Source organism: Acinetobacter indicus CIP 110367 (genome assembly GCF_000488255.1).
Lineage (GTDB): Bacteria > Pseudomonadota > Gammaproteobacteria > Pseudomonadales > Moraxellaceae > Acinetobacter > Acinetobacter indicus.
Window position 1 is genome coordinate 634,385 of sequence record NZ_KI530754.1, and the last position, 115,343, is coordinate 749,727.

Annotated in this window: 108 protein-coding genes, 1 other RNA gene and 7 pseudogenes (2 of these 116 running past the window's edge); 37 read left to right on the top strand and 79 right to left on the bottom strand. The window is 42.6% G+C overall.

The genetic code is table 11. The features are described 5' to 3' along the window. On the bottom strand, positions 1-426 hold the 5' portion of the coding sequence (locus P253_RS07765) for a DUF4145 domain-containing protein (protein ID WP_035363249.1). The gene continues 282 nt to the left of window position 1, outside the view; 426 of the gene's 708 nt are visible here — the first part of the coding sequence; the start codon lies at positions 424-426; its stop codon lies beyond the left edge, outside the window. Positions 427-783: 357 nt separating this feature from the next. Between P253_RS07765 and P253_RS07770 the strand changes: the two genes are divergently transcribed. Then, entirely contained in the window at positions 784-1,401 is a 618-nt protein-coding gene (locus P253_RS07770; RefSeq protein WP_016659387.1) for a hypothetical protein, read from the top strand. A gap of 347 nt (positions 1,402-1,748) precedes the next feature. Beyond that, positions 1,749-2,327 carry a DJ-1/PfpI family protein gene (locus P253_RS07775; RefSeq protein ID WP_016659388.1) on the top strand — a complete coding sequence of 193 codons (579 nt, stop codon included), beginning with the start codon at positions 1,749-1,751 and terminating at the stop codon, positions 2,325-2,327. Positions 2,328-2,500: 173 nt separating this feature from the next. On the opposite strand, the gene P253_RS07780 is transcribed toward P253_RS07775, so the two are convergent. From P253_RS07780 to sbmA, 3 genes are all read right to left on the bottom strand, one after another. Then, entirely contained in the window at positions 2,501-2,995 is a 495-nt protein-coding gene (locus tag P253_RS07780) for a hypothetical protein (protein WP_016659389.1), read from the bottom strand. A gap of 135 nt (positions 2,996-3,130) precedes the next feature. Continuing rightward, positions 3,131-4,096: a hypothetical protein gene (locus tag P253_RS07785; RefSeq protein ID WP_016659390.1), complete on the bottom strand. Its 966-nt coding sequence runs from the start codon at positions 4,094-4,096 to the stop codon at positions 3,131-3,133. 230 nt (positions 4,097-4,326) lie between these two features. Next, positions 4,327-5,523, bottom strand: coding sequence for a peptide antibiotic transporter SbmA (gene sbmA / locus P253_RS07790; protein WP_016659391.1), 1,197 nt, complete (start codon positions 5,521-5,523; stop codon positions 4,327-4,329). Positions 5,524-5,898: 375 nt separating this feature from the next. Here sbmA and P253_RS07795 point away from each other — a divergent pair, with 375 nt between their 5' ends. Next, positions 5,899-6,096 carry a hypothetical protein gene (locus tag P253_RS07795; protein ID WP_016659392.1) on the top strand — a complete coding sequence of 66 codons (198 nt, stop codon included), beginning with the start codon at positions 5,899-5,901 and terminating at the stop codon, positions 6,094-6,096. Positions 6,097-6,197: 101 nt separating this feature from the next. Here the strand turns inward: P253_RS07795 and pgaD are convergent, their stop codons facing one another. From pgaD to pgaB, 3 genes are read right to left on the bottom strand one after another with little or no spacing between them, the layout of a single operon-like run. Beyond that, positions 6,198-6,635, bottom strand: a complete 438-nt coding sequence (pgaD, locus tag P253_RS07800) for a poly-beta-1,6-N-acetyl-D-glucosamine biosynthesis protein PgaD (protein WP_016659393.1) — start codon at positions 6,633-6,635, stop codon at positions 6,198-6,200. 32 nt (positions 6,636-6,667) lie between these two features. Further along, complete coding sequence (gene pgaC, locus P253_RS07805; RefSeq protein ID WP_016659394.1) at positions 6,668-7,927, bottom strand: poly-beta-1,6-N-acetyl-D-glucosamine synthase; 1,260 nt, start codon at positions 7,925-7,927, stop codon at positions 6,668-6,670. A gap of 17 nt (positions 7,928-7,944) precedes the next feature. After that, complete coding sequence (gene pgaB, locus P253_RS07810) at positions 7,945-9,870, bottom strand: poly-beta-1,6-N-acetyl-D-glucosamine N-deacetylase PgaB (protein ID WP_228128876.1); 1,926 nt, start codon at positions 9,868-9,870, stop codon at positions 7,945-7,947. Positions 9,871-10,446: 576 nt separating this feature from the next. Between pgaB and tehB the strand changes: the two genes are divergently transcribed. Continuing rightward, a complete protein-coding gene (gene tehB / locus P253_RS07815; protein ID WP_016659396.1) occupies positions 10,447-11,313 on the top strand; it encodes an SAM-dependent methyltransferase TehB in 867 nt (288 codons plus the stop codon). A gap of 138 nt (positions 11,314-11,451) precedes the next feature. Here the strand turns inward: tehB and P253_RS15880 are convergent, their stop codons facing one another. Next, positions 11,452-11,562, bottom strand: a complete 111-nt coding sequence (locus tag P253_RS15880) for a hypothetical protein (protein ID WP_005179737.1) — start codon at positions 11,560-11,562, stop codon at positions 11,452-11,454. A gap of 165 nt (positions 11,563-11,727) precedes the next feature. On the opposite strand from P253_RS15880, the pseudogene P253_RS07820 reads away from it, so the two are divergent. Next, positions 11,728-12,984, top strand: a pseudogene (locus P253_RS07820) (IS256 family transposase). 236 nt (positions 12,985-13,220) lie between these two features. On the opposite strand, the pseudogene P253_RS15995 reads toward P253_RS07820, so the two are convergent. From P253_RS15995 to P253_RS07825, 3 genes and pseudogenes are all read right to left on the bottom strand, one after another. Next, positions 13,221-13,325: pseudogene (locus P253_RS15995) on the bottom strand (hypothetical protein); the annotation flags it as partial. An 80-nt stretch (positions 13,326-13,405) separates the two neighbouring features. Next, positions 13,406-13,534: pseudogene (locus P253_RS16135) on the bottom strand (type VI immunity family protein); the annotation flags it as partial. Between the two features lie 406 nt (positions 13,535-13,940). Continuing rightward, complete coding sequence (locus P253_RS07825; RefSeq protein ID WP_016659399.1) at positions 13,941-14,933, bottom strand: Fic family protein; 993 nt, start codon at positions 14,931-14,933, stop codon at positions 13,941-13,943. A 199-nt stretch (positions 14,934-15,132) separates the two neighbouring features. Between P253_RS07825 and P253_RS07830 the strand changes: the two genes are divergently transcribed. Beyond that, a complete protein-coding gene (locus P253_RS07830; protein WP_005262448.1) occupies positions 15,133-15,810 on the top strand; it encodes a cupin domain-containing protein in 678 nt (225 codons plus the stop codon). A gap of 160 nt (positions 15,811-15,970) precedes the next feature. After that, the gene (locus P253_RS07835; protein ID WP_016659400.1) at positions 15,971-16,699 is read left to right on the top strand and encodes a Fic family protein; all 729 of its coding nucleotides are present in this window, start codon (positions 15,971-15,973) and stop codon (positions 16,697-16,699) included. 99 nt (positions 16,700-16,798) lie between these two features. On the opposite strand, the pseudogene P253_RS15470 reads toward P253_RS07835, so the two are convergent. The 8 genes and pseudogenes from P253_RS15470 to P253_RS07870 form a co-directional block, all read right to left on the bottom strand. Beyond that, positions 16,799-17,075 (bottom strand): annotated as a pseudogene (locus P253_RS15470) (IS3 family transposase); the annotation flags it as partial. Between the two features lie 95 nt (positions 17,076-17,170). Beyond that, positions 17,171-17,791 (bottom strand): class I SAM-dependent methyltransferase, encoded by a 621-nt coding sequence (locus tag P253_RS07840; protein ID WP_005247052.1) that lies wholly within the window; start codon positions 17,789-17,791, stop codon positions 17,171-17,173. A gap of 29 nt (positions 17,792-17,820) precedes the next feature. Further along, positions 17,821-18,156 carry a carboxymuconolactone decarboxylase family protein gene (locus tag P253_RS07845; protein WP_005247053.1) on the bottom strand — a complete coding sequence of 112 codons (336 nt, stop codon included), beginning with the start codon at positions 18,154-18,156 and terminating at the stop codon, positions 17,821-17,823. Positions 18,157-18,203: 47 nt separating this feature from the next. Further along, on the bottom strand, positions 18,204-18,599 hold the full coding sequence (locus P253_RS07850; RefSeq protein WP_035363305.1) for a rhodanese-like domain-containing protein: 396 nt from the start codon (positions 18,597-18,599) through the stop codon (positions 18,204-18,206). A gap of 95 nt (positions 18,600-18,694) precedes the next feature. After that, a complete protein-coding gene (locus P253_RS07855) occupies positions 18,695-19,477 on the bottom strand; it encodes a sulfite exporter TauE/SafE family protein (RefSeq protein ID WP_016659402.1) in 783 nt (260 codons plus the stop codon). 68 nt (positions 19,478-19,545) lie between these two features. Continuing rightward, positions 19,546-20,418 carry an MBL fold metallo-hydrolase gene (locus P253_RS07860; protein ID WP_005262089.1) on the bottom strand — a complete coding sequence of 291 codons (873 nt, stop codon included), beginning with the start codon at positions 20,416-20,418 and terminating at the stop codon, positions 19,546-19,548. Between the two features lie 2 nt (positions 20,419-20,420). Beyond that, a complete protein-coding gene (locus P253_RS07865) occupies positions 20,421-20,837 on the bottom strand; it encodes a DUF6691 family protein (protein ID WP_005404969.1) in 417 nt (138 codons plus the stop codon). 1 nt (position 20,838) lies between these two features. Next, a complete protein-coding gene (locus P253_RS07870) occupies positions 20,839-21,255 on the bottom strand; it encodes a YeeE/YedE family protein (protein WP_016659403.1) in 417 nt (138 codons plus the stop codon). Between the two features lie 120 nt (positions 21,256-21,375). Between P253_RS07870 and P253_RS07875 the strand changes: the two genes are divergently transcribed. After that, positions 21,376-21,684, top strand: coding sequence for an ArsR/SmtB family transcription factor (locus tag P253_RS07875; RefSeq protein ID WP_005247061.1), 309 nt, complete (start codon positions 21,376-21,378; stop codon positions 21,682-21,684). An 8-nt stretch (positions 21,685-21,692) separates the two neighbouring features. Here P253_RS07875 and P253_RS16070 read toward each other — a convergent pair. From P253_RS16070 to dsbD, 4 genes and pseudogenes are all read right to left on the bottom strand, one after another. Then, positions 21,693-22,004: pseudogene (locus tag P253_RS16070) on the bottom strand (DUF202 domain-containing protein). 64 nt (positions 22,005-22,068) lie between these two features. Beyond that, on the bottom strand, positions 22,069-22,809 hold the full coding sequence (gene dsbG / locus P253_RS07885) for a thiol:disulfide interchange protein DsbG (RefSeq protein WP_016659404.1): 741 nt from the start codon (positions 22,807-22,809) through the stop codon (positions 22,069-22,071). Between the two features lie 19 nt (positions 22,810-22,828). Continuing rightward, the gene (locus P253_RS07890) at positions 22,829-23,677 is read right to left on the bottom strand and encodes a TlpA disulfide reductase family protein (protein WP_016659405.1); all 849 of its coding nucleotides are present in this window, start codon (positions 23,675-23,677) and stop codon (positions 22,829-22,831) included. Then, a complete protein-coding gene (gene dsbD, locus P253_RS07895) occupies positions 23,674-25,611 on the bottom strand; it encodes a protein-disulfide reductase DsbD (RefSeq protein WP_016659406.1) in 1,938 nt (645 codons plus the stop codon). Before dsbD ends, P253_RS07890 begins: the two co-directional genes overlap by 4 nt. Positions 25,612-25,719: 108 nt before the next feature. Between dsbD and P253_RS07900 the strand changes: the two genes are divergently transcribed. Then, positions 25,720-26,394: a response regulator gene (locus P253_RS07900; RefSeq protein WP_016659407.1), complete on the top strand. Its 675-nt coding sequence runs from the start codon at positions 25,720-25,722 to the stop codon at positions 26,392-26,394. Next, complete coding sequence (locus P253_RS07905; protein WP_016659408.1) at positions 26,387-27,772, top strand: sensor histidine kinase; 1,386 nt, start codon at positions 26,387-26,389, stop codon at positions 27,770-27,772. The genes P253_RS07900 and P253_RS07905 overlap by 8 nt, the downstream gene beginning before the upstream one ends. Positions 27,773-28,153: 381 nt before the next feature. Here P253_RS07905 and P253_RS07910 read toward each other — a convergent pair whose 3' ends face one another. Beyond that, complete coding sequence (locus P253_RS07910) at positions 28,154-29,389, bottom strand: tyrosine-type recombinase/integrase (RefSeq protein WP_016659409.1); 1,236 nt, start codon at positions 29,387-29,389, stop codon at positions 28,154-28,156. A 500-nt stretch (positions 29,390-29,889) separates the two neighbouring features. Between P253_RS07910 and P253_RS07915 the strand changes: the two genes are divergently transcribed. From P253_RS07915 to P253_RS15475, 4 genes are all read left to right on the top strand, one after another. Then, positions 29,890-30,621, top strand: a complete 732-nt coding sequence (locus tag P253_RS07915; RefSeq protein ID WP_016659410.1) for a Fic family protein — start codon at positions 29,890-29,892, stop codon at positions 30,619-30,621. 232 nt (positions 30,622-30,853) lie between these two features. Beyond that, on the top strand, positions 30,854-31,708 hold the full coding sequence (locus P253_RS07920; protein ID WP_016659411.1) for a hypothetical protein: 855 nt from the start codon (positions 30,854-30,856) through the stop codon (positions 31,706-31,708). A gap of 26 nt (positions 31,709-31,734) precedes the next feature. Beyond that, a complete protein-coding gene (locus P253_RS07925; RefSeq protein WP_016659412.1) occupies positions 31,735-33,162 on the top strand; it encodes a hypothetical protein in 1,428 nt (475 codons plus the stop codon). 28 nt (positions 33,163-33,190) lie between these two features. Beyond that, positions 33,191-33,451: a DUF4236 domain-containing protein gene (locus P253_RS15475; protein WP_016659413.1), complete on the top strand. Its 261-nt coding sequence runs from the start codon at positions 33,191-33,193 to the stop codon at positions 33,449-33,451. Positions 33,452-33,482: 31 nt separating this feature from the next. Here the strand turns inward: P253_RS15475 and P253_RS07930 are convergent. Further along, positions 33,483-34,352, bottom strand: a pseudogene (locus P253_RS07930) (IS481 family transposase); the annotation flags it as partial. 87 nt (positions 34,353-34,439) lie between these two features. Between P253_RS07930 and tnpA the strand changes: the two are divergent. From tnpA to tnpC, 3 genes are all read left to right on the top strand, one after another. Beyond that, positions 34,440-34,829, top strand: coding sequence for an IS66-like element accessory protein TnpA (gene tnpA, locus P253_RS07935; RefSeq protein ID WP_016659415.1), 390 nt, complete (start codon positions 34,440-34,442; stop codon positions 34,827-34,829). Further along, positions 34,826-35,161 (top strand): IS66 family insertion sequence element accessory protein TnpB, encoded by a 336-nt coding sequence (gene tnpB / locus P253_RS07940; RefSeq protein WP_016659416.1) that lies wholly within the window; start codon positions 34,826-34,828, stop codon positions 35,159-35,161. Before tnpA ends, tnpB begins: the two co-directional genes overlap by 4 nt. A 74-nt stretch (positions 35,162-35,235) precedes the next feature. After that, positions 35,236-36,840 (top strand): IS66 family transposase, encoded by a 1,605-nt coding sequence (tnpC, locus tag P253_RS07945; protein ID WP_016659417.1) that lies wholly within the window; start codon positions 35,236-35,238, stop codon positions 36,838-36,840. On the opposite strand, the gene P253_RS07950 is transcribed toward tnpC, so the two are convergent. From P253_RS07950 to P253_RS07990, 9 genes and pseudogenes are all read right to left on the bottom strand, one after another. After that, a complete protein-coding gene (locus tag P253_RS07950; protein ID WP_016659418.1) occupies positions 36,837-37,049 on the bottom strand; it encodes a helix-turn-helix domain-containing protein in 213 nt (70 codons plus the stop codon). The two genes, tnpC and P253_RS07950, sit on opposite strands and share 4 nt — an antisense overlap. A 354-nt stretch (positions 37,050-37,403) precedes the next feature. Next, on the bottom strand, positions 37,404-38,942 hold the full coding sequence (locus tag P253_RS07955) for a helix-hairpin-helix domain-containing protein (RefSeq protein ID WP_016659419.1): 1,539 nt from the start codon (positions 38,940-38,942) through the stop codon (positions 37,404-37,406). Further along, positions 38,935-40,971, bottom strand: a complete 2,037-nt coding sequence (locus P253_RS15310) for a PP2C family serine/threonine-protein phosphatase (RefSeq protein ID WP_016659420.1) — start codon at positions 40,969-40,971, stop codon at positions 38,935-38,937. The genes P253_RS07955 and P253_RS15310 overlap by 8 nt, the downstream gene beginning before the upstream one ends. A gap of 4 nt (positions 40,972-40,975) precedes the next feature. Then, positions 40,976-41,512, bottom strand: a complete 537-nt coding sequence (locus P253_RS07965; protein WP_016659421.1) for a hypothetical protein — start codon at positions 41,510-41,512, stop codon at positions 40,976-40,978. Positions 41,513-41,554: 42 nt separating this feature from the next. Continuing rightward, positions 41,555-42,190, bottom strand: coding sequence for a vWA domain-containing protein (locus P253_RS07970; protein ID WP_016659422.1), 636 nt, complete (start codon positions 42,188-42,190; stop codon positions 41,555-41,557). Positions 42,191-42,195: 5 nt separating this feature from the next. Then, complete coding sequence (locus P253_RS07975; RefSeq protein ID WP_016659423.1) at positions 42,196-42,636, bottom strand: hypothetical protein; 441 nt, start codon at positions 42,634-42,636, stop codon at positions 42,196-42,198. Beyond that, positions 42,633-43,322 carry an OmpA family protein gene (locus tag P253_RS07980; RefSeq protein WP_162182858.1) on the bottom strand — a complete coding sequence of 230 codons (690 nt, stop codon included), beginning with the start codon at positions 43,320-43,322 and terminating at the stop codon, positions 42,633-42,635. The genes P253_RS07975 and P253_RS07980 overlap by 4 nt, the downstream gene beginning before the upstream one ends. A 42-nt stretch (positions 43,323-43,364) precedes the next feature. After that, entirely contained in the window at positions 43,365-44,870 is a 1,506-nt protein-coding gene (locus P253_RS07985; protein WP_039901501.1) for a hypothetical protein, read from the bottom strand. A 170-nt stretch (positions 44,871-45,040) separates the two neighbouring features. Next, positions 45,041-45,981 (bottom strand): annotated as a pseudogene (locus tag P253_RS07990) (IS5 family transposase). Between the two features lie 246 nt (positions 45,982-46,227). Here P253_RS07990 and P253_RS07995 point away from each other — a divergent pair. After that, positions 46,228-46,470 carry a hypothetical protein gene (locus tag P253_RS07995; protein ID WP_016659427.1) on the top strand — a complete coding sequence of 81 codons (243 nt, stop codon included), beginning with the start codon at positions 46,228-46,230 and terminating at the stop codon, positions 46,468-46,470. A 334-nt stretch (positions 46,471-46,804) separates the two neighbouring features. Here the strand turns inward: P253_RS07995 and arsH are convergent, their stop codons facing one another. The 12 genes from arsH to P253_RS08050 form a co-directional block, all read right to left on the bottom strand. Continuing rightward, positions 46,805-47,509 (bottom strand): arsenical resistance protein ArsH, encoded by a 705-nt coding sequence (arsH, locus tag P253_RS08000; RefSeq protein WP_016659428.1) that lies wholly within the window; start codon positions 47,507-47,509, stop codon positions 46,805-46,807. Positions 47,510-47,518: 9 nt separating this feature from the next. Then, positions 47,519-48,559 (bottom strand): ACR3 family arsenite efflux transporter, encoded by a 1,041-nt coding sequence (gene arsB / locus P253_RS08005; RefSeq protein ID WP_004988470.1) that lies wholly within the window; start codon positions 48,557-48,559, stop codon positions 47,519-47,521. 11 nt (positions 48,560-48,570) lie between these two features. Beyond that, on the bottom strand, positions 48,571-49,041 hold the full coding sequence (locus P253_RS08010) for an arsenate reductase ArsC (protein WP_004988474.1): 471 nt from the start codon (positions 49,039-49,041) through the stop codon (positions 48,571-48,573). Positions 49,042-49,047: 6 nt separating this feature from the next. Continuing rightward, positions 49,048-49,368 (bottom strand): metalloregulator ArsR/SmtB family transcription factor, encoded by a 321-nt coding sequence (locus P253_RS08015; RefSeq protein ID WP_004988477.1) that lies wholly within the window; start codon positions 49,366-49,368, stop codon positions 49,048-49,050. Positions 49,369-49,563: 195 nt separating this feature from the next. Then, positions 49,564-49,803, bottom strand: a complete 240-nt coding sequence (locus tag P253_RS08020; protein ID WP_016659429.1) for a thioredoxin family protein — start codon at positions 49,801-49,803, stop codon at positions 49,564-49,566. 18 nt (positions 49,804-49,821) lie between these two features. Continuing rightward, entirely contained in the window at positions 49,822-50,178 is a 357-nt protein-coding gene (locus P253_RS16140) for a permease (protein ID WP_016659430.1), read from the bottom strand. Further along, on the bottom strand, positions 50,175-50,843 hold the full coding sequence (locus tag P253_RS16055) for a permease (protein WP_016659431.1): 669 nt from the start codon (positions 50,841-50,843) through the stop codon (positions 50,175-50,177). Before P253_RS16055 ends, P253_RS16140 begins: the two co-directional genes overlap by 4 nt. A 56-nt stretch (positions 50,844-50,899) precedes the next feature. After that, positions 50,900-51,334, bottom strand: coding sequence for an arsenate reductase (glutaredoxin) (arsC, locus tag P253_RS08030; RefSeq protein ID WP_004988483.1), 435 nt, complete (start codon positions 51,332-51,334; stop codon positions 50,900-50,902). A gap of 442 nt (positions 51,335-51,776) precedes the next feature. After that, positions 51,777-53,579, bottom strand: a complete 1,803-nt coding sequence (locus tag P253_RS08035; RefSeq protein ID WP_016659432.1) for a GmrSD restriction endonuclease domain-containing protein — start codon at positions 53,577-53,579, stop codon at positions 51,777-51,779. 80 nt (positions 53,580-53,659) lie between these two features. Beyond that, positions 53,660-56,695, bottom strand: a complete 3,036-nt coding sequence (locus P253_RS08040; protein WP_016659433.1) for a type I restriction endonuclease subunit R — start codon at positions 56,693-56,695, stop codon at positions 53,660-53,662. A gap of 56 nt (positions 56,696-56,751) precedes the next feature. Continuing rightward, positions 56,752-58,089, bottom strand: coding sequence for a restriction endonuclease subunit S (locus P253_RS08045; protein WP_016659434.1), 1,338 nt, complete (start codon positions 58,087-58,089; stop codon positions 56,752-56,754). 11 nt (positions 58,090-58,100) lie between these two features. Then, complete coding sequence (locus P253_RS08050; RefSeq protein ID WP_016659435.1) at positions 58,101-60,461, bottom strand: type I restriction-modification system subunit M; 2,361 nt, start codon at positions 60,459-60,461, stop codon at positions 58,101-58,103. A 196-nt stretch (positions 60,462-60,657) separates the two neighbouring features. Here P253_RS08050 and P253_RS08055 point away from each other — a divergent pair, with 196 nt between their 5' ends. Continuing rightward, positions 60,658-61,659 (top strand): hypothetical protein, encoded by a 1,002-nt coding sequence (locus P253_RS08055; protein ID WP_016659436.1) that lies wholly within the window; start codon positions 60,658-60,660, stop codon positions 61,657-61,659. Positions 61,660-61,678: 19 nt separating this feature from the next. Here P253_RS08055 and P253_RS08060 read toward each other — a convergent pair whose 3' ends face one another. The 10 genes from P253_RS08060 to ssrA form a co-directional block, all read right to left on the bottom strand. Then, positions 61,679-61,909, bottom strand: coding sequence for a helix-turn-helix transcriptional regulator (locus P253_RS08060; RefSeq protein WP_004279307.1), 231 nt, complete (start codon positions 61,907-61,909; stop codon positions 61,679-61,681). A 79-nt stretch (positions 61,910-61,988) separates the two neighbouring features. Then, positions 61,989-62,873, bottom strand: a complete 885-nt coding sequence (locus P253_RS08065; protein ID WP_016659437.1) for a recombination directionality factor — start codon at positions 62,871-62,873, stop codon at positions 61,989-61,991. Positions 62,874-63,068: 195 nt separating this feature from the next. Further along, a complete protein-coding gene (locus tag P253_RS08070; RefSeq protein ID WP_016659438.1) occupies positions 63,069-64,127 on the bottom strand; it encodes a YqaJ viral recombinase family nuclease in 1,059 nt (352 codons plus the stop codon). Between the two features lie 177 nt (positions 64,128-64,304). Continuing rightward, complete coding sequence (locus P253_RS08075; RefSeq protein WP_016659439.1) at positions 64,305-65,336, bottom strand: DUF932 domain-containing protein; 1,032 nt, start codon at positions 65,334-65,336, stop codon at positions 64,305-64,307. A 20-nt stretch (positions 65,337-65,356) separates the two neighbouring features. Then, the gene (locus tag P253_RS08080) at positions 65,357-65,635 is read right to left on the bottom strand and encodes a hypothetical protein (RefSeq protein ID WP_016659440.1); all 279 of its coding nucleotides are present in this window, start codon (positions 65,633-65,635) and stop codon (positions 65,357-65,359) included. 105 nt (positions 65,636-65,740) lie between these two features. Continuing rightward, positions 65,741-66,610, bottom strand: a complete 870-nt coding sequence (locus tag P253_RS08085; protein ID WP_016659441.1) for a YagK/YfjJ domain-containing protein — start codon at positions 66,608-66,610, stop codon at positions 65,741-65,743. A 289-nt stretch (positions 66,611-66,899) separates the two neighbouring features. Then, the gene (locus P253_RS08090; protein ID WP_016659442.1) at positions 66,900-67,418 is read right to left on the bottom strand and encodes a hypothetical protein; all 519 of its coding nucleotides are present in this window, start codon (positions 67,416-67,418) and stop codon (positions 66,900-66,902) included. Positions 67,419-67,444: 26 nt separating this feature from the next. Next, complete coding sequence (locus P253_RS08095) at positions 67,445-69,286, bottom strand: hypothetical protein (protein WP_016659443.1); 1,842 nt, start codon at positions 69,284-69,286, stop codon at positions 67,445-67,447. A gap of 226 nt (positions 69,287-69,512) precedes the next feature. After that, positions 69,513-70,649, bottom strand: coding sequence for a tyrosine-type recombinase/integrase (locus P253_RS08100; protein WP_016659444.1), 1,137 nt, complete (start codon positions 70,647-70,649; stop codon positions 69,513-69,515). Positions 70,650-70,832: 183 nt separating this feature from the next. Beyond that, positions 70,833-71,192: a transfer-messenger RNA gene (ssrA, locus tag P253_RS15480) on the bottom strand. Positions 71,193-71,324: 132 nt separating this feature from the next. Between ssrA and glpK the strand changes: the two genes are divergently transcribed. Beyond that, a complete protein-coding gene (gene glpK, locus P253_RS08105) occupies positions 71,325-72,809 on the top strand; it encodes a glycerol kinase GlpK (protein ID WP_016659445.1) in 1,485 nt (494 codons plus the stop codon). Positions 72,810-72,929: 120 nt separating this feature from the next. Here glpK and P253_RS08110 read toward each other — a convergent pair whose 3' ends face one another. Beyond that, positions 72,930-73,427: a thioesterase family protein gene (locus P253_RS08110; protein ID WP_035363265.1), complete on the bottom strand. Its 498-nt coding sequence runs from the start codon at positions 73,425-73,427 to the stop codon at positions 72,930-72,932. A gap of 108 nt (positions 73,428-73,535) precedes the next feature. Between P253_RS08110 and hemB the strand changes: the two genes are divergently transcribed. Both hemB and thiO read left to right on the top strand, forming a co-directional pair. Then, positions 73,536-74,549 carry a porphobilinogen synthase gene (hemB, locus tag P253_RS08115; RefSeq protein ID WP_016659447.1) on the top strand — a complete coding sequence of 338 codons (1,014 nt, stop codon included), beginning with the start codon at positions 73,536-73,538 and terminating at the stop codon, positions 74,547-74,549. A gap of 16 nt (positions 74,550-74,565) precedes the next feature. Beyond that, entirely contained in the window at positions 74,566-75,690 is a 1,125-nt protein-coding gene (gene thiO / locus P253_RS08120; protein WP_016659448.1) for a glycine oxidase ThiO, read from the top strand. Between the two features lie 54 nt (positions 75,691-75,744). On the opposite strand, the gene P253_RS08125 is transcribed toward thiO, so the two are convergent. Next, positions 75,745-76,206 carry an ABZJ_00895 family protein gene (locus P253_RS08125; protein ID WP_035363315.1) on the bottom strand — a complete coding sequence of 154 codons (462 nt, stop codon included), beginning with the start codon at positions 76,204-76,206 and terminating at the stop codon, positions 75,745-75,747. A gap of 407 nt (positions 76,207-76,613) precedes the next feature. Here P253_RS08125 and P253_RS08130 point away from each other — a divergent pair, with 407 nt between their 5' ends. The 3 genes from P253_RS08130 to P253_RS08140 are packed head-to-tail and all read left to right on the top strand — an operon-like array spanning position 76,614 to position 82,580. Continuing rightward, the gene (locus P253_RS08130; protein WP_016659450.1) at positions 76,614-77,864 is read left to right on the top strand and encodes an exonuclease SbcCD subunit D C-terminal domain-containing protein; all 1,251 of its coding nucleotides are present in this window, start codon (positions 76,614-76,616) and stop codon (positions 77,862-77,864) included. Positions 77,865-77,873: 9 nt separating this feature from the next. Further along, positions 77,874-81,479 (top strand): AAA family ATPase, encoded by a 3,606-nt coding sequence (locus P253_RS08135; protein ID WP_016659451.1) that lies wholly within the window; start codon positions 77,874-77,876, stop codon positions 81,477-81,479. Between the two features lie 3 nt (positions 81,480-81,482). Then, entirely contained in the window at positions 81,483-82,580 is a 1,098-nt protein-coding gene (locus P253_RS08140) for an acyltransferase family protein (RefSeq protein ID WP_016659452.1), read from the top strand. A 45-nt stretch (positions 82,581-82,625) separates the two neighbouring features. Here the strand turns inward: P253_RS08140 and P253_RS08145 are convergent, their stop codons facing one another. Further along, positions 82,626-83,312 (bottom strand): YggS family pyridoxal phosphate-dependent enzyme, encoded by a 687-nt coding sequence (locus tag P253_RS08145; protein ID WP_016659453.1) that lies wholly within the window; start codon positions 83,310-83,312, stop codon positions 82,626-82,628. Between the two features lie 123 nt (positions 83,313-83,435). Here P253_RS08145 and P253_RS08150 point away from each other — a divergent pair, with 123 nt between their 5' ends. Both P253_RS08150 and P253_RS08155 read left to right on the top strand, forming a co-directional pair. Then, a complete protein-coding gene (locus tag P253_RS08150; RefSeq protein ID WP_016659454.1) occupies positions 83,436-84,473 on the top strand; it encodes a type IV pilus twitching motility protein PilT in 1,038 nt (345 codons plus the stop codon). A 27-nt stretch (positions 84,474-84,500) separates the two neighbouring features. Further along, a complete protein-coding gene (locus P253_RS08155; RefSeq protein WP_005179770.1) occupies positions 84,501-85,619 on the top strand; it encodes a PilT/PilU family type 4a pilus ATPase in 1,119 nt (372 codons plus the stop codon). Positions 85,620-85,691: 72 nt separating this feature from the next. Here P253_RS08155 and fur read toward each other — a convergent pair whose 3' ends face one another. Beyond that, positions 85,692-86,129 (bottom strand): ferric iron uptake transcriptional regulator, encoded by a 438-nt coding sequence (gene fur, locus P253_RS08160; protein WP_005179771.1) that lies wholly within the window; start codon positions 86,127-86,129, stop codon positions 85,692-85,694. 112 nt (positions 86,130-86,241) lie between these two features. On the opposite strand from fur, the gene P253_RS08165 reads away from it, so the two are divergent. Next, positions 86,242-86,640 (top strand): outer membrane protein assembly factor BamE, encoded by a 399-nt coding sequence (locus tag P253_RS08165; RefSeq protein WP_005179773.1) that lies wholly within the window; start codon positions 86,242-86,244, stop codon positions 86,638-86,640. 47 nt (positions 86,641-86,687) lie between these two features. Here the strand turns inward: P253_RS08165 and P253_RS08170 are convergent, their stop codons facing one another. The 11 genes from P253_RS08170 to P253_RS08220 all read right to left on the bottom strand — a co-directional run bounded on the left by P253_RS08170 (position 86,688) and on the right by P253_RS08220 (position 98,053). After that, on the bottom strand, positions 86,688-87,992 hold the full coding sequence (locus P253_RS08170; protein WP_016658443.1) for an IS4 family transposase: 1,305 nt from the start codon (positions 87,990-87,992) through the stop codon (positions 86,688-86,690). Between the two features lie 92 nt (positions 87,993-88,084). Further along, the gene (locus P253_RS08175) at positions 88,085-88,408 is read right to left on the bottom strand and encodes an RnfH family protein (RefSeq protein WP_005179774.1); all 324 of its coding nucleotides are present in this window, start codon (positions 88,406-88,408) and stop codon (positions 88,085-88,087) included. After that, a complete protein-coding gene (locus tag P253_RS08180; RefSeq protein WP_016659455.1) occupies positions 88,408-89,490 on the bottom strand; it encodes a hypothetical protein in 1,083 nt (360 codons plus the stop codon). Before P253_RS08180 ends, P253_RS08175 begins: the two co-directional genes overlap by 1 nt. 166 nt (positions 89,491-89,656) lie before the next feature. After that, complete coding sequence (locus tag P253_RS08185) at positions 89,657-90,112, bottom strand: bacteriohemerythrin (RefSeq protein WP_005179777.1); 456 nt, start codon at positions 90,110-90,112, stop codon at positions 89,657-89,659. A 256-nt stretch (positions 90,113-90,368) separates the two neighbouring features. Next, positions 90,369-91,217, bottom strand: coding sequence for a class II glutamine amidotransferase (locus tag P253_RS08190; protein WP_016659456.1), 849 nt, complete (start codon positions 91,215-91,217; stop codon positions 90,369-90,371). An 86-nt stretch (positions 91,218-91,303) separates the two neighbouring features. Next, a complete protein-coding gene (locus P253_RS08195) occupies positions 91,304-92,116 on the bottom strand; it encodes a GNAT family N-acetyltransferase (protein WP_005179781.1) in 813 nt (270 codons plus the stop codon). Between the two features lie 114 nt (positions 92,117-92,230). Further along, positions 92,231-93,133 (bottom strand): acetylglutamate kinase, encoded by a 903-nt coding sequence (argB, locus tag P253_RS08200; RefSeq protein WP_016659457.1) that lies wholly within the window; start codon positions 93,131-93,133, stop codon positions 92,231-92,233. A gap of 10 nt (positions 93,134-93,143) precedes the next feature. Continuing rightward, positions 93,144-94,568, bottom strand: coding sequence for a phosphomannomutase/phosphoglucomutase (locus P253_RS08205; protein ID WP_016659458.1), 1,425 nt, complete (start codon positions 94,566-94,568; stop codon positions 93,144-93,146). A 183-nt stretch (positions 94,569-94,751) separates the two neighbouring features. Continuing rightward, complete coding sequence (gene dut, locus P253_RS08210) at positions 94,752-95,204, bottom strand: dUTP diphosphatase (protein ID WP_016659459.1); 453 nt, start codon at positions 95,202-95,204, stop codon at positions 94,752-94,754. A 31-nt stretch (positions 95,205-95,235) separates the two neighbouring features. Then, a complete protein-coding gene (locus tag P253_RS08215) occupies positions 95,236-97,275 on the bottom strand; it encodes a UvrD-helicase domain-containing protein (RefSeq protein WP_005179787.1) in 2,040 nt (679 codons plus the stop codon). Between the two features lie 127 nt (positions 97,276-97,402). Further along, positions 97,403-98,053 (bottom strand): YiaD family glycine zipper/OmpA-like lipoprotein, encoded by a 651-nt coding sequence (locus P253_RS08220; RefSeq protein ID WP_016659460.1) that lies wholly within the window; start codon positions 98,051-98,053, stop codon positions 97,403-97,405. Between the two features lie 242 nt (positions 98,054-98,295). Here P253_RS08220 and P253_RS08225 point away from each other — a divergent pair, with 242 nt between their 5' ends. The 6 genes from P253_RS08225 to P253_RS08250 all read left to right on the top strand — a co-directional run bounded on the left by P253_RS08225 (position 98,296) and on the right by P253_RS08250 (position 102,780). Next, positions 98,296-99,216 carry an acyltransferase gene (locus P253_RS08225; protein ID WP_005179793.1) on the top strand — a complete coding sequence of 307 codons (921 nt, stop codon included), beginning with the start codon at positions 98,296-98,298 and terminating at the stop codon, positions 99,214-99,216. A gap of 18 nt (positions 99,217-99,234) precedes the next feature. Beyond that, complete coding sequence (locus P253_RS08230; RefSeq protein ID WP_035363269.1) at positions 99,235-100,290, top strand: hypothetical protein; 1,056 nt, start codon at positions 99,235-99,237, stop codon at positions 100,288-100,290. A 121-nt stretch (positions 100,291-100,411) separates the two neighbouring features. Then, positions 100,412-101,134: a septum site-determining protein MinC gene (gene minC / locus P253_RS08235; RefSeq protein WP_016659462.1), complete on the top strand. Its 723-nt coding sequence runs from the start codon at positions 100,412-100,414 to the stop codon at positions 101,132-101,134. A 68-nt stretch (positions 101,135-101,202) separates the two neighbouring features. Continuing rightward, positions 101,203-102,015, top strand: coding sequence for a septum site-determining protein MinD (gene minD / locus P253_RS08240; RefSeq protein ID WP_005179808.1), 813 nt, complete (start codon positions 101,203-101,205; stop codon positions 102,013-102,015). 2 nt (positions 102,016-102,017) lie between these two features. Further along, positions 102,018-102,290: a cell division topological specificity factor MinE gene (gene minE, locus P253_RS08245; RefSeq protein WP_005179812.1), complete on the top strand. Its 273-nt coding sequence runs from the start codon at positions 102,018-102,020 to the stop codon at positions 102,288-102,290. Positions 102,291-102,492: 202 nt separating this feature from the next. Beyond that, positions 102,493-102,780 carry a PA4642 family protein gene (locus P253_RS08250; RefSeq protein WP_016659463.1) on the top strand — a complete coding sequence of 96 codons (288 nt, stop codon included), beginning with the start codon at positions 102,493-102,495 and terminating at the stop codon, positions 102,778-102,780. A 62-nt stretch (positions 102,781-102,842) separates the two neighbouring features. On the opposite strand, the gene P253_RS08255 is transcribed toward P253_RS08250, so the two are convergent. Further along, a complete protein-coding gene (locus tag P253_RS08255; RefSeq protein WP_016659464.1) occupies positions 102,843-105,902 on the bottom strand; it encodes a DNA translocase FtsK in 3,060 nt (1,019 codons plus the stop codon). A 247-nt stretch (positions 105,903-106,149) separates the two neighbouring features. Between P253_RS08255 and trxB the strand changes: the two genes are divergently transcribed. From trxB to P253_RS08270, 3 genes are all read left to right on the top strand, one after another. Next, positions 106,150-107,106, top strand: a complete 957-nt coding sequence (gene trxB / locus P253_RS08260) for a thioredoxin-disulfide reductase (protein ID WP_016659465.1) — start codon at positions 106,150-106,152, stop codon at positions 107,104-107,106. Between the two features lie 80 nt (positions 107,107-107,186). Further along, positions 107,187-107,918 (top strand): leucyl/phenylalanyl-tRNA--protein transferase, encoded by a 732-nt coding sequence (gene aat / locus P253_RS08265; protein ID WP_016659466.1) that lies wholly within the window; start codon positions 107,187-107,189, stop codon positions 107,916-107,918. A gap of 16 nt (positions 107,919-107,934) precedes the next feature. Next, complete coding sequence (locus P253_RS08270) at positions 107,935-108,750, top strand: arginyltransferase (RefSeq protein WP_005179833.1); 816 nt, start codon at positions 107,935-107,937, stop codon at positions 108,748-108,750. A 19-nt stretch (positions 108,751-108,769) separates the two neighbouring features. Here P253_RS08270 and rimI read toward each other — a convergent pair whose 3' ends face one another. From rimI to P253_RS08305, 7 genes are all read right to left on the bottom strand, one after another. Next, positions 108,770-109,234, bottom strand: a complete 465-nt coding sequence (gene rimI, locus P253_RS08275; protein WP_016659467.1) for a ribosomal protein S18-alanine N-acetyltransferase — start codon at positions 109,232-109,234, stop codon at positions 108,770-108,772. A 103-nt stretch (positions 109,235-109,337) separates the two neighbouring features. Continuing rightward, complete coding sequence (locus tag P253_RS08280; RefSeq protein WP_016659468.1) at positions 109,338-110,219, bottom strand: metal-dependent hydrolase; 882 nt, start codon at positions 110,217-110,219, stop codon at positions 109,338-109,340. Positions 110,220-110,427: 208 nt separating this feature from the next. Next, a complete protein-coding gene (tuf, locus tag P253_RS08285; protein WP_016659469.1) occupies positions 110,428-111,618 on the bottom strand; it encodes an elongation factor Tu in 1,191 nt (396 codons plus the stop codon). A 94-nt stretch (positions 111,619-111,712) separates the two neighbouring features. Then, positions 111,713-113,848: an elongation factor G gene (gene fusA / locus P253_RS08290; RefSeq protein WP_016659470.1), complete on the bottom strand. Its 2,136-nt coding sequence runs from the start codon at positions 113,846-113,848 to the stop codon at positions 111,713-111,715. 131 nt (positions 113,849-113,979) lie between these two features. Then, on the bottom strand, positions 113,980-114,450 hold the full coding sequence (rpsG, locus tag P253_RS08295; protein WP_005179845.1) for a 30S ribosomal protein S7: 471 nt from the start codon (positions 114,448-114,450) through the stop codon (positions 113,980-113,982). Between the two features lie 179 nt (positions 114,451-114,629). Further along, positions 114,630-115,004 (bottom strand): 30S ribosomal protein S12, encoded by a 375-nt coding sequence (gene rpsL, locus P253_RS08300; protein ID WP_002050319.1) that lies wholly within the window; start codon positions 115,002-115,004, stop codon positions 114,630-114,632. Positions 115,005-115,167: 163 nt separating this feature from the next. Then, positions 115,168-115,343: the end of an EcsC family protein gene (locus tag P253_RS08305; RefSeq protein WP_016659471.1), read on the bottom strand. The gene runs 1,273 nt beyond the window's last position; only the last 176 of its 1,449 coding nucleotides appear in the window; the start codon falls outside the window, past its right edge; its stop codon occupies positions 115,168-115,170.

Consider the following 115,343-nt stretch of genomic DNA (forward strand, 5'->3'; position numbering starts at 1 on the left):
TAATTTTTCCAAAGCCAAACGTATAAGAGCGGCACCAGAACGTGGTGACAATTCAAAAATCAAAGCTGCCTCTTTATATAATTTTTTTACTTCTTCTGGCGTATCAGGTAAATAATCTGGAATATCTTGACTATTGACTTCCTGAACTGGAAATAATCTTAATAGCTCAGTGTTATCACTAGGTCTAGGTATACCCTGTAAAGCTAACCAACCAGTAACTTCTCGATGGTTATACCAAATACTATCTTTATTACATGATGCACAATTTGCTTGATGAACCCTAGTTAGAACGTTATGTTCAGCGCCTTGGTCATCATATACAAGTAAAGATAAATTATCCCATTTCATATATGAAAATGCTCCACAATGGGGACATTTAAAACTTTTTTGATCAAGAATTGTTTTTGGTAGCTCTGGTATTTTCATGATGTTTAACTAGCTTGAATTTTTCTTTATTTAACAAGTTTACATACAAATCTGTAAGTTTTAAAACTATTATTACTTTGAAAAGTTTAAAGAAATTTTTCTTTAAATAATTACCACTAAATACATAGACGCCTACTAAATATTTTCCATCGTCAAACTCAAAGACTTAGGACTTATCCCCCCTCATCCCCGCCTTCTCCCAATGGGAGAAGGAGCATCCATTACTAATTTAATACCGTTATAGGTTCTGCAATAGAAATTCCCTCACTTTTAAAAAGAGGGTTAGGGAGAAGTAAATATTTAATTTTCATATTTTTAACCATACAATCAATCCAAATACTTCACACCAAAAACAACATGACCATCAAAAAAGCATCCTCAATTGGCAAACTTGAAGACTTAGGACGTATCCAACTTTCAAAGTCATTTTTTATGCGCGATTTCCTCTATAGCGAAATCGCAAATTGGTACGGTGTACCTAACTTCCCCGACCATCCTGACATTGCGATTCGTATGGGCTCAAAACTCTGCGAAGAACTACTTGAACCACTGCAAGAAAAGTTTGGACGTATTGCCATTCGTTCCGCGTACCGTTCACCAAGCGTCAACCAACTTGGTAATGAAAAAGGACACAACTGCGCAAGCAATGAGAAAAACTTTGCAAGCCATATTTGGGACTATCCTGACGCAAAAGGCTACGGTGCAACGGCGTGTATTATCATTCCCTCACTCATCGATTTAATTGAAAAAGACCCAAATAATTGGAAACAGATTGCATATTGGATTCACAATCACTTGCCATACAGTCATCTAGAATTTTTTAAAAAAGAAAATACGTTTTGTGCATTCAATATCGGTTGGCATGAGAAACCACTTAAAGAGATCAATAGCTATGTCACAGGATCTAAAGGCAAGCTGAAAGTAACGCATGAACCAAATCTAGACTATGAAAAATTTTATCCTGATTTGCTGTGATTTATCCCTCTCCCAATGGGAGAGGGAGCTTTCAAAGTGAATAAATACTTAAACGATTTTTTGGATATCCCCCCTCTCCTTTTAGGAGATAAGCAGCAGTGCTGCGCAAGGGAGAGGTAAATATTTAACTTTTTAAAACTTTGTGAAAAACACTAAAGTCATTAATAATTGATAACAGCTAGCCTACTAGACTCATCATAATTTGAACTATAACCATCCATAACTTTTTATAAATCTAAATAAAAATATACAACTAAAGAATTTACAGCCTGCTTAAAACTGTCATTTCAATATGCTAAGGTAAATGAAAAATTGATATAAATCATATTTCAACAGAGGGATACATCATGTCAAAACGAATTCTTATGCTTGTAGGTGACTATGCTGAAGACTACGAAACCATGGTACCTTTTCAGTTTTTAGTTGGTCTTGGTTATACCGTTCATGCCGTTTGCCCTGACAAAAAAGCCGGTGACAACATTGCCACAGCGATTCATGATTTTGAAGGTGAACAAACCTATAGCGAAAAACGCGGTCATAACTTTACCATTAACTATGACTTTGATGCAGTTAACTCAGATAACTATGTCGGTTTAGTCATTCCCGGTGGACGTGCGCCCGAATATTTACGCATGAATGAACGTATCCTTGAGATTGTGCGTGAGTTTGATGCTGCGAAAAAACCAATTGCAGCAGTTTGTCATGGTGCACAAATTCTTGCGGCAGCCGATGTACTCAAAGGTCGTACTTGTTCCGCTTACCCTGCCTGTGCAGCCGAGGTGAAACTTGCAGGCGGAACTTACGCAGACATTGAAGTAACTGAAGCTGTAACTGATGGACACTTGATCACAGCGCCGGCTTGGCCTGCACACCCTGCTTGGATGGCACAGTTTATTCAAGCTTTAGGGGCGACTGTGACGATTTAATTGTGTTGTTCCTCAAGTGAATCTTTTATGAGATGACCTATCAGCCTTTAGATTCAAAAATAAAAAAAGCTCCTTTGATTCAAGGAGCTTTTTTAATGGCTTTTTTTATAACATTAATGCTTTCGATTCAGTTTATAAATCGCTCTCACTATTCATAATCTTCAAAGGCCGAACTACCTCGTTACACCCAACTTATTCCAAATCTCTGGGGTTAAAAAAGTCGTGACCAATTTATTCAAATCCACATAACGCAGTACGCCTTGCAACTGCCCTTTCACTTCAAGGTTCTTTAAAATTTCCTCACCCGTAATCTGTCCAAGCTCCTGAAAACTGTCTCCAACCGCTTGTATACCTTCAGCTTGAATCACTGCTTTAGTCTGAGCTGAACATTGCTCTACCAAAATACGTTGTAAAACGGTTGCCAGCTTTTGATCTAAAGCCTGTTTTTGTTCTGGCGTTACCTGACTCAAGTGTTTCAAATCCGGATGTGCAGATAGCGCAACAAAGGTCCACTGTAATACCGCAGTTTTATCGGTTGCCGTGGTCGACTTCACCAGACAGTCACTCAACTGATCAACGGCCGGACCAGCCGTACTCACTTGTGAGCAACCCAATAGCGCAATCGCTAGACTCCATCCTCGTAGCTGCTTTAGACTCAACTGCATCATGTTATACCTCGCCAACATCGACTCATCCCAGAAATAGCCTATTTGTAGCATGCAAGCAGCAATCTCACCTGTTATGACTATGTAACGCGCATAAAAAAGGAGAAGTGATGTGCTTCTCCTTATTACTTATACTGACTATTTCATTTGCCTGAGCATACGCTTGGCACCGGCATGATTATACTGGTTGGCCAGCTCCTGTAAAATCCGTTTGGCCCGGGCTTTGGGCTGGGAAAAACGGTTACTAAAACTCGGCACAGCGCTTAAGCAACGCGCCAGTAAAATCCCCGATTCAGCATAGACATTCCGCGCATTGGTGCCCTGTAAACGGCCATAATTATAGGCCCGCTGTGCGCTATTACAGGCATTTAACTCATTGCGGCCACTGTTTAAATCACGGCGTGCAGCGACATAATATTTCATCTGCTGCTGTTGTGGGGTCGCAGCCACCACAGGCTCTGCTTTTACGGGTGCTGGGGGTTTCTCGGCTGGAAGTTCCGGTGATTCTTTTGGTTCGGGCTCTTTGGCAACAGCTTTAGTGTTTTTATTATTCCGATTAGTGCTGGTATTAGCCTTCTTGCTACTGGAAGATGCCGAACGATAAAAACGCCGTGCTTCATCTTCCGTCATGACTTGAGTGAGTAAATGCACAATGCGGACTTCACCCTGACCATCACGTTTACGCTCGCTGACCGGCTCGATTGAAACAATCCAATCCGGGCCATTTTTTCTGACACAGCGATAGGCACCAATGCCCTGATTGACATCGCGATAAGTCGCCAACAGTTTTTTGGACCAACTGTTTTTCAGCATCGACATCGTACTTTTATAGGCCAGTTTTAAATGGCCTTGCTGCGACTGACAATAGCTGCCCATATATTTGCGCGGAATCAGCGATTCTGCCGCCAGCTCTTTACGCTGCGGTCCCCAGTCATACACATAGGCTTTGGCTGAACCATTGGTCTGATTCAGATTTTTTTTCGCAATCAGCTCTTGTGGCGCAGCAAAGTGCTTCAAGGCATCTGGACTAAAACTTTCTACACTGACACAGCCCGAAAAGACGACACCGACCCCAGCCAACATCATGAAGGTTTTGACATTCACGTCGTTATTCTCTATTTTTCCCCACTCAAAACATAGCTCAAATAGGCACAAATAACAAATCTAGCTGATTGATTTTACTTGATATTTCTCGTTTATTTATTACTACTGCCCCGCACTATCATCTGGTAAATGCAAAATATCCAGAGTTTTAACAACGAAACCTGAACGCCTTAACACTTTCATCCGATCATTAAAAAACCCGCCTTAACAGCGGGTCAGTTTGGAATGACTTAATCATCCAAGGTCGATTCAAAGGCTTTTAAACGTTTATAAATCGACAGCAGTTCAATAATGGTGGGCCAGGAGGCAATTAAATACTGGAACGATTCACGCACCTTACCAAACACATTGCCAATCTGCATCATCAGGCCAAGGGTAATCGCTCCAGCAGCAATACTTGGGAACAGCACAAACAGACCGTAAATATTGTCCAGCTGCATGTACCAGATTCGTACCAGGTTAAAATAGGCATAATGGAAATACAGGCGGAAATAATTCAGACGAACCTTGCTAAACAGCTCTTTTAAAGTCAGCGGATCGGCACGCTCGGCATGATCTTCCCCATAGACCAGTTCTTTACGATAAGCCGCTTCCACCTTCTGGTTGTTAAACTCCAGTCCTGGCAGTTTATAACCGACCACCATCAGCAGTACGGTACCAAACACCGCCCAACCAATTGCCGCCCACACCAGCGCATAAGGAATTTCCCCCAGAATTGGCAGGGTTTTCACATGGCTCGATAGCGTTACCAAAACCGGTAAAAAGGCAATCAGGGTAATGAGCGCTTCAATCAGACTGACGCCCAGACCTTCGGTGGTACGGGCAAAGCGCATGGTATCTTCCTGAATACGCTGCGATGCCCCTTCAATATGACGTAAGCGGTCCCAGTAGGTGGTGTAATAATTGTTCATTGCCGTCCGCCAGCGGAACACATAGTGGCTGACAAAGAACAGGTTAAATACCGAAACCGTCACCGCCACAATTGCCACATACAAAAAGGTCATGATCTCGGCATAGAGATTATTCACATCACCGCCGCCATTACTCAGCATTTGCTGGATCAGGTCATAAAACGGGCTGTACCAGGCGTTAATGACCACGCTCACCTGCACCCAGAACCAGATATTAAACAGAATGAAAGATGAGCCCCATACCGACCAGCGCTGCCAGGGATTATCCGATTGAATCCGCCAGAAAATTGCAAAAATAGCTGTGGCCAGAAAATACCAGAGATAGAACCAGAGAAATGCCGGTGACCAGAAACGGCTGACCCCAATCGGGAGTTCTGCTTTATGATAGCCTTCAGGCAAACCGATGATGGTGCCCCAGCCTTGTCCACCGGAATACCACAGCACCAGATTAAAGATGAACCAGAGTAACAGCGAACTAAAAAACCATTTCGGATGTGGAAAAAATGACTTAAACATGCAGTGTTCTATTTCCTTTATTCTTTTCAAGACGTTGAAAAGCCGCGTTTACAACATTGCAGCACGCAATGCGCCACGCGATGACTTCAACATGAGCAATATACAAGATTTCCCCGACAGCGCATGTACTTTTCAGTACCGATTTTTCCGCTGACCGATATTTAAAGCAATATAAAACCCCGATACTCCCCCTGACTATTTTCAGTAAAATAATGAACAATCAAGAGCTTAAAATACCAATTTTCAGACTAAAAATTTAACTTTATTTTTTAAAATATCAATTACTTATTTATAATCTGACGAATAAAACCCATATTCCCGGCCAGACAATGCTAAGATAAATATGTGATACATAATACATTTTTGAGGGAAATCATGATGGAAGTGAAAGCTGTTGAACTTATTCAGCCTCTGGTACTTGAGAAAGAGAACTGCCCACCTATCCATTTTGAGACAGGCACTATTTTAAAAGTCCTGATGACCACACCAACGGCGTATCTGGTCACGGCCGACACTGAATTTAATTTCACCATTTCATTTCAAGATGAACACAAGGTCTGGCGCAAGCTTTAATCCTCATTCCAAGCGCGATTCTTATCTCCATTCAGGCAGCTTATCAGGCTGCCTGTTTTTTTGCAGATATAAAACCAGAGCAGCCGAATTCCAGCCGACCTTTAAGATACAGGGTGCTGGGAATGTGCCTGTAAATCGACAATCTTGCCATCCAGATCATGATACACCGTGACAATTTTAGCCTGACGGGATTGCGTTAACATGACCGGTTCCAGCTGAAAATGCTCGGCAAACTGGTTTAACGGTGCCGGTTGCATGGTCTGGATGGAGTGCGCCGGAATATAATTAGTCCACAGCCATAAACTCAAGCCACAAGCCACCAGCGCGCTAAAACCGTTTTGCAGAATACTTAGCATTAGCTGGGCCACTTGCTGAATCAGTGCATCCCGTTCCAAATCCAGTAAACCCAGACTGCTTAAAACTGGCTGCCACAACAGGCCCCAGGTCAGCCATAAGCCGGCGGTACACACGTTCGAGGCATAACGCTTTTGCCACGGCAATTCATAGCGATAATCAATAATTAAAGTATTGGCTTTCACAACTTTACTCTCAACACATCACATCGCGACAGTTAGCTGTCACATTTAATTCCACGATCGGGACTGATCCAGCGTGCACGTTTCCCTTCCCCACGCAGCAGCATTTTTGGAAACGCCACAATACTGGCCGATACGGTAATCAGCCAGAACATGAACGGATACCAGATCATCCAGAAATAGTTTCTGGCCAGATTTTTTTCATAGCGGCTGTCCATCCATTTGCTGACCATAAACTGGAACAAACAGGTCGCACCCAGCACAATGCCCACCCCTTGCAGCAAAAACGGCGATTGCAGTTCCGGCAACGGTAAAATAGGCAGGCAGAAACTTAACATCCAGAGCAGACACAGCAACAACAGCAGATATGACCAGACCAGAGTCAGCATCATTTCCAGAATCAGCGGCCACAAATAGTTCAGCTTGGGCTTAAAAATTACATCAATATTTTTATTTAACACCTGCGCACCGCCCATGGCCCAGCGCAAACGCTGTTTCCATAAGCCTTGCAGGGTTTCCGGCATTAATACCCACACCAGCGCATTCGGTTCAAATTCAATTTTCCAGCCGGCACGCTGTAGCTTCCAGGAAATATCAATATCTTCGGTCAGCATGTCGTGCGACCAGTAACCGACCTGGTGCACCGCGCTTTTACGAAAGGCGGTAATCGCGCCGGAAACAGTAAAAATACGGCCATAGGTGCGCTGGGCACGTTTAATCATGCCAATAATCGAGGAGAATTCTCCGACCTGGACCCGGCCCAATAAGGTCGAGCGATTGCGAATTCGCGGATTGCCCGTAACGGCGGCCACCGCCGGATCACGCTGGAAATGGCGCAGCATCCAGCTGGCGGCATGCGGATCGAGCAAGGCATCACCATCAATTCCAAGCAGGTATTCGGCATCGGTAACCAGACTGCCGGCTTGCAGGCCCATGGCCTTGCCCTGATTTTCTGCCAGATGCACCACCCTTAACCGTGGATGCTGGGCCGCCAGACGGTTCAGTACCTCGCCAGTATTGTCCGAGCTGCCATCATTAATCGCGATGACTTCAAAGTTGGGATACTTTAATGCCAGTGCCTGGGTGATAGTTTCCTCAGCATTATCGCCTTCGTTAAAACACGGAATGAGCACCGCCACCAAAGGATATTCCTGTAAAACCTGTGGCTGGGTAAAGACCGGATCTTTGCGTTCTTTGACATAGAAAATCAGCGCCCCCATCATCCATAAATAGGACATGAACAGCGGATAATAAAACACAAAGTTCAGCACCGATTGCCAGAGTTCTTGCAACATGGTTGTTCTCTAGCCGGTTACGGTGCTGATATTGGCTGAGGCTGGAAAGCTTGACGCAGCACAGTCGGATCAGGATGATTCTGGATTGGATCATCTGGATAGTAGGCAATGTGCTTCACACCGGCCTGATAGAGTGTTTGAATTGTTTCCGCAATTTCCACAGAGGGAATTTTATTGCCATTACGCCAGTCGACGGCCTGCAATTCAAACACCGTTTTACGCAGCCCTTGCGGATACTGCTGCACCCGACTCAATAGCTGCTGATAAAACTGCGCCGGATCATCGACCTGTTCCATATATGGCATGGCCATAATCGCGGTAAAGTCATAACGGTTTAGCGACTGTTCCAGCGACTGGGCATACCAGTTTTCTGAATAGGCCGACAGTGCCACCTGTGCATACAGGTTACGCGAGGTCTGCAAATAAGGCTGATACTGACGTACGGTCTCGGCCAACTCCATGGCAAAATCATCAATCACTTTGACTTTATAAGCTGTCCATTTCTGTAAGGCGGCATCATCAGCACGCAGTTGTGCCAGATCGGTGGCTAAGCCCTGCTGCTGATAGGCCTTTTTGGCCCAGCTGCTGGCATCTTCATAATCGGACAAGGTGGCATCATCATGGAAAATAATGCCGTTGAACTGCGCCGATTTGGCTAGATCTTCATAAATGCCTTTAATGGTGTTGCGGGCGCGCGGCGAAAATGGGCTTAAACGGTGATAGCCCATGTTCAGATGTTTGCCGCTATGCGGCTGCTCGGTTTGCACCAGATCTTTGGCCACCGGATTCGAGGCCGGTAATTCCCAGGCAAATACTGGCATCCAGGCATAGACACGACGTACCTGAGTCCGGGTCTGGATTTGCCAGGCCACACGGTTAAACAGGTTAGCACGCATTGGAATATAACGGTTCGGGAAATAGACCAGATCGGCCGAGCCATTGCCATCCGGATCAGAAAACGCCTGTAAATATACAGTATTGACGTCAATCTGCTGAATCCGGTCCAGCAATAAGCCTAAATTACGTTCCTGCTGCTGCGGGTCCGGATCATAAATATAGTCGATATCGACATGCATGATCTTTTGCGGACGGTCATTGTCCGTGCGCTGCTGCTGATGTTTCTGGATTTCTTTAGCCAGCAGCGCTGCATCCATGTGTTTTTGAATCAGAATTCGCGGCAATCTGGAAAAACTGTTTACAGGTTGATTCTCGACATCATCCAGCGTCAGGCTAATTGGCATCTTCAGTTTTTCGGCAATTTTTACCGTATACAAGTTATAGCGACCATAGGGCCAGACCATAATTTTTGGCGCTTTCAGGCCATGTTTTTGCAACAGGTGCTGATTGGCTTTTAAGTCCTGCTGAATGCGTTTCTGATAAGCGTTGTCATCTTCATAACGCTGCTGCTGCTGAAAATAGGCACGTGCTACGGTGGCTGGCAATTCATTGCCCTGCGGATTGGCCACAATGCCTTTATGCAGGTCATAACTGTGGCTGGCAATTTCCACCAGACCGCTGGCCTGTAATTCTTTTAACTGTGCCCAGCTTAAAAAATGCTGGCGTGACACCAGTTGCCCGCCAAAATTAACCTGTTGCTGTTCTGCTGGTTCTAACCAGCGCCCAACTACCGACAGCACGGCCGGAATATTCCGCTGTTTTAACACAGGATAGACATGCTGATAAAAACTTTGATAGCCATCATCAAAACTCAGCAAGACTGATTTTTCCGGTAGCGCTTTATTCTGTTGCTGCGCCTCTAACAGTTGCTGACTGCCAATAAACTGAAAGCCATTTTGCACCAGCCAGTCCAGATGCTGCTGCAATTGTTTAGGATCAATTGCATATTCAGGCATTAACGGCTGTGGTTCAGAAGTGACTTCGTGGTAGGCAAGGATCGTCAAGTTTTTCATTTCATTTCCCGCCTGTACCCAACCCATGAGCATGCTACAAAGAAAGAAAACAAAAATCTGGACCGCTTTAATAAACTGAAATAGAGGAGACATAAGGCGCGCGGAATTCATGGTACAGACAAGAAGATACGATGCTACATTCGAGCAATTGCGCAGATTCAACCATTATTTTATTATTATTTGTGTATACATTTGTTAATTAATCCCGTTTTTTTGCTTTTTGCCCTTGCTTTCAAAATAAAGCAATAAAATATTTATCATTTTATATCATTCACTTAGTTTTACTTATTTTTTAGCCACCCGCCAACGGGTCAGTTGATAATTTTCTAAAGTGTATAGGCTTTTCCAAGCCCAAAATGTGACCTGGTTTTCACTTTTAAATTCTCACTATTTGATACTGAAGCATTTTTCAAAAAGCTAATACATTTGCAAAAATGGAAATGTGGAGATCATTTTGAGCTGAAGATTCACCGCTAAAATAGTATGGATTGAGTCATCTAGATAATTGGAAGTGGGCCGATGAAATCATGCCCTTTCCCCTTCCTTCTCTGGCATATTGTGCAGGCTTAGGGTTTAATGACATTTACCCCAAGTGCACATGGAGAAAAGATGCAAACGCTCGTATGCTATAAACAGCTACCGATCTGGACACAAGACACTATCCCGCCTGGCTTTTTACGCCAGCACAATACCAAAGCCGGCACTTGGGCCCAACTGAAGGTTTTAAAAGGTGAATTGCATTTTGCCTTGCTCGATGAAGCAGGCACGCTGTTGTCTGAACATCTGTTTAGCCCGGAACAGCAACCGCCCATGCTTGAGCCGCAAGTGTGGCACAAGATTGTTTCGGCCAGTGCCGATGTCGAATGTCAGCTCAGCTTTTATTGCACAGCCAATGACTACTTTGCCAAAAAATATAAACTGACCCCGACCCATTCAGAAATTCTGGCCGCACAGCCATCTTTACAGGGCAACACGGCGCTGGATGTTGGCTGTGGCAGTGGTCGTAATGCGCTGTTTTTAAGTCAGCACGGTTTTCAGGTCGATGCCTGGGATGTCAATGCCCAAAGTCTGGAGCGCCTGAACGAGATTATTCAGCAGGAACAGATTCAGAACATTCACACTGCACTGCGGGATTTAAATATTAATCCACAGATTCAGGGCCAATACGATTTTGTGTATTGCACGGTGGTGATGATGTTTTTACAACCCGACACCATCCCAACCCTAATTCGGCAGATGCAGCGGGGCACCAAAGCTGGCGGCCTTAATCTGATTGTTTGTGCAATGGATAGTGAAGATTATCCGGTTCAACCGGACTTCCCTTTTAGCTTTAAAGCCGGAGAGTTAAAGGCTTATTATGAGGGCTGGAATTTGCTGAAATACAATGAAAATATCGGTGAACTGCACCGTGTCGATGAACAGGGCAAGCGTATTCAACAGCGTTTTGCGACGTTATTGGCACAGAAAATAGCGTAAAAAATTTATCCTTACATATAAAAGCTGATTATCTGGATGAGGGTCGGCTTTAGAGGAAGAATAAAAACAGTGATGGTCAGCAAGTTTAAGAACTTGCTGATGATTCAATAATTATTGGATAAAGCGAATAAGAAAATGTTACAACAGATATTCCCAAATCACATAGCCCAGACCAAAACCAATCAATGAGTACAGTGTAATAATAAAGAAGACAAAACTCGCGCTATTTTTCTTTTTTAAAAAGCTCATTGTGATCTCAACGGTAGAATCTGTTGTCACATCTTACCCCAATTTGAGGATTTTTAAAGAGAAATTGGAGTTTATCGTGCTGACTAAAAAAATCCAGAAGTGCAATTACTCATCACTCGAGACTGTAAATTAAATTGTGTAATTGCCTGAATTTGCTATGTTCATATTCACAACGGAGTCAGGCAATATGATGAACAACTAAAAGACCTTGCAGCAGAATTTGCTAAAGGAATCAAAACAGAAGACGATCTCAACCAATTCACCCGATTGTTGACCAAACTCACTGTTGAAACGGCTCTTAATGCCGAACTTACCGAACATCTGGGACATGAAAAAAATGCCCGTAAATCTGGCTCAAATTCACGCAATGGTTATTCTAGTAAGACTGTACTTAGCGATGATGGGGAGATTGAGATCACCACACCACGTGATCGTGATGGCACTTTCGAACCTCAGTTGATTAAGAAAAATCAGACCCGTATCACGCAAATGGATAGCCAGATTCTATCCCTTTATGCCAAAGGCATGACCACCCGTGAAATCGTTGCTACCTTCAAGGAAATGTACGATGCCGATGTATCTCCAACGCTCATTTCCAAGGCGAACAGCACTGCTGTGAGGATGCCGTCAATGAGCAGGTTGCTGAATGGCAAAACCGTCCGCTGGATGTGATCTATCCCATCGTTTATATGGACTGTATTGTGGTTAAAGTCCGTCATAATGGCAGTGTCATCAACAAGGCTGTATTCCTTGCCTTAGGCATTAATCTTGATGGACACAAAGAACTGCTCGGCATGTGGTTGGCTGAGAATGAAGGTGCCAAGTTCTGGCTGAATGTCCTGACTGAGCTTAAAAACCGAGGGTTGCAGGATATTCTGATCGCCTGCCTTGCGAAGCAGTGCTTCTCAAGACTAAAAGGCTTTCCTGATGCCATTAACAGCGTATACCCGCAAACCCATATCCAGCTGTGCATTATCCACATGCTGCGCAACAGCTTGAAATACGTGTCATGGAAAGATTACAAGGCGGTCACTCAGGATTTAAAAGCCGTTTATCAATCACCCACTGAAGAGGCAGCCTTGATGGCCCTGGATCAATTTGCCCAAACATGGGATGACAAGTACCCACAGATCAGCAAAAGCTGGCGTACGCACTGGGAGAATCTGAATACCTTCTTTGCTTATCCAGCCGAGATACGCAAAGCCATCTACACTACCAACGCAATCGAGTCATTAAACAGCGTAATACGCCAAGCGATCAAAAAACGTAAAGTCTTTCGAACGGATGATTCTGTACGTAAAGTGATTTACCTGGCAATTGATGCAGCATCTAAAAAGTGGAATATGCGCGATTCGCGACTGGCGTTTAGCCATGAGCCGCTTTATTATTGAATTCGGTGACCGCTTAAGCAATCACCTTTAAATTGATGAAAAGCAATTACACAAAATTATTTACAGGCTCCATCACTCTAAAATAGAGTTGCAATTTTTATTCTGCTTTATAAAAGCATGGTACGCGGATTCAATTTATAGGGCTTATATGTCGATTGTAATCTTCTATTATGCTTTTTATCTCTAAACAAACTTGTATCTTTTATGTCCAAGCTCAATCATTTTTGCCAATCTATTTATTGATCATTCACCGATATGAACATTATCTTATCGCTCCAACACCTCATTAGGTAAAACAAACTCTAACTTAATATCGTATGCAGTCACTGTCCGTGTACACTTTGGTTTATCTAGTCCTTTACATTTTTCATGACGGTCTAATTTATTGTTTTTTTTAAATCAAATTAATAAGAAATAAAAATCTCCTCTTAAAAGAGCGGTCGTACATTCTATTATTCTTCACCATCAAACTGCCAGAATACAATCCCCCAATCACTTTTAAAATCAGGAAAGATATCTCCCTGTTTAAAATATTGACGTGAATTTTCTTTGGCAAATGTATACCAGTAGCCGCTGCATGGGGATAAGAACAAGCAAGAAATTGCAAAATTAAGCGTGGCACACACAGCATAAGGCCACTGATATTTCTACTTGTTGAAATAAAAATGTGGCAAAAATGTGGCAAATAAAAAAGCCACTTACATAAGTGGCTGATTTATAAAATAAATTCTGGCGGAGGTGGCGTCAATTGAACTCAAAACCCAACCTATTAATTTAAAAGCTCTTTTATTGAATAAAAAAACTCATTGACCCAATTTTGACCCAACTTAGATTTAGTGCATTGAATAACTTTAAAATCTTATTCAAATTCAGGATTTGAAATGGCGTACGACATTATAGCAGAACATTATAAGAAATATAAATGCAACGTTATAACATTTCATTTCACTCCTTGTGATATTAATAATCCCTTCAACCTTATTATGACTAAATTTTTAATTTGTATTTTTGCTTAGGACTCTTAGGCTTATCAGGAAGGGTACGTTCAATCACACCTGCTTCTAATGCTGGAGTTAAATAATTTTTTTGGAATGTGGCTCGATGGGACAAGTCCAATAGAGCCATAAGCTCAGTTAAGCTATATTCTTTCTGCTCCATATTCTGGATGAGACGTTTAACTTGATCGCTAACTTGTACGCTAGCTTGAGCGGTATCTTGATCGCTGGCATCAGAACTAAGTATTGCATCTAGAATCATCTGCAAAATAAATTCAATAAAAGGTGCAGAATCTGAACGATCTGTGCTCGCTTGCAATGCATCGTAATAAGCTTTTTGGTTTTGATAAATCAAGCTTTCTACAGGGATGTTGAGAAAAATAGGATTCCACTGGCTTAAGATTAAAGTTTGCCATAAACGCCCCATCCGCCCATTGCCATCAGCAAATGGATGTATAAACTCAAATTCATAATGAAATACTGAACTCTGAATTAATGGGTGCTCATTACCTTCAGCCAACCACTGTAATAACTCTCTCATTAAACGCTGGACTTGATTTGCAGGCGGAGCCATATGCACGACTCGATCCCCTGACATCACACCAACACCGCCATGACGATACTGTCCAATTTCATCAATCAGTCCTGTCATCAATATTTGATGTGCTTTCAGCAAATGCGATTCTTGATCAGGATTCCAATCTTGAATTTCTTCATATGCCTTTAGGGCATTACGTACCTCTTGAACTTCTTTAGGTGGAGCGATAATGGTCTTGCCATTCAGGATCGCTGTGATTTGCTCTGTACTCAAGGTATTTCCTTCTATCGCTAAAGACCCTTGAATCGTTCGAATACGATTGGCTTTTCGCAATTTAAGGCTATCTTGGATTTGAGTTAATGCAGTCAAACGCCCTATTGATTCACTAATTTGTGCAATCAAGTGAATAATTTTAGAGGTGATCGTATAAGGCGGTTGATATTTCATGCCATTCCTCATTGATGTAAAAACAAAGCACAGTTGATTAAACTCTAAAATATTAATATTTCATAGCTTAGTGAGTAATATCTGCTATCAACATGCTTATCTTTTCTGAAACAGTGAGCTCACTAATCGCTATTTCTTTTAAAATAAACCTGTGCATTCTCGTTAAAATACGTAGGTTTCTTCATTACAGGACAACATTATGTTTATTCATGCCGACTTCTCACAACCCGTCATCATCAAGCCAGAGGATTACCATTGGGTAAAATCTCCAGGAGGTGAAGTCGATAGAATGATGCTTGATCGTATTGGCGATGAGAAAGCACGTGCAACTAGTCTTGTGAAATACGCACCAGAATCTGCCTTTCCTGAACATCAACATCCTTTGGGTGAAGAAGTCCTCATATTGTCAGGCATTTTTACCGAGAATGCTGAAGATGATTATCCGGCAGGCTGGTATTTACGTAACCCCCATCATTCAACTCATCGGGTTTCCAGTAAAGCAGGTTGTTTAATCTTTGTGAAACTGATGCAAATGACTGAACATGAGAGAGAACCAACCCGGATTAACACCAATGACTTAGCGAATTGGAAGCTTACCCAACGTCGGATGATATGCCCGCTATTTCAATCTGAACATGAGCAGACCTATTTAGAAAAGCTAGAACCTGATCAAATTTTCGTAGAGAAATCAGAACAAGGGATTGAATTGTTCATTATTAAAGGTCAATTATTTTGCGGCACTGAAATATATCCAGCAGGTTCGTGGGTCCGTCTTCCCCTCAATAGTGCTGCTAAATTTCAGGCAGGTCCATCAGGTGCAACGCTTTATGTCAAAACTAGTCATCTACAACATGCCATAGATGTATGGGTGAAATGAACAAGAATGTATCTTCGAAATAAGGCTGTCTTGTGTCTAGAATACTGGAAGCCTTCCAATTACTACTTTTATAATCAATAAAATGTAATGATATATCACTACATTTCTGATATTTCTTTTTTCATGTATTATCGACTAAGACAAATTCAGGGATAAGGTAATGTTTGAAACTATTGATGATTTAAAGAAAAAATTAGATCAACATCGCCCTCTTTCTCTATCAATTGTAAAAAATTTACAAGAAGATCTTATTGTCCGTTGGACCTATCATTCAAATGCAATTGAAGGTAATACCCTCACCCTGCTAGAAACAAAAGTAGTACTCGAAGGAATTACTGTTGGTGGAAAGGCATTAAGAGAACACTTCGAAGCGATCAACCATAGAAATGCAATTTACTATGTTGAAGATATCATTCGGAAAGAGGAGCCTTTTTCTGAGTGGCAAATTCGTAATATCCATCAGCTTATCTTAAAGAATATTGATGATAATGCTGGACGTTATCGTCAGCAAAACGTTCTGATATCAGGTGCTACGTCTACCCCGCCTGATTACACATTATTAAATGACAAGATGGCTCAACTGATCGATTGGTATAACAGCGACGCACATAAACTCCATCCAATTGAACGTGCAGCCAAAGTACATGCTGATTTTGTTGGCATTCATCCATTCATTGATGGCAATGGTCGCACATCACGTCTTTTAATGAACCTAGAATTACTTAAAGCTGGTTATCCACCTTGTGTGATTACTGTAGAAAATCGCTTAGCTTACTATGAAGCGCTTGATCAGTGGATGGCTTATGGGAAAACTGAAGCTTTTATTCAATTAGTTTCCGAGGCTGTATTAGAGGGTTTTAAACCGTATCAGGTGGTTTTAGGGATTTAAAATAAAAGATCAGCTTGTACGATATTATCAATTAGAACAATAAACTGTGGGTAATCCTATAGCTTGGACTGTTCCCAGTATCCTAGACATGAAGTAGCTTCATTTTGAAGCTATCTCAAATGCTTCTGGACTCATTCCATCGAGATGCGAATGACGCCTACCGATGGTAAAATATCTCGATATAATCAAACACATCCGCACGGGCCATTTCTCATGTTTTATAAATCCTCTTTTTAATTCTTTCCTTCTTTAAACTACTATAAAAGGATTCAGCAACAGCATTATCCCAACAGTTGCCTCTGCGACTCATACTCAGAACCAAATTATGCTTCTGACAGAATCTTTGCCAGTCTCCACTGCTGTATTGTGGGCCTTGAAGGTAGGCTCGATGATATAATAATTAAACTCTAGCCAATTTGGCTGACACAGAATTTTTGAACGCCCTCTCACATTTAACAATTCACTTATTCTCTACTTCCTCACTTGTATCGCAAATTGAATAACATGGCATTTACCACAATGTAATTTTCCCTCATGCCTTTCTTGTTCGCCCACATAAAAATGATGGAGATGGTCCTGCCCAAATACGTCCAGAATGGATCGAGGATCGTATAAATATTCGATATTTTTAGGCCCCCCGGTTTGGTAGTTGATCTGCTCCTTGGAATACAGCTCACCGATAAACCATCCACCGTTTAGCAAAGATTCTCTTATGCCTGCTAAAATCTGTTTTTGCGTTTGTGTATCGAAATGACCAAATACACAAATCACGTTTTGATAACGCTCGGACGGCCATTTCGCTGCTGTTAAATCCACATTTTTGAGTTCGAGCTTTATCCCTGTGGCTTCGGCCTTGCTAGACAGATGCTTCAAGGCAACATCGGAATAATCCCAGACTTCTGCCGAAAAAGAATAATTATGCTGTCTTGCCTGCTCAGCCAGGTACAGGATATTCCTTCCTTCTCCTTCAGCAATTGCCAGTGTTTTACCTTCTATCCGGATTTTTTCCGTAACCTCCTGGATAAACAGGTTTGCTGCTGTGCCGTACAGGTCCTGCGTCTGGGCATACAATTCATTCCAGTGCTGACTCATTTCATCCCTCCATTTACTTGACTATCCAATCAGCCGGAAAATTCTTTAAAGGCATCCAGTGCATTTGCGGCATACATCAATGAAGGTCCACCGCCCATATATACCGCAACGCCCAGAACTTCCTCCAGCTCCTGCAGGGTCATGCCCATTTTGACCAGGGTTCTGACATGAAAGCCGATACAACCATCACAACGTGATGCGACACCAATCGCCAAGGCAATCAGCTCCTTGGTTTTAGGATCAATCACACCATCACGCATTGCGGTCTGGGACAACTGATTGAAACTTTTCATTAAATCAGGTGAATCTTGAGTTAAGGTTCTTAAACTGCCTGAAATGTTCTGGGTTAATTCTTTGTATTTCATCACTGCTTCTCACATTCAACAATACGGTTGTTCACCTATTCAACGGCTTATTTTTCTACCGGATAGCCCTGCTCTAGCCAGGCCTGATAACCACCCTGAACTGACTTGACCTGGGTAAAACCCATGTTTTGTAAGGTATCGGTTGCCAATGCGGAACGTCCACCCGTACCACAGATCAAATAGATCGGCTGATCTTTAAGGTGTTCCAGTGCCTGCTGGGTATCGCAATGATGACTGGCTAAAGGATGCTGGTGAATTCTCATTTCCAAAACACCACGAGGATAATTCACCGCCCGGTCTATTGCTGCCGCCTGAAATTCATCCGGTTCTCGAACATCAATCAGTATGGTTTTATGGTTTTGCATCGCTTCAAACAGTTCATTTACGCTGACTTCCTGAATCCGGCTTTTTGCATTCTGGATCAATTGCTCTGCAGTTTTCATCATTTTCATTCTTCCTCGGTCATTAAAATTATATTTTGTATAAACGATGCTCAGGTAGATTAAAAGCGCTTGAGTGAAGTCCCCAACCGGTTGTTTTAGCCCATGAGCGCTGAATAGATTAGATACATCGCCACTCCAACCACGGTGGTGGCAAATATTTTCTGTACCTTGTTACTGTCAATCCGCTGCATCAGACTGCGTCCAATTAACATCCCGACAATACAGGCCAGGACAAAGGTCAGCGTAACCGAAACAGGATATTGAAAGCCATCCAGCACGTGTGCAGAAATACTCACCCCACCAATCAGAAAAATAATCATGAGGGAAGTCGCAACGATACTGCGCATATCAAGGTCGGTGAATTTACGCAGGGCTGGAACAATGACAAACCCCCCACCCACGCCAAGCAAACCGGTCAGTAACCCCGCCACGACACCAATACCTGCCAGGAACGAAGCAGTTTTGACATTCCAGATCAGGCGACCGGTGGTTTGATTGACCTTGCACGGTGCATTGCCATGATCGGTCACTTTATTAAAAAAGATCCGGTAAGCCACGATCAGCATGACCAGACTGAAAGCCAGCGTCAGCCAGACCGGAGAAACGATATCGGCCAGATGCACGCCATAACGCGCTGTAGGAATACTAATGAGAGCAATCCAGAGGGCAGCGCGATAACGTACAATACGCTTGAACAAACCCTCGAACGTTCCGACCAAGGCCGACAGCGTGACCGCAAGCAATCCCACCGGCGCAGCCTGGGCCACCGTCCAACCCTGGGTCGTCATCAGTGCAGGTACAGCCAGAATACCGCCACCGGCACCGGTCAAACCCAATAGCACTCCGATAGCTAGCCCTTCAAGTATTAATGCCCACATCGCCCTCTCCCTTATCCACAAAAATGATTCAATAAAGGTTGAACTTTTTGTTGAATCACGACACAAGCTTATTTGAAGTAGTTAAGAGGAAGCTTGAGGTAAGAAACACCGTTTTGTTCTGGCTCAGGAAACTGTCCTGCTTTCATATTGATCTGAATCGCCGGTAGAATCAGCTTAGGCATACTCAGTCCTGAATCCCGCTGATTTCGCATCTGAGCAAATTCAGCTTTACTGATTCCCTGATGAATATGGATATTCTGTTTTTTCTGCGTCTGTATATCAGATTCACACACATACGATTCACGTGTTTCAGGCAGATAGTCATGACATAAAAAGACCCGGGTATCTTCTGGCAACTGAAACAGGCTTTGCACCGAATCATAAAGCTGTTCTGCGCTGCCTCGCGGAAAATCACAACGTGCTGTACCATAATCTGGCATGAACAACGTATCACCCACAAAAACCGCATCGCCAATCACATAACTCAGGCAAGCAGGCGTATGTCCCGGTGTTGGAATGTTATAGGCTTTCAATGTTCCAATTTGGAACGACTCATGATCTTCAAATAAATAATCAAAGAGCTGCTGAGCATTCCATTGTTTAATATCCAGATGATAAATCGCGCCAAAAGTTTCCTGAACAATACCAATTTTCTGGCTCATGGCAATTTTGCCACCCAGTTCTTCTTTGAGATATTGCGCTGCAGTTAAATGATCAGCATGGACATGGGTTTCGAGAATCCACTCGACCGTTAAACCCTGCTCTTTAATATAGGCAATAATTTTATCGGCATGAATAGTGGATGTACTTGCTGATGCCGGATCATAATCCAGAACGCTATCAATAATGGCGCAGGCTTTGGTCGCCGGATCACGTACAACATAACTGAAGGTATTGGTATCTTCGTGAAAAAAATCTTTTACTATAGGTAAATTTGACATCGTTAAGCTCCTGACCATTTACGGTGAATCCATACACCCACCAGCATTGCTACAATAAAATAGAGCACTTGATAGTGGCCCAAACCGATCAAAGTGAAACTTGGCGCCGGACAGATGCCGGCAATGCCCCAACCTGCACCAAATAAAACCGCACCCGTGATCAGCTTCTTATCTATCTGATTATTTTTAGGTAAATCAATAGGTTCATTAAATACTGTTTTCGGTTGCGCCGTACGTAATGCTTTCTGGAAGGGAATAAAGGCCACCGCAATCGCGCCCATCATGACAAAGGCCAGACTGGCATCCCAATCGCCAAACAGATCCAGGAAATCGAGTACTTTTTCCGGATTGGACATGCCTGATACCATCAATCCCACAGAGAACAGCGCACCAAATAAAAAGGCAAACACATTTTTCATTTTAGAATGCTCCTGTGATATGACGGATAATATAAACAGCGACAAAACCTGCAAACATGAAAGTCATGGTCGCGATGATAGAACGCTTAGACAGGCGACTGATGCCACAAATTCCGTGACCACTGGTACAGCCCGAACCTAAGCGTGTCCCAAAGCCCACTAGCAGACCTGCCACAATCATCATCAGTGGGCTGGCATTCAATTCGATTTCAGGTTGTACAAACAGACCATAAATAAACGGTGTGAGGATCAAGCCTAATAAAAACCAGATTGCAGGCGTTTTAAACATGGTTTTTGAGTTTAATACTTGCCCAATCAAACCACTGATTCCTGCAATACGGCCATTGACGTAAAGATAACCAACTACGGAAAGCCCGAGCATTAAGCCGCCAATAAATGCGATGAGGAAGTCATGCATGATGAATTAATCCCTATACAATATACTTTTTTATATTATATAATAAAAAATATTAATCAAGCAGTTTTATGGTAAATTATGTAAACTGCACGGGCTACATCAAAAGTTGTGAGGACATTTATGGATATGATTGCTGAAAATGCCAAAATTGATTTTTCTCAAGTCGATTTCGTCAGCCAATGCCTAAAAGTTTTGGCCAATCCTGATCGTCTGAAAATCTTATGTGTCCTGGTCGATGGGGAAATGAATGTTCAGGAAATTGAAGAATCTACTGACATTCATCAACCTACACTTTCACAACAGCTGACTGTATTGCGTAAGGCCAACATGGTTGGCACCCGACGTGAGGGCAAGCAGATTTTCTATCGTCTGAGTGATCCCAAGGTCTTGAGCCTGATGCAAAAGCTGTACGAGCTGTATTGCGCCTAGCCCTCCTCTTAATGCAACCAAAAAGAAATGATCAGAAGCAGCCCGCTAAAAGCAGTAAACAGGTTTAGCCATACAGGATGCTGGGTATAATAACCTTCAATAAATTCCGGCGGTCCCAGTGATGTCCATCCCCCTCGATATTGCAGGATTGAGGCGATATTCACCAACATGCAAAACACAATCACCGCAATCCCCATCCACTGTGCATAGGCTATTTTTTATGCATAACGTTCATGATCGACTAATTACAATAGCCGGTTGGATTTTTCAATCACAAAACCAAATGCAATTAATGTCAGACCATTCCGGTTCCCTGCCAGAGCGGTTCATTCCAAAGCAAACAATACCCGTGGATGATCCAAAGTGGACATATCTCATCCGATCTTATTGTTCAAAAATTTCTTTGACGTCCATCGCCAGGCCTTGAGTAGATTTAAATTCACCCTGGTTATTTTTCCAGGCCATCGACGGTGTGGAGAAAAAGCCGTATTTCCCCATTAGGGCCTGGTTGGCATCAATTTTTGCAGCAATTTCTGCAGGAATCTTTGCCATTTTCTTGAGCTGCTTTTTGCCTTTATTCTTGTTTATATCATTAAAAACTGCTGCTGGATTTTTCGACATTAACAATGTTGCCACCTGACCACGGCTTTCTTCACGGATCACACCGACCTGAATATGACGCAGCTGTACCTTGCCTGATTCGACCCAAGGCCGAGCCGCCTGCCAGAATTTATAGCAATATGGACAATTCGGATCGGAAAAGACATAAACCACCCGTGGTGCATCTGGCTTGCCATCCTGGATCCAGGTCGATTTTTCCAGGGTTTTCCAGACATCATCCAATACCGCTTTTTTCATATGCTTTTCAATCTGCTCATTGGACAGGCTTTTCCCTTGCGCATCAAACAGTTCGCCCTTGATATAATATTTGTCATCGTTGGAGATAAATACTGTATTGGAGTACTGGTCTTCATGCCCCACCCAACCGGTCATTCCTTGCGGTGCCGGAATCTGTTTTACAAACACAAAACCCTGTTTTTCAATATTCTGTTTAATATTCGCCTGCGTGTGCATGCTCATGATCAGGAACATGCCTGCACCCAGTACCCGGTAAATTCTGTTCATACTAAGTCCTTCCGTTTTTTTAAGGTTGATCTGAAATTCTGTTTAAATATTGCTGCAACATGGCCGGACTGAGTTCCCCCATATGCCGCTCGACCAGCTGGCCTTGAGCATTAAAAAACAGCGTCGTTGGCAGGCCAAAACTATTCAGCTGCTGTGGCAGTTCACCATATGGGTCCAGCAGGACATGTTTAAATTGAAACTGATGTTTTCTTAAATAGGCATTTACGGTGGCTACCTCCTCACCCTGATTCAGCATGACAAAATTCACTTGAGGATGCTGCTTGGCTGCTTTGGCCAATACCGGCATTTCGCGATGACACGGCGGACACCAGCTCGCCCACAAATTAATTACCGTGGGCTGGCCAATGAATTGGCTGAGTGGAATCTTATCTGTACCCAGACGTTCCTGTTCTAGTCCAGCAAAGGCTAGATCAGGAAACGCTGCTTCAGTTTTTAGACTGGATTTGAACGCGAGCCCAAGCCCGACCCAGAGTACAAAGATGATCAGCAAGATGGCTTTGAATCGGGTCTGCAACTGTCTGTTGCGAATGACATACCATAAAGTACCTATCAGCACCCCGCCCCATAAATGAAAACCTTTGTCCTGGATTTTCAGTATGTCGATGGGGGCTACAAAATACAGCTCGGCATTGAGTAGAACGAAAACAAGACGTGCACCCAGCATCCCTAGCAGAAAACTGCTCCAGAGCAAATCCTGACTTTGTCCAAGCAGCTGTTTAGACCATGAATACTTTCTGGCTAATCCAAACAGGACGGCAGATAACAGCATCAAGCCAGTGGCAACAATCATGAGTGTCCAGGGCAACATCAAAGGTCCCAGATGCAGCGCATCACTGGAAATCATCATAGTTGCTCCCCTTGTAGTTGCTGCAATGTGCCTAGTAAATGTGCCGCACTAAAGCTTCCGGTCAAGCGCAACTCACGCTGCTCCTGATGCGCTGCATTTAAAAATATAAAGGTGGGTGGACCGAGGATTTGCCATTCTTTTAGCAGCTCATCCTGACTTGGATGATAGTGGGTCAGGTCTAATTTGATACGAACCACATTTTGTAAAGCCGTCTGGACATCACTACGTGGAATCACTTCCTTTTCAATCGGTTGACAGGCCACACACCAGTCCGCATACACATCAATTACCACTGGCTGTGCAGGATGTTTGGCTAAAACCTGTCGCAATTGTGCGGCTGTACTGACCTTCTGCCATTCAAGCCGTGATTCCACATGGGCGACCTGTACCTGACTCCAGACATGATAGAGCTGCATGCCTCCTGCAAAGACCAGTAAACCACTGAGCAGCATCAGGACTATTTTCGATACAGACCGATGCACATGGGGCAGCATCTTGAACAAGAAGTAGCCTGAACAGGTGATCAGTACTACACCCAAAAGGCTCAGGTATAAAATGCCGGGCAATAGGGGGCGGGCAAAATACAAGGCCAGGGCCAGCATGACAAAGCCAAAACTAAACTTCAGGCGATCCATCCAGATGCCAGGTTTGGGTAAAAGATGGGACCCAAATACAGCTGCGATAAATAGTGGCAAGCCCAGCCCAAGGCCTAAGACAAACAGATAGCTGGCACCCAAAATCGGTTGATTAAGCTGAGACACATAGATTAAGGCACCGGCCAACGGTGCACTCATACATGGCCCGACAATCAGTGCCGCGATCATGCCCATGAGACCAGCACCAATCAGCGTGCCACCCTTCTGCTTTTGCTGCCATTGATCCAGCCGCTGTAACATGCCTTGAGGTAAGGACAGCTGAAATACTCCGAACAGATTAAGCGCGAACAAAACAAACAGAATGCTGAAAATACTGATGAATATCGGACTTTGAAACCAGCGCTGAAAACTGTAACCGAGCTGTGCCACAGCAAGTCCTATGACCGCATAGACCAGTGCCATACCCAAAACAAAGACCAGCGCAATCAGTGCAGCACGGTAGCCCCGGTGCTGCTGAACCAGAATTCCCGTTAAAATTGGAATTAAAGGTAAAGAACACGGTAAAAATGCCAGCAGAATGCCAAGCCCGAGAAAAATCAGAGCATTAATCAACAGACCTTGTTTCGACAGCAAACTTAAAAAATACTGGTCATTGTTCCACTGGTCATTCATGCCTGCTGATGAAGTTTGATTTTTAGGGTCTGTAATAAGCTGGTCGTTTTTCTCTGTTAATTCCACCTCAGGCTGCACGACAGGGTCGGAAACTGCAGCGACTTGCACTTTCTCCACCTTTTCTTCAGCCAGTGCTTGATCTGTACTTTGAGTTTGCCCTATAGCTTGGAGCTCATCTTTCTGAGTAGTCAAAATCTTTTCGTTTGCTTCTGGCTGTGTAGTGCTGGCCAGCAGCTTTTGAGGCTTGCTCAAGTTTTGCGCTGGAAATAAACCATCTGCATCAGTTTTTACTGTGGTGCGTTGCACCGGATAACATAAACCGCTTTCTGCACAGCCCTGCCACTGCACCGCAAACTGCTGGTTGGGCTGGACATTCATATTGGTTTTGACTTGCCCATAATGCACCTGAGTCAAACCGAAATTGGGATCATCTTTGTCTTCAGGTTTGGGCAATGCCAACTTGACTGGGGTCTGCTGATGAGACACTTTAAGCTGGTCATGATACAGATAATAACCCTCTGCGATTTTCCAGCTAAGCTCTGCCTGATCCTGACTTGTAGAAACCACCTGAAACTGAAAAGCCTGATCCGGTGGTAAAAAGTCTGCATGTGCAGTTCCCGTCATGATTCCACCGCCGATCACGGCACCCAATATCCACTTCAACATCCAGCTGATCTCCTCCTGTTAGGACTGCATTATTGAAAAACTAAAATTAAGACAACATTAACAGCCCAAATCATTTATAAAATAATGGCAGTTTGATCAGGATGTTCTATGTTTATTGTATTGGTTGAGGAGGATCCCTATATCGCACAGAGCATTTGTGCTGCTCTGAACTATTTGAATATTTCAGTGGAGCATGTCAGTCACGCACGTGCTGCAGATTATTTTATCCGGCATAGTGCTGTCGATTTGTGTTTACTGGATTTAGGCCTGCCGGATCAGGATGGCCTGGACTTGCTGCACAGCTGGCGACGCGACCAGATTGATCTCCCGGTACTGGTATTGACGGCACGGCTGCGGACCGATCAGTGTGTTCAGGCCCTGAATGCCGGTGCCGATGACTACCTGACCAAACCCTTTGAGCTGGAGGAACTGATTGCCCGGATTCATGCCCTCACCCGTCGCCACCGCGGCTTTGCCTCGAATACACTGCAATTTGATGACCTGGTTCTGAATCGGGATACCCAGACTGTGACCTACCAAGACCAGGCCGTGAGTTTATCTCGCCGTGAATTCAGCCTGCTGGAAACCCTGATGAGCCACCCCAACCAGATCCTGAAAAATGAACAGCTTATTGACAAGCTCTATGGTTTTCAGGACGCTATCGAGAGCAATGCCCTGAATGTACACATTTATCACCTGAGACAAAAACTACATCCAGACTTGATTCAGACCGTTCGTGGTGTGGGCTATATTTTCAAACCGTTTGAGCATCGTCATGTTTAAGCACAGCTTGAAATGGCGTTTGGCCATGAGTCTTTTGGCCGTGTTTATTGTGCTATGGAGTGCGGTATTTTCATGGCTGTATATTGACCTGAAACAACGTTTACAAGACACGCTGGATCAACGCCTATCGGCATCTGCGCAAATGGTTGCCCGGCTGATTCAGCAGTTACCGCTGGATAGTCTGGGGGATGCAACCTTATCCAAATTAGCCAAGAATGATGATGCAAACCAGTTAATTGCCTGTGAAGTCTCGCTTTTTAGCTCTGACATCTCGGTAGGCAATCAGGTGATTGCCAAAACACGCGGTGCCCCCAAAAATTTAAGCCGACAACCAGAAGGATTCAGCACCTGGCAGCAGGGTGATACGGAATGGCGCAGTTATGTCCTGCGTCGTGGTGATATTCAGGTGGTGGCGGCAGAACGTATGTTCTTGAGGGATACCTTACTACAGCAGATTTTGCAGTCCGTACTGGTTCCCTTGGTCTTCTCACTGCTGATCTGTATTGTTCTGATCATCTTTATTATCCGCAGACAGTTCCGGTCTTTGGATCAACTCAGTCAATATCTGAACCAGAAAAACCTTAGCTATTCAGAGGCGGCAGATTTTTTAATGCAGCTCAAGCCTGCAAGTATTCCTCAGGAAGTGCAGCCTTTTGTCAACAATTCCACGCAGTTGATTCAGAAACTCAATGACAGTCTGCAACAGGAAAAAGCCTTTAGTGCCTATGCTGCACATGAGTTACGCAGTCCCCTAACCGCAATTAAAACCCATGTACAACTGGCCCAGCTGATCGGTCAGCAGCAGAACCTGCCTGAATCCATTCAGTACAATTTGCAGCAGGCCAATGAGAGTATCCGGCGTTATACGCTGTTACTCGAGCAGCTTTTATTGCTGACCCAATCAGAAAACAGTCTCCAGGAAATGACTGAGACCATCTGGCTTCGCCCCACTCTTGAGAAGGTCCTCGCAGACTTAGGTACACGCTATCCAGAAATGAATGAAAAAATACAGGTGTACTGGGACAGCCTGGGTGAAATTCAGCTGCCTGAATTTGTGCTGTATACCGTACTGAAAAATCTGCTTGAGAATGCACTGCTGCATGCACAGGCTGAACAGATCTGGATTTCCATGCAGTCTGGTTGCCTGGTGATTGAAGATGATGGACAACAACTGACAGCCGAAGATATTCAACATTTAGGACAACGCTTCTGGCGCAAATCTGCTCAGCAGCATGGCCATGGTTTAGGACTGGCATTAGTTAAAAGCTTGCTAGGCAATTATCAATACCATCTTGGATTTCAGCAGCGTGATCCTGTAGGACTGATCGTTAGCATTCAGGAAGATACTTCAAAAGCGTCACGAGAATTTAAAAAATAACCCTTTGTTTTTAAAAACCTTTTTAATATTGAAAAATCTTGTACTCATTTTTTCTCCAAATTAGATTTAGTGGATTAAATCTCAAAAAATATTTTGTTAAAATTACAGGGGGTTATAATTTATCGATTTGCAAGTTTGTTCTTATATCATGCTAGAATTTCGTTATCTTAAAGAAGACACCCCCCCCTCTATTTAGAGCTGAATAGCCACCACTCTCCTAGACAAATATCGTAGATTCTTTTTGCATAGGAGAGAACATTATGAGTGGACAACGCTATACCCCAGAATCTAAAAATGAAGCGGTTTAATTAATTTTCTTGAAAAGATGGAGATGGCGTCAACTTAACTGAAACTATAACTTACTAATATTTATTCAATTAATTACTCTACATTTTCATGCATTAATTGATCCAAATAATCAGACCATGCTTGCATCATTACTGTCCGTTCTTCCAAATATTTTGCACGGTTGTATGCTCGTCCATGCATATCACGAACCTGATGAGCTAACTGCTGCTCAATACGCTCAATAGGAAACTTCAAAACCTCATCTAACAATGTTCTTGCGGTAGCCCTAAAGCCATGTCCTGTTGTCTCTCCATTTTCAAAGCCATACTGTTTCAATCGCTTATTAATCGTAGACTCACTAATCGTTTTGGACCTATCACGCATAGATACGAAACAATATTCTGTATATCCAGTAATGCAATACAATTCTTGGAACAGCTTCAAGACTTGATCAGACAAAGGAACTATATGCTGTAGGGCTGTCTGATTTTTGGTCTTAGGCGGTGTATAACTCCATGTTCTATTTTCAAAATCGATATCTGCCCACTTTGCTGCACGTAATTCTCCAGGACGCACAAATACATGGGGTAAGATTTTGACTACATAATCAATAGCAATATCCCCACGACCTGCGTGTTTATTGATATTCTTTAATAGTTGTCCTAGCTTTTGCTTATCAGTAATAGCCACTCGATGCTTTGTTTTACCCACCTTCAGAATACCGCTAATTTGGTCTGCAACGTTAAATTGACATAAACCCAAAGCAATCGCATACCGAAACACCTGAGAAGCTTTACTTCTCATTCGCTTTGCAGAGTCATTTTTACCTTGTCGTTCATAAAGACGGCATACTTCTAAAATTTGGGATGGCGTGATCACATCGATTGGATACTCTCCAATGGCAGCATAAAGTTTATCCCAAACAAATTGATTTCTACGCTGTGTACTTGGCTCTAGCTCTTCAGTCTTACGATATTCATCTGCTATTGATTTAAAACTATTATTCTGAAATTGAGCCACTTCTTCTTGAGCCTGTCTTTTGAGCGCAGGATCAATATTTTGCGCCAGCATATCTCGATATTCATTACGTTTAATACGTGCACTAGCTAACGAGACCTCAGGATAAGTTCCTAAAGATATACTGTTACGCTTTTTACTGATAGGCCGGGAATAATCTAACCGCCAATAGGCATATCCACTTTTATCAATGATAAAAAATAAGCCTTTGCCATCGGCGAGCTTAACTGGCGTTTTAACGGATTGTTTTTTAAAAGTACTTAAAGCAGATTTAACTTGAGTATCTGTCAGATTCACAACAATTTTTGGCATTTTTACGGTAACTCTTTTCAGTAAATGTTGAATTACCGCAAAAATTACCGCAAAAAAAATTGAAAACCTAAAACGCCTTTGGATAGTATCGGACAATCCAGTTGCGTAAGTTATTTATTTTAAATGATTTTCAGATAGCATCGGAAGGGATAAAACAAGAAAATGGTGCGCTCAGCGCGCACCGAACTCTGCTGCTATCATATTGTTTTACATTAATAAAAACAAAAGGCCATTGAGCTTTACCGTAAAAAATACCGTATAAATATTATTTACTTTTTTCAGATTGCTAATTTGAAATTTATTGACCAAATTTTGATCCAAATCAGATTTAGTGTATTGAATCACTTAGAAATCTTGTTCAAATCCTAATTCAGGATTTGAAATGATGTACTGATTATATCAATATTAAAAGCACTATAAATAGCAACGATATAACATAGCATTTTTTCAATATTCTTTTTTGATGTATCATTCTTTTAGACACATTCAGGGACAAGGTAATGTTTGAAATTATTGATGATTTAAAAAATAAATTAGATCAGCATCGCCCCCTATCACCAGCAATAGTAAAAAATTTACAAGAAGATCTTATTGTACGATGGACCTATCATTCGAATGCAATTGAAGGCAATACACTTACATTGCTAGAAACAAAAGTCGTGTTAGAAGGCATAACTGTCGGTGGTAAGGCATTAAGAGAACACTTCGAGGCAATTAACCATAGAAACGCTATTTATTACGTTGAAGATATTATTCGAAAAGAAGAACCATTTTCTGAATGGCAAATTCGCAATATCCATCAACTCATTTTAAAAAATATTGATGATGATAATGCTGGCCGCTATCGCCAACAAAATGTCCTAATCTCTGGTGCCACGTCTACCCCGCCTGATTACACATTATTAAATGACAAGATGGCTCAGCTAGTTGATTGGTATAGTAATGACGCACATAAATTTCATCCTATCGAACGTGCAGCCAAAGTACATGCTGATTTTGTAGGTATTCATCCATTCATTGATGGCAATGGCCGTACATCACGTCTATTGATGAATCTCGAATTGCTTAAAGCTAGTTATCCCCCTTGTGTAATAACAGTTGAAAACCGATTGGCCTACTATGAAGCCCTAGATCAATGGATGGCTTATGGAAAAACTGAAGCGTTTATCCAATTAGTCTCCGCAACTGTACTAGAAGGGTTTAAACCGTATCAAGTTGTTTTAAATCTTTAAAATAAAAAATAGCTTGTAATGTATCTTATATAACAATATCAAAAATAGGGGTAAACTATTAATTTCACCCCTACTGAATTTTAATTACCCTTTTAATTCATAAACTTATTATCAATAACTCGAAATGAGAATATTGAAAATTATTCAAAAATATCGGATTACATTTTTACCAAAAATAATAATATACATGATACATTAGACACAAAAATACATAAATATGTAAGAGGGAAAAATGTTAAATGGCGATTTAAAAAAAAATGCTATTGCTCAATTTGAAGCTACAAAAAGCGCTTATGAACACCTAGGACAAAAAGTAGGATTACAGTCTGAAAAATTAATGAACCTTCGTAAAAATGATGCTCATAACATTATTACTAGAATCGAAGCACTTTTTAGTGGTATCGCCAATAAACCTAAAGAGTTTGATAAAACATTCAGTGAATATAAAGCTGAATTTAAAGTTTTTAACGATATTCTCGATAAGATTAAGGAAAACGCACGTCAAATTGATATACAGGCTGGCGGTACTGCTGGAGCTGGAGTAGCTGCTGGGGCTGGTGTTGTAGCTTTCGCCCCAACCGCAGCTATGGCAATTGCTACTACTTTTGGGACAGCATCTACAGGTACCGCTATTTCTGCTTTAGGAGGGGCAGCAGCTACTAATGCTGCCTTAGCTTGGTTAGGTGGAGGTGCTCTTGCTGCAGGTGGTGGTGGTATGGTTGCAGGCAATGCCTTATTAGCACTTGCAGGACCAGTAGGCTGGGCAATTGGCGGTACGGCATTAGTCGGAAGTGCACTTTTTGCACGCAGTAGAAATGAGAAAATCGCTAAAGAAGCTGATGAAAAAAGAAAGGAAATCGAAGTTCTAAATAGACAGTTTAGAGCAGCATCTTTAGAAATAGAAAAACTTGCGGAAGAGACCCAAAAGCATATTGTGGGGATGCAATCCCAATTAAGTACATTAGATTCAACACTTATCACACTTGATTATAGTCAACTGGATAGTGGTCAGAAGGCACTTATGATTTCACTGAAAAATCATGTAGAGAGCTTATGTTTACTTATGAAAAAGAAAGTTGAACTCTAATTTAATTAAATCATCAGGCAATATTAATGCAAACAACTTCAGTACAAGACCAGATTTCTAGTGCCATAGTCGATGGCATTAATGTTGCTCGACTACAAGATGAAATTACTCAACTTAATCTGCAGGATCAATGTTTTATTAATTCAATGAAGCATGTTGATCAAGTCCGAGAATTTATTGGCACACCTAAAAATATTTTAGGTAGCGATCTTACTAAACATGGAGAAATTGCCGAACATGTTGAAGTTGGTATTCGCAATGCAAGAGATGCTCTTGCAGGTGATACTGTTAGAGCCACCTTTGAGGGGGTGGGACGCACTGCGCCCGAAGATTATTTGATTGATGGAATTCAGGTTCAATCAAAATTTATTAACGGTTTGGGCAATAATCTTGAACATGTACTCAAGCATATGGACAAATATGAAAACTTCGGTCGTGACAGATCTTATTATCATATTCCAAAAGATCACTATGAATTGATTTCTAAAATTCATCGCGGTGAATCTATTGAAGGTTTAAGTCAAAAGACAATCAATTCTATTCAAGCAAAAATTGAAGAAATCCAAACCAAATCTGAACAGCCATTTAATGAGGTGGTTCGTCCTGGAGTATCTGATTATGCTGAAGTTCAACAAGGTCAAGTGCATGAAACATTAAATAAGCATAGTGCTGACCTCGAACAACAAAATGATAAATTGAAGGATATTATTCACGATAAACATCAAGCCAACTTAACAGAAGGGCTAAAAGCAGCTGGGACTGCTGCAGCTGTCGGTGGTGCTATTGCCCTAAGTTCCTCTTTATATCTTAAATATAAAAATGAAGGAAAAAATTTATTTAAGGGTGAGCTGACTAAAGAAGATTGGAAAGAAGTTGGATTAGATACAGCTAAAGCATCCGCATTAGCGGGTGTGACTGGTGCTACAGTTTATGGTTTAACTAATTGTGCAGGGTTAGCTGCTCCCCTAGCTGGTGCATTTGTTACTGCATCAAAAGGGGTAAGCTCATTAGTACATGACTTTTACCAAGGGAAGTTAACTTTTGAAGAATTTCAAATGAATTCAATTTTTGTTTGTGCTGATAGTGCAGGTGTTGGTCTTGCTGCGCTAGCAGGACAAACATTCATCCCTATACCGGTCTTAGGTGCCGTCATTGGTTCAATCGCAGGAAAGTTTGTATGTGAAATTTTATTAGGCGAAGATAAGAAGCTAGCACAGAAGATGGAAGCTTCCATGCAACTTTTTTTAGCTAAGGTTGATGAAGTTTATATAAATGTCATAAATAAAATTAATACTGAATTTGAAAAAATTGCTGATTTAAGAAGTAAAGCATTTGACTTAAATACTAATATTTCAATTATAGAGTCCAGTATTATATTGGCTCGTGCTCATGGAGTAGAGGAATCTAAGATATTGAAAAATGAAGATGATTTACGAAGCTTCTTATTCGATTGATATTTAAAAAGTATATTAGAGAAAAACTATGAGTCTTAGATTTCGCAAAAGTATCAAAATCTTACCTGGTGTAAAAGTTAATATCTCAAAAAAAGGGATTAGTAGTATTGGTTTAGGTAAATCAGGTGCATCGATTAATTTGAATAAAAAAGGAATACGCACAAATATTGGTATACCCGGAACGGGAATATCTTATTCAAAATTTCATCCGAATAAAAAACCACCTGAGAAACAATTAGAACAAGAGCCTTCATATATCCCTACATGTACTAGCTCAAACCTGATCTGACAGTTACCCATTTTTTATTGTGCCTGTCAGGTTAAATTTGAGCTAAATTTTTCTCAGCCCAAATCCGTTTTCCATCAAGTAAAGTTTCAAGTGGTGTACGACCACAGCACATTTTTCCTTGATGAGTCCGTTCAGTATTATAGAATTTCAGCCAATCGTCTAGATCAACTTGTAATTCTTCCAATGAGCTATAAAGCTTCTTCCTAAACGTAATTTGATAGAACTCCTGCAAAATCGTCTTATGGAAACGCTCACATATACCATTTGTTTGCGGGGAAGCTGCTTTTGTCTTCGTGTGATCAATATCATTAACTGCCAGATACAACTCATAGTCATGTTGTTCTACCTTACCGCAATACTCAGTACCTCTGTCTGTGAGGATGCGAAGCATTGGTAAGTCCTGAGATTGATAGAATGGCAACACACGATCATTGAGTAAATCAGCCGCTGTAATCGGTGTTTTTGTTGTATAGAGCTTGCAATGAACGACCTTGCTATAAGTGTCGATGAATGTTTGTTGATAGATTCGTCCAACACCTTTGAGATTCCCGACATAAAAGGTGTCTTGCGCGCCTAAATAGCCTGGATGAGCTGTTTCGATTTCACCACAAGCAACGTCATCCTCATGCTTACGTTCAAGTGCCGCAATCTGCTGATCATTTAATTCAATACCATCCTGTGCCACTTTAGCCTCAAGTGCTTTTAAACGCTTCTTAAAGTTTTCTAAATCATGACGAAGCCATATAGAGCGAACCCCACTCCCTGAAACGAATACACCCTTCTTGCGTAATTCATTACTCGTACGGTGCTGACCATATGCGGGATATTGAATTGCGAAATCAATAACAGCCTGTTCAGTAGTATCATCTACACGGTTTTTTAAATTTGGTACTCGACGGGACGTAAGCGTCCGCTGAACACACCTTATGAATTCATCCTATAAGCCTTAATTTAGTCCCCACTTAAAAACAAGTGGGGACTAAAATTTATGACTACAAATCACCAGACATCCATCGCATCTCTTGCGAAAAAACGAAGAACATACAGTGCTGAATTTAAACAGCAGATCGTTCAGGCTTGTAAAGCACCGGACGTTTCAATTGCTTCGGTCGCTTTGCAACATGGATTGAATACAAATCTTGTATCCAAATGGATTCGCTTAATTGATGGTAAGCCAGGGAATGATCGCTCACCACTACCGAATAAACCTGCATTTATTGCCTTATCTTGCTCTGCACCATTAGATCCTACTCCTACTCCTACTGACATGTTAACGGTTCAAATTACTTTACCCCACTCAAAAGCAGAAATTGGCTTGAAATGGCAAGTATCAGAAATATCTGCTTTAGCAGAATTACTCAAGGCACTTGCAACATGATCCGTATCGATGAAATCTGGTTGTCTACCCATCCCATGGACATGCGAGCAGGGATGGATACTATCATGGCTCAGGTGGTGAGAGCCTTTGGCTACATTAAACCGCATTGTGCTTACCTGTTCTGTAATAAACGTGGCCATCGCATGAAAGTGCTGGTACATGATGGACTGGGCATCTGGCTGTGTGCCCGGCGGTTGGAACAGGGCAAATTTCACTGGGCTAAAGTTCACCAGGGTGAAAGCGTAGCCCTCAGCCCGGAACAGTTACAGGCACTGATCCAGGGTTTGCCTTGGCAGCGCATTGGACGACAGCAGGTGGTGACGATGCTTTAAACCAGGCTGTTCCATTCTGCTATTCTCCAAACGTTCTATTTCATTCTTCTCATGACCTCAGGCATACTGCGGTCATGAATACGCTGCCTGACTTAAGCCAACTGACCCATGAACAACTGCTGGAATTTACCAGACAGTTGGCAATGCAGCATCAGTCTCTGGCACAATCAAATCAAGAATTAGAAAAATCAAACCAGCAATTGGATGCCAAAGTTCAACATCTTTCCATTCTCACGCAAAAATACGAGCATGAGCTCGCACTATTTAAACAGCACAAATTTGGCAGTAAAAACGAACATCTCACCGCAAAACAAATCCATCTGTGGGACGAAGCGGTTGAAGAGGATATCGCAGCAGTTGATTTGGAACTGGAGCGGCTGAATGCAGATAAAACCGATGCAGCGACAGAGAAAGCCACAGTCAACAAACCTAAACGTCGACTGCTGCCGGATCATCTACACACCATCCGTATTGAGCATGAACCTGCATCAACCCAATGCAGTTGTGGCTGCCAGTTACGTCGTATCGGCGAAGATATCAGTGAAAAACTGCATTTCAGACCGGCACAGTTCTATAAGGAACAGCATGTGCGTGGCAAATGGGTCTGTGATCAGTGTGACACCCTGACTCAGCAAGCGATGCCCGCCTATGTGATTGATAAAGGCATTGCTTCACCTGAACTGCTCAGCCATGTGCTGGTATCGAAGTATGCCGATCATTTGCCGCTGTACCGTCAGCGCCTGATCTATCAGCGGGCGGGCATTGATCTGTCCAGATCTACTTTATCTGACTGGATTGGTCGCTGCGGTGTGGAACTGGAACCTCTGGCCAATGCCTTAAAACAGGTGGTGCTGCAACAGCGGGTGATCCATGCCGATGAAACGCCGGTCACCATCATGCGGATGGGTGATGATGAGAAAAAACCGAAGAAAGGTTATGTCTGGGCCTATGCCACTACACAGTACAATCCAGTTCAAGCGGTGATCTATGACTTTCAGGATAGCCGTTCAGGTCAGCATGCAGAAGAGTTCCTGAATGGCTGGCAGGGCCATCTGGTCTGTGATGATTACAGTGGTTATAAAGCACGCTTTAAATCAGGCGATGTCATTGAGGTGGGCTGCATGGCGCATGCACGTCGTAAATTCCATGAGCTACATGTGACTGGGAAAAGTCAGATCGCTGAACAGGCATTACTGATGATTCAGAAACTGTATGCGATAGAAGCAGAACTCAGGAAAAAGACCGATAGTACAGCAGAACACCGCCGCGAATACCGACAACAGCACAGCCAACCGGTGATGCAACAACTGTATGAATGGCTCAACCAACATTATCTGACGGTGCCATCGAGTTCTCCAACCGCCAAGGCCATCAATTACACTCTGAAGCGTTGGCCAGCCTTAAGCCGCTATCTGGATGATGGCAATCTACCCATTGACAATAACTGGGCAGAGAACTCAATGCGTCCCTGGGCGTTGGGCCGTAAGAATTGGCTATTTGCAGGTTCGCTGCGCAGCGGTCAGCGAGCAGCCAATATCATGACATTAATCCAGTCAGCAAAGCTGAATGGGTTGGATCCGTATGCCTATTTAAGTGATGTTCTGAAAAGGTTGCCGACACATAAAGTGACCCAAATAGAAGAATTACTACCACATCGCTGGAAATCCAACTCAAATTAAAAAATAGGCATGGGGTTCAGCGGACGCTTACGACGGGACTTATTAATCAGTGCGTCAATATCACCAGACTTCACTAATTCCTGATAGCGATAAAATGTATCTCTTGAAACCCCCATCACTTTGCATGCTCTGGATACATTCTGAAGCTCTTCAGCTAAATTAAGCAGACCTACTTTGTGTTTAATGATTTGATTGTTAGTATGCAACATAAGAAAGTTACCTTTGTTTGATTAAGATTTCGACACCTTTATCAAAACGGGTAACTTTCTCTTTTTCAAGAAGAATGTACGATCAAGTCTGAACTAATACACCCTACAAAACCACACTCAACTCCTTCACCAAATTTGCCTTCAAAAAACTATGTTTTATTATTGGTAGGTATTTGTTGCTTTTTAATAGGTGTTATATTTTTTTAGATTCATCATACGGTAATTTTATTTATAGCAGTACTAACATTCCAAAAACTAATAATACTTAAACAATTAATTAACGCTTGAGTTAACAAAAACTAACTCAAGCGAGACATATTTTTTCGAACCTACTGCTTCTCTATTTAGAAAATTTTACGAATTAGACATTTGAACATAAGCCAAACGACCACCAGAGTCTTTAGAGAGAATAATTTTCACACCTTCTTTCAACTCAATACGATTGCCAATCTCAATTTTATGCTGCCGATTTTCTTCATCGAATACAAATAAACTGTTCATTCGCTCATTCACCAACCACCATTGTTGGTTATACTCAACAAAATATCCCATTCGACGCATTTGGTGCGCTTCTAAACGTTCATTGGGTAAAACCAGAGCATTAACATGCCATTCAAACAATGATTGGTTTGACCAAACCATTAAACGGTGATTATCAGATTTATAATCCTTCTGATTGCGTGAAGAATAGAAATTCAAAATTGGTAATTTTTTTGTGTATGCTGTCCCACAGAATGAGCACTTTGGTTGTTTTGAATTATCAAATACAAACCATTTTTGAGTACAGTCTTGATTTACACAGGGTTGAAGTAAGTCAGTTGTTTTAGTCAACGCAGCTTCCCAATCATTTGCCGAAGGTCTTTGATTAGGATCATGTAAATAATCTTCAAAACTCTTTTTAAATAATTCCGACAAATATGGACCAGTCACTGTATATGGAATTTTTTTAGTATCCACCCATGGTAAATATGATTTATTCCAATCATCAGTATTAATAGTATTAGATGTATTTATAGAGTGTTCAACAAATAGCGCATGATCTCCCATACTTAATTTTTCATCATTTTGACTATCATCCAAATCATGTACTTTTTTTCCGCGTAACGGATGGCGATATAGCAAATACATATAGATCAGTACTGCTAGTGCATGTCTATCCGTCCTAATTGATGGTAGAAAACGATTTGGATCATTCCGATCAAGGTGACTCGTAGCTATAACTTCAGGTGCGATGAAGTCTGGTGTACCAACCACGTCTGGTGGAAACTTACCTGGTACAACTAAACCATCCAAATCGATAATACATGCTCTACCCGTCACAGGATCAATCAAAACATTCTTATAGGATAAATCTGAGTGCGCTAGTCCAGCTGCATGCATACGTCGGACACCTCGAGCAAGCATCATGCATATTTTTAAATAACTTGCCCACGTGCCTTTCTCTCTCTCATCAAGAAAACGATTCTGATTGCTAGCACTCGCAAACCATCTGCCTTCTTTTTCCTTTCCTTTAATTTTAAGAAGTTGATCATTATTGATTGAACCAAATTCAAAAAAAAAGTCTTTACTATAAGCAGGAGCAACAATACCCAATAAATTGTTATGCTCAACTAAAGCATTAGGCCAACAAAAACTTCTTTCCCAATATTTTCCACCCAAACCATTCATAATACTGTCATGCATAGTCGTGACGATTTCTAGTAAACGTCGTTTCTGTTCTTGATAGTCATTTTGATTATCATAAAACTTATTTTTTTGCTTATTAAAAAAGCATACGACATAGCTTTTATCAGGTGAGAAATAAACATCTTTCATCGCACCAGAACCAATAATCTGATCTATATAACTAATTGGTCTTCCATCATGGGTTTTACAATGAACGATATTAGACATCTGTGAAACTCTCAACTGTTAAACTTAAATTCGGTTCATTGTGTGGTAAAAGTACAAGAAGCGTTCTGTCATCATGATGTCCTTTTTTGAAGAAATGAATTTTTTCATTCAAATGAGATCCATCTATATCGCTATTTAAAACTTCTTTATAATCATTATAAAATTTAGTCCAATTGTCTAGACTACTTAGTTCAGTATCAGTTTCAAAGTATGGATCTGAAATACCATCAGACATTAAAAACAACCAATCTTGAGCAGATGCAATTGTAATGCTTACATACTGATGGAAGGGTTCTAAATTTGGACTCAAGAAAACTGTCTGTCCCACATACTCTCCTCCATCTGTTTGACCTAACAAACGTATCTTCTCTTGGTTATATACGGCAACAGCACCATCTCCAACCCAAAAACTTGATATAAAGCGTTTATCTTGCACATGCTTAACAATCACAATTTGTAAGGTAGTTGCAAAATCTCTGAAAGAACTTTGAGTATTTTCAACTTTCTGGCGAATTTTCTCCATCGCATAATCAGTTGCTTCTCTAAATAATTGAATTGATGCGGTATTCCAATTCGCAACAATAGACTTATTTATTTCAGATGTGTGTGACTCCTCAAAAACATACTTTTCTAAATCCTGAAAAGCTTGTATTGAGGCCAATTTATGGCTTAAAAAGTTTATTGATTGTTCTGTTGCTAATCTTGAACCTTCTCTTGAATACTTTGCACTTCCAGCACCATCTGCCACAGAAAGAATTACTAAGGATGGGTCATGCTCTAAAATTTCATAATCAAAATGATCATCTCTAAATGAACCATTATGTTCATGTGAACGTCCTCGACGACTTGCAGCAATAATTTTGTAGTTTTGATTATTATTAAATTTTATCGTTTTATAAAATTCATGCTCTTTAGGAAATAATGAATCTTCGGCAGGCTCATTTACTTCCCATAGATCTTTAGGATCTGCAACAATTACTAGATTTACGCTAGCCTTATAAACGTTATCTTGATACTTATAATTAAAGTTAATAACAAATGATCCCATTTTTTGAGGAACACCTACAATAAAACTATCCTCAACACTTAGACCGATATTATTTTCTGAAAAATTAATGCTTTCATAAAGAATTTCAATTTCTATATTTTCCTTTATAGTAATTTTTTCTTTATAAGACTCTTTAATTTTTCCATTTGCAATTGAGAAAGTCATCTTTGGAGGTACTATCTTAGAAACTGATTTATTATTTGATTTTTTAATATCAATATTTGATATTATTTGATTGCTATATTTTTGTGCTTGTTGCTCATTAGTTTCACCGACTAACACGTCTTGGTCTTTATTATTTATATTATTAATTTCGTTGTTAAGCAATTCAGCATTAATTTTTCCCAATTCAATTAATTGTGAATTGAAAGTCTGAGTTATTGATTCATTTTTCTTTTCTTGAACTTCTGGAGTATATAATTGAACACTTGGAGAAATATTACCAGTTGGATTATCTGTCTTTTCTTCATAAGAATGATTTAAAGCTTCAATATTATTATTTTGAGACTCTAGTTGCCCTTCTTTAATATCTTTGCCAAAATTTTCTTGTTCTATCTTATTATTTTCCTCTAAATCAATTTGAATTGCATCCTTTACAATCACAATATCCTGTAATAACAATGGTTCTATTTGATCAGAATCATTTATTTCTAAATGCTCTTTGACTTTCTTTTTATTGGCTAAATCAGTCTCTTGTTTATCAGCTAAAACCTCTTGCTCTATCAATAAACTAGGTATATTTGTATCATTTAATTGATTAGAGTCTTTTGAGCCGTATCTTTTATTAAAAAAAATACCCCCTTTTTCGTTAAAATCTATTTGTTCATTAATAATTTTTTTTATTTCATCTAATTCAGATAAAAGTTTTTTCTTAGGGTCAACTCCTATCCAATTTTTCTTTAAATCTAACATTTCAATTAAATCTATTGTATGACTGAAAAAATCATCTAAATTTTCCCAATAATCTTTTTTACTTAACATAATTCTACTCTTCAAAATTCAAGCACATATTAAAAATTGATTCCGTTAAATATTCGACATTTAATATATTATCTGTCAAAATCATATATTTATGTTTTGAATTTACAGTCAGATCACCCATAGAATAAATAACAGTATTTGCAAATTGTGAAATATTACTAGCAGATTTAGAAAAACTTTCAAAAGTAAATACATCTACTGCATTGTTTGAACTAAATATAAATAAGTTTGGGCGATAAAATTCCTTGCCAAAACTAATTGAGTTTTCTAATTCATAAAGAGCATATCCTAGAAAATTCAAACCAAATAATTCATTTTCCGAAATTTGAAAATCTCTCAAGTTAGACTTACTATTAATAACACTTTTAAAAAATAAATTTTTAGAAAAAGTATAGAAGTAAATTTCACAATTTTCTTTTAGATAATCATCATTATTCAACAACTTATATAATACTTCTAGTGCAATATTTGTTGCTTGCAATTTTTCATGAGTATTATAAATTGAGCTGTCTACTAGGCATATTACAGGAAGTTTTTTCATCAAAAAATACCATAGCCCTGCTTAGGCTATGGTGAGCACCTCTTAAAATACAAAATTGATTTCAGGTGGTGGCGCAGGTAAATCCCCAATAACAGCATCACCCTGATTTGAATCAACTTTTTGACTACTCATTGAAACACTTTGCGTAACCCATTTAAAGAAAGCTGTAATTGTTGCACTGTCAGCAGTAGGTAGATGGACAATTCCTTCTGCTAATTGCTTCAGAACACTTGCAGCTTCAATACTGCCAACACTACAAGGAATAATGAGACCTGGCTTTACTGCTTTCAGTTTTTCGAAACCCTGCTTCCAATCATCCGTTGGCACACCATCAGACATAATAAAAATTAATGGCTTCCAATCCCCTTTAGAGTCATTTGTATTCTTTTTAACTTCGTTAATAATACAATTTGCTGTTAAAGTTAGACCTTCACCTAAAGCCGTCCAACCTCCAGCTTCTATAGATGGGGTTTGAAAATCTGCAAGTTCTGTTAATGGCACTATCTGCTGAGCTTTATCATCAAATGTGATTACTGATAAATAAGCTGTTTCTAGAGCATTCGGATCTTGTCGTAATGATGAGACAAATAGGTCTATACCATTTCTAACAGCTTCAATAGGCTCTCCGTACATCGATCCTGATGTATCAATAACTAAATATACAGGAAGTCTTCTCATAACTCTTACTCATTATCATACAGGAAAAAATCGTTCTTTCTTTTCAGTTTCAGCAAAGTATTTTTCATAAATTTATAAGCATAAAAATACTCGTAAATTTTTTTAAAAACCGATTCATTATAAACACTTAGTTTAATTTCAATACTATCAAAATCTCTTAAGTTATCCAATTTAATGTGAAAAATATTTTTTGGTATTTTAGTCGTATCGAACCAAATCGTAATAGCACTTCTGACATTATCTTTATAAATAATAAAAGGTCCCTTAATAGGAGTGCTAGAAGATAAGTGAATGATATCAATTTGTTCATGATTACAGTCTAAAGTAAGCAAAACCAAATCTGAAAAATCATCCATATTATTTGTGCTTATAAGCTGAACATAAAATTTTTTCAGCTTTAAGCTTTTGCTAACAGATTCTGGCAAGTAATTGATTTGATCACTCATATACTGCCATCATTTTTAAAATGGTCATTTGCAAGTTTACGAATTTGTTCTTCTGTAGTTGTAACAACTCGGATATCAACGCGCTGTGATTTTGATGGATTTTCACTTTCACCAATTTTTAGAGGTTCACCAATATTATTTAAAGGTTTAGATGACGAATAGCCAATTGCTCTTACTTTCTGACTAAGCCATTTTTTTTGATCAACACTTAAACTTGAAGAGCTTAAAAGATAGACCAAAGTTGATTGTGCACGGGCCTGAGATAAATTCATATTTGCAATATAAGATTCTTGCTTTGAACTATTGCGAGACCAATATGTAGAGGTATGTCCTTCAATATAAATTTCTTTAATATTTTTTTCGATCTCTGGTTTCATTACCACTGTTAAATAATTTTTAAAAAACTCATCAATAACACTCTTAAATTGTGGTGATAAATCAGAAGAACCTGTATCAAATTGTATAAATTGACTATTATTAAATCTCACAAGACCAGTTGTATCTAAATCAGCACCCCATTTAGATAAATTATTTTTAAGTACTTTATTTAATTCAGAATGTAATAAAACCTCATTCCTTTGAAAAACTTTTGGAAATTCAATAATATCTTTAGTGGAAACGATAAAATAAACTGCAATAAATAAAAAAACAAGCATAAGTGAAGTCATAATATCACTTAAGCTCACCCATTCATCTTCTCGACTTAACTTTCTAAAAAGCCTCATGAATTAATTACCACCTAAAGAAATACTAGTAGGCAGAGCTTTGGGTTCTTGAATATTCTTTAATGAAGAATGTTGATTTTCAATTTTCATATCAATCTGATTAATATGATTATTTGTCATTTCTATTTTTTTCGAAATATCTAATTGTAGATCCAATAATTGTTTATCAAATTTAGGAAATTGAATACTCTTTATTAATGCATGTTGATTCTCGATCAGCGAATCTATTTTATTTAAGTGATCATTCGTCATTTCAAATTTTTGTGTAATATCCATATGCACTTCATATAGTTGCTTATCAACTTTATTCTTAAATTTATCAATAGCAGCCATTTGATGAACACCTACTTTTTCAATTAAATCTGTTTGATTTAAATATACCTTCTTAGAATACTCTAAATTTTTTTCATATATATCAATACTATTTTTTTTGAATAAATTATTAACTTCTATTACTTGCTCAAATGATTTTGCCATATCTAAAGAATTTTGTTGATAAGTTTTCATATTTTCAATTAAATCAAGATTTGATTGATTAAACTGATTATATATTGCATCCATCTGTATACGATATTTTTCAGCATCAACAATACTTTCTTTACCCAAAACAGCTAATTGTTCTACTTTTTCATTTATTATATTTATTTGATTATCAAGCTCTTCTGAACTTAATTGCAGTCCTTTATTCATTTGAATAAAACTTTCAGTATAATTTTTCAATAAATCAAACTGTTTTTGTTGCTCAAGATAACTTTCATTTATTTGTTTTAAAGTAGTTTGATTATTTTTAATTTCTTCACTATAGCTATTTTGCCATGAAATAACATTTTCTAAAGTTTCATTTAATTTAGGAAAGTTAGATGCAAACTGATTTCCAATATCTTTATTGAATTCCAACATTACCGCCTTTAATGCAGAAATAAATATCTCATTATTTCTTTCTGTTTGAGAAGTAATAAATTTTTCATTACTCTCTTGCAGTGAGATGATACGACTTACAAGTATATCTTTATAATTTTTAAATTCAGTTTCTTGTTTTCTCTGAATTTCTAAAGTATCTGCATTACTAGTAACCAACTCTTCAATGTATTTGACCAATGTATCTTTATAATCTTTTGATTCAACTTCTTGTCTCTGTTGGATCAATAGACTTTTTTCATTATTATCTAGAAATACACTTATTCTAGCCTCCAGCGCATCATCATTTTTTTGATCATTTTTTACGAAGTAAAATATTGCTTTATATAAAATAGAATAAAAGACTCCTATCGTGGATGCTATAAAGGCACCTTGTATATGTATCAAGAGATTGTTAATTGCTTTTGTTGGATTGGAGCTCAAATCAAAGTCATAAAGACCCAAACCAACCCCCATAAACATAAAAAGAATACCTAAAGTCACCAAAAATGAGGGAGCATTACTTCTAATAGATTGAACTTTATTGAAATAAATTAAAGTTAAAAATGCTATTGTTAGTGTGATTGTGCTGAAGCCAATTATCCAATCCATATTTTTAGTTTAATTAAAATTAATTACATAATTTTACAGTTTTTTTTTGATTTGAATAGGGTCTGTTGACATTTTCTGTTCAAAAAAATAGCGAGAAAGTAAAATTTAATCGCCAAACGGCTTTGTTGCACAAAGATTTGAAATGCAAAGCGCCCCTAATTGAGCCAAATTTAAGGCGTAACTTGGGTAAGTGGTCGACCTAATTCCGTAAATCTGTTGAGGACTGCTACACGTGCATGAATTTCATTCACCTGACTAGGAAAGCTTCTTGCCATTAATTTATCGCCTAATAATTTGATGGAATGCATCTTGGTTTCCACCAAACTGCGGCGATGATAGCCTGACCATTTTTTCCATAGTGTCCTGCCTAAACGTTTAACTGTTCGAAGTAATTCATTTCGCGCTAGCGAGCTACTCTTTGTATCTTTCCATGGTTTCGCATTTTTTCTAGGTGGAATCACCGCATGTGCTTGCCGATCTGCAATGACCTGACGGCATTGCTTGGTGTCATAAGCTCCATCGGTATAAACAGAGTCAATCTGCTCATCTTGTGGAATCTGATTAAGTAAATCACCAAGCACCTGTGAATCACTGACATTATTGGTTGTGAGCTGAATAGCGCGTATTTGTAGGGTTTTAGCATCTATACCAATATGTAGTTTACGCCATTGGCGACGATATTCAGGTCCATGTTTCTTTCGTTTCCATTCGCCCTCACCTAGAAACTTCATGCCTGTAGAGTCCATGAGTAGATGCAGCCCATCGCTACTTTTTTGGTAGCTGATTACAATATCAATATGCTTTTGTCTTCTACAAAGCGTGGTGTAAGAATATCACTGATATTCGGGGCTGCTCATCCGCAAAGTTTAATCAGACTTTGCACAAAGCCAGTAACCATACGTAAAGACAGACGGAATAAGGATTTAATCATTAAGCAGCATTGGATAGCTGCGTCGGAGTAGATTTGATTTCGCCCTTGTTTGCCTTTTGATGGCGCATACCATTGCGTAGCAGGATCAAACCAAATGGCAATATTTCCGCGACTCATGAGTGCTCGGTTATATGCGGGCCAATTGGTTGTGCGATAGATTTTGTGTGTAGGCTTCTTCATTTGAAAATTATATCGCTGAAAAAGCCTTTACAGATAGGTTTGTGCAACAAAGCCACTCAGCATTAAAAGCTTTTTTAATAGTTTTTCCTCCAAATCTATCCAATTAGATTTGATCTACAACATTTAGTTCAATAATACTCAATGCAGCATCTACCCCAAAGTACCCCAAATGCAACTGTCATCAATTTGTAATAAAAATCGATTATATCTCGTGTGATAATGCAACTTTTGTTTGCGAGTTTATAAATGTCAGACAAAATCAGCTTAAACTATTTAAATGAACTCATTCGTAATGCTGAGAAAAAAGATAAAAAAATTGACAAGATCTTATTAGGCTATAAGGCGTATTATTTTTTTATGTCTGACAGCGAATTCCATAAAGAAGTCACTAACTCTGCCCTTTCACCAAGTAAACGTAAATATAAAAACTATAAAATCAAAGTGACTCAGGACGAATATCAAATTGATTTAAAATTTAAGGAAAAATAAGCAGGATTGCTCTAATTCTCAGGTTTAAACTCTTTATTTATTGACAGCCATGATGATTAAAGCATCAAAAAAGACAATCTAGACATTAGATGACCTGTTGTACTTAAGATCGTTACCCGCCAATTCAACATCATCTGATACAATCAAAATAACGGTTCACGTATCCTGTGAACTCCTGTTTTCTGACCAAATAGCACTCCGATAGTGTCCTCTTAAAATTTATTAGACACTATCGTGGTATTAATGAGTTAGAAAAGTGGGGCTCAGCGGATGCTTACGATTAAACAAACGATCGAGCCATCCGTTACCCTGCTCACACCATGACGAATCAGCTTTAAAGATTACGCTGATTGACTCGTTTAGACAGTTCTTCAGCCGATTCTTTTCGCTCCGAATAACGGTTGGTCAAATAGGCACTCTGACCGCGAGTCAGCAAAGTAAACTTGTATAGCTCTTCCATTACATCAACAATACGATCATATAGCGATGAAGGCTTCATCCGTCCTTCCTCATCAAACTCCAAAAAGGCTTTAGGAACAGAAGACTGATTTGGAATCGTGATCATCCGCATCCAGCGCCCAAGAATTCGCATCTGGTTTACACTGTTAAAAGACTGTGATCCACCGCTCACCTGCATCAAAGCCAGTGTTTTACCCTGCGTAGCACGAATTGCTCCTCCAGCAAGTGGAATCCAATCAATCTGTGCTTTGAAGATTGAGCTCATCGAACCATGCCGCTCAGGCGAACACCAAACCATGCCTTCAGACCAAGCCAACAATTCATGCAGCTCTTTAACCTTTGGATGTTCCAGATCACCATCTTCAGGTAAAGGTAAACCTTTGGGATGAAAGATTTTAACCTCACAACCAAAACGCTCAAGAATTCGCCCAGCTTCCATCACAGCTAGGCGGCTATATGAACGCTCTCTGTTTGAGCCATATAGCAATAAGATACGTGGTGGGTGACTTAGTTCTTTAGCCTGCACTTCCGCAAAAGTTGGTGTCGGTAAAAGATCAGATTCAAGATTAGGGAGTGTCATCTTTGCCTCTTAAGAATTTGGATAATATTTTTTCTTCAGCCACAAGGATACGCTAACCAGTGCAATCAGCACGGGCACTTCAACCAATGGGCCAATAATCGTAGTAAAGGCAATTGGTGAAGCCAAACCAAAGGTAGCAATCGCAACGGCCAACGCTAACTCAAAATTGTTACCTGCTGCGGTAAATGAAATTGCGGTGGTTTTGGGATAGTCATTCCCCATCCACTTACTCATGAAAAAGCTGACAAAGAACATCACGACAAAGTAAAGCGTCAATGGAATTGCAATCCGCAACACATCCATTGGCAAACTCACTACATCACCGCCTTTCAAGCTAAACATGGCTACAATGGTGAATAACAAGGCCAATAAGCTGAGTGGACCAATTTTGGGTAGAAACTGATTCTGATACCAGTCCAGACCTTTGGCTTTCACTAAAGATAGACGCGTCAGGAAGCCCATCAGGAATGGAATCCCCAAGTAGATAAGGACAGCATTGGCAATGGTCCAGAAATCAACATTGATGACATTCCCTTCTATCCCAAAAAATGGCGGCAGATAGGTCAGGAAGAACCAGGCATAACTGCTAAAGAACAGAATCTGAAAAATGCTGTTAAATGCGACCAATGCAGCACCGTATTGATTGTCCCCGCATGCCAGTCCATTCCAGATCAGTACCATGGCAATACAACGCGCCAAGCCAATCAGAATCAGACCTGTCATGTATTCTGGGTAATCACTCAAGAAGACTATCGCCAATACAAACATCAGCACTGGCGCAATCAGCCAGTTCTGAATCAGAGAGAGCGCTAATGTTTTTTTATCCTGAAATACTTTGGGCAAAGCTGCATAATCTACTTTGGCTAATGGTGGATACATCATCAAAATCAAACCAATCGCAATTGGCAAGTTGACTGAATTTACACTCATTGCGTCCAATGCGACGGATGCTTGTGGAAATACCACCCCAATCGCAACACCCAGTGCCATGGCCACAAAAATCCATAGCGTCAGGTTGCGATCCAAAAAGGATAATCCTGGTTTAGACATGATCTGCTCGCTTAAAGATGGGAAATTTGATTAATTTCAGCAATAAGCTGAGGACGGCTCATGTGATGGGTATCTAATGCAAAAAGTGCATCTAAGCGTTTGTTAATATGTTCTACAGTACTTAAAAATGCCTGTAATTTTTCTTGTTCAGGCAAATCTAAATGTGATGGATCAGATAGACCCCAATGTGCTTTGATTGCTCCTCCTAAATACAACGGACAAGCTTCTTGTGCTGCCGCATCACACACGGTGATGACGACATCGGGCTGATACTGTTCACAGGCATCAATCGTTTTACTCGACAAACCTTCGGTAGACAAACCCAGGTTCTGTAAAGTCTGAATGGTTAACGGATGAACTTGGCCAGAAGGTTTACTTCCAGCGCTATAAGCTACCCAACCTTCAGGCGCTCGACTATTAAACAGAACTTCAGAAAGAATACTGCGACAACTGTTACCCGTGCACAGAAACAAAAATTTCATAAAAACTTACTCGCAATGGCTCTGAATCGATAGAGCTGAGGGATCAAATAACACGGGAACATTGCTACGTTTAAGTGTATTCAGAATTTCAAAGCACCATTCAGGTAGTTGTGGGTTAAGACTGTAATACACCCACTGCTTTTGCCGACGGTCATTCAGCAAACCACTTGATCTTAACAGGGCTAAATGCCGTGAAATTTTTGGTTGGCTTAACTGGAGTTTATCTGTCAAATCACAAACACATTGCTCTTCGTTTTCTGCGATAAGCATGACAATACTGAGACGTGTTTCATCAGATAAACATTTAAAAAACTGAACGTGGTCCATAACTGCTCCCATTCTATTATGCAAATATACACATATCCATATATTCAGTAAAGAGTACTCATTATAAAAGTATACCCATATCCGTATATGCTTGCCAGAAAGGGAAAAATTTAAAACTTCTTAACATCTCAAGACACAAATAAAAAAGACCCGTGGCTTATGCCACAGGTCTTTTTTACAGTTTTCCACATACACTTATTTATTTTTTTCAATCAACTCCACAATGGCTTGTGGTTCCAAAACTTTGCCACTTGAAACGATTTGATTATCTATGATCAGACCTGGCGTACTTAACAACCCTGTTTCAGCAATTTGCATCATATCAGTTACATATTCAATTTCTGCCTGAACACCCGTACTTTTTATAGCTTCTTCAGTTGCAGCCAATAAGGCTTTGCATTTACGACAACCTGTTCCTAAAACTTTAATTTGCATCTTTATTCTCCACACTTTTTATAAAAACCAATAACCCAAAGTATTCAGGCTATAACCAACAATCAAGATTCCCACAAAAACAATCCCTACAAACAGGCTCAATAAACGGGTTTTCACCACTTGTTTTAACAAGATTAGCGATGGCAGAGAAAGTGCGGTGACCGCCATCATAAACGCTAAAACCGTCCCCAAGCCAACGCCTTTAGTTACAAGTGCTTCTGCAATCGGCAAGGTGCCAAAGATATCCGCATACATTGGCATTCCGACAATCGTGGCAATCAGTACGGAATACCAGTGTTCCTGACCAAGTAAGGCGGTAATCCACTGCTCAGGAATCCAGTTATGAATTGCCGCACCAATCCCGACACCTATCAAGACATAAGCCAGACCTTACTAAAAATGTCTGTCACCTGTTCCCAAGCAAATGTACGCCGCTCTTTTGCAGTCATGCTGAAATCTTCATCGTCACCTGAGATTGTTTGATGATGAGTCACAAATTCAGCCACATACTTTTCCATTTTCAAGTAGCTGATTAATGACCCGCCGATGACTGCCAGCACTAATCCAAGTAACACATAGACCAATGCAATTTTCCAGTTAAAGATACTCGCCAATAAAATAATTGAAGCCAAGTCAACAAGTGGTGATGAAATCAGAAAGGAAAAAGTGACGCCTACCGGAAGTCCTGCACGGGTAAAACCAATAAACAACGGAATCGAAGAACATGAACAAAATGGCGTAATAGTACCGAGTAATGCCCCCATGATATTGGCTTTGATTCCTGTCATCCGACCTAAAATCAGCCGAGTACGTTCTGGAGGGAAATAGCTTTGAATATAAGATAATGTATAGATCAACACTGAAAGCAGAATAAAGATCTTGAATACATCATAAATAAAGAAATGGACACTACCACCCAACCGGGTTGCAACGGATAAACCAAATACATTTTCAACGAACCAGCGCACCCCATCCGAGAGCCAGGTCATTTTAAGTAGAACATCATTTAACCAAGCAAAAATTGCGACAATGTTCTCCATTTAGATCTCCTGCTCTACACTGATACAAAGTCCAACAGCGTTAGGGGTTTCACCTTTTATTTTAAGCGTCTGCCTTGCTCATCAATGATGACTTCACCATCTTCTTTAGCGAAAGCTTTTAATTGCGGCAAAGGTAGAATATCTAGCACTACTTCAGATGGGCGACATAAACGAGTGCCCAAATCTGTCACGACCAAAGGACGGTTAATCAGGATGGGATGTTCAAGCATAGCATCAAGCAATTGCTCATTTGTCCAGTTCGCATCGTCTAAATTAAGTTCAGTATAAGCATCTACATTTTTGCGTAACACATCACGAACACTTAAACCAGAGTCCTGAATCATTTTAATCAGCTGATCTTTTGATGGTGGCGTAATCAGATATTCAATTACTTCTGGTTCGATCCCCGTGTTGCGAATAAGCGCCAAAGTGTTACGAGACGTGCCACAGGCAGGATTATGGTAAATTTGAACTTTTGGCATTTGATCCATGAGTATAATCTCTTAAACAGACAGCCTTTTATATATGAATATTCGAATATACGCAATATGGAATATATGATTAACTACAAGTACCAATAAATAAGAAAAGCTCCTGAATCAATCAAAAATCTCCCATTTAGGTATTTCTGAAACGGTGTCAATTAAATTAAGAAGCTAAAGCTTCTTTTCGGATTCTCAACTCACATTAGGAACATCCCTCATCTAACAAACTGAATATCTTAAGGACTTTTTTAATTGTATTTCTCTTAATAAAAGTCAATAAGTTGATAAGAGTGAAATTGAGATGGTGACAAAACAACTCATATTGAAAATTTAATTTAAACATGAAGTTAAAACAATATTACCCACTATCTATTACCCATATTTACCCATCAACCTCAGAAAGAGAATAGGCTGTGCATGAAGCACAGCCTGTAACCATCTATAAGAATTATAGACCTTTATAGAATTCCTTAATTTTTTGTGCCATGAGCTTACGACGCTCATTCAAAAATTCAGTATATTGATCAGCATCTAACTGGTTTAAATTACTTGGTATGCAATGAGTCTGTAAATTCAAGTCTAAACCTTCAATACTTTTCAGAGAAGTTATTTCATTCTTATCCAACTTAATATCATTTTGGATTTTTTCCATATACACTTTTGGAGAAGCGTTTCCTAGTTTAATATTGATTGCTTGCTCTGTATAAACATAATTAGCTACTTGATTATATTCACTTTTCTTAAACCCATTTTTAGCTAAATAGTCTTTTGGAAAAACGTGATGTACATCCCCTCTTTGCTCTATTAAGCTTCGTACAGTTAAACTACCAGACAGGAAGGATTGCTCATTTGATTTGCATTGTGCTGCTAGATAACACAAGTATGCATTATTAACAGTACTTGAAGAATCCAGCTCATTTACCAAACGGTAATTCCAGAACCCATCATCTAAATCTGCTTGCTCGATTTGAGCTAAGTATCCTTCGATACCTTTTTCTAAGATTTGTTTACTATCACGCTCAATCGCTGATTCTGAAGATCCAGAATAACGCCCTGTCAGTAATGAAACCACATACCAGCGTTTTACAAGATTTTGAATTTGTGGCTCAGGCATTTTTGATGCTCTAAGCTGCAAATAAAGCGCATAAGCAAAATTCAAGCTAGTCTTTGAGCTAATAAGTTTTTTGTCAATAAATCCCGCTGATTGGATGATCGTTAGAAAACGTTGGTAATTTGTCTGGTTGAAGAAGTCTTCTAAACCTTGACGTAACTTGTGATAACTTTCTTCAGCAATACTTTGTATATTACGTCTATTTTCAAAATCGCGGCCAGAAAGTAACGCCACAAGATCACTAAATTTTCCACGATTAAATTGGCACGTGTATGCCACACGTAAAACATCTATATAGTTAGGTTGATACAAATCATCTTTGATATCAGCTATCCAACTAATTTTTTTATAGTCCTCCGTATCTGCAAAATTTTTATCATTTTGTTTAATGATTTTATTAAAACTACCATCTTTCAAAAGATGGCAAAAGTAATCAATCATTTTACGTAATCGATTTCCACCAAATTGCTCATCTGATGCAATCTTTGACATAACAAAGTCTGCATTACTGAGTACTACACCCTTTTGATTGATTCGTATAAAAATTTCAGTAACCGTGTCGATATCCAGAGATGAATCTAGTTCAATGATACCAATCTGACGATTTTTGATTGCTTTTAACTGCTCAAGCTTATCTTCAATGAAATCTTCATTTGCATCTGGATTCAATCCCATATATGCACGTCTAGCCTGAGATATTGAAATATCCCCATTTAAAATTGGGGCGATATTATTGACCCAGATTGGATTACGCTCGATAGCTGTGTTACATACTTCAAATAAGGGCTCATCATCTTTAGCAGTTGGGTTATACGCTATTCGAATATTAGTTTCTTTATAGTCCTTATCTAACACCAACTGCCCAACAACAGCAGCAGTCAATGCAGTAATACGTTGCTGTCCATCAATAAGTACCTTTTTTCCTGCGGATAAGGTTCCATCTTTAAGACGAATATCCGGGTTACGCCATGTGATGATATAGCCGACAGGATAACCTTTATATAGCGAATCCATTAGATCCCGCACTTTACTACTCGACCAAACGAAAGGTCGCTGGATTTCAGGAATTGCGATTTCACCTGATTTTATCCAAGAGAGTAATGTATCAATTGGATGCTGATGTACTGAATATTTCGCCATTAAGACGCCCCTCAAAATATCTAAAACCAACAAAACAAAAGGTCATTGGGTACTGATACCCAATGACCAAATTTAGAAAATCAAACCTCTTCCATCTCAATCAAGTTTTCCAAGGTCTGGCTAAACGTATCTTGGAATGCTGAGTCCTTACGGTAAAGATTATATAAATCCACCATGTTTTTACGCTGTACCACCATAATTTCATCGAGCATCTTTTTAAACACGAGTGCTCTGTTTTGTGGATCTTGCGTCTGCTTATACTTTTTCATAAAGTTTTGATGCTGCTGAATACGTTTCACCAAATCAATGATAATCACCCGTTGATCTTGTGGTGTCGCACTCCAATCCTGAAACCACTTTTCATTAAACTTGGCAACGATCGAATCTAAAGTCTCATCATCATTTTCTTCGCTTGGATTACGAGGGTTTGGATTTGGTGGTTCTACAACTGTTTCCTCTGCATCAAGTGTAATCGTTTTATTGATATGCTCACGCTTTAAGGCATAAGTACTTAAATCGACTGATTCCAACAGATCATCAATACCATTTAAGCGTCCATCTTGTACATTCAATTTTGGAATAAGGAACTTTAAGAACCAATACAGTTGTTCCCATTCCTTTTTATTGAACTGCATGATCGAAGAGACTTGGGCATAAATTTTAACAAACTGTTTTGCCTTCACCTTAAAATCGACACGTTGCTCATGTTCCCATGATCCTTTTCTATCTACATCAAAACGGGCTGCCACTGTATCAATGATAGGGCTTAGGTCACTGCCAGAAGCATTACTAAAGAACAGTTCATTAAACTTCACCACCTCATGTAATTCATAAATGCCTGTGTCATCTAAGGCCGTTTTAATATCATTGAGCACGTTGACATTAGTCGCTTCAGATAACGAGGTCGAAGTATAAAAATCATCAAATGCTTTTTTTATGTCATCAATCTCATTGTAGAAATCTAAGATAAATAAGTCTTCCGTGCGTTTATTATATTTTGGCGCAGCACGGTTTAAACGTGACAATGCCTGCACACATAGTACGCCTGTCAATTTTTTATCGATATACATCGTGGTCAGTTTCGGTTGATCGAAACCTGTGAGATATTTGTTTGCCACCACCAAAATTCGGTTTTCATCTAAATCAAACTTTTCTTTTGTTTTAGCATCATTAAATCCATTCAGTGATTCTTCAGTATAGGTTGTACCATCAACTTCTTTCTCACCTGAGAACGCAATCATGATATTAAATGGGTTATTTTTTTGATCTAGCAATTTTTTGAGTGATAAGTAATAGCGGATTGCAGCTTCAATGCTTTGTGTCACCACCATGCCCTTTGCGACGCCTTTGAGCTTTTTCTTATTGACCACGTTATCAATGAAGTGCTCAAGCATAATGCTGGCTTTGGCATCAATGGATTGTTGTGATGCTTCCACATAGGCTCTTAAAATACGTTGTGCTTTTTTCGATTCAAACATTGGATTGTCTTCAATCGACTTTTGAATCTCATAAAAGCTCTTATATGTCGTATAGTTTGCCAACACATCTAAAATAAAGCCTTCTTCAATGGCTTGTTTCATACTGTATAGATGAAATGGTACATATTTGCCTGTCGCAACATCTAGTTGACCAAACTTTTCTAAAGTGGTGTTTTTAGGCGTTGCAGTAAAAGCAAAGTACGATACATTTTCACGCTTTTTACGTGTGGTCATCATTGCCACAAGCATGTCCTGAACATCATCAGCAGTTTTTAACGCTTCATTGCCCATCGCTCGGTTCATGCTGTTATGTGCTTCGCCTGATTGTGAACTATGTGCTTCATCAATAATGATGGCAAAGTTTTTATCACTTAAATCAGTCACACTATCCCAAATGATGCGGAACTTTTGAATGGTGGTAATAATAATCTTTTTACCTGTTTCTAAAGCACTTTTTAATTCAGCACTGTTCATTGCAGGGGCAATAATGTTTTTGATTTCCGAAAAATCTTTAATATTATCCCGCAGTTGTTTATCCAAAATTTTACGGTCTGTCACCACAATTACCGAATCAAACAACGGTTGATGTAACGCTCGTTTGCCTGCTGCAAGTGCATTATTTGGATAGGCTTCAATGAGCTGAAAAGCTGCCCAAGTAATTGAGTTTGATTTTCCCGAACCTGCGGAGTGTTGAATCAAATACGGCTTGCCTACGCCATGCTGTGACACATCACGAATGATTTTACGTACCACATCAAGCTGATGATAACGTGGGAAAAATAAGGTGCGTTTGCTGAGTTGATCTGAATCTTTACCGTCTAAACGGACAAAGTGTTGAACAATATTGACCAAGCTTTCTTTGGCAAAGATTTCTTCCCACAGGTATGCTGTTTTATAACCGTTTGGATTAACAGGATTACCTTGTCCACCTGAAGCTGTACCTTTGTTAAATGGCAAAAAGTAAGTCTTTTTACCTTCTAGTTTGGTGGTCATATAGACTTCATCGGTATCGACAGCAAAATGCACCAAGCAACGTGCAGGCGTCAGTAATGGCTGTGTTGGATCACGATCTTCACGATATTGTTTTTGACCGTGATAACGTGCTGTTTGGTTTGTCCATGCGTTTTTAAGTTCCATCGTCACCAATGGCAAGCCATTCAGGAAGATGACCATATCAATTTCTTCACGACGGTTTTTGAGTGAATACTGCACTTGTCGTGTTACGCTAAAAATATTAGACGCAAAATTTTGCTTTACCGATGGGCTACTGCTTGCCAATGGACATGGATACATAAAGTGAAAATGCTGTTCATCCAGTGCCATGCCTTTTTTCAGCATATAGGCAATGCCATGTTTTTTTATCAGCTTATCAAAACGACCTAGAATTTTTTGCTTCCAGTCATTTTTGTTATAGGCTTTGTAGGCGTCTAAACTTTCTTTTTGGGTGTTTTCTAAAAATTGGAAAAAAAGTTTTTCATCTATGGCATATTCTGCATTAAAGTCAGACACTTGCCCCATGACATAACCCATGCCCGAATGGGTTTGGGCTATGCCTTGAGCAAGGTCTTCTTTACAGATACCGACCAATGCACGTTCGATATTTTTTTCTAAAGCCAGTTCATTTAGATTATTGTTCACGATTTCCCCTCTATTACATGCATTGGCGATTTATATTTTTTAAGTCAAATGAAGTTTTAAGCTACTTTAATTTTACCTGTCACAGCATCATTAATCAGCGTGGTTTTATATTCTTTCAATTTAGCTATTTGCAATTTAATTATCTCGATTGAATGATTAATATCTGATTCAATTTTATCTAAATATTGAATAATAGACTTTTGCTCAACTAATGGAGGAATCAATACTGGAATATTTTTAATATCTGCCATATTGAAATGTAATACCGTTGAACCTGCTGATAAGAAATCGATATAAGTTCTAACAACATTCGAGTAAATTAAATAGAGGATAAACTGTGAGAGTACCCTTTTATTGTTTATTTTCAACCAAACCATACGTTGCCCTAAACATATCTTTTGATTAGATGGAACCAAACATGCTTCGCCCGCTGGAGCCTCTCTTGTTAATAACACATCACCTGGGGTTGGAACACCTCTTCTAGTCCACTCGTTGTAACCCTTTTCATGTGTATATTTAGCATCATCATAGACCAACTTACCATTTTTGACATTGGATGTTCTAATTACAAAGAACTCTTTCTCATCAACAAAGGGAGCAGTTTTATGCTCACAATCTACAATACCTTTTAGAGAATACTTTATAGGCTCATATAGCCAATGCTCAGGAATTCGTCCAATCCATTCCACACCTGAATCTTTCATTGGCACATTTGGATTTAAACCTTGCGTGACTGCCTTTTGAATCACAATTTGCTTACGCTCATTAAGTAAAGCAATTTGCTGTTCTTTAATAGCAATGGCCTGGTCAATTTCAGTTGTCTTTCTGTCCAAAAACTCAACTATTTTATTTTGCTCAAAAAAAGATGGTATCGGCAATAACTCATTATTCAAGTCGTCCATCGATATCTTCATGCGAATAGTATTTAACTTGCCTGAAGTCTCCGATTTTTTAATTAAAATACCAGTACCTAAACGTCCCAAATTCTTTTGAAATGCCTGTGATTGGAAAATATAGTTATAATATCCAATATTTGTGTGAGCACCATCTCTTGCATAAAGCATGTAATAAACAGGACTAACAACTCCAAAATATTTCGATAATCCAACCGAACCAACTATCACATTCATACTGTTCAAAACAATATCATTAGGTCTTGCTAACTTATATGCAGTTAAATCTTCTTTGGGCTTGTTTCCACCTCCTGTTTTTTCAGATTGTGGTATAACGCCCTGATGCATCGTTAATGACAAAATAAAATCTGTTTTTATCGGATCATTTTTTTCATTTCTCTCAGCAAGAGGTGCTTTTAAGCGTTTTACATCCCAACTAGCAGGAATTTTGCCTACCCAATCGATACCCGAATCTTTATAAGCATCATATTTATTAAACATTCCGCTTCTCCTTAAAGACCCAAAATCTGTGCAATCAAACCATCGGCTTGTTTCTCAAGACTTAAAATATCCTGAGCCACTTCTTCAAGCGAACGCAATGGTTTATGTTGGTAGAAATACTTGTTAAAACTGATCTCATAACCAATTTTCACAGAATCCAAATTAATCCATGCTTCACCTACATGCGGTTTTACTTCATCTAAAAAGTATTGGTGGATACGCTGATTTAACGGTACAGATTCACTGTCACGGATATCAGCATTGCTTTCATACGTGATGTACTCACCTTTTTTGCCTGTTGCATAATAACCAAAGTCGGCTAAATCAGACTCTTCACAGCCTAAATGTTCAAGTAGCTCCGCTAACTTATCGCCATTCAGTTTCAGCACTTTTTTCAGCACTTTCTCAGCCGTTTCGTCATACCAGCTCACAGCATTTAAAATGCTGTTCTTTTCAGGAGCAGACAGCTTTAGACCAAGGGCTTTAATCGCTTTATCCACATTGTCTTTAAACACATTAAAGTCGCTTGATTCCGCTTCACCTACTTGTTCCATAATCGCTTGAGCAGATTCAAACAACGTCTTGAGCGATGTCCAATGCTTAATATCAAACAGCTTCGCTTTCGCTTTGGTATTTAAGCTAATCTCTTGCTTCTCACACCAATCTAAAACGTCTTTTTCAACTTCTTTGAGCTTGCCTGCTTGGTAAATCGCATCACCATATTCAGCAAACATATATTCCATTGGCTCAAGCAATGACTTATCAAAACGTAATGGCTGTAAACGCTCCAAACTAAACTGCGCTTTACGACGGTCAGGACGTTCGATATTGACTTTGTAATAACCAAAATCACTGTTATTAAAGACTTTCGATGTTAAGCCAATTGGGTCATTGTTGGCATCTAAACCACGCTCAACATCTTGCCCATTCAGGTACACATTTAAAATTTCTTCAATATGCTCAGGGGCAAACTCACAGTTTTTTTGTCCTAAGTTTTTACGCAACTTACGGTAAAGCAAACTTGCATCAATCAATTGTACTTTGCCCTTACGTGATTCAGGCTTGTTATTAGATAACAACCAGATATACGTGGTAATACCTGTGTTATAGAACAAGTTATTTGGCAATTGAATGATGGCATTGAGTAAATCATTTTCGATGATATAACGACGAATGTTGGATTCACCACCACCTGCATCACCTGTAAATAAGCTTGAACCATTGTGGACAGAAGCAATACGGCTACCAATACCATTTTGCTCAGGCGAGTTCATCTTGCTAACCATTTCCATCAGGAACAGAAGCTGACCATCGCTGGAACGTGGTGTTGCATCTTCTTCTTTTAGCTCGCCCCAATAATTTTTAAGTTCGACTCTAAAACGTGGATCGACAACCTTTTTATCTTCTAGAATATATTTTTGGTCTGCTGCCCAACTTTTACCATACGGTGGGTTAGATAACATAAAGTCAAAACGTTTTGAACCGAATTCGTCCCCTGCCAAAGTCGAACCGACACGAATGTTTTCAGGGTTGTTACCCTTAATCATCATATCTGATTTACAAATAGCATAAGTTTCGTCGTTGATCTCTTTACCGTAGAGGAAGATGTCTCGATCTTCATCGCTATAACGTTCTTCGATAAAGTTTTGCGCTTCGGTGAGCATACCACCACTACCGCACGCTGGGTCATACACAGACAAGGCATACGGAATACGGTCTTTGATTGGGTCAAAGACTAAGTGCGTCATCAGGTCAATTACTTCACGTGGGGTAAAGTGCTCTCCTGCCTCTTCGTTATTTTCTTCGTTAAACTTACGAATTAATTCTTCAAAAACATAGCCCATACCCAAGTTAGACAGGCCACCGAGCTTATAGCCGTTCGGATCTTCAGTCTCAAATGGACTCAGGTTGATATATGGTGAGACAAATTTTTCTAATACGTCCCCTAATACATCTTTATTTGCCATATGGCGAATTTGGGCAAATAGATTGAAGCATTCGATAATTTCTTTAACGTTGTCGCTAAAGCCACGTAAGTAATCTTCAAAGTTTGCCAATAGAATTTGCTGATTATTGGTTGCTGTTTCAAATAGGCTTTTGAGCGTCCATTGTGAGCTGTTATAAAACACATAGCCTGAAATATGACGCAATGGCAAATCATCCAATTCAAAAAAATCAGACTCGGCTTGTTGGTCTTGGACTTCAGCTAAAATCGCATCTTTGGTTGGTTCTAATAAGGTGTCTAAACGACGTAACACGACCATCGGTAAAATGATATCACGGTACTTACCACGTACATATACGTCACGTAAACAATCGTCTGCAATTGACCAGATAAAAGAAACTAATTTGTTGTGAACTGAATGATCCATGTTTAGACCTTAAAATCTGTAATTATTTCTTATGCTTATTTAACACTATTTTCAAATAGTTGGGCAGTGTGTATATTGGCTTCTTTAGGCTTATACGCCAAATTATGTCGCGAAATTTGGTCTAATGAATCTACTCATACGCTCAGACTGCTTTGCGTAAAATTTAATTCTACTTTAATAAAGAACAGGTTCTCATATGGCAGATTTTGATTGGATAACTGAAGACTTAGGACGCATCAAAAATGAGCTTCGATTAGCTCGTAATACAGCAAGCTGCCGAAAAATTTATGATTGCATGAACATTTCTCCTGAGTTAATGGATACTACTGATCTAACACTCGCGTTCAGACGTGCTTTTGGAGTTTTCTTAGATCCATCTCTTATAAGTGTGAAATTTAATATCAATACAGAAACAATATATATATTGAGAGATTGCATACATAAAGACATTGTTGAATATGAGCACCCTTTCGAACTAGAAACATATAACTTAAATATTATTAAAGAGATAAATTTAGATTCTAATGAAAAATATAGAACTCTTAATATACTTCTACAAACCAATATAAATCATATTATCAATATTATTAATTTAATAAATAATACATCTGACTTATCACTTTCCAATAACTATTATGAAATAGAAAAAAATATTTATCTTCTTACTCCAGAATTTATTTTATTTATAGAAGTTTTTGGAAATAATCATAAAGCTTATGAATGGTACTTTGCACAATTCGAAGCAGCTACCCAAAAAGAAAATTTTAATAGAATTTCTAATGATTTTAAAATTATAGCTACAGAATATGAAAATGATATTAAGAACCAAATTATCGAAATATCTATAGAAAGTTTCAAAAATTCAAAGTACTGTCAAAATAACAAAGACATAAATTTAAAGAATGATTGGGAGTATGTGGGCTATTTAGCTTCAATAAAGGGAATTGAAGTCGCTGTATCTGATGCTGAAAACAAAGTATTGGAATCTTTTCAGAACCTAAAAGAATCTCAAAAGCTTTTACTTCACTATTATATTTACCAAAGTAAATATGATGGTTTATCTATAGATAATATTCCTGCAAATATTAAAAAATATACTGATCTAGACCTATGTACGTATTTAGGAATTATAGCTAAAGATATTTGTAAAAAAGCATATATCGAATATTCTAATCAAAATGTTTCACAGGAAAAATAAGGGAGCGAAAGCTCCCCTTCTATTCGCGGCTCGCCAACTTACTTTCAATCCATTGATGGATCTCATAAGCTGACCAGCCGATGCGATTTTGAGTAATTTTAACTTTCTTTGGGAATGAAGGATCGTAATAAGGTGAGTTTTCATCCATCATCTCATAGATAGTAGAACGCCCCACTCCAACAAATTCCATGACTTGCTTGATACTGATCAGTTGATTCATTTGAAAAGTTTGACCTACAAATGCATTCATGATGTTTACTCCTATCTCATGATTTCGAGCAACTCGCTCATGAGATACGGCAATTTCGTAAGGTTTTACCTTGTCTGATTTAATTCAAAGCCGTCACTGATCCTTTCAATCCTTGCTGAATATTAAATTCAGTCTGAGTCTCTTCGATCTGCTGGCCTCCGACAGGCTGATAAAATTCCTCAACCACATCCAAACCGTCTTCCATATCGACCTCCATCCTTCCATTCCCAAAACCCTTCCTTGCGATAAAGTCTAGAGCCTCTTGATAAAACCCCGCCTGCTTACTCTGCTCATCAATTTGCTTTGCCTGAATAATCGCTTCATTTAAACTAACCCCTTCTCTTAAAGTTAAATCCACGTAATACACTGGTTGACGATAACTCTGTGTCGTACTCTTGCCTCGCAATATCAACTGCAATGGCAGGCAAGACAATAAGCCATTTGATGCCGCATGGTAATAACTGAGCCGTGCTGCCAAAGTCCGGATACTGTTAAACCCTGTAGTTCTAAAGATAAAAGTTCCAAATTCATCCGATTCATCTAAGTTCACATGCAAACGCCCGTAGGGCTTGCAGTTCCCCCCTTGAGCCAATGGACATAAATCAGGAGAAGGACACGGATGCTGTTCAACGCCTTGATTGGTTAAACGCTGACAAGTTTGACCATCACCCACACAGACAGGTCGCCCAGTCTGACGATCAAATAAGGTGTATTCTGCGCGTAAGTTCAGATCAGGATCATTAAAGATCATGCGAACAGGGATTGAACGGAGCTTTTGATTAGGCGTATTCGCTCGAAGCTGATCATCTAATGGATGTTTGATCCAACCTTCTTTGCTTTGAATCTGGGAAGTAATTGTGAATTGATCATCTTTTTCAGGCAATCGCTTACCATTCTTTTCGATCATACGACCGATACTGATACGCCCTAGGATTGGAGGGGTAATTGCTAAACCTTTAATCATGTTGATATTCCTTAATGTATTACCTTACAAATTTGGGTCTATGTATGTAGGTCAGAACAAGGACCAAATAAGTTATCCAAAGAATGTAGAGCCAGATAAAGTGCTACAGAGATCGCGACCGATTTGCTCTCTACCGAAGGGTAGAGAGCGGGGAGCGATTTTTGTGAATTTTTGATTGGGTGCTGTAGATAGGGCTTAGTCGGTATAGATGTTAAATCGACGACTGCCTTGCTTTTGAAGTGGATAAAGCTCGATGAGTTCAGGCTGGTGCTGAAGCAATGCTTTGGTATTGAGGCTGATAGAGTCCTTAGCTTTCTTCCAGACTACTGAGCCATTTGCAAAGATTGCCCTTTCCTTGTCTTGCATCATCATCTGGATTTCATGTTTAAGCTGGTCAAAGCGTTCCTGCTGATGCTGAATCTCTTCTTTCATTTTGATGAGCTGATCGAACATCAAATTGGCATTTTCATTTTGCGAAAGATCCTCTACCGTTAAAGGTACATGCGCTGGATAAAGTTGTTGAATCGCTTTAGCTGCGGATTCACTGGCATCGACTGATGGCGGAGTATCCTTTTCCACGCATTCCCAGAAATATCGTTCTGCTTGAACAATATGTTCAATCACCGATTCTGATCGTGTCACTTTGAAGATCTTGGTTTCATGCCCACAGATCAAGACACAAACATGCGCTGCCTGTTTACCAGTCACCGCCAGTTGATGTTGTACCTGACAAAGCACATATAAAGGCACACCATCACGCCAAAGCTTAGCCCCATGCTCCCCTGCTGTTTTACATTCTAAGATCTGAACGTCATCACTACCGACCACCGTGTAATCCAGATTGGCTAACATGAAGTGTTTATCGGGATCAGGATGCTGAAGTACTGCATTGATCCGTCGCACCTTGTTATGGGTGTGCATGCTATAGAACTCTGCCACCAAAGGTTCCAGCTGCTTGCCCCAATACAGCGGTGCTACACCTGAACTTTCATCTTCAATGGATTGAGTCTGACGACCTGTTTTGATCAGCCAAAGCTCTAACATGGACATGTAGGGATTTAAGCCACATGCTGTTGCTGCATCACTGCTGCCAATGCCTTGTTTACGAACTTCAAGCCAATCTTGATACGCCATATCTTTGGTGTTGACTAAGCGTTTTGCAGAACTAGCTCGTTTAGGTGTAGTTAATGGATTTAATGCAGTTTGAACACCTGCCTGTACAGTCTGATTTGAAATCGGTGCGATTTGATTCATGGTTCTATCCTTATAAATTTCAGTTTTTGTAAAAAAGAAGTGCATAAAAAAGCCATACCCGACACGAGGTCGGGTATGGCGATTTGTTTGCTGTTTTAATTGAGAGGGGTTACATGAGTGCTATGACTAGCACTTGTTTGGGGTGACTCGATTTCAACATAAGTGAATCGGTTAATTTCAGGCGATCAAGGCAAGTGCTTGCTCCAACCCTCGTTGTTTCACACTAGCACCTGCACCGAACCAGGCTGAATCAAGACGGTGATCTGTACTCATGGCACGTCGTTCATGATCCACAAATTCCGTGATCGAACAAAGTAAGCCATAAGCAGTGTCTTTGGCGGATGACAGGTCAGCACCACGTCCTTGCCCATTGAACATGTCCAAAGCTTTATTCATGGCACGACCATTTGGTTCAGGCTTTTTCTCTTGAGCTTGCTGCGCGACATTACGATAGAACTGAATGATGTTTTCTTCAGGATCGGAAATTGACATGGTGCTGTTGTTGAATACGGCATCAAAATAAGCTTTGGCTTCCTGCTGACTCACCTTACGCTGTGTGAGCTGTTTCATCTCATACATGTGCTCATCCCATGCACGAACTGAAATACCCAATTGCTGCTTCACTTTCTCTGCATCAAACTTGGTACTATGTGGAACCTTCACTACACCTGCACTACTGCTCTGTCCACGTAGAGCAATGGCTAAAGTGTTGTTACAGACCACTCGGATACTGGTGAACTGTGCTGTCGTTGCCAAAGTGCCATCACACGCAGTAGCCAACAGGATATAACCATTACTGACATCCTTAGACTTTAAAGCGGTACTTTGCCCGGTACGTGCCAAAGCCCAGAACTTCTTCCCACCTTTCAGAACCCCTGCGGTTTCTAACTCAAAGCCAGATTGCTCAGTCAGATCCCGGTAGAACTCCAGAATCTCTTTGGGTTGAACTTCCTGATAACGCTGACTGACTACAGATAAAGGTGCATGGGTATCTGAACGATACAACACTCGCTGTTCTTCAAATGGCATGATAATGCTTTGACCACGTTCATTCTGTGCCATGTAGCTGACATTCGACGATTCAATCCGCCAGTCCATTCCAGCTTGCTGTGCCCAAACTTCGAGTGATTGGTTCGGACTGAGTTGATTACCCAGACCATGCCAAGGGGTTTCGCCAACATAGGCGATTTGTTCGATTTGATGTGCCATCGTTCTTATCTCCTAGGTTGTTAGCGGAAGTTCTGCTGACATTGATTACAGTGATAGTAGGTCATAGTGATTGGCTTTTTAGGCTCATCAAACATGCTGCTAAATAGACCACCAATGACCGCACCTGCAAGCCCGCCAAGCAGGGGTGATACAGGCAAAGGCAAACCCTTTGAAATGGATGCACCGATAGTGGCAAACGAAGCTGATGCTGCTAGACCTGATGATTCAGCGCCATTCACTTGTTGATTCACCACTTGGATGACTTGATCAGATAGGCAATAAGGACAAATTAAACTCATAATATACATCTCCAGAAATGACTAAGGCTTACCGATTGGCAAGCCCTGAAAGTTGAAATAACTTTGTTTTCATCTAGATGATGTATATCTGAGATTTTTTTCAAGTCATTGGAATGTCCGCATTTTTGGACTGAGCTTCACTCGTAAATGTTGGGCTTCTTTCTCAGGGTTTACTAGATAAGCACCCGCATTACGAAGGTTACGAACTTCCATTGGATTATCCCGATGTATTCTACCGATACCAAGAATACCAAGCTCTCTATACTTGGCTATTTGCTCAGGATCATGACAGTTGAAATAACAGCCCTCATCATTAGTAATCTGCTTCCACAACTTCCCTACTTTATCCGCTATAGCCCATCCTCTTTGACGTTGATGCCCATTAAAGATCAATAGTAGATGACAATGATAGCCTTTGGTTTCACCCTGCTCTAAAGCCCATGCAAAATCTACTAATTCATGAAACGGATCTTTACGCTTAGATATCGCTTTACGCAATTCCTCTAAATCTTGGTAGAACATTTGGATATCGATAATATCGTGACTGCTCTGTAAATATGCAATATCCACTCTCACTACTTCTGACTTTGAATATCGACTAAGAGCTCTATCTAATTTTCTCGATAAAGATTCAAGATTACGTTTTTCGTTCTCACGATGCCTACGGAGATCTTTCAGCTGTCTACTCTCATACGCCTTAAAGTAATCTTGATAGTAATCAAATGATTCACATTTCAACTCTTCAACGACTTCATCAAAATCTAGATCATAAATATCATACTCATCTAACCAATCACACCATGCATTGATATAACCAAAGTACTGAGAGCCTGAACGATAAATATCATCAAACTGTATTAGTAGTTCAGCAAACTCCTCATAGAAATCTAACGGTTGATTCTCTGCCCTAATCCAAAGCTCAGTTACGACTTCTAGCTGGATTGTTAATTTAGTTTCATTAATTGGTTTACTCATGTTTAATACTCAATATGGAAATAGCTCCATATGACATGGGTAAACTGTATAAATATAAATTCTAGCTAGATTGCACTTTAATCTATATGCTTGTGATTACTAAGATTATTAATCTCTATATGATATATATTTAATAATATTAATAACCTGCCATTAAAAATTTGAATATTTGTTAGCCAAACAACATGTTCAACCAGTATTTTCAATTTTTTTCACAATATTTAAAGCTCTATTGATCTACAAGCATAATCGATAGAGCCTACTTTTGAAAAAAGTTATGCGGTGAGTATCAAGCATCAGCTTTATTTGATTTAGTGCTAGGCTTTCGCTTTTTTTTACGAGGTAACGTACCTCTGATAAGCCATTTAGGAGTATCTGAATAAAATGTATTATCTAACAGATCTTTATATACTATGTAGGGAGCCAAGCTATTGATAATAATATTTTTTAGTGGTTTATCAATTGATTCTACTAGCAACTCTTGATATGCCAACTCTTCTACGGAATTAAATATTTTTTTAACTCGGCACGAAGCCTTTAAATCTAATGGCGGTTGAAATGCCTCACTAGCCTTCGTGAGCGTTTCCTGCCATCTTTCACTAATGACATCCGCTAAATTGGAATAATTATTCAGTACTTCACGATCAAATACAAAAACAATATCGGCAAAGAATCGTCTTTTATCTGACACTTGGCTTGTATCATTTTCAACCCATGCCCCTACATACGCCCTGAGCTTAGATAATGGTGCTCTCCGTTTCCCCGCATGCAACATCTGATAGGCTTTGTTGCATAAATATGTAAGCATCTGATTTAAATAAATTTAATTTTGGATCAAAAAATAATCAAAACCTTTAAAATCATATAGTTATGATATCTTTGTGCAACAAAGCCCATCTGATATAAAGCAGAACTTAGCCCTTTTTGTTTCATGAAGCCGTTCTTCATCTCACAGCTAAGTGAGCATCTAATTAAAACGCAATCGCGCTTAAAAGCCCCTCTCAAATAATTTTGGATTTTCTCGACTCGCTGCTCATGCCTTGGAATATTGATATGCTTATTTTGCCCTAACGTAATAGCTATGGGACTATGCATTGTTTGAAATAATCCCCCATAGTACTTAAAGTCTTCAATTTTAGATTTATAAAAATTGGCTCGTGTATGATCAAAAGGAAATGACAAAAAATCCTGATAGTCATAATTTCCAAACTGCTCGAAAAAATAATGCAATAGCCTTGACCGATAAACGCCCCCAATTCGAGTTGCCAACGTAATAATAGAATCATGTTGCATAAGCAAATCTACAAATTGAAATAGCGTTCTTTCAACTATTTGCTGCGCTCGCATTTCATTAGACTGCAAGGATCGCGAATATTTGACCGATAACATAAAAATTTCAATTTTTTCTAGAAGCTTAAGTTCTTCTTCCGTTATCTTAAATGTTGCGTAAGATGACAAGTTTTCTTGATATTGCAAAATAATATTCTTTAAATAGTCTTTACTATGAGCATTTAAATGATTTTGAGCCCAACATAAATTAAATAAAGCATGCTGAGTTAAATCTCCTAAAACGCGATGTGGTTCTGGGTGCTCTTTGAACTTTTGTATAACGATATTAACGTTTTCATGAAAACTAATTTCGTAATTTTCCCGCTCAAGAATGTCATCATTTGTAGACTTAAATATAAAGTCCCGATCCAATCTGACAAGAAAATCTAAACAATTCTCAATGAATATAGCTTTATTCTTTTCATCGTAAAGGCATAGATTAAATTGCTTATTGAAGACCTCACTACTTGAGTTAAAGTTATCATTCCAATTCATAATACTGACATGAATATTTAAGTCATATGACTTTAGAAGCTCATGGCACTGTGTTTTTATCTCACTTATTGTTCTATGTTCCGTATAATCAGATGTTGTTTCGAATACCCATATACAGAAGTAGTCTAAGCCATTATTGTGGCCATTCAAGCAAATATAATAATTACGTAATAACCCCTCAATTGAGATCTGCCGTAAAAGCTCATATCTTTTGTTATGAAGTTTTACCGTCTCATCATCTGTATTATTTCTATCAATTCGAATGATGGTACTTAGAACATGTAAATTTTTACCTATCCTAAGGAGCTCGTCTAAATCACTTAATATTAGACTTTTTGTCTCTGCAAAGTTTTCAGCTGGTACGTCATATCGTCTTAAATAATAAATGTAATGTTCATACCATAATTTCAAGAAATCATTCTGCCAACTCCCCACATAAAATTGTCTGAATTGTTCCTGCATCCGGAGATGTTGCTGCTTTTTTAGATTTATTGATTTAGCAGTCTTATTAACAAAACTATCAAAGAGTCGACCAAATTCAGTTAGCCTTTTATTTTTTATTCCTACCTGAAGCTGATTAAAGTTAGGCATTACATAAAGCTTATCTAGGGCTTTTTCCACACTCAATAGAAGCTGCTGACTTCTATATCGGCCTACTTGATTCGTTTGCTCACCGCAATGTAAGTGCCGAAACTCCGTTTCGATCTGTTCACACCACTGCAAAATATTTACCAATAAATTGATTGTTTCTTTATATGCACAACCTGCCTTGGGTTCTTGAGAGAAGAACGTATCCTTCATAGATTTAGAATACATATAACCTAATAATTTATTGTAATTTGAAAGCTTCATACTCGAAATACAACTATTTTAAAGATCTAAGTTATTGATAATATAAATCATAAAATTATTTTAAAACAGGTTTATCACATATATTTTAAGTAAATTATATCATTTTAAATACACCAAAAATTAGTAATAAATATAAGAATTAATACCCTATTAATTGAACAATATTTCAAGGATAGATATAAAAAAACCACGCCATTTGGCGTGGTTTTTACAAACGCTGAGTCGCTCACTTCATCCATCTTTTCACCTGCTCCCCATACCACTCCATGATCTTCACACGCTCATCCCAATATTGCGCTCGGTTATATGCCGAGCGAATTCTATTTTGTGGCACATGAGCAAGCTGCCGTTCAATAGCATCGGGATTAAATAAATTTGATTCATTTACGACTGTACTGAATAGAGATCTAAAACCATGTGTGGTCATTCGTCCTGCATAGCCTGAACGCTTGATCACCGCCAAAATAGACTCACTACGCATTGATTCTTTGTTATTCAAACGATGTGGAAATAACAGTTCCTGATTATGAGTAAGCCTCAAAGCCTTTAGCTCAGCAATCATCATGTCCGTCAACGGTACACGATGCGGAAGACGGTTCTTCATCCGCTCTTCAGGGATATCCCACTTACGTCCTTCTAAATCAAATTCTTCCCAACGTGCTTGCAGCAATTCACTAACCCGAACCCCTGTCAGCATAATCAGAATAATGGCATGATGTGTCTGAGCATCACTTGGGTATGCTCTTATCTTTCTTAAAAATTCAGGCATTTCAGAGGCTGTAAGCGAAGCCAAGTTTTTGACTCTTTTGTTCTTAAGAGCATAAACCAGATCACCTGCCGGATTATCATAGCGGTATCCATGGGCAATGGCATACTTCATGACCATGCCGCAACGAGATAAGGTCCGTTTTGCAATTTCAAGCGAGCCTCTAGCTTCGATCTTCTTAATGATTTGCAGAATCTCCGGAGCCTGAATCTGATTTATACGCTTATTAGCAAGAGCAATATAAAGCTCATCCAATGAAGCTCGAACATTACTGATGTGTTTGGATGACCAGGTTTCTTTTTGATTATTGAACCAATCCTCTGCGACCTCCTTAAAACAAGGCTGCTCCTGCTCGACCTCAGTTGTATTTTTGAGTTTATATCTCAGATCAAGCGCGATCTCCCTTGCACGCTTTAAACTCAGCTCAGGATATACACCTAATGCTTTGGACTTCCTTTGTCCATGCTCCGTATATCGGATAGACCAATATTTTTTGCCATTCGGATCGATTCGTAAAGACAGACCGTTACTATCAGAAAGGCGGTACTGTTTTTCCTTCGGTAATGCTTTTTTACACAGCACATCAGTAAGCGACATATCTTTGTCCCACATAATTAAACTTATTTAGTGGGTCAAATTGTCCCAATTTTGACCCCCAGAAAGCAAAAATTGGGTCAAATTGCATAGGACAGCACTGGACAATACAGCCAATAAAAAAGCCTTTAAACATTGAGTTTAAAGGCTTTTTTAGATTCCGATGGATTACTTCGGAAAGAATTTTGGTGGAGGTGGCGGGAGTTGAACCCGCGTCCGCCAACACTACGCTCGAGAATACTACATGCTTAGATATCGTCTATTGTTTTAACACTTTAAGACCCGACGAACAGGGTTCAAAGTGCGATCCTCTAAGTTTGGTATAAAGCCCCGAGGCTTGGCTCTATACGGACTTGTGTGCGTTCGCTTCGGTCGGGTTCACTGACCACAAGTATTCAGTGAAGCGGACAAGCGGCCCTTAGGCAGCTAGAGCGTAAGTTTCGTCGTTTGCGACTATTTAAATGCAAATTTGATTTACGAGAGAAAATGCGCTCTCGGCATGCATCTATGAGTTTCATCATCAGCGTCGAAGCCAATAACACCCCCAGACTACAGCGCCATCATAGCATAAAAGTTGAAAATTACGAGATCATTTCACAACTATTCACCGCAAGATCTGCGCTTAATAACATAATTGCGCTAATATTTTAAATTTCAAGTCAGATAACAGTATAAATTATGACTTATTTACTCGCCCTGGATCAGGGCACGACCTCAAGTCGCGCGATTATTTTTAATGAACATGGGCAGGTTCAGGCCAGCGCGCAACGCGAAACCCAAATCAACACCCCGCAATCCGGCTGGGTGGAACAGGATGCCCAGGAAATCTGGAGCAGCCAGATGGCTGTGGTGCAACAGGCGCTAGCATCTGCACGGATTCTGGCCAAAGATATTCAGGCCATTGGCCTCACCAACCAGCGGGAAACCACCATCGTCTGGGACAAACGCAATGGCCAGCCCTTGGCGCCGGCCATCATCTGGCAAGACCGGCGCGCAGCCGACTGGTGTAATCAGCTGCTGCAACAGGGACTGCAACAAAAAATACAGCAGACCACCGGATTATTAATTGACCCTTATTTTAGTGCCGGCAAACTGGTCTGGTTGCTTAAGCATATTCCCGGTCTGGCCGAACTGGCAGCGCAAGGTCATGTTGCCTTTGGTACCGTCGATAGCTGGCTAATCTGGAACCTGACCCAAGGCGCCGAGCATGTAATTGAAGTCAGCAATGCCTCACGCACCATGCTCATGAATTTACAGACCCAAAGCTGGGATGAAGAGCTGCTGCAACTTTTTCAGATTCCCGCTTCGGTCTTACCAAAAATCATCAGTTCCGACCATTATGTGGCCGATACCGCTGCCGGCTTACTCGGCGCCCGACTTCCAATCAGCGGCATTCTGGGCGATCAGCAATCTGCCCTGTTCGGCCAGTCCTGCTTTGAGCCGGGCATGGCCAAAAACACCTATGGCACCGGCTGCTTTATGCTGTTTAATACCGGTTCGACACTGCAATACAGCCAGAATAAACTGCTCAGCACCTTGGCCTGGCAATGCCAGAACCAGACCCATTATGCGCTTGAAGGCAGTGTGTTTATGGCTGGTGCGATTGTGCAATGGCTACGCGATGGTTTGGGCATCATTCAACAGAGTGCCGAGGTCGAACAGCTGGCCAGTCAGGTCCGCGATACCGATGGCGTGGTGCTGGTGCCGGCTTTTACCGGTCTAGGTGCGCCGCATTGGGACAGTGATGCACGTGCCCTGCTCTGCGGTATGTCGCGTGGCACTCACAAAGCCCATATCGCCCGGGCAGCGCTTGAAGCAATTGCCTTTCAGGTGGCCGATGTTCTCAGCGCGATGCAGTCAGATATTCAGCAACCGCTCAAAGAATTACGGGTCGATGGCGGCGCCAGCTGTAATGATATGCTAATGCAGTTTCAGGCCGATCTGCTCAATGTGCCAGTGTTAAGGCCGCAAATGCGAGAATCCACCGCCTGGGGCGCAGCGGCAATGGCCGGGCTTAAATCCGGGGTGTTTAACAGCCTGAATGATATTGCTGATAACTGGCAGCTGGAACGCGCGTTTGAACCCGGCATGGGAGAAGATCAGCGTCAGGCACATTTGCAAAAATGGCAACAGGCGCTAAAACGTGCCCGTTCTGATCTTTAAACGGCACACGCCCCGCGAAATCGCTCAAGCTTGATTTTTACGCTATTCACCGCGACTGATCCAAATAAAAAACAGGCCCGATTGAGCCTGTTTTTTTATCTGCCAATCAATCCATTTGGATTAATAAGCATAAGACGCAATTGCGGTGGCAATAGCTTTATGTTCATCATTGACCAGAGTCATGCGCATGGTACAGCCTTTACGGCCCAAACGCAGGGTTTCAGCACGGGCCGTAAAATATTTGCCTCGCCCCGGCGCCAGATAATCCACCCGCATATCCACCGTGGCCAATCGGGTCACTTTCTTGATGGTATCAGGCAACTGCTCCGGCTCGGTGCGCTTATACAGCTCGCCCATCGCCACAATCCCGCCCACACTGTCCAGAATTGTCGCAGCCACCCCGCCATGTAAAATCTGGAAAGCCACATTGCCAATCAGCTGCGGCTGCATCTTGATATAGGCTTCAATCTGCTGATCCACCACGCGCATCTGCATACCGTTATGCTTAAAAAATGGTGAACTGTTAAAGGCCTGACACAATTGCTGTAAGACGACATCAATATCTACTTTCGAACCCAAATGAATGCCTCCGGTCCACTTTTTTGCCATATCGCTCATAAATTGGCCAATTACCTTAAATTGAGAAAAAACGCATGTATTTTGCCCCACAATCCTGTTTATGGGTCTACAATATTGCCTAGTTTAATACTGATCAGTGAGATTGTTATGACTTATACGTTCAATCGTCCCGCATTTCCTGCCACTCGTATGCGTCGTATCCGTAAAAATGACCAGCTACGTGCCATGGTGCGAGAAACCCAGCTCACGGTTGATCATCTCATTTATCCAGTATTTGTTTTACCCGGTCAAAACCACACCCAAGATATTCCAAGCATGCCCAACATTCAGCGCCTGTCGGCCGATCTGCTGCTGAAAAAAGCCGAACGCCTGCTGGAACTGGGCGTGTCTAAACTGGCGCTGTTTCCGGTCACCCCACAAGAAGATAAAAGTCTGACCGCCGAAGCTGCCTGGCGCGAAGATGGCCTGGTACAAAGCACGGTCCGTTTACTGAAAAAAGAACTCCCGGAGATGGTGTTGATTACCGACGGCGCCCTCGATCCGTACACCACCCATGGTCAGGATGGCATTATTGATGACAGTGGTTATGTGCTGAATGATGAAACCGTAGCAGCCTTAATCAAGCAATGCTTAAGCCATGCCGAAGCCGGTGCCGATGTGGTTGCGCCAAGCGACATGATGGATGGCCGTATTGGTGCTATCCGTCAGGCACTGGAAGCACAAGGTCATATCTATACCAATATTATGGCTTACTCGGCCAAATATGCTTCCAGCTTTTACGGCCCGTTCCGGGATGCCGTCGGTTCGGCCAGCAATTTAAAAGGCGGCAATAAATACAATTACCAGATGGATATTGGCAACCGTGCAGAAGCGCTGCATGAAATCGCGCTGGATATTCAGGAAGGCGCCGACATGGTGATTGTCAAACCAGGTATGCCATATCTGGATATTGTCCGTGAAGTCAAAGATACCTTTGCTGTGCCAACCTTTGTTTATCAGGTCAGTGGCGAATACGCGATGCTGGCTGCTGCCATTCAAAATGGCTGGTTATCCGACAGCGTGATCATTGAATCACTGATGAGCTGCCGCCGTGCCGGTGCCGATGGCATCTGGACCTACTTTGCAGAAGAAGCCGCACTCAAACTCAAAGACATGAAATAAGGATATTGCCACTGCAATGAAGCACATTGCCATGATTGGCGCCGGCATTAGTGGACTGATGTCGGCGCTGGAGCTATTGGAACAGGGCTGCTCGGTCAGTATTTTTGATCAGCAGCAATCCGGTCAGGCCGCTTCCTGGGCCGGTGGTGGTATTCTCTCTCCAATGTATCCGTGGCGTTATCCGGCTGCGGTAAATGTGCTGGCGCAATCGGCCAAAACTGAATATCTGCGCTGGAATGCCAAACTTCAGCCTGACACCGGCATTGATTTTCAGATCCATGAAACCGGCATGCTGATTTTTGATGAAAGCGATTTTGACATCGGTCTGAATTTCGCCGAGCTGTTTCAGCAACCGATGCAGCAGGCAGAGCATCTGCACAGTACCGAACTGCATCAGCTGAATCCGCATATTTCCGCCCAGTTCCAGCAGGCCATCTATTTCCCGCAGCTGGCCAATGTGCGTAATCCGCGTTTATTACAGTCAATTCTGTGCTATTTAAAGCAGCATCCACGGGTGCAGCTGTTTGAACACTGCCCGATTGAACGCCTAGAACTGCACGGTCAGCAAGTACGCGCCATTGTTGATCAGACCGGACAGCGTTATCAGGCCGATGACTATGTCTTGACCACCGGCGCCTGGTCAGCGCGCTGGGCCGAGCAGCTTGATGTACAGATTCCGGTACGTCCGGTACATGGACAGATGGTACTGTTTAAAACTCCTGAAAACTGGCTGCCCACCATGTGCATGAATCAAGTCATGTATCTGATTCCGCGTCAGGACGGCCATATTGTCTGTGGTTCCAGTATGGCAGAACAGGGCTTTGATACCCGTTTGAATGCCGATACCACGGCCAATATTCTGGAGGCCAGCTATGCCATGGTGCCAGCCTTAAAAGACCTGCCCATCATCAAGCAATGGGCCGGTTTACGCCCGGGCTCACCAGACGGCGGTATTCCCTATATTGGCTTGATGCCGGAGTTTGACAATCTGTGGGCCAATTTTGGCCATTTCCGCAATGGCTTATGTATGGCACCAGCCTCTGCGCGTTTGCTGCGTCAACTGCTATTGGGCCAGCCCCCAGATGTATCTCCGGAGGCTTATAGTCCGGCCCGTTTACAGCGCGCTGCCCTGGCCAGTTAAGATCGGATCGATTCCCCTACCCGAGATGAGGCGAAGGGAAATACACCAGATGATTTAGCCCTGATGCTGTGAACCAAACATTTTGGCCGCCATCCGCTGCGCCTGTTTACCATAAAACCAGTACGTCAGCAGATACAGCGGAATGGCAATTAATAACCACATAATCACCACCACACTTAAAAATTGCGGCTGCTGTAAATACAGCAGAAAATCCTGCCAGATGGTTGGATTCTGACGGGAAAAAATCCAGATGCCGAGTAATAAAAAGGCCAGATTATAGCCCCAGAAAATCAGGCTAAAACCTAAGGTCAGCTTTTTACGCTCGGCCTGAGACGGTGCGCGCTGCTGCTGTTTTAAAAATTTAAACAGCACCCAGATCATGGCAACCAAGTAAGGCACTGCGGTTAAAATGCCGCCCACACCTGCCGGTAACAATGCAGCCAGTACCCCGCAGATACAGGTAAAGATCAGACAGAAAAATAAAAACCAGAGAAAATAACGTGTTAGAGAAATCATTAAACTGTCTACCTGAGCCATAAGCAACTAGTATAAAAAAAATTAATTTTTTTTGCATGATCCTGTCAACCGTTGTGCCCGAACAGGCGTTATATAGGGCACAAGCTTCATCTCCGGCGAATTTGTAACGGCATCCACAAATTTTTCGGGAAGCTTTGCTAAAGCAATAAGCGAATGTGAATCAAGTTTTTGTATAGCAGCCAAATGCTTTGTTCATCGCACTTTTTATTTGGCCGACGATTTATCATCACTCGAATCGTCGGCTTTTATTTGTCTGGCCTTTGCTGGTGAGCAGCATTCATCTTCAGAACAATAAAGATTAAACCTTAGCGTTTTATACCGGTACAGAATTTTAAATTTCGCCCTCAGCTATAGTATGCTTGCCTAAAGCAAAACAGGTTGATGACATGGCAGTGCATTTTTTTCATACGTCAGATTGGCATTTGGGGCAATTTTTCCATAACCACGATCGTGAATATGAACATGCACAGTTTTTAGACTGGTTATTAGAACAAATCCAGGAAAAACAGCCGAATGCCCTGTTTATTGCCGGGGATATTTTTGATGTGATTAACCCGGCCTCCAGCGCGCAGCGCCAGCTGTACCAGTTTCTGGCCGATGCCCACGCCATTGCACCGCACATGCAGACCCTGATGATTGCCGGCAACCATGACTCCGGCTACCGCATTGAACAGGTGGAACCGTTGCTGGCCAAGTTTAAGGCCAAGGCGGTTGGGGTGATTCAGCGCAATGCCGACAACCAGCTGGATCTCGACCGTTTACTGGTGCCCATTTATGATGCCGAAAACAAAGTTATTGCCTGGTGTCTGACCCTGCCGTTTTTGCGCACTGCGGAAATTACCGGACTGAATGAGCAGACCCAGAACGCCCAGAATGCGATTGCCTATTTACATCAGCAGTTGATTGCCGAAGCCAAACGGCGTAAAACGGAAGATCAGGCACTAATCCTGATGTCACATGCGCATATGCAAGGTGGCGAAACTTCAGATTCAGAACGGCCGATCATTATTGGTCATGAAGAAGCACTTTCCACTGCCCTATTTGATGATGTGATTGACTATGTCGCGCTGGGGCATCTGCATAAACCGCAAAAAGTCCAGCATCCACATATCCGCTATAGCGGCTCTCCAATTCCGCTGTCTTTTAGTGAAATCCAGTACAAGCATCAGGTGCTCGAGGTCAAGATTGACCCGCAGGCTGCGCCCGAACAGCGCCTGCAACTGGGCTCACTGCTGATTCCGCGCAGTGTACAGCTGCACCGTATTCGCGGCAGTCTGGATGAAGTGTTTCAGCAACTGAAAGCCCTCCCGCAAGGTACGGTGGAACGCATCTGCCAGCGTGATTATCTGGAAATTGAATACAGCACCGATGTACCACCACCGGTCGATTTACGCCAGCAGATTGAACAGACCTTACCGGAACAGCGCTATCGCCTGTTACGCATTTGCCGGGTCTACACCCCACAGGAAGATCAGGCCGCAGATCAGTCCAAAATTGATCTGGCCCCGCCCACACCGGACAGCTTATTCAAACAGTTGTGGAGCAAAATGGGCTATCAGCCGGATGCCTCGGTCGAGCGAGATTTTATGCAGCTGCTGATTGAAGCGCAGCATAGCCTTGAACAAGAACAGCCATAAGGATCAGACATGAAAATTTTACGTTTAAGTCTGAATAATCTGGCTTCTATTGCCGGCACCCAGGACATCAACTTTGAAAGCGCACCTTTGGCACATGCTGGCCTGATTGCGATTACCGGAAAAACCGGGGCCGGTAAATCGACCCTGCTCGATGCCATGTGTCTGGCGTTGTATGACCAGATTCCGCGCTTAAACGGCGCTGCCGGGGCGCTTAAAGATGCCAGCGGTCAGGGCATCTCGATTAAAGATTCTAAAAATATTCTGCGCCGCGGCTGTACCCAAGGCTTTGCCGAACTGGAATTTATTGCGCTGGATCAAAAGCGTTATCTGGCACGCTGGGAAGTGCGCCGCGCCCGTAACAAGGTCGATGGCAATTTAAAAGTCGAACGCGCGATTACCGCTGTGGAAGATCAGCGCGTGCTGACCCAGAAAATTTCGGAATGCACCCCGACTGTTGAAAAGCTGATTGGGCTGAGTTTTGAGCAGTTTACCCGCGCCGTCTTGCTGGCCCAGTCTGAAGTGGGTGCGTTTTTAAAGGCCAAAGATCAGGACCGCGCCGACTTGCTGGAATATCTGACCAATTCCCATATTTTCAGTCTGGTCAGTCAGAAAGCCTTTGAAAAAATCCGCCAGATTCGCAGCGAAAAAGAACAGTTACAACAACTGATGGGGCATATTGAGTTGCTTAGTGATGAGCAGCTACAAGCCCTGCAACAGCAGCATGCCCAGAGCAAACTGAGTCTGCATGAAAAACTGCAAAGCGAAAAACTGCTGTTGAATGATTTAAGCTGGTACAAGCAGCAACATCGTCTGCACAGTGAAATTCAGGCCAAAAAAGAATTTTATCTGGTGCAGGTCGATGCCAACCAGAAAATGCAGCCGCAGCGTGACCTGCTGGCGCAGCTGGACCAGTTTCAGGAAATCCGTGAACAGTATCTGCAGCAGCGCCAGCAACAGTTGCAACAGCAACAGCTGGCGCAGCAACTTGAGCAATTCCAGCCGGAATTTCAACACTGTGAACAGCAGCATCAGCAGGCACAGCAGCAGCTGGAACAATTGCAGCACAGCGCGCAACAACAGCAGAAAGAACAGCTACAGTTACAACCCGTGTTAGAACAGGCACTACAGCTGGATGGCCAGATTGAGCATCTGATTCAGCGCTATAAAGAAGCCGATGCCCAGCTGAAACAGATTCAACATGAAAAAATTACGCCACTAACCACCCAGCAGCACGGCCAGCAACAGCACTTACAGCAGTTGCATACGCATTTAGAACATCTGGAACAGCAATCGGTCCAGCATGCCTTTCTGGCAGTATTTGACCGTGAGCCGCACAGTATTTTGCAACGCTTGCAGCAATTTCAGAAACTGCAGCAACAGCTACAGCAGCAGGCACCGGCACATGCGCACAGTTCACTGGCCCAGTTGCAACAGCAGCTAGATGATGTAAAACAGCAACAGGCCGATGCGCTCCAGCAGGCCGGCTCAATGGCTGAACTGGAACAGCAAGCAACAGAACTGGAACAGCAGCAGGTACAGCACCAGCAACACAGCCAGCAGCTGGAACAAGCCCTGTTCCTGTTACAACACATGCTGAACGAGCAGCAGGAACAGCAGCAATTACAGCAGCACATGACCCAGCTTCAGGCCGAGCTAAGCAGCTTGCAACAGGCGCAAACTGAAGCACAGCAGCACTACCAGAATGCCCAGACGGCACGTGAACAGCTGGAACAGATTTTTGCCCAGCAGCGTTTATTGCAGGCACAAAGTGTGCAGGAGTTGCGTCAGCAGCTGCAAGCAGAACAGCCGTGTATGGTCTGCGGTAGCACTGAGCATCCATTTGTCAGTCATCAGGATTTGCTGGAATCTGCACTGCAGTTGGTGCAGGACACCCAGTTACAACAGGCCCAGCAGCAGGAACAGCAGTGCCAGCAGCAGCTCCAGCAATTACAATTGCAACATTCCAAACAGCAAACCCTGCTGGAACAGAAACAGTTACGCTCTAGCCAGCTTCAAGACAGTGTGCAACAGAATCTGCAGCAGGTTCAAAAGCTCAGCCCAAGCACACAGCTGGATGATACAGCACACGATCTGACCGCCTTGCAGACCACACTGCAACACAAGCTAAATCAGCAGCAACAGCAGTTACAGCAGCTAAAAACTCGCCAGCAACAGCTGAAAAGCCAGACCCAGCAGCTGCAACATTTGCAGCAACAGATTCAGTCCCTGCAGTTACTCTGTCAGCAATTCTTGCAGCTGGAACAACTGATTGAACCGGTTACCCAGGCACTGGAACCGGCCCAGCAAGCGCAATGGGCGAACCAGGCCGAGATGTGTCAGACTCTTATTGCCCTGCTGAGCAGCCGGACTCAATACCTGCAACAGCGCGAGCAATGCCTGCAGCAGCAGCAGGAATTACAGCGCCAGATCAAAGACGGCGAACAGCAACTACAGTTCTATCAGCAGCAACAGCAACAGCTGAGCAATGACCTTACCCATGCACAAACTCAAGGCAGCCAGTTGCGCCAGCAGGTACGTGATCTCAGCCAGCAACATGCTGGACAGGTGCTGGATACCGGCAAAGCCTGGCAGCAGCTGTTACGAGAGCAGCAGCAACAACTCCAGCAGCAGGTAGAACAGCAACACCTGCACTGCCGTCAGCTGGAACAGCAATTCCAGCAGGCGCAGCTGAAACAGCAAGACCTGCATACACGCCAGCAGCAGCTTCTGGAAAGTGTACAGCAGCTACAGCACAACATTCAGCAGTGGCAAAGCCAGCATCCACAGTTTACAGCCGAGAAGATTGAGCAGTGTCTGGGTATTGATCTGGCCAGCTGGCAGGCCATGCGTCAGGCCATCCAGCAACAGCAGCAAGCCATGCTCAGTGCACAAAGTGCGCTAGATGTACTGCAGGAGCAATTCCAGCAGCATCAGGCCCAGCAACCAACTGCCAGTTATGATGAGGTCACCACCCAACTGGAACAGCTGGAACAGGAAAAAAACAGCTTACAGGAGCAGTTTAACCAGCTGGAAACCCAGTTACGTATGCAGCAACAGGCGCAGGCACAACTGTCCAAATTCCAGAGCCAGATTGAAAAAATTCAGGCTGAAGAATATCGCTGGGGCCGGATTGCCGATTTAATTGGCAGCAAGGAAGGCACCAAATTCCAGAAAATTGCCCAGGAACATCATCTGGATATTCTGGTGGAACATGCCAACCAGCAACTGCAGCCACTGGCGCCGCGTTATCAGCTACAACGTATTCCCAACAGTCTGGGCCTCGCGATTCTGGATCATGACATGAATGGCGAAATCCGGCCGGTACTGTCTTTATCGGGGGGTGAAACCTTCCTGGTATCACTGGCGCTGGCACTGGCCATTGCCAATATGGCCTCCGGCTCCATGAAACTGGAATCGCTGTTTATTGATGAAGGCTTTGGGACGCTCGATCCGGCCTCGCTACATATGGTCATGAACGCACTCGACCGGCTGCAAAGCCAGGGCCGTAAAGTGGTGCTGATTTCCCATATTCAGGAAATTCACGAACGGATTCCGGTCCAAATTCAGGTCAAACCAATTGGTGCTGGGGCCAGTACCCTGCAGATCGTAGGCTAGACCATGTTCTGGCACTATCGTCCGCTCTCGCCGCAGCTCAGCCTGCAGCTGGAAAGCCTGCGCGGATGGAGTGCCATTCTGGTGCTGTTCAGCCACTGTTTTCAGGCCTTTATTGGTCCGCTGGATCAAACCCTCTATTCGGGTGTGCGTCTGCTCGGACAAGCCGCAGTGATGATGTTCTTTGTTCTAAGCGGCTATCTGATTGGACATTCCATCCGTCACAATATCCATCGCTATCGACAGTTTTCAGGCTTGGCCTATAGCCGGCAACGCTGCCAGCGTATTCTGGGACCATTTTTATTTGCCATGTTGCTGACCTTGTTATTGTATGCACTGGCGCCCTACTTTTTTGCGTCCGGCTCCCATGGCATTGAGGCGGGTCACAGCTTTATGATCCGGCACAGCTATGACATTAGCGCAGCCGATTTTCTCGGTTCACTGTTTTTCGTCAATGGTTTTGTAACGCCGACCGTATCGGCCAATGCTGCCCTCTGGAGCCTGAGTTATGAAGTCTGGTTTTATGTTCTGGCCGGTTGTCTGGTGACATTCAGACCTGGGAGCATCCTGCTGTTTTTAACCCTGCTGCTTGGCTTAAGCCTGCTCAATATCCAGTTCCTGATTTATTTTCTGGTCTGGTTGTTGGCTTTTGCTTTTGCCAGTCCGGCATGGAGCAAACAGATTCCAGCCGCCCAACTGCACTATTTTAAATCCGGTTTTCTGCTCTTGGCGGTGCTGATTGCCCTGTTTGATGCCTACCAGTTTCACTCTGTTTATCTGGCGCAGTACTATACTGGCGAAAATTTCAGGCTGTTTAACCTGTGTATCGGGATTGCAGCGGCCTGCTGGCTGCTACAACTGGCGCGTGGTGAACGGCAGATTCAGGTGATCTGGCCGGCTTCCGCGCAGTTTTCCTATACCCTGTATATCACCCATTTCCCGTTGCTGATTTTTATCCTGGGCTGTTTTCCGTTTACGCTGCAGCACGGTTTAGGAGTAGCTCTGCTCAGCCTGATTATCACAATGGCGGTGCTGATTGGTTTTGCCTGGTTGGTGGCGCAAAAACTGGAGCCACCACGCCGGATTGAACGACACTTGTCCTAAGCGGACTGTGATGTCAAACAATAAGCTGAATATTGTGATGCAGCATTATTTCGAATAATCGCGCGCACCAAATAATGCCGTACCAATCCGCACCATGGTCGAACCTGCGGCAATTGCTGCATTTAAATCACCGGACATGCCCATACTTAACGTATCCCAATCTGCAGGCTGTGCATGTTGCGCCTTGACCGTATCAAACAGTTGTTTGGCATCCTGAAAGGCGGCAGTGTTATTTGGTGCCGGAATCACCATCAGGCCACGTAAACGTAAATTCGGCAACCGACTGCTCTGCTCGACCAGCGCCGGTACTTCGCCAGGGCTACAGCCATCTTTGCTATCCTGTCCATCAATATTGACCTGCAGGCAGATATTCAGTGGCGCCTGCTGATCGCTGCGCTGATTGGACAAGCGCTCAGCAATAATCAGCCGGTCTACCCCATGCACCCAGGCAAATTTTTCAGCCAGATGTTTGGTTTTGTTGCGCTGCACATGGCCAATAAAATGCCACTCAATCTCTAAATCCTGCAGCGCCTCAATTTTTTCCAGCGCTTCCTGTAAATAGTTTTCGCCAAAGGCTCGCTGTCCGGTCTGGTACATTTCCTGCAACACAGCACTCGGATGGGTTTTGGAAACCGCCAGCAGCTGGACCTCTGCCGGGTCACGCTGCGCCTGCTGACAGGCATGCTGAATTTGTTCTAACACATGTTGACGCGATTTTTGCAGGCTATTCATTGATGCGGTTCTCATTTTCATTCATCTTTTTTACTTTGCCCTCGTGCTAGGTGTTGGTTAAGCTGAGGGAAAGCCGTATTATTCTAACAAAATAATTAAGATTTATATGATCTCGGGGAACTTATGGATATTACAGAACTATTGGCCTTTTCGGCAAAAAATGGGGCATCGGATTTACACCTGTCGGCAGGCATGCCGCCACTGATTCGTGTGGATGGTGAAGTACGCCGCATCAATTTGCCCGCCTTGGAACATAAAGAAGTCCACAAGCTGATCTATGACATCATGAACGACAAACAGCGCCGTGATTATGAAGATAACCTGGAAACCGACTTCTCGTTTGAAGTCCCGGGCGTGGCGCGTTTCCGTGTTAACGCATTTAACCAGAACCGCGGTGCAGGCGCGGTGTTTCGTACCATTCCCTCTAAAGTGCTGACCATTGAAGATTTGGGAATGGGTCAAATCTTTAGAGATATCTGTGACTATCCACGTGGTCTAGTGCTGGTCACGGGGCCGACGGGTTCGGGTAAATCCACCACCCTGGCGGCGATGATTGACTATATCAATGACAATCGCTATGACCACATCCTGACCGTGGAAGACCCGATTGAATTTGTGCATCAGTCTAAAAAATGTCTGGTCAACCAGCGTGAAGTGCATCGTGATACCCACGGCTTTAATGAAGCACTACGTTCGGCGCTGCGTGAAGACCCGGATATTATTCTGGTCGGTGAGATGCGTGACCTGGAAACCATCCGTTTGGCACTTACCGCGGCAGAAACTGGTCACCTGGTCTTTGGTACCCTGCATACCACCTCGGCGGCAAAAACCATTGACCGTGTGATTGACGTCTTTCCGGCCGAAGAAAAAGATATGGTGCGTGCCATGCTGTCTGAATCTTTACAGGCGGTCATTTCACAAACCCTGCTCAAGAAAAATGGCGGTGGCCGTGTGGCGGCGCATGAAATCATGATCGGGATTCCGGCCATCCGTAACCTGATTCGTGAAAACAAGGTTGCACAGATGTACTCGGCCATTCAAACCGGTGCCAACTACGGTATGAGTACGCTGGACCAGAGCCTGAAAGCCCTGGTCAGCCGTGGCGTGATCAGTCCACAGACCGCGCGTACTGTGGCGAAACAGCCAGAATCGTTCCTCTAATCGTGTGCAGGAAGCCAGGACAGCGCTATGGACTTTAATGATTTATTGAATTTAATGATTCAGCAAAAAGCATCGGACCTGTTTATTACGGCCGATGTTGAGCCTTCCATGAAAATTAACGGCCAGATTGTGCCAGTGGCCAAATCCAAACTGACCGGGGAAATTGTCGGCCAGCTGCTCAACTCGATTATGACCGACAAGCAGCGCAAGGAATTTGCCGATACCCGTGAATGTAACTTTGCCATCACCAACCGTGATAAAAGCGCACGTTTCCGTGTCAGCGCTTTTCAGCAGCGTGATGAACCGGGCATGGTGCTGCGTCGGATTGAAACCAAAATTCCGACCATGGAAGAACTGAAACTGCCACCGATTTTAAAAGATCTGGCCATGACCAAACGTGGCATCATCATCTTTGTCGGGGCAACCGGTACCGGTAAATCGACCTCTTTGGCGTCAATTATTGGTTATCGTAACCAGAATTCCAAAGGTCATATCATCACCATTGAAGACCCGATTGAATTTGTGCACGAACACGCCGGCTGTATTATTACCCAGCGTGAAGTAGGCATTGATACCGATTCGTTTGAAGTGGCACTGAAAAACACCTTGCGTCAGGCCCCAGATGTGATCCTGATTGGTGAGATCCGTTCACGTGAAACCATGGATTATGCAATTGCCTTTGCCGAAACCGGTCACCTGGTATTTGCCACCCTGCACGCCAACAACGCCAACCAAGCCATTGACCGGATTATCCACTTCTTTGAGGCTGACCGTCATGGCCAGCTGTTTATGGATTTATCACTGAACCTGAAAGCCATTGTGGCACAGCAGCTGATTCCTACTATTGATGGCAACTCACGTCGTGCCGCGATTGAACTGCTGATTAACTCGCCACTGGTGTCCGATTTAATCCGTAAAGGCGATGTGCACGAAATTAAAGACCTGATGAAGCGTTCACGTGAGTTGGGTATGCAAACCTTTGACCAGGCCCTGTATGACCTGTATAAAGCCAAGCAGATCAGCTACAAAGATGCCCTGAAACATGCTGACTCACCAAACGATTTGCGTCTGCAAATCAAGCTGTCGGAAGAAGGCGGCGAGCGTTTAATGCATGCCACTTCGAATATTACCTTCGACGGGCAATAATTTTAGGCAAAAAAAACAGGCTGATCTTCAGCCTGTTTTTATGGGTTGATTTATTGATGGGCAGTTTTGCGCTTATTTTTTACGGAACGCTTCGCGGCATTCCGGCGCATCGCAGTAGCCATATAAATTCAGTGAGTGACCGGTCAGTTCAAAACCAAACTTTTTCGCCACTTCATGCTGTTCGTGTTCAATCACGTCGTTGGTAAATTCCACCACTTTATTACAGTTCTGGCATACCAGATGGTCGTGGTGATCTTCCTGCATAATTTCAAAAACCGAATGATTATTTTCAAAATTATGACGCTCGATAATCCCCGCAGCTTCAAACTGTGTTAACACGCGATACACAGTTGCTAAACCCACATCTTCACCCTGTTCGAGTAAAGTCTTGTAAATATCTTCCGCGCTTAAGTGATGTTGTCTTGAATTTTCTAATAATTCCAATATTTTAATTCGTGGAAGTGTAACTTTAAGGCCAGCTTTGCGTAGATCTTGATTTGAAATAGGCATGAAAAAAGGTCTCTCAACAAAATTAAAGTTGGAATATGCAACAAAGTTAAGATGCAGTATGATCTATGCTTGGATCGAATGCATCAATAATTAATTGGGATAGTGTAGCAAAATGCAAAAAGTCATGTTGACGTTATTCGTCACTTCATTGCTCATGGGTTGTTCGACCTTGGGCGTTTATAAAGTAGATATTCCTCAAGGCACCCCCTTAACCCAAGCACAAGCTGCAAAAATTCAGGTCGGCATGAGCCACCAACAGGTCCGCTTTTTGCTGGGTAGCCCAACCATTTCAGATCCAATGAATCCTTTACGTTGGGACTATATTTACCATTATATCCCAGGAACCTATGCTAAAAAAGCCAAGATTCCCGCTGCACAAGGTCAACACTTAAAAATCTACTTCGATCAAACCGGTATTGTGCAGAAAATTGAAGGTTTAGAAACCATTCCTGAACAGCAACCAGGCTTACCGGGTTCAAAAGAAGCAATTTTAACCGCGCCCCCACTATAGCCCCTTTCAGATAAAAAGAAACCCCTCAGTGAGGTAATGCCAGTCAGTTAAGAGATTGACTGGCTTTTTCTTGGGTATTTTTGAGGTTTTCCTTTTACAACCCTTGGATAACTCCTCACTCTTCTCTCAGGTATAACATACCGATTAGATTTCTCCATTAAACTTTCCAGATGTTTGGGTAGATTACCTGCAGAAGCCAAAGAGTCGAATCTTAGTAAATTAAGAAGGGCGATAGATGCAATATGAAAACTGATCCTCAACGGGCTTACTTTGGCACGTTGAGCCATATATTTCATTTGTCTTCTTAGAACATTATAAGCAATCAAGACACCCCATAATTCTTGATAAATTAAGTCTGGCTGTTTGCTCCTTAAGTGCTTACCTTCCTGTAAATTGCTTTTAATTTCTCGGTAACACATCTCTATCTCCCAACGTTGAGCATATAACTTTGCTAAAGTTCGAGCTGGATATGTCTTTGAATCTAATAATGAAGTGATATAACGGCGGATTTTTCCTGCCTGCTCAACTTCAATTAAACGTGCTTCCCAGTAATCTCCTAATGCTGGATTAAGTTTTTTGGCTCTTGCTGATATTGGCATCCTGATATGAAAATCATGTGGGGAATTCCGTTTAATTATGTCATAACGTAAATTATCTTTAGCTCGCATAAGCCAATGGCTTGATTCTCCACGTGTTTGCCAGCCTATTAAAAAATCAGCAGAGAAATAAGCTCGATCAAACAAAGTAATACTTTGTGCTGGAGGAGATAATTGATTTGCTAATGTGAGTTCACCTTGATCCATACTGCCTATTTGGGCATCTATGATTTCATGAGTATTGGTATTCACTAGACACGTGGCTCTCACTTGTGGGTAAGGTGCTACAGCAGTTTTACCTTTAGATGAGCCAAAATGATTAAAATTCTCCTTGGTCAGTGGCATAGACCAAACCACCCCGTCAACAGCACATACACTAAGACCTTGAAAGCTTGAATATTGTTGTTGTGATTCATCAAACCATGCTTGGCTGATTAAGGAGAATAAGGCAGCTAAGGGTTCTCGACCTAAACGTTGTCGAGCTTGGACAGCTGCACTAGGAACACAATAATCTGTTGTACCAAACACGAGTTTTAATTGTTCTACCACATAGCTGATGGGTTGATTGCGAAACAAGGCAAGCCCAAGAACAAGCCAAACCACGTGCTCAGCAGGTAATTTTCTCCTTCTGATCGATGCCTTACCTGTTTGATGCAGGCTTGTTTCAATCCAATTTAAGTCAATAAGTTCACAAAAATGGCTAAGTGATGGGAGAGCATGTTCAAGAGTGGATTCTAAATGTTCAGATAAAGACATAAAAAAATGAGCGTATTTACATACACTCATTTTTACTACATTTTTCTAAAATTTGCTTAACTGACTGGCATTACCTCAGTGAGGGGTTTTTCTTATGAACTCAATTGCTTAAAGCGATTGCCTTTGGCATAGCGGCCCACCGGGTTTTTCGCTGCTCGTTTGCGGCGGATATCTTTCGGATTAATGGTCAGCGGCCGGTAAATCTCGACCCGGTCACCCGGTTGCAGTGGCTGCTGCGCATCGGTTAAACGGCTACCAAAAATTCCCAGTTGCAGCGGTTCAGGCAAACTGACCTGTTCGCTAATCCCGCTCTGCTGAATCGCATCCAGCGCAGTCATGCCATTTTGATACGGCACTGCCAGATGAAACTGCTGTTCGGCTGAGGCAAAAGCCACCCAGACATACTGCGCAGTCATCAGAACATTTGTCCAATTACGGCCAGTAGCGCAGCAATAATCGCCAGTGGCAGGACAATACGGATGGCAATACGCCACAGGTTATAAAACGCTTCACTGCTGAAGTTCATGGATTTACGCAAATGACTGATTTTCATGATCCAACCGGCGAAAATCGCATAAATCAGACAAATCACCAGGCCCCAGATCATCAGCAGCGGATTTAACACACTGGCCAGACCTGGAATGGCCCAGATCAACGTGGCTGCCAGCAGAATGATCCATTGAATTGCCACTGCAATCTGACGCTGTGCCAACTGTTCACGTGCCAGTTGCAGGATGAGCGCAGCAGCCATCACCACAGCAAAAGCCAGCGCAAAAGCGGGTAGCTGAGCAGTCGCGGCAAAGAAAGCAAAGGCAATCACGGCCAGTAATTGCGCCAGCCAGATCGGGAACACGGTTTTGGTCGCCACCTGTTGCTGTTGTACCGCCGGCAAACTGGTTTGCCAGTACAGACCCAGACCTAGGCCACTGGCCACCAACGCCAGTACTGTGGCATTGCCCCACTCGCCAAACTCAAGCGCGGTCATTTGCCATTCAGCAACCGGAGCACCCATCACTTGCGCCAGAATAAAGGCAGCAATCACACCGACCGTAGTCAGGCCAAGCAGCAGCAGACGCGAAATAAAAGACAATGCCAGGGCAACCAGTGCCAAGCCAATAAAAATCCACAACGGTAGAATCGTTGGCAGTGCCAGCTGGGTCAGCATTTGGCTGACATTAAACAGCATCGCGCCTGCTAAAAATGGAATAAACACCGCGGCCAGCCAGCCCACCAGACGCCACTGTGCAGAGGCATCGGCATCACGGGTCAAACTGGATAGAGCCTGCAAGGCTGTAGTTTTTGAACGCTTGGCCAGCGCAATTTCCATATAGGTCAATGGCAAGGCCAGCACCAGCATGGTACCTAACCACAGCAGCCAGAAGTCCAGTTGACGTTCCAGCTGAATGCCAGTGACCGGTGCCAGTGTGGCAATCAGAATAAATGATAAACAAAATGCCATCAGCGGCGATAACCATCGTGACATAGCATTGTCCTGCATGATGCTTTCCTAATAAAAATCTATCGCTATTTTGCCCTTGTCACCCGGGAAAATCAAAAACTAAAAAAGAAAAAGCAAACCATTGCCATCAATGGTTTGCTGCGCTAGTTTTTAGTCCAATATTGTTGTTCTCTGGTTTTATTAATTGTGCAGTAATTTATTCTGTTTATGAGAAGAAACGGGCAAACCAGTTTTTACCTTTTTTCTTTTCTTTTTCCTGAATAATACCCATCATATTTTCTTTTACAGCGCCAACATAATCTGCATCATCATGCTGAATATGGTTAATTAACCATTTTGACAACACTTCGTGCAGTTCTCCTTCAATGGAATGCCCCATTTCAAAGCGTTCACGATACGACTCGATTTTTTTAATAAATAAGTCATGTACGCGTTTATGTGGTACGCGGTATTTATAACCGGCTTCTTCTTGTAAAGATTCTTCAAAGGTAAAATGAGACTGGGTATAGTCAATAATATTATCGAGAATCTGTTTAATACGGGCACGATCGGTATTTTCACCAATCTCGACAATTTCGTTAATATAATCAAGAATACGTTTATGTTGGTCATCAATCACATCGATGCCAGTATTATATTCTGGAATCCACTTCATTTTCATACGACCACCCCTGAATCAAATGATTTATAAGCTTTGAGCATAGTAGCCATATTTAATTTAAAATAAAAATGAAGTGATTTACTTGGGATTCCTGTTTCTGCCAACAAATTCACACAAACCCTTGTTTTATAATGTTTATATTATTTTAACCTGAGCAAAAGAGTCAGTTATTATTTAACCGTTTTATTATTTTCTGCCGTATTTTTAGACTTAAATAAAATACGGCACTATTTAAAATAAAATATACAACAGTAGATTAATATTGATCGGCGCGGGTAATCCGTTTTAATTCCGGATTCAGACGTTCTTTTTCCAAACGTTCAATATAAGTCAGCTGTTTTCTGATCGGCTGTCCCTGCTGGAATAAAATCATTTCGCCGGGGCTAAAAGCCTGCCAGGTTTCATTTTGAGTCAACGGTTCAGTGGTAATCACCGCCACCCGATCTTCCGGTGTGGTAACCTGGCTAAAATCGACCTCGACATCAATATCAATTAATTGTGCCGGTTTAAACGGGTATTCACGCACCAGCCAGTGCAGTTTGGTGGTAGCATAGCTAAACAGCGCCTGACCATTAGACAGACAGAAGTTAAAGGTGCCATGCTCGGCAATTTTCGGGGAAATTTCGGTCAGCAGTTCAAAGAGCTGCTCTAAAGACGGTTCCACAAAACCGAATTTCTGTACCATCTGATCGAGCAAATAACAGAATGCCCGCTCGCTATCGGTATTGCCCACCGGGGTAAAATGACCGCTTAAGGCTGGATCAAAATGGTGTAAATCGCCATTATGGGCAAAAATCCAGTGGCGTCCCCACAGCTCCCGAATAAAGGGATGGGAATTTTCCAGGGTAATTTTGCCTTGCGTGGCTTTGCGAATATGCGCAATCACATTGCGTGATTTAATTGGATAGTTGCGTACCAGCTCGGCAATCGGTGATTCCACTGCCGACTGGTTATCGACAAATAAGCGGCAGGCCTTGTCTTCAAAAAAGGCGATGCCAAAGCCATCACTATGGTCGGAAGTTATGCCAGCACGTTGTGAAAAACCACGAAATGAAAAGGTAATATCAGTAGGTGTTGCACAATTCATTCCGAGTAACTGGCACATACAGGACTTCAACATCTGATTAAAACTGCATTTATTGTGCATGACTCTGTCAAGCCATGCAAATCACAATCGCTGCAAAGTTTTATTTATTCCACAATGTGGCGGGTATTTTTCTTGAGTACCATCTTTTTTAGCACCTGGTTCATTTCGACAAAGACAAAATAATCCAGACAGTTAAACTCCTGATCATAATAGGCTTCGGTGGACAGCTTGCCCTGCATTTTCAGGTAAATATCAAACAGCTTGGGAATCCGGCCCTGTTTCAGCGAAGTCATTTCAGAGGCCTGTGGAATATACGCCTGTTTCGAGGCAATGCTACAGCGCTGCTGTTCGCTTAACTGCTGGATATACTGATGGGTATGATAGGCACGCGCTTCATTGCCTTCTAAACGCACACTAACACAGCCAATCAAATAGCGGGCTTTCATGCTCCACAGTACTTTGGGCACCAGATTCAGCCATAAAATGGATAAGGCTTTACCGGCCCGATGCCGTGGATGCACGCAGGTACGGCCAATTTCCACAATATTGTTGAGATGCTTTAATTGCTCTTCAATGGCAAATTCGCTGGCACTATAACTTTGCGCCAGCTCATGCCCTTGAAACAGTTTTAATCGGGTATAGGCCACAATTTCCCCACTGGCCTTATCCCTTAATACGGCATGTTCGCATCCAAAATCGTAAACATCCTGATCCAGTCCATGCTCAAACTGCAAACCGAACTGGTTGGCAAACTGCTCGGCACGAAATTGCTGTACTTCTTTTAACTGTTTTAAATTTTCAACCCATTCAAAGCTGTATTCTGTTTTTGTTGTGGTTTTAAAATCATATTTGGTATGATTTTTTTTGCTTAAAGGAAAACTCAAATTTTGTCGATATTGATTGAGTTTGGCTAACATCGATCAGCACTCCTAATGTTCTGCCTATACACTAGGCGATGCAGATGACAATTCAATGACCAAAAATCAGCCATAAAAAAAGGCCTCCTTAGAGACCTTGAGTTGTTTTAACTCTTAGTGTTTGGCGGCACGGTTGGTAATTAAAGTGCCCACTCCATGGTCAGTAAAGACTTCCAGCAAAGAGGCATGTGGCACACGGCCATCGACAATATGCGCACTGACCACGCCATTTTTGACGGCATCCAGCGCACAGCCTACTTTCGGAATCATACCGCCATAAATTACGCCGGTTTCAATTAACTGATCGACTTCCTGAGTGGTTAAACCGGTCAGCAGATTCTTGTTGGCATCCAGTACACCCGTAATGTTGGTCAACAGAATCAGTTTTTCTGCGCCCAAAGCTTCAGCCACCTTACCAGCGACCAGATCGGCATTAATATTATAGGTATTACCGTCTTCGTCGACGCCTAACGGCGCAATCACCGGAATAAAATCGCTTTGGGTAAACATTTCCAGTACGTCGGTTTTCACGCCGACCACTTCGCCGACCAAGCCTAAATCAATTTTCTGTACTGAGCCATCTTCTGCAGTTTTTTCCATCAGCAGTTTTTTGGCCCGAATCAGGTTGCCATCTTTACCGGTCAAACCAATGGCACGGCCGCCATGCTGGTTAATTAAATTGACGATAGATTTATTCACACTACCGCCAAGCACCATTTCTACCACTTCCATGGTCGCCGGATCAGTCACGCGCATACCATCAATACGGTCAGATTCGCGGCCCAGCTGTTTCAGGAAGGAATCGACCTGTGGACCACCGCCATGCACCACAATCGGGTTTAAACCGACCGTTTTAAGCAGCACAATGTCACGTGCAAATGAACTTTCCAGCTCAGGATCGGTCATGGCATTGCCACCATATTTCACGACCAGCGTTTTACCCATAAAACGTTGAATATACGGCAAAGCTTCTGTCAGAATCTGTGCTTTGTCGATGCCAGTCTGTTGCTGTGGCATGCGCCTCTCCTTATTGAGCATCTAAAATGTCTTGAGCAATCTGCGGATAACGGTTGCTCAGCATGGAAACAAAGGTATGACGAATATCCGCTAATCGTGCCGGATTATCGGCATCAAAACGTACTGTAAAATATTCGCCCGTATTCGATGCTCGAATAATGCCAAAACCATCTTCAAAATCAAGTCGAACGCCATCAATTTTACTTAATTGTGCGGCCAATGGCTGACTTAAGGTTTCAAGCTCATGTAAAACATGCGCTGAAGCAATGTTGTGAGTGCTGATATAAGTATCTTCAGTACAACAGCGTTCAGGATATTTGGCCAGCAGTTCAGACAGGCTTCGCTCCGGGCGCTGGCTTAAATATTCCATCACCCGCAGCGCGGCATACAGGCCATCATCATAGCCAAAGCCGCGCCCGTCATTAAAGACATAATGCCCGGCATATTCACCACCAAACACTGCGTGTCCCTTTGATTGCGCCAGATACTGACGCAGGAAGGTGCTGCCGGTACGAATCATTACCGGATGGCCACCCAGCGCGCGTACCGTGTTACGCACCATGGTCGAACACTTCACATCAAACACCACTTCATGCTGTAGATGTTGCTGTAAACACATTTCGGCAAACAATGCCAGCAAACGGTCTGCACCAATCACTTTGGCCTGCTCATCGACCAGAACCAGACGGTCGCCATCGCCATCCAGTGCAATGCCTAAATCTGCCTGATGCTGCTGTACCGCCTGTTTCAGCTTGCTTAAATGTTTTTCCTGAGAGGGATCTGGGGCATGATCGGGGAAATGACCATTGGCTTCACAACGAATCGTGATCAGCTCACAGCCCAGTTTTTGCAAGACCAGCGCAGCGCAGCGGCCGGCTGAACCATGCAGACCATCGAGTACCACCTTAAAACGGCGCTGTAATTGAATATCATCGAGTAGCGCCTGCTGATACTGCAGGCAAAATTCCGGATAAATCTGATGCAGCTGTTCAGCCACAGGCTGCTGCCGATGCGCCAGAAAATAGTTGCTGGCATGAGCCGCCACCTGCTGGATCTTGTCTGGCGTCGGGGGTTCACCGCCCAGAATCCATTTAATGCCATTGTCAGATTTGGCATTATGACTGGCCGTGACCATAATACCATTGCCATCAAACTGGCGGGCAATGTAATACAGCATCGGACTGGAACAGCAGCCCATTAAGGTCGGGCTTAAACCCTGCTGCTGGAGCACCTGCATGATCAGATCGGCATAGGCCGGACTGCTGAGTCGGGCATCATAACCAATCACCACACGCGTGCTGCCCGTGTTTTTAATTTGTACGGCCAAACCCAACGCCACCGCTTGCACCAGTTCAGGCGTCAGCAAAGTCACCTTGCCACGAATGTCGTAAGCACGGAAAACCTGAAAAGGGAAACTGGACTGTTGAATATCCATGGCAGAACTACTTTATATATGAATAGGGAGAATGATTGTTTTAGGCTTTTTAATATAAGAACTGATTCTATGCGGCCGAAAACAGAATTCACGCTACAAAATGTAATTTTAAGTGTTTGTTGCGTTACTTTCTAGCGTGTTGTGATAAAGCCTAATGTTTAGGCTTTATCATTCAAGCAGATTTTAAGCTTTACCGGTATGGCCAAAACCGCCAGCACCACGTTCGGTGGCTTCAAATTCATCGACCAGATCAAACTGGGCTTGTGCCACCGGCACCAGCACATATTGCGCCAGACGCTCACCTGGTTCCAGGCTAAATGCAGTTTGACCACGGTTCCAGACCGACACCATCAGTTCGCCCTGATAGTCAGAATCAATCAGGCCAACCAGGTTGCCGAGCACAATACCATGTTTATGGCCCAGACCCGAACGTGGCAGGATTAAACCGGCAAAATGCGGATCTTCAATATAAATCGCCAGACCAGTTTTGACCAATACGGTTTGACCCGGCTCAATGACGGTGGTCTCATTTACGCAGGCACGCAAATCCAGACCTGCCGAACCAGAGGTAGCATAGGTTGGCATTGGCCATTCTTGGCCCAAACGTGCATCAAGCACTTTTACCTGAACTTTCATCAGTTATTCCTGTTTATATCAATGATATGGTTTAGCGTTTAATTAACGCACGTAAATTTTCCAGATAATGCTGGGCCTGCAGTTTCGGATCGATATCGCCAGCCAGCTTTTTCTTGCGACCCAGCCATTCCAGCTCATCTTGTGGCATTTCATCCAGGAAGCGGCTTGGGGTCATCTGTTTCATCTGCCCGCCAGCCTTACGCTGCTCGGCCAGGGTAATGGTGAGGCCTTGACGCGCACGGGTAATGCCCACGTACATTAAACGGCGTTCTTCTTCAACCGTTTCAGCCACAATCGAGTTTTTATGCGGCAGAATTTCCTCTTCCAGTCCAATTAAATAGACATACGGAAATTCCAGACCTTTGGAGGCGTGCAGGGTTAATAAGTTGACCTTGTCAGTGTCTTCTTCTTCCTGTTGCTGCTCCAGCATATCCAGCAGCACCATTTTACGGATCACGCTTTCAATATTTTTTTCGTCAACATCTTCAGCGCGGTTAATCAGGCTTTGAATACTGCTGTACAGTACTTCAATATTGTCCAGTTTGGTCTTTTCCTGCGCAGGCGTGGCAGCGCTTTCCTTGACGTAGTCAATATAACCGGCTTCATTCATCATCTGGCGGATAATTGGCACCGGTTCGTCATCTTCCAGCAATTCACGGGTAAAGTTCTGGATAAAGTCGGCAAACTCGGCCAGCTGAGTCGTAGCTTTTTTCGGAATGGCCATAGTCAAACGCTGATCACCCGCGGCTGCCAGCAAGGACAGATGGTTTTCCTGTGCAAATAAGCCCAGTTTTTCCAAGGTCACCGGGCCGATGGCACGTTTTGGCGTGTTGATAATGCGCAGGAAAGCACTGTCATCTTCCGGGTTAATAATCAGCCGTAAATAGCTCATCACATCTTTAATTTCTGCCCGGGCGAAGAAAGACTGACCTCCTGACAGCTTGTACGGAATCTGCATCTGGCGCAGCTGGGTTTCCAGAATACGCGCCTGGAAGTTACCGCGATACAAAATCGCATAATCTTTCCAGTTTTTACCGTTCATCAGTTTATGCGTGATCAGGTCTTTGACCACGCGCTCTGCTTCATCATCATCATTGCGGCAGGTAATCACCCGGATGACTTCACCATGGCCTTTGTCCGACCAGAGTTTTTTGTCAAAAATATGCGGGTTATTGCCAATTACAGTATTGGCCGCTTTTAGAATCCGGCTGGTGGAGCGGTAGTTCTGCTCCAGCTTGATCACTTTTAAATTTGGGAAATCTTCTTTTAAGAGCGCCATATTTTCCGGTTTGGCGCCGCGCCAGGCGTAAATGGACTGGTCATCATCCCCTACGGCGGTGAACTGTCCCATTACCCCGACCAGAAGTTTGACCAGAATATACTGCGCGGTGTTGGTGTCCTGATACTCATCGACGAGCAAATAACGCACCCGGTTTTGCCATTTATCGCGGACTTCAGCATTTTCCTGCAATAACCGGGTTGGCATCACAATCAGGTCATCAAAATCGACTGCGTTATAGGCACGTAAATTACGCTCATACAGCTGATATAAATGCGCCATCTGGATATCTTCTGGCGTTTCACAGGTGGTATGTGCCTGCTCCGGTGGAATCAGGTCATTTTTCCAGTCCGAAATCATTTTCATGGCCCGCGCAATCAGCTCTTTGCTTTCTGCACCCGATAAATTGTCGCGATGCATCAGATCCATCAGAATGCGTTTGCAGTCGTCGGCATCCAGAATCGAAAAGTTGGCTTTAAGCGGGGTATGTTTCAGCTCTAAACGCAGTAAATTTAAACCGAACGTATGGAAGGTCGAGACCGAAAGACCTTTGGCTTCTTCACGCGACAGCAACTTACCAACCCGCTCTTTCATTTCACGCGCAGCCTTGTTGGTAAAGGTCATGGCGGTAATCCGGTGCGCCGGAATACGGCATTGCTGCACCAGATAAGCAATTTTCCGGGTAATCACCGAGGTTTTACCTGAACCTGCACCTGCAAGCACTAACAAGGGTCCTTGAGTATATTTCATGGCTTCAAGTTGCTTGTCATTGAGTTGACTTGCCAGTGACATAGTGTTTCCTCTATTTCGGTTCGAGCTCGATTATAGTCATCTCCACCACAGTTGCCTAATCTAAAATGCTGCTTTTCTGGTCATAAAAAAAACCACCCGAAGGTGGTTTTTTGAATTCTGGACCGAATTACTGGATCGCGTAAATGCTGATCTCAACACGACGGTTTTGTTCACGGCCTTCTGCAGTTGCGTTAGACGCGATCGGGTTCGATGAACCGTGACCTTGGGCATTAATACGTGCAGTTGATACACCACGAGATGCCAGGTAGCTCGCTACAGATTGCGCACGCGCCTGAGATAACGGGATGTTGATAGAGTCATTACCAGTGCTGTCAGTATAACCTGTCACCAAGATACCGCTCTTGTTATCTTCAGTCAGAACTTGCGCCACTTTATCTAGAGTTGCATAGAAGTTTGGCTTGATGTTTGACTTGTTGGTATCAAAAGTAATGTTACCTGGCATGATCAGGCCAACAGAACCATCTGGGTTACGGTTAACATCTACACCGGTACCAGCCATTTGTTGACGTAATTTTTTCTCTTTATTGTCCAGGTAGATACCTGCAGCACCACCGAGTACCGCACCAATTGCTGCTGCACGGTTGTTTTGTGCGCTGGTATTGGCGTTCCCTTTAGAAATACCATAACCTGCTGCCGCACCAATAATGGTTCCTAATCCGGTTTTGTCATATTCTACGCCGCCCAGGTTATTACCAGTGGTTTGACAACCTGTTAATACCATTGCCCCGACTACTGCTGAAATTGCTAGTGCACGCATCGCATGCCTCCTTACTTGTGTTTTTCGTATATGGGAAAGTTTGGATGAAATAAAGTGCTTAGACCATTGATTTTTTGTTAATAAATAAACTTTTATTTACAATTTGCAATAATCTCATGTTGTTCTACGCATAAGTTCGCCATAATTCCTACACAGTTTCACTTCAACACTTTTTTATTTTAAAAACAACAATTATATTGGGCAGAACTTCGTATAAGTTGTTTTTATATTCAGGACTGTTTATGTCATCTAAAACCAATAAGCAACCGCTCTTAAAAAAAATCACAAAAGGGCTTACGGTCAGCTCAGTGATCACCGGCAGCACTTTTTTACATGGACCGCCGGTACTGGCTTTGGGCCTGACCAAATTGTTCAAGAAATCGGCCAAGGTCGACCAGACCAATATCCAGATTACCAACAGCTGGCTGAGTGTCAACAACTGGCTGATTGACCATGTATTACCCAATACCCACTGGGACATCAGTATTGAAGATGGTCTGGAACTGAGCATGCAGGGCCGTTATTTAATGACCTGTAACCATCAGAGCTGGGTCGATACCACCGTCAACCAGTATTTCGGTTTAACCCGCATGCCGCTGACCCGTTTCTTTACCAAATGGGAACTGATCTTCATTCCTTTTGTCGGACAGGCCTTTAAAATTCTGGGTTTTCCAATGATGAAACGGCACACCAAAGAACAGATTGCCAAAAATCCGGCGCTAAAAGACCGCGATATGCTGGAAGCGCGTAAATCTTGCGAGCAACTACTCAGCCAGCCATTTACCCTGCTCAACTATCTGGAAGGCACGCGCTTTACCCAGGAAAAACATGATCAGCAACAATCACCGTATCAGCATCTGCTGAAACCCAAAGCTGGCGGTCTGGCGCTGGCGCTGAATATTCTCGGCAATGAAATTGATGCGCTGGTAGATATGACCATTGTGTATCCGGACGGCGCACCGGGTTATGGTGAATTCTGGCTGGGTGAAGTGCCACGTATTGCGGTCAATCTGCGAAAAATTGACATTCCAGACTGGGTCTTGGGTGGTGACTATGAAGAAGATGCCGCATATCGGGAACGTTTTCAGGACTGGGTGCATCAACTCTGGACAGAGAAAGATCAGCTCATTCATGAAATGAAACAGAAATTTGCTGAGCAGTAAGCGAGTACCAAAAGCATTATGAAGAAACGCGAAGAGCCGGTGATCAAATCTTCCTTTCACTTTGTCAGAAAGGACTCATGGAGCTGGAAAGTAGTGCTGGTATACGACATCTTTATGATGGCGTTAATTCTCATCAACCTGTTCTGCCTGAGTGCCAATGCCATTTTGATGAGTGATTTTGGTGACTGGCTTTTCAACTTTATTCAGTTGCCGGAGGTACTGCAATTTTATCGCACAGAACTGCGTCCCTGGGTCATTATTACCGAAGGCTGGTTTACCACCTTCCTGATTATCGAATTGCTGGTACGTTGGGGCCTGGCGATTATTTTCCGGCATCATGCCCGCTGGTGGTTCTTCCCCTTCGTACACTGGTATGAAGTGCTGTCGATTCTGCCACAGCTGCGTTTTCTGCGTTTATTACGTGCCGTGGCAATTGGCTACAACCTATATAGTCATGGCTACAAGGTCATCCCGGACAGCATCTTCCGACGTGCCAACTTTTATTACAACCTGGTGATGGAAGAACTGTCGAGCCGGATTGTGCTGACCATTGTCAATAACCTGCAACGTGAACTGAGCAGCAGCACTGGTCATCGCCAGTTTATTGATGATCTGGTCGAGCAGCACCGCAAACTGCTGGCCGCAGCACTGGCCGACATCTTGCAGCAATCTTTGGGTAAAGAATTGCAGAGCCAGCGTCAGAGCATTGCCGAAAATGTCGGTCAGGTGGTGAGTCAGGCCATTGAAGATACCCCGGAGCTGACCCAGTTACTGCGCCTGCTGCCAATTGTCGGCGGACGTATGGAACGGCAGATTCAAAGCATTGGCCAACGTTTGGGCGAAAATATTACCCAAGGGCTGATTCAGCCTTTTGCCCATCATGACACCCTGCCAGATAATGTGGCCTATGCGCATATTGCTGACAAAGTCAGCCAGATCGAGATTGAACATAATCCGCATATTGATGCGTTGGTAGAATCTGCGGTATTTGAAACCCTGGAAGCCATTCGCAAACAGGTGAAAGTGAAAAAGTGGCAACAGATCCTGAATGAGCAGGAAACTGACAAAGAATAGCCAGCAATAAAAATATTTAAACCTTCGGCTAGAGTATTCGGCCGAATTGTTCTAGGATTTGCTCTATTTACAACATTTACTTCGACAACAATGAACAGGTCAGAAGTCTTAAGGAATCATTATGGCTGACATACGGATAAAAGGCAGAATGGTCAATGCGATTCGCATTAGCTTAGATACAGATGATCATGATGCGATCCGCCAGCAATTGAGCCCAATGTTACAAAAAGGGTTTCCACCCCAAATTCCGGCGGTGATTGAAAGTTCGGTAGATCAGGAGTTAATTGCCCTGATTCAACTGCTGATTGATCTGAATGTACAGCCACTGGCCGTGGTGGAAGGCATTCTGTCGGAACAGGCGCGTGCCATCCAGTTCCCGGTAATTCCGCAAGATCGCCAGTTACAGCAGATCAAAGCCACCCAGGAACAGGTCATTGAAACCCCGGCAGAAGAGGAAGCGCCTGCCGCAGAAGCTGCGGTGGTAGAAGCTGCACCGGCACGAATTTCGCATGTGACCTCTTATCACGATGAAATTCTGCGTACTGGTCAATGTCTGGTCCAGAACCAGGGCGATATTATCTTGAAAGCTGGTATTAACAGCGGTTCGGAAGTGATTGCTTCAGGAAATATACATATTTATGGTAGCGTTCGTGGTAGAGTCATTGCCGGCGCAGGTGGGAACAGTTCAGCACGAATTTTCTGTCATTCCCTAGAAGCAGAATTGGTATCTATTGCAGGCACTTACTGTGTGGCGGACGATATTCCCCCGCACGTAACGAAAAAACCGGTACATATTTACCTAAATGACAACCAAGAGCTTGTATTTGAAGCTCTGGAATTTTAATGTATAAATAAACACCAAAAAACCCCATACACAAAAGGGGGATTTAAACCATAACAGGAGTGGATTCGGTGGCGAAAATTGTTGTCGTAACATCAGGCAAAGGTGGCGTAGGTAAAACTACAACGAGTGCATCTTTTGCAACAGGTTTAGCCCTACGTGGCCACAAAACTGTTGTTATCGATTTTGACGTGGGTTTGCGTAACCTAGACTTGATCATGGGTTGTGAACGTCGCGTTGTTTATGATTTTGTGAATGTTTTAAATAATGAAGCGCGTTTACAACAAGCATTAATTCGCGATAAAGATATTGAAAACCTTTATATTTTACCTGCTTCTCAAACCCGTGATAAAGATGCCCTGACCGATGAAGGCGTGGCACGTGTCATGGATGAGCTTGCTCAAGAGTTTGATTACATTATCTGTGATTCACCTGCAGGGATTGAGCGTGGCGCCATTTTAGCTATGTACCATGCCGATGAAGCGATTATTGTGACCAACCCTGAAATTTCTTCAGTACGTGACTCGGATCGTATTATTGGCATGCTCGACAGCAAAACCAAAAAAGTAGAACAAAACGAAGGACGTATCCGTAAGCATTTATGTATCACACGTTTCAATCCGGAACGTGCCGATAAACAGGAAATGCTCACCATTGACGATATTTCAAAAGATATTTTACGTGTACCGACTTTAGGTGTAATTCCAGAATGTAAAAGCGTTCTGCAAGCATCTAACGAAGGTAAGCCAGTCATTCTGTATAGCGAAACTGAAGCGGGTCAGGCGTATGATGACCTGGTGGCACGTTTCTTGGGTGAAGAGCGTCCATACCGTCACATTACTGCTAAACCTAAAGGCTGGTTAGCACGATTATTTGGAGCGTAATTATGGCAGGATTCTGGAGTAAATTATTTAGCAGCGAAGAAAAAGCATCAAGTGCTCAAACCGCCAAGGATCGTTTAAAAGTCATTGTTGCTTCTGAAAATGGTTTAGGCCGCCGCCTGAGCCAGGACAAAATTGACCAGATGAAAAAAGAAATCATGCAGGTCGTGAACCGCTATGTCCGCGGTGTCGATGAACAGCACATTCAAATGTCGGTACGTTCTGAAGCCAACATTGAAATGCTTGAAATGAATATCAATTTGCCTGAAGAGCGATAATCTGATTTTTGATTAGTCAAGCAAATTGAATCAAGGCAGAATATGAGGCTGGAGTAGCAAACTTAAAGCATTGCTTTAAGGATTTGCCCAGCCGCAAGACGAGAAGCTGTGCTTCAAGATAAAGTGCACAAAGACACTTTGCCTCTTGCGAACTCATATTTTGCCTTTTTTTCATTTCGAAAAACTATTCCAGGAGATTGCGATGGCATTGTCTCAACCAGCAACATTCAATGAAGAATGGTCAGATGAGCGTGTATTTGCCTACCTGAATCAGCTTCCTCCGAATGGTGTGAATGCTGATTTCCATGTGCTTTACCATGCATTTAAACATATGCGCCCAGCAGACTATGAGCGTTTACTGACCCAGTTTGTTGCCGATGGCCGTGATGTAAATGCCACCAATCCTGAAGGACAGCGCATTCATGACGTGATTGCAGAATTCCCGCGCCAAAGCGCAGAATTCTTGGCAGTACTGGCAAAATTTGCTTAAGTCGCACTGCCGATAAAAAGCCCACCTATTGGTGGGCTTTGTTTATAAAGATCGAGAACAGCTTAAACCAGAATTTCACGCTTGCCGTTCGGACCCTGTTCACTGACAATACCCTGCTCCTGCATCTGATCGACAATACGCGCCGCACGGTTATAACCGAGGCTAAACTTACGCTGTAAAGACGATACCGATACTTTACGGGTTTCCAGCACAAAGGCCACACACTGGTCATACAGCGCATCACGGTCGGAGCCGCCATCACCACCATCTTCAAAACCACGTGACGCTGGTTCTTCATCAAATGGAGTCAGAATTTCATCGACATAATCCGGTGAACCCCGTTCACGCCAGGCATCACAAATCCGGTTGACTTCATCATCGGAAATAAAGGCACCATGCACACGTTCCGGTTCAATTTTACCTGGTCCGAGGAACAGCATGTCACCATGACCAAGCAGGTCTTCTGCGCCGCCGGCATCCAGAATAGTCCGTGAGTCAATTTTCGAGTTCACACGCAAGGCAACGCGAGTCGGGATATTGGCCTTGATCAGACCGGTAATGACATCCACCGATGGACGCTGGGTAGCCAGCAATAAGTGAATCCCCGCCGCACGTGATTTCTGTGCCAGACGGGTAATCATTTCTTCGGCTTTTTTACCCACCTGCATAATCATGTCGGCAAACTCATCCGCCACAATCACAATTGATGGTAACGGCGTCAAGCGCGGTGCGCGTTCCTGGGTTGCTGAATCGCCCGGTTTCCAGGTTGGATCAATCAGGTCTTCGCCATTGGCTAGGGCTTCTTCGACTTTGCGGTTATAGTCGCTGAGTTTACGGATTTTCAGGAATGACATCAGCTTATAACGGCGTTCCATTTCATTGACACACCAGTTCAGGGCGCTGACGGCATCTTTCATATCCGTCACTACCGGCGTTAACAAATGCGGAATATCGTTATAGTTGGCCAGTTCCAGCTGTTTCGGGTCAATCAGAATTAAACGCAGTTGATCCGGCTTGTATTTAAGCAGCATCGACAGAATCATCGAGTTCACCGCCACCGATTTACCCGAACCGGTGGTCCCCGCAACCAGCATATGCGGCGCTTTGCCCAGTTCGGTAATCACCGGATTACCAGAAATATCTTTACCCATCGCCATCGACAGGATGCCATCCTGATCTTCAAATTTCGGGGTTTGCACCAGCTCAATCAGACGCACCATTTCACGGGTACTGTTTGGCACCTCAATACCGATATACGGTTTACCCGGAATCACCTCGACCACACGTACCGAGGCCATCGACATGGAACGGGCCAGGTCACGGGAAATATTGGTGACTTTCGAGGCTTTTACCCCCGGCGCCAGATCCAGCTCAAAACGTGTAACTACCGGTCCCGGCTGCGCTTCCACCACTTTGGCTTTGACATTAAATTCCTGCAGCTTGATTTCCAGCAGTTCAGATAAACGCTCCAGCTGCTCTGCGGTGAAGTTGACCTTTTTATTTGGATCGACCTTATCCAGTAGCTCCAGCCCCGGTAATGGTGATAAATCACGACGTTTCTCTGCGACCTGCATGGCGCGTGACATTGGACGACCCATGGCATCGGTTAATGGTGCATCAAAGTCAAACTCATCTTCCTCTTGCGGTTTGCCGGCAGTTTCATGCCAGGCCTCAATGAATTCTTCTTTCGATAAGGCTTCTTTCACCGCGTCATTGACCACTGGTGCAGCCGCTGTTGCGGTCGTCGCAGCCTGATGCTGGATTGGCGCCTGTACAAAGGCCGAAGACTGCGCATAAGTACTGGTGGTTCTTGGAGCAGGTGCTTCTAGCTCCAGATCATCAACCAACAGATCATCCAGCCCTTCAAATTCTTCATCACTCAGACGGTTTTTCGGGCTTGCATACTGCGCTGTGGCAGCCGATGGCATTTCAACTGCTTGTGCGTCTGGCACCGGCTGAATGTGCGGCGCGGGTTCAGGCTGCGACTGACTATTAAACGGACTGTGCAGATCCTGAGCAGCTTTCCCATTCGGTACAGCAGCCAGCAATTCATCAAAGATTTCATCATCATCCCAGTCAATATTAGACTGCGGCGTATTCGATGCAGGCGGTGCATCATGCACGGGTTGGACCACTGCATTAAAATGATCTTTCGGTGCGTGCGGAATCTGGTCCTGAGAGGCGCGCAACAATTCATGAATATCCTGACTGTGCTTCTGGTCAGCATCATCATTCAGGGCGCGCCAGACTTCACCGGTTGCCACCACACGCTGACTGTCCTGGGTCAGGCGATGGGCTTTTTCGACCGTCTGCTCAAAGGCCTGCTCTTCTTCATCTAGCAGATCCTGCTCTGCAGAACGCTGCTGTTCACGCTCGACCATATCATCAAACAGACGCTCAGCCACCTGTTCATGACGGGACACCGCTGGTGCCACCGGAGCTTCTTCGACTTCACGATGTTCTGGTGCCGGTGTAACCACTTCAGCTGCGGCTGGCGCAGTGGCCACCACTGTTTTTTTAACGACCGGTGCCGGTTGATCCGCTTTAGGCACATCACGGTAAAACAGGTCTTGTAAATAAGCTGGCGTGGCTTTTAAAGTCACCCAGGTCCGGTTCCATTTAATCCCAAAGGCCAGTGTAAACAGGACACCCCAGAACACCAGCAGGAAAAAAGCTGCACCATAAATAGTGAGCAGCTGCGACAGGCTCTGCCCCAGTTCATACCCAATAATCCCGCCAGAAGCATTTTCCAGTGTATCGGCCGGCACTTGCCAGAACAAATACAATAGACTGGCAGTGGCCAGCAAAATAAAGAACTGCGCCGCATAACGGAAAGGACGGTTCAGGAAACTACGCGGCCACCACACCTGAATGGCTTCAATAAACAGGTACAGCGGAATCAGCAGACTGGCCCAGCCCAAAAAGCCGAACAACAGGTCGGCAATCCATGCGCCGGCGACCCCGCTGGCATTGGACACCTGCTGGGTATCACTAGACAAATGCATCCAGCCCGGATCAAAAGGGGTATAGGTGACTGTCGCAAGGAACAGATAAATCCCGAATGAAACCAAAAATAATGTCATTATTAAGCGCTGTGCATAAGCACCCGACACCGCAGTCATATACTGTCCTGTAACCAATTTTTCATAAATGTTCTTGTGCAACCCGCCAGTTTGGCATGGCCATAAAATAGATATTATGCACCTGTTGCAGCAAAAAAGATGCAAGATTATTGAAGTCAGTTGTTAACTTTTTCTATATAGCTTAAATCGATTTCTATGATCAATAATATCCACAGAATCTCACACAACTGTTATACAGTTTCACGTATAATTCCATAAATTGCTCAATAATAAAAGGATGCTACAGATGGGTGCTCGTCATTCACGTTTGATTATTTTAGGTTCAGGACCTGCAGGTTATAGTGCTGCTGTTTATGCTGCACGTGCCAATTTAAAACCAACCTTAATTGCAGGTTTACAACTCGGTGGTCAACTTACGACGACAACAGAAGTAGATAACTGGCCGGGCGATCCGGAAGGTCTGACAGGACCAGCGCTCATGGAACGTATGCAGGCCCATGCAGAACGTTTCGGGACCGAAATTGTCTATGACCATATCAATGAAGTCGATTTAAGTGTGCGTCCATTCGTGCTCAAAGGCGATATGGAAGAGTTCACCTGTGATGCCTTAATTATTGCCACCGGTGCTACGGCTCAATACCTCGGTCTGGAGTCTGAAGCCAAATTCATGGGCCAAGGTGTTAGTGCCTGTGCCACCTGTGATGGTTTCTTCTACAAAAACCAGAACGTGATGGTAGTCGGTGGTGGTAATACCGCAGTTGAAGAAGCGCTGTATCTTTCCAATATCGCCTCTCACGTGACCCTGGTACACCGCCGTGACAGCCTGCGTTCAGAGAAAATTCTGCAAGATCATATTTTTGCCAAAGAAAAAGAAGGCAAAATCAGCATTCTCTGGAACAACCAGGTCGATGAAGTCCTGGGTGATGCACAATCTGGTGTGACTGCCGTACGTTTGAAATCTACTGTCGATGGTTCAACCCAGAATGTAGATGTATCTGGTATGTTCGTGGCGATTGGTCACAAGCCAAATACGGGCATGTTCGAAGGCCAGTTAAACCTGCGTGATGGTTATATTCAGGTTCAAAGTGGTACTGCCGGTAACGCAACCCAAACCTCTGTACCGGGCGTATTCGCAGCCGGTGACGTGGCAGACAGCGTCTATCGTCAAGCGATTACATCAGCTGGTTCAGGCTGTATGGCAGCCCTAGATGCTGAAAAATATCTGGATGCCCTAGGTGAATAATTTTGCCTAAAGCACGAGCCGCCCAATCCGGGCGGCTTTTTTATGTATGATAGAGATCTGTTTCGATTCAGAGTATCTGTATGACCGCACTTGCACCCACTCAATTTATTTTCCCCCATCCTGATGAAGCTGATCCACAGGGTGAAGGACTGATTTGTATTGGTGCAGACCTGTCCCCCTCGACCCTGTTTGAAGCTTATACCCACGGCCTGTTTCCGTGGTTTTCCGACGGTGATCCGATTTGCTGGTGGAGTCCCGAGCCGCGCTGCATTATCCGCCCTCAGGATTATCATCCAAGCAAGTCACTGCTGCGTAACATGAAAAAAGGTGATTACCGGATTAGCATCAATCAGGCCTTTGAACGGGTGATTCGCTGTTGTTCGCTGCCACGGGCTTATGCCAATGACACCTGGATTTCCGAAGACATCATTCAGGGCTATATTGACCTGTTTGAGGCCGGTTATGGCTATAGTGTCGAAGTCTGGGAGCAGGATGCGCTGGTCGGTGGTTTGTATGGCGTCACCATTGGCCGCGGCTGCTTTGGCGAGTCAATGTTTAGCCAGCGCACAGATGTCTCTAAAATGGCGTTTTATACCTTAATGCTGATTGGCCGCGACAACGCCCTGCCCTGGATTGACTGCCAGCTGGTCAATGACCATCTATTAAGTCTGGGCGCCTGTACAATAACTCGCCAAGCATACTTAAAATCGTTACAAGATGTTGTAAAACAGCCGGCGATAGATTGGAAAAAATACCAGGAGGGTGTATTTTCAAGTAAAACAATAGCGCAAAACGACTCATTGGATGAATAAATAAAGAGGGATTGCCATGAATTCATATCAACCGAAATCCCTGCTCAACGAATTACAATATTATATTACACCGCCGCATAACTGCAGTTATCTGGATGATAAATCTGCTCGCATGGTATTTTTAGATCCGGCGCACCGGATTGATGTGGTGACCCTGTCCGAACTGTCACGCATGGGCTTTCGTCGTAGCGGTGACTTTGTCTATCGACCGGAATGCCATTTATGCCGTCAATGTCTGTCTTCGCGCGTGCCGGTACACGAATTTCAAATGAACAGCACCCAGAAAAAAGCCTGGAAACGCAATCAGGACCTGCACGTCACCATCCGCTCTACCCAAGAAGCCAATGAACAGCATTATGCGCTGTATGAGCGTTATATTAATGAACGCCATGCCGATGGCGATATGTATCCGCCAAGTCAGGATCAGTTTGAAAAATTTCTGGTGCACAGCTGCACCGACAGTTTCTTTTTAGAGCTTTGGCACCAAGACCGGCTAATTGCGGTCTCGACCTGCGACCTGCTCGATGATGGCCTGTCTGCGGTGTATACCTTCTTTGATCCGGATGAAAACCGCCGCTCCTTGGGCGTATTTGCGATCTTAAAGCAGATTGAACACACCCAGAAACTCGGACTGCCTTATGTTTATTTAGGCTATTGGGTGCCGCATTCCAATAAAATGAATTATAAATCGCAGTATGTACCGCTGGAATTGCTGATTGATGGCCAATGGCGCCGGCTCAACCGCAGCTTAAGCAGCGAAGAAATCCGGCAATTGGGAAACTCTCTCATGACCACCCTGCCCAGTGGTTGGAATAATTCGATTATCAAATAAAACCCAATAATTTTAAAAATTAAGGTGATGAGAAGAGCGCGGCAAAATCATCACTACAGGCTTTAACCATAATAACCGCATGTTCACGTGTGCCATCCGGATTTGGATAATAATTTTTGCGCACATCAATCTGATGAAAGCCAGCTTTTTCATATAGACGGATGGCCGCGGTATTGCTTTCACGCACTTCCAGAAAAATTTGTACCGGCTGATTCGGCAACTGCTCAATCGAATGCTCCAACAGCTGATAACCTAGTCCATTCCCCTGCTGGTCAGGCGCAACCGCCATCAGCAACAGGTTAGCTTCATCCAGCACCGGTTGCAAAATACAGAACCCGACCAGCTGTCCTTGCTGCTCGATTACGGTACATTGATAGCTGTCTACCGCTTCAGCAAACTGTTTCAAGCTCCAGGGATGGCTTTGTACCTGTTGCTCAATGTTAAATACACTATGGATATCAGCGTGTTGCATTAAACGAATCATCTTCGTTCATCATCGGTCAAAACAAAGTTCGCATTATAAGAGCTCTGGATAAAAAATCGAGCAAAAAAAAGGGCAATTTTCATTGCCCCAAGAGTCAACACCGTTAGAAGCCCAATTTGGCTTTCCATGTGTCCAGCAGACTGACGGTATCTAAATCGTTCGGATGAAAGCCCGGGCGGAAATATGCCAGCATCTCACGGCCCATACCGGTAATAATGCCCTTAGAGGGACTATAAGCATAGGTATAAATGGCCTTGAACGCCTCCAGATTTAGCTGTTTGTCTTCTTTTAACAGACGGAACAGGAAATAGTTTTGCACCACAAATAAGGTCAGCATGGCGGCCACCAGTGAGCTGGTGCGCAGTAAATAGGCTTTGGTGCCTTGGCCGAATACACCCTCAAACACATCATAAGCTACCGCTTTATGCTCGTTTTCTTCAATCGCATGCCACAGCCACATGGTTTTCATGGTGTCATCGCTCATCAGTTCCTGAATATGCGAATTACGCAGCAACTGGGTGGCAATGGTCGCGGTAAAATGTTCCAGTGCGGTGGTTGCAGTCAAATCAACCATTTCTTGGGTAATGCCAAAGGGTTTACCGACACCGGCAAATACCTTACGCGCACCTTGAATCACTTTATCGGTATAACGATCTAAACGCTCTACATCATGGCCATATTTTTGTGCCGAGGCATTAAAGCCAACATGCTCCTGGGTATGCATGGCTTCCTGGCCAATAAAGGCTGAAATTTCTTTTTGCAGCTCCTGATTATCTTTAATTGCCGGGTGGTAACGCACTGCACGTACACTATCAATAAAGAATTTTTCACCAGCTGGAAACAAGGCTGATAAAGCAGTCATAAAATGCGTCAGGCCAGCCGAACCTTTCATCCAGTATTCTGGAACCTGATCAAACTCAAACGCCATACGACGTACAGGGAAACTGGCACCTGCGCGGTTGGTAATATTTACTTTAGTATTCATGACCTCAACTCCTTTCAAGTGAAGCGTCTCACCTGAAACTTTTATTTTCTTCAGCTTTATCTTACGTGGTTCTGATATTGGGATAAGTGCAGTTAAGGTCAGGCGAATATCAGTTTAGGACAGCTTGCAGTTAAATTGTCTGACAATTTAATCTGCAAAAATAAAAAAAGCGTCCCAAAGGGACGCTTTTTTCACACTATAGAAGTGATTATGCAGTTACTTTAGAAACTACACCAGCACCTACAGTACGGCCACCCTCACGGATCGCGAAGCGTAAACCAGCGTCCATTGCGATTGGGTGGATTAATTCTACTGACATTTCAACGTTGTCACCTGGCATAACCATTTCAACGCCTTCTTTCAGCTGGATCGCACCAGTTACGTCCGTAGTACGGAAGTAGAACTGTGGACGGTAACCATTTAAGAATGGAGTGTGACGGCCACCTTCGTCTTTAGAAAGTACGTATACTTCTGCGTCGAATTTAGTGTGCGGCTTGATTGAACCTGGTTTAGCAAGTACTTGACCACGTTGAACTTCTTCACGCTTAGTACCACGTAGAAGAACACCACAGTTCTCGCCAGCACGACCTTCGTCAAGAAGCTTACGGAACATTTCAACGCCAGTAACAGTTGTTTTCGCTGTATCTTTGATACCAACGATTTCAACTTCTTCACCCACTTTAACGATACCAGTTTCTACACGGCCAGTTACAACTGTACCACGACCAGAAATAGAGAATACGTCTTCGATTGGCATCAAGAATGCTTGGTCGATTGCACGTACTGGCTCTGGGATGTAAGTATCAAGCGCTTCAACAAGAGCAACAACAGCGTCTTCGCCGTATTGACCAGCTTCACCGTTAAGTGCAGCAAGCGCTGAACCACGGATTACTGGAGTGTCGTCGCCTGGGAAGTCATAAGTAGAAAGAAGTTCACGAACTTCCATTTCAACCAGCTCAAGCAGCTCTTCGTCGTCAACAAGGTCGCATTTGTTTAAGAATACAACGATGTAAGGTACACCTACCTGACGAGAAAGAAGGATGTGTTCACGAGTTTGTGGCATTGGACCGTCAGTCGCAGCACATACAAGGATCGCACCGTCCATCTGAGCAGCACCAGTGATCATGTTTTTAACATAGTCGGCGTGGCCTGGGCAGTCAACGTGCGCGTAGTGACGAGTTGGAGAGTCGTATTCTACGTGAGAAGTGTTAATTGTAATACCACGTGCTTTTTCTTCTGGAGCAGAGTCGATTGCAGCGTAATCTTTCGCTTCACCACCGAATTTCTTCGCACATACAGTTGCAATTGCAGCTGTTAAAGTTGTTTTACCATGGTCAACGTGACCGATTGTGCCCACGTTAACGTGTGGCTTATTACGTTCAAACTTAGCCTTAGCCATGTTCATCTTCCTTTGTAGATTACTCATGCAGGATCACTGCATGAGCATTAGATTTTAACTATAAAATTAGTTAGGCAATATAGTAATCGAAAGATTACTCGTCGTCACCTTTTTTACCGCCAGCTTGGAACTTAGCGATGATGCCTTCCGCCACGTTACGTGGAGTTTCAGCGTATTTAGCAAATTCCATAGAGTAAGTCGCACGACCTTGAGACATAGAACGCATATGAGTCGCGTAACCGAACATCTCAGCAAGTGGAACTTCAGCACGGATTGCTTTAGTACCGCCAGGTAAATCGTCCATACCTTGAACCATACCACGACGACGGTTTAAGTCACCCATGATATCGCCCATGTAGTCTTCTGGAGTTTCTACTTCAACTTTCATGATTGGTTCAAGAAGAACAGGATCTGCTTTCATGAAACCGTCACGGAATGCGTAAGAACCCGCCATTTTGAACGACAATTCGTCAGAGTCGACATCGTGGTAAGAACCGTCGAATAATGTCGCTTTGATGCCAACAACTGGGTAACCAGCAAGGACACCATTCTTCATACGTTCTTGGATACCTTTGTCAACCGCACCGAAGAATTCTTTAGGTACTACACCGCCAACAACTTCTTCAGCGAATTCGTATTCTTTACCAGCTTCAGGATCAAGCGGTTCTAAACGTACGTATACGTGACCGAATTTACCTTTACCACCAGTTTGACGTACGAACTTACCTTCTTGCTCAACAGTCTTTTTGATTGTTTCGCGGTAAGCAACCATTGGTTTACCAATGTTCGCTTCAACGTTGAATTCACGTTTCATACGGTCAACGATGATGTCAAGGTGAAGCTCACCCATACCAGCAATAATTGTTTGACCAGATTCTTCGTCAGTACGAACGCGGAATGATGGATCTTCCTTAGCCAAACGACCTAAAGCGATAGACATTTTTTCTTGGTCAGCTTTAGTTTTTGGTTCAACAGCCAATGCGATTACTGGCTCTGGGAATTCCATACGTTCTAGAGTGATGATGTTTTTCTCATCACATAGTGTATCACCAGTAGTTACGTCTTTAAGACCTACACACGCAGCGATGTCACCAGCACGGATTTCTTCAACGTCTTGACGATCGTTCGCGTGCATTTGCACGATACGGCCGATACGTTCACGTTTAGATTTAACCGGGTTATAAACAGAGTCACCTTGTTTAAGAACACCAGAGTAAACACGTACGAAAGTTAAGTTACCTACGAATTTGTCGTTCATGATTTTGAACGCTAACGCAGAGAACGGTTCTTCGTCAGATGCTTCACGAGTCGCTTTAGTTTCAGCTTTGTCGTCAAGGATACCTTCGATCGCTTTAACTTCTGTAGGTGATGGCAAGAATTCAATTACTGCGTCCAACATACGTTGAACACCTTTGTTTTTGAACGCTGTACCACAAAGCATTGGTTGAATTTCACAAGCCAATGTTTGAACACGTAGACCAGCAACGATTTGTTCTTTAGTCAAATCGCCATTGTTCAGGTATTCGTCCATTAACTCTTCAGAAGCTTCAGCAGCAGCTTCAACCATGTTTGTACGCCATTCTTCAGCAGTTTCTTGAAGATCAGCAGGGATTTCACCGTACTCGAACTTCATACCTTGTGAAGCTTCGTCCCAAATGATCGCTTTCATTTCGATCAAGTCGATAACGCCTTGGAAGTTTTCTTCAGCGCCAACAGGGATTACTACAGGTACAGGGTGCGCACCAAGACGTGTTTTCATTTGTTCAACAACACGGAAGAAGTTGGCACCAGTACGGTCCATCTTGTTTACGAATGCTAAACGAGGCACTTGGTATTTGTTAGCTTGACGCCATACAGTTTCAGACTGAGGTTGTACACCACCTACAGCACAGTAAACCATACATGCACCATCAAGAACACGCATAGAACGCTCAACTTCGATTGTGAAGTCAACGTGTCCCGGGGTATCAATTACGTTGATACGGTGTTCTGGGAACTGCTTAGACATACCTGACCAGAATGTAGTGGTAGCAGCAGAAGTAATGGTAATACCACGTTCTTGCTCTTGCTCCATCCAGTCCATTGTTGCTGCACCATCATGTACTTCACCAATTTTGTGAGATACACCTGTGTAGAACAAGATACGTTCAGTAGTTGTGGTCTTACCCGCATCGATGTGCGCAGAAATACCAATATTACGATAACGAGAAATTGGGGTTTGACGAGCCATGATTTCTTGCATTCCTAAATTTTGTTGTTTAAAACAGGACGCTTTAAGCCGCTGGGCAGCTTAAAGCGATTCGATGACAAAACAGCGAAAACTGGCTCATCATCCTCCTGAATAGGGGCTGTTTTAACCGCTTAGAAGCGATAGTGAGAGAAGGCTTTGTTGGCTTCAGCCATACGGTGCACATCTTCACGTTTTTTAACCGCTGCGCCTTTACCTTCAGCTGCATCAAGCAACTCGCCAGCAAGACGTAAAGCCATAGTTTTTTCAGAACGCTTAGCAGCAGCATCTACTAACCAACGCATAGCCAAGGCAGTACGACGGGATGGGCGTACTTCCATAGGAACTTGATAAGTAGCACCACCAACACGGCGTGCTTTTACTTCAACCATAGGACGAACTTTTTCAAGCGTAGCTTCAAAAAATTCAACCGGGTCTACTTTGTTTTTTTCTTGAACGCGGTCTAAAGCACCGTAAACGATACTTTCAGCAATAGATTTTTTACCATCTTGCATTACGTGGTTCATGAATTTAGCGATTGTTTGGCTGCTGAACTTAGGATCCGGAAGGATTTCACGAGCAGCGACTACGCGACGTCTTGGCATTTTAAAACTACCTATAAATATGACACTTCAGGTTAATCCAGCAGTAGCATAAAGTGTCGTATGCATTCGCTGGCCTTACTATACGTCGCTTGAATATTCACAAAATAAATGCAGAAATCAGACAAGCGAGACGATAAAGGATTGCAGTTCTAGCGAACTAAGAGCTTAATCTCGAAAGATTATTTCTTAGGACGTTTAGTACCGTATTTAGAACGTGACTGGTTACGATCTTTCACGCCAGCACAGTCTAAAGAACCACGAACGGTATGGTAACGTACACCTGGTAAGTCTTTAACACGACCACCACGGATCAGAACAACACTGTGCTCTTGCAGGTTATGGCCTTCACCACCGATATAGCTAGAAACTTCGAAACCTGAAGTTAAGCGAACACGGCAAACTTTACGCATTGCTGAGTTAGGTTTTTTAGGTGTAGTTGTGTAAACACGTGTACAAACACCACGACGTTGTGGACAAGCCTTCAACGCAGGAACTTTAGATTTTTCAACTAAAGTCGTACGACCCTTACGGATCAACTGATTTGTTGTTGCCATGTGGCAATTCTCCCGTTAATAAAAAGCCCCAAAAACATACTACTTTTTGAGGGCATGCAATTGTAAGTCAAGATACTAAAATGGTCAATATTCGACAGACCGGCAAATATTGACCATTCCCGCATTAAAGGCTGATTTTACTGCTTTTTAAGGTATTAGGACCTTATTGCGCTTTTTGCTTTTTTGTAACCTTCTTCGCTACCGGTTTCTCAGCGTCTGCTTTTTGTGGTTCTGCCTCCGTTTCAGGTGGCTCTTCTACTGCTGGTGGCGTGTCGTCAAACTCGTCATCCTCTTCAGGTTCCGACTCAATCGATTCCGGTGGAATTGCCGGTTTTTGCG

Coding starts and splice junctions, on each gene's coding strand:
- tnpB (WP_016659416.1), top strand. CDS start 34,826: ATGATCCGTATCGATGAAATCTGGTTGTCTACCCATCCCATGGACATG.
- P253_RS08190 (WP_016659456.1), bottom strand. CDS start 91,217: ATGTGCCAGTTACTCGGAATGAATTGTGCAACACCTACTGATATTACC.
- P253_RS15310 (WP_016659420.1), bottom strand. CDS start 40,971: ATGTTAAGTAAAAAAGATTATTGGGAAAATTTAGATGATTTTTTCAGT.
- P253_RS08125 (WP_035363315.1), bottom strand. CDS start 76,206: ATGATTTCTCTAACACGTTATTTTCTCTGGTTTTTATTTTTCTGTCTG.
- P253_RS07975 (WP_016659423.1), bottom strand. CDS start 42,636: ATGAGTGATCAAATCAATTACTTGCCAGAATCTGTTAGCAAAAGCTTA.
- P253_RS07965 (WP_016659421.1), bottom strand. CDS start 41,512: ATGAAAAAACTTCCTGTAATATGCCTAGTAGACAGCTCAATTTATAAT.
- tehB (WP_016659396.1), top strand. CDS start 10,447: ATGCAAACGCTCGTATGCTATAAACAGCTACCGATCTGGACACAAGAC.
- P253_RS08010 (WP_004988474.1), bottom strand. CDS start 49,041: ATGAAATTTTTGTTTCTGTGCACGGGTAACAGTTGTCGCAGTATTCTT.
- P253_RS07870 (WP_016659403.1), bottom strand. CDS start 21,255: ATGCATGACTTCCTCATCGCATTTATTGGCGGCTTAATGCTCGGGCTT.
- P253_RS16055 (WP_016659431.1), bottom strand. CDS start 50,843: ATGGAGAACATTGTCGCAATTTTTGCTTGGTTAAATGATGTTCTACTT.
- P253_RS08170 (WP_016658443.1), bottom strand. CDS start 87,992: ATGTCTTTATCTGAACATTTAGAATCCACTCTTGAACATGCTCTCCCA.
- P253_RS08090 (WP_016659442.1), bottom strand. CDS start 67,418: ATGCTTACATATTTATGCAACAAAGCCTATCAGATGTTGCATGCGGGG.
- P253_RS08180 (WP_016659455.1), bottom strand. CDS start 89,490: ATGCAGGACAATGCTATGTCACGATGGTTATCGCCGCTGATGGCATTT.
- arsC (WP_004988483.1), bottom strand. CDS start 51,334: ATGGATCAAATGCCAAAAGTTCAAATTTACCATAATCCTGCCTGTGGC.
- P253_RS08220 (WP_016659460.1), bottom strand. CDS start 98,053: ATGCGTGCACTAGCAATTTCAGCAGTAGTCGGGGCAATGGTATTAACA.
- P253_RS08130 (WP_016659450.1), top strand. CDS start 76,614: ATGGCAGTGCATTTTTTTCATACGTCAGATTGGCATTTGGGGCAATTT.
- P253_RS08230 (WP_035363269.1), top strand. CDS start 99,235: ATGAAGAAACGCGAAGAGCCGGTGATCAAATCTTCCTTTCACTTTGTC.
- P253_RS08020 (WP_016659429.1), bottom strand. CDS start 49,803: ATGCAAATTAAAGTTTTAGGAACAGGTTGTCGTAAATGCAAAGCCTTA.
- P253_RS07905 (WP_016659408.1), top strand. CDS start 26,387: ATGTTTAAGCACAGCTTGAAATGGCGTTTGGCCATGAGTCTTTTGGCC.
- P253_RS07985 (WP_039901501.1), bottom strand. CDS start 44,870: ATGGATTGGATAATTGGCTTCAGCACAATCACACTAACAATAGCATTT.
- P253_RS15880 (WP_005179737.1), bottom strand. CDS start 11,562: ATGAGCTTTTTAAAAAAGAAAAATAGCGCGAGTTTTGTCTTCTTTATT.
- P253_RS07775 (WP_016659388.1), top strand. CDS start 1,749: ATGTCAAAACGAATTCTTATGCTTGTAGGTGACTATGCTGAAGACTAC.
- tnpA (WP_016659415.1), top strand. CDS start 34,440: ATGACTACAAATCACCAGACATCCATCGCATCTCTTGCGAAAAAACGA.
- P253_RS08095 (WP_016659443.1), bottom strand. CDS start 69,286: ATGAAGCTTTCAAATTACAATAAATTATTAGGTTATATGTATTCTAAA.
- P253_RS07855 (WP_016659402.1), bottom strand. CDS start 19,477: ATGTGGGCATTAATACTTGAAGGGCTAGCTATCGGAGTGCTATTGGGT.
- P253_RS07900 (WP_016659407.1), top strand. CDS start 25,720: ATGTTTATTGTATTGGTTGAGGAGGATCCCTATATCGCACAGAGCATT.
- P253_RS08155 (WP_005179770.1), top strand. CDS start 84,501: ATGGACTTTAATGATTTATTGAATTTAATGATTCAGCAAAAAGCATCG.
- P253_RS08185 (WP_005179777.1), bottom strand. CDS start 90,112: ATGAAAATGAAGTGGATTCCAGAATATAATACTGGCATCGATGTGATT.
- dsbG (WP_016659404.1), bottom strand. CDS start 22,809: ATGAACAGAATTTACCGGGTACTGGGTGCAGGCATGTTCCTGATCATG.
- P253_RS07825 (WP_016659399.1), bottom strand. CDS start 14,933: ATGAAATATCAACCGCCTTATACGATCACCTCTAAAATTATTCACTTG.
- P253_RS07860 (WP_005262089.1), bottom strand. CDS start 20,418: ATGTCAAATTTACCTATAGTAAAAGATTTTTTTCACGAAGATACCAAT.
- P253_RS08110 (WP_035363265.1), bottom strand. CDS start 73,427: ATGAGCGATATGGCAAAAAAGTGGACCGGAGGCATTCATTTGGGTTCG.
- P253_RS08255 (WP_016659464.1), bottom strand. CDS start 105,902: ATGACTGCGGTGTCGGGTGCTTATGCACAGCGCTTAATAATGACATTA.
- minC (WP_016659462.1), top strand. CDS start 100,412: ATGGCTGACATACGGATAAAAGGCAGAATGGTCAATGCGATTCGCATT.
- P253_RS07845 (WP_005247053.1), bottom strand. CDS start 18,156: ATGAAATACAAAGAATTAACCCAGAACATTTCAGGCAGTTTAAGAACC.
- glpK (WP_016659445.1), top strand. CDS start 71,325: ATGACTTATTTACTCGCCCTGGATCAGGGCACGACCTCAAGTCGCGCG.
- P253_RS08100 (WP_016659444.1), bottom strand. CDS start 70,649: ATGTCGCTTACTGATGTGCTGTGTAAAAAAGCATTACCGAAGGAAAAA.
- P253_RS08140 (WP_016659452.1), top strand. CDS start 81,483: ATGTTCTGGCACTATCGTCCGCTCTCGCCGCAGCTCAGCCTGCAGCTG.
- P253_RS08080 (WP_016659440.1), bottom strand. CDS start 65,635: ATGAGTTTAATTTGTCCTTATTGCCTATCTGATCAAGTCATCCAAGTG.
- arsH (WP_016659428.1), bottom strand. CDS start 47,509: ATGACACTCCCTAATCTTGAATCTGATCTTTTACCGACACCAACTTTT.
- tnpC (WP_016659417.1), top strand. CDS start 35,236: ATGAATACGCTGCCTGACTTAAGCCAACTGACCCATGAACAACTGCTG.
- P253_RS08035 (WP_016659432.1), bottom strand. CDS start 53,579: ATGGCGAAATATTCAGTACATCAGCATCCAATTGATACATTACTCTCT.
- argB (WP_016659457.1), bottom strand. CDS start 93,133: ATGCCACAGCAACAGACTGGCATCGACAAAGCACAGATTCTGACAGAA.
- P253_RS08215 (WP_005179787.1), bottom strand. CDS start 97,275: ATGTCACTGGCAAGTCAACTCAATGACAAGCAACTTGAAGCCATGAAA.
- P253_RS08060 (WP_004279307.1), bottom strand. CDS start 61,909: ATGAATGCATTTGTAGGTCAAACTTTTCAAATGAATCAACTGATCAGT.
- hemB (WP_016659447.1), top strand. CDS start 73,536: ATGACTTATACGTTCAATCGTCCCGCATTTCCTGCCACTCGTATGCGT.
- P253_RS08065 (WP_016659437.1), bottom strand. CDS start 62,873: ATGATTAAAGGTTTAGCAATTACCCCTCCAATCCTAGGGCGTATCAGT.
- P253_RS08015 (WP_004988477.1), bottom strand. CDS start 49,368: ATGGACCACGTTCAGTTTTTTAAATGTTTATCTGATGAAACACGTCTC.
- trxB (WP_016659465.1), top strand. CDS start 106,150: ATGGGTGCTCGTCATTCACGTTTGATTATTTTAGGTTCAGGACCTGCA.
- P253_RS07970 (WP_016659422.1), bottom strand. CDS start 42,190: ATGAGAAGACTTCCTGTATATTTAGTTATTGATACATCAGGATCGATG.
- P253_RS08175 (WP_005179774.1), bottom strand. CDS start 88,408: ATGACTGCGCAGTATGTCTGGGTGGCTTTTGCCTCAGCCGAACAGCAG.
- P253_RS07995 (WP_016659427.1), top strand. CDS start 46,228: ATGTCAGACAAAATCAGCTTAAACTATTTAAATGAACTCATTCGTAAT.
- minE (WP_005179812.1), top strand. CDS start 102,018: ATGGCAGGATTCTGGAGTAAATTATTTAGCAGCGAAGAAAAAGCATCA.
- P253_RS08195 (WP_005179781.1), bottom strand. CDS start 92,116: ATGTTAGCCAAACTCAATCAATATCGACAAAATTTGAGTTTTCCTTTA.
- P253_RS08205 (WP_016659458.1), bottom strand. CDS start 94,568: ATGGATATTCAACAGTCCAGTTTCCCTTTTCAGGTTTTCCGTGCTTAC.
- P253_RS07950 (WP_016659418.1), bottom strand. CDS start 37,049: ATGTTGCATACTAACAATCAAATCATTAAACACAAAGTAGGTCTGCTT.
- P253_RS07780 (WP_016659389.1), bottom strand. CDS start 2,995: ATGATGCAGTTGAGTCTAAAGCAGCTACGAGGATGGAGTCTAGCGATT.
- P253_RS07770 (WP_016659387.1), top strand. CDS start 784: ATGACCATCAAAAAAGCATCCTCAATTGGCAAACTTGAAGACTTAGGA.
- rpsG (WP_005179845.1), bottom strand. CDS start 114,450: ATGCCAAGACGTCGCGTAGTCGCTGCTCGTGAAATCCTTCCGGATCCT.
- P253_RS07910 (WP_016659409.1), bottom strand. CDS start 29,389: ATGCCAAAAATTGTTGTGAATCTGACAGATACTCAAGTTAAATCTGCT.
- dsbD (WP_016659406.1), bottom strand. CDS start 25,611: ATGTTGAAGTGGATATTGGGTGCCGTGATCGGCGGTGGAATCATGACG.
- dut (WP_016659459.1), bottom strand. CDS start 95,204: ATGAAAGTTCAGGTAAAAGTGCTTGATGCACGTTTGGGCCAAGAATGG.
- P253_RS07795 (WP_016659392.1), top strand. CDS start 5,899: ATGATGGAAGTGAAAGCTGTTGAACTTATTCAGCCTCTGGTACTTGAG.
- P253_RS07840 (WP_005247052.1), bottom strand. CDS start 17,791: ATGAGTCAGCACTGGAATGAATTGTATGCCCAGACGCAGGACCTGTAC.
- P253_RS07890 (WP_016659405.1), bottom strand. CDS start 23,677: ATGATGATTTCCAGTGATGCGCTGCATCTGGGACCTTTGATGTTGCCC.
- rimI (WP_016659467.1), bottom strand. CDS start 109,234: ATGATTCGTTTAATGCAACACGCTGATATCCATAGTGTATTTAACATT.
- P253_RS08250 (WP_016659463.1), top strand. CDS start 102,493: ATGGCATTGTCTCAACCAGCAACATTCAATGAAGAATGGTCAGATGAG.
- P253_RS08050 (WP_016659435.1), bottom strand. CDS start 60,461: ATGGATCATTCAGTTCACAACAAATTAGTTTCTTTTATCTGGTCAATT.
- P253_RS07915 (WP_016659410.1), top strand. CDS start 29,890: ATGTTTGAAATTATTGATGATTTAAAAAATAAATTAGATCAGCATCGC.
- P253_RS08055 (WP_016659436.1), top strand. CDS start 60,658: ATGGCAGATTTTGATTGGATAACTGAAGACTTAGGACGCATCAAAAAT.
- P253_RS08085 (WP_016659441.1), bottom strand. CDS start 66,610: ATGAGTAAACCAATTAATGAAACTAAATTAACAATCCAGCTAGAAGTC.
- P253_RS08145 (WP_016659453.1), bottom strand. CDS start 83,312: ATGAATAGCCTGCAAAAATCGCGTCAACATGTGTTAGAACAAATTCAG.
- P253_RS08150 (WP_016659454.1), top strand. CDS start 83,436: ATGGATATTACAGAACTATTGGCCTTTTCGGCAAAAAATGGGGCATCG.
- thiO (WP_016659448.1), top strand. CDS start 74,566: ATGAAGCACATTGCCATGATTGGCGCCGGCATTAGTGGACTGATGTCG.
- P253_RS08165 (WP_005179773.1), top strand. CDS start 86,242: ATGCAAAAAGTCATGTTGACGTTATTCGTCACTTCATTGCTCATGGGT.
- P253_RS08070 (WP_016659438.1), bottom strand. CDS start 64,127: ATGAATCAAATCGCACCGATTTCAAATCAGACTGTACAGGCAGGTGTT.
- P253_RS08270 (WP_005179833.1), top strand. CDS start 107,935: ATGAATTCATATCAACCGAAATCCCTGCTCAACGAATTACAATATTAT.
- P253_RS07835 (WP_016659400.1), top strand. CDS start 15,971: ATGTTTGAAACTATTGATGATTTAAAGAAAAAATTAGATCAACATCGC.
- fusA (WP_016659470.1), bottom strand. CDS start 113,848: ATGGCTCGTCAAACCCCAATTTCTCGTTATCGTAATATTGGTATTTCT.
- aat (WP_016659466.1), top strand. CDS start 107,187: ATGACCGCACTTGCACCCACTCAATTTATTTTCCCCCATCCTGATGAA.
- sbmA (WP_016659391.1), bottom strand. CDS start 5,523: ATGTTTAAGTCATTTTTTCCACATCCGAAATGGTTTTTTAGTTCGCTG.
- P253_RS07920 (WP_016659411.1), top strand. CDS start 30,854: ATGTTAAATGGCGATTTAAAAAAAAATGCTATTGCTCAATTTGAAGCT.
- P253_RS08075 (WP_016659439.1), bottom strand. CDS start 65,336: ATGGCACATCAAATCGAACAAATCGCCTATGTTGGCGAAACCCCTTGG.
- P253_RS07850 (WP_035363305.1), bottom strand. CDS start 18,599: ATGAAAACTGCAGAGCAATTGATCCAGAATGCAAAAAGCCGGATTCAG.
- fur (WP_005179771.1), bottom strand. CDS start 86,129: ATGCCTATTTCAAATCAAGATCTACGCAAAGCTGGCCTTAAAGTTACA.
- P253_RS07830 (WP_005262448.1), top strand. CDS start 15,133: ATGTTTATTCATGCCGACTTCTCACAACCCGTCATCATCAAGCCAGAG.
- pgaB (WP_228128876.1), bottom strand. CDS start 9,870: ATGCTCATGGGTTGGGTACAGGCGGGAAATGAAATGAAAAACTTGACG.
- pgaC (WP_016659394.1), bottom strand. CDS start 7,927: ATGTTGCAAGAACTCTGGCAATCGGTGCTGAACTTTGTGTTTTATTAT.
- P253_RS07875 (WP_005247061.1), top strand. CDS start 21,376: ATGGATATGATTGCTGAAAATGCCAAAATTGATTTTTCTCAAGTCGAT.
- arsB (WP_004988470.1), bottom strand. CDS start 48,559: ATGTCTAAACCAGGATTATCCTTTTTGGATCGCAACCTGACGCTATGG.
- P253_RS15475 (WP_016659413.1), top strand. CDS start 33,191: ATGAGTCTTAGATTTCGCAAAAGTATCAAAATCTTACCTGGTGTAAAA.
- P253_RS08135 (WP_016659451.1), top strand. CDS start 77,874: ATGAAAATTTTACGTTTAAGTCTGAATAATCTGGCTTCTATTGCCGGC.
- tuf (WP_016659469.1), bottom strand. CDS start 111,618: ATGGCTAAGGCTAAGTTTGAACGTAATAAGCCACACGTTAACGTGGGC.
- P253_RS07925 (WP_016659412.1), top strand. CDS start 31,735: ATGCAAACAACTTCAGTACAAGACCAGATTTCTAGTGCCATAGTCGAT.
- P253_RS07865 (WP_005404969.1), bottom strand. CDS start 20,837: ATGAAAAATGTGTTTGCCTTTTTATTTGGTGCGCTGTTCTCTGTGGGA.
- P253_RS08045 (WP_016659434.1), bottom strand. CDS start 58,089: ATGTTTAATAAATATGATGCTTATAAAGATTCGGGTATCGATTGGGTA.
- P253_RS07955 (WP_016659419.1), bottom strand. CDS start 38,942: ATGTCTAATATCGTTCATTGTAAAACCCATGATGGAAGACCAATTAGT.
- rpsL (WP_002050319.1), bottom strand. CDS start 115,004: ATGGCAACAACAAATCAGTTGATCCGTAAGGGTCGTACGACTTTAGTT.
- P253_RS08280 (WP_016659468.1), bottom strand. CDS start 110,219: ATGAATACTAAAGTAAATATTACCAACCGCGCAGGTGCCAGTTTCCCT.
- P253_RS08225 (WP_005179793.1), top strand. CDS start 98,296: ATGTCATCTAAAACCAATAAGCAACCGCTCTTAAAAAAAATCACAAAA.